Below are 115,343 nucleotides of genomic sequence, written 5' to 3'. Positions count from 1 at the left end.
GTATCTTGTCATCACTTAAAAAAAGCTAAAAATGATGCAATGGGAAAAGCTGCTCTCACTTAAAAAACAGGGAGTAACGAATAAACGATTACGAATAGAAGAAGATGAAACTCGATTGGGTTTTGAAGTTGATTATGATCGTATTATATTTTCTGCTGCTTTTAGGAGTTTGCAAGATAAAACTCAGGTAATTCCATTTTCTAAAACATCATTTGTTCATACAAGGTTAACTCACAGTTTAGAAGTTTCGGTTGTAGGACGATCATTAGGTAGGGCTGCAGGCAAAGCAATTCTAGAAAAACATCCACATTTAAAGTCAACTCACGGATACCATTTTAACGATTTTGGAGCAATTGTCGCAGCAGCAGCATTAGCACATGATATTGGTAATCCACCATTTGGGCATAGTGGTGAAAAAGCAATAGGGGACTATTTTTCTAATGGAAATGGGAAACGATTTAAAAAGGACCTTTCAGATAAAGAATATCAAGACCTCATTGATTTTGAAGGAAATGCCAATGGATTCAAAATTTTAACTGAATCTAAAAATGGAGTAGACGGTGGTTTGCGATTAACCTTTGCAACCCTTGGGGCTTTTATGAAATATCCTAAGGAATCACTTCCTAAACAACCAACACCTTATATAGGTGATAAAAAATACGGGCTGTTTCAAGCAGACAAATCTTTTTTTAAAGAAGTAGCAGAGGAACTTGGTTTAAAGTCTAGATCAGATACTAATGATATGAGTTATGTTCGTCATCCATTAACATTTCTTGTAGAAGCAGCAGATGATATTTGCTACACAATAATAGATTTTGAAGATGGAATTAATTTAGGACTTATCGATGAAGAGTTTGCGCTAGAGTATTTAATAAAGCTAGTTAAAAACACAATTAATACTGAAAAGTACAACTCTCTAATACAATCTACAGATAGGCTAGCTTATTTAAGATCACTGGCAATAAGTACACTTATTAAAGAAGCGACAAAACAATTTATTGAAAATGAAGAAGAAATTCTCAATGGAACATTCTCTCGTTCTCTTTTAGATAAGTGTGAGTACAAAGCTCAAATTGACGATATTATTAAGATTAGTGTTGAAAAAATATATAAGAGTAAAGAAGTGATAGAAAAGGAAATATCAGGCTACCATATCTTAGCCACATTACTCGATACATTTACGACAGCTTTTGAAAATCATTACAGCGAACGTAAGGTTCGTCATTATGACCGACTGATACTTAGTGAATTTGATGACTCGTTGAGTGAAAGCGCTTCTGTTTACCAATATTTAATGGAATGCTGTAGTTATGTTTCCAGATTAACTGACGGAAATGCCTTACAAAGTTTTCAGAAAATCAATGGAATTCAATAAATGTTCAATATTTGTACGTTAAAATTAAACATTTAACTATGTTGAGCTAACATTCTTAGTATTTTGCAAAAAAAATATACACTTTAATAATATGAAAAAGATTACTTTCCTTTTGATACTGCTAATCAGTAGTATTGGATTCTCGCAAGACTACACGTCTTTAATTCAAAATTACTTAAACGCTAACCGTTCAGAAAACGGATTACAACCTGCAGATATTTCTGATATTGTAATAAATTCTCAGAGCTATTCTAAGAGTATGAAGGTTGAAAATCTTTACGTAGATCAACGTTTACAGGGAATACCAGTTTTAGGAACTACATCTCCAGTAGCTATCAAAAACGGAACTGTAGTTTATGCTGCTTTCGATTTCAAATCAAATCTTACTCAGTTAATTAATACAACAACACCTTCAATAACTCCTCAAGCAGCCATTGTAAATGCAGCAAGTAGATTAAATATAGGAAATCCTCAAGGCTTAGAGCGTGTTAAAGTTGAAGGGAATGCTTTTGTTTTTAACAAAGCAGGAATTTCTATTAATAATATCCCAGTAGCTTTAGTCTTTGAATCCACAGAAAACGGATTGCGTCTTGCTTGGGATTTAAGTATTTACCAAACAGACGGAAGCCATTATTACAGCGTAAGAGTAGATGCTGTTACAGGTGCGCTATTATCACAAAATGATTGGGTTGTTAACTGTAATTTTGGCTCAGGAGATCACGATCACTCTTCACACGCATCAAATACCTCTAGTGTATTAGAAAAAAGGACTTTAAGTAAAAATTTAGAAGTTTTAGCTTTAGGGGGTGATGCTTACAGAGTGTTTCCACTTCCTATTGAGAGTCCTAATCATGGTAATGATGAGTTAGTAATAAATCCGGCTAATACAGTTGCTTCTCCTTTTGGGTGGCACGATACTGATGGAGTAGCAGGAGCAGAGTTTACTATTACAAGAGGTAACAATGTACTTGCGCGCGATGATATTAATGCAGATAATGCTGGAGGTGAATCACCTGACGGAGGGTCAACATTAACCTTTGATTTCCCTTATCAGTTTGATACAAATCCTGTAAATATGTTAGATGCAGCTACAACTAACTTGTTTTATTGGAATAATATTATGCACGATGTATGGTATCAATATGGGTTTGATGAAGAAAGCGGAAACTTTCAAGCTAACAACTATGGAAATGGTGGAACTGAAAACGACTTTGTAGACGCCCAAGCACAAGATGGTGGAGGAACAAACAACGCAAACTTTTCTACTCCACCAGATGGTAACAACCCAAGAATGCAAATGTTTTTATGGAATGCATCAGGACCTGCTGGTGAGCCTTTAACAATTAATACTTCTGGTCCACTAATGGGAGGATATAATGGAGTTCCTGCTGGATTTGGGTCCCCACTTCCTGAGGATATGGCTTTAGTAGGAGATTTAGCTTTAGCAATAGACAATAATGCTGGCGCATCAGATGATGAAAATGATGCTTGTGATGTTATTACAAACGGAGCAGCATTAACAGGAAATATTGCAGTAATTAGAAGAGGTGAGTGTCAATTTGGTTTTAAAGTATTAGCTGCTGAAACTGAAGGAGCAATTGCTGTTATTGTTGTAAATAATGTTGCAGAAGCATCATTTGCTATGGCACCTGGAGATGTAGGAGATCAAGTAACGATTCCTTCCATTATGGTAAATAATATTGATGGTGAAGCAATAATCGCTGCATTACAGAATGGAGATCCATTAAACGGTTCATTGATTAACGATGGTCCTTATATGCTAGATGGTGACCTTGATAATGGAATTATAGCTCACGAATATGGACACGGAATTTCAAACAGATTAACAGGTGGTCGTTTTAATTCAAACTGTTTATCTAGTGATGAGCAAATGGGTGAAGGGTGGAGTGATTATTTTGGTCTAATGCTAACAATGCAGGATACGGATACTCGTAATGACATAAATGGAATTGGAACATATGCTACAGGACAGCCTACTGATGGTGGAGGGATTAGAGAAGCTCCATACAGCACAGACTTTGCAATTAATGATTTTACTTTTGATGATATTGATGGAAATGTATCTGTACCACACGGTGTAGGTTTTGTTTGGGCTACTATGTTATGGGAAATGACTTGGGATTTAGTTGATTTATATGGATTTGATTCAGATATTTATAATGGTACAGGGGGTAATAATATCGCTATGCAATTAGTGATTGATGGTTTAAAATTACAAGGTTGTAACCCAGGATTTATTGCAGGACGTGATGCTATTTTAGAGGCAGATATGCTTGCAAATAATGGAGAGAATCAATGTTTAATATGGGCTGCTTTTGCTCGTAGAGGATTAGGGTTGAGTGCAGATGGTGGATCAGCTTTTAATTTAGGAGATCAAACTGAAGGCTATGATGTTCCTACTTCTGCAAACTGTTTATTAGCTTCAGGAGAAAATTCAACAATCGATAGTAATTTTGTGATTTTCCCTAATCCATCTAATGGAATAGTAAATATTAGAGCAATCCAACAATCTGGTGATGCTCAAATAACTATTTACGATGTAAATGGTAGAGTGGTAATTTCTCAAGAAGCAACACTGCAAAATACAGTAAGTATTAATGCGCAAAGTTTAATTACTGGAATATATATTATTACCATAGAAGGTGATAATTACACACATACTGCTAAGCTTATTATTGAATAAAGTGTAGTTTTAAGAAGTAAAAAGGAGATCTAATGATCTCCTTTTTTTTATACCAATTTTTCAAGTATAACTTCGGAAATTTTAATGGGGGATAATCCTGCTATTTCATAAAGCTCATCAATACTTCCTTGTTGAGGGAAAATATCTGAAAAACCAAGAATAGTTATCTCATTTTTTAAGTGATATTCTGATGCAAACTCTAGAAGATAACTGCCAAAACCTCCTGCTTTAATTCCGTCTTCAATTGTGATAATAGTATTGAATTTTTGGAATATAGCTAAAAGTGCTTTGTTGTCTAACGGCTTAATAACTCTTATATCGTAATGAGCAATTAAGTTTTGAGATTCTGTATCGAGTAATTTGATAGCATCTCCAACTTGATAAGCCATCGTTCCAACTGATAAAATAGCAATTTTAGAACCTTGTTTTAATAATTCACCTTCATAAAATGGTATCTTTTTAAATGGTTTTTCCCAATTTAATTCCCTACCTCTTCCGCGTGGATAACGTATAGCAAGTGGAGTGTCCAATGCTAATTGTGCGGTGAATAACATATTGCGAAGTTCCTCCTCGTTTCTAGGTGCTAGAATAATAATATTGGGGATACATCGTAAAAATGCAATATCAAAAATACCGTGATGTGTTGCGCCATCTTCACCAACAACACCAGCTCTGTCTATACAGAAAATTACAGGTAATTTTTGTAAGCAAACATCGTGAATAACTTGGTCATATGCTCGTTGTAAAAATGTAGAATAGATGTTACAGAAAACTGCTAAACCTTGTGTCGCCATACCAGCAGCTAAAGTTACTGCGTGTTGTTCTGCAATTCCTACGTCAAAAGCTCGTTCGGGAAAGGCTTCCATCATGTATTTTAATGAACTTCCAGTAGGCATAGCTGGAGTAATACCAATAATATCATTGTTTTTATTAGCTAATTCAACAAGTGTAAGCCCAAAAACATCTTGAAATTTAGGAGGTAGTTTTGTTTCAGATTTTGGATGAAGCTCTCCTGTAATTGCATTGAATTTTCCAGGAGCATGATACTTTACTTGATTTTCTTCGGCTTGTTTGAGCCCTTTGCCTTTTTTTGTTATTAAATGTAAAAGTTTAGGTCCTTCTATGGACTTCAAACTTTTTAAAGTGGAGATAATTTCGGCTAAATTATGACCATCGACTGGTCCCGTATATTTAAAATTTAAAGCTTCAAAGATATTATCTGAATCTGGTGCACCATCAAGACTTACTTTAGTAAAATAGTTTTTTAAGGCCCCAACACTAGGGTCAATACCTATAGCATTGTCGTTTAAAATTACGAGTAGATTAGTGTTTGAAACCCCTGCGTGGTTAAGGGCTTCAAAAGCCATTCCGCTTGCAATACTAGCATCGCCCACCACAGCAATATGTTGTTTGTTGAGGTTGCCTTTAAGTCGAGAAGCCATCGCCATACCTAATACTGCAGAAATTGCTGTACTACTATGGCCCGTGCCAAAAGCGTCGTAAATACTTTCTTCCATTTTAGGAAAACCACTTATGCCCCCTAGTATTCGGTTTGTATCAAAAACATCGCGTCTACCAGTTAAAATTTTATGCCCGTAAGCTTGATGACCCACATCCCAAACAAGCAAATCATTTGGGGTGTCAAAAACGTGATGTAAAGCAATTGTAAGTTCAGCAACTCCTAAACTAGCTCCTAAATGTCCTTCTTTAGTTGCTACGGCATTTATAATGAAATTGCGTAGTTCTTGTGTGAGTTGTAATAATTTGTCCAGTGATAGCTCCTTGAGGTCTGCTGGAGAATTGATAGTATGTAAAAGCGTTTTGTCCACAAAACAAAGATACTAGTATTGTTGATGTGTTAATTCGTTCGCAGCATATTTTGTAATTTTACAAATCATAACTCACACTCATGATAGAACCATACGACGATACTTATTTTATGAAACGTGCTTTACAAGAAGCTGAGGAAGCTTACGAGCAGGGGGAAATACCAATAGGTGCTGTGATTGTTGCGAATAATCAAATAATAGCAAGAGCACATAATTTAACCGAAACGTTAAACGATGTTACAGCTCACGCCGAAATGCAAGCAATAACATCTGCTGCTAGCTTTCTAGGAGGTAAATATTTGCAAAAATGTACCTTGTATGTGACTATTGAGCCGTGCCAAATGTGTGCGGGTGCTTTGTATTGGAGTCAGATATCAAATATAGTTTATGGCGCTAGAGATGAACAGCGAGGTTGTATTGAAATGGGAACAAAATTGCATCCAAAAACAGGTATGAAAGGTGGAGTTTTAGCAGAGGAATGTTCTCAATTATTGAAAAAGTTTTTTGTAGAAAAAAGAAATCTCAATTAGAATACAGACTTTTGAAAAGTGATGTGAACGCTTTTGTCAAAGTGAGCTAATAAAAAAAAATCCCGCTCGATTGAGCAGGATTTTTAATCAAATGTAAAGATATATCTTGTTCTTAGATAACACGTACTTGACCTGCTACCATTCCTTTTCTTCCTTCTTCTTCAACATATTCTACTTTATCACCTTCGTTAAGTTGCTCTCCATTGAGACCTGTGATGTGTACAAAAATGTCTTTTCCAGTCTCATCATTAGTGATAAAACCGAAACCTTTTGATTCGTTGAAAAACTTTACTGTTCCTTCCATTGTAATATAATATGAATTAATAATAACACAAATGTAGCTAAAAAATGATGCGTTATGTTACCTAAATGTGAAATTTGTAGTTTTCTAGGTTATTATAACTTCTTGTTATTCGTATAGTTGCGCATTTTATATATGTTTTCCTTGTTCAACATATAGTCTTCTACTTTTTTGTTTTTCCATCTATGATATACAAATGTGGGCATCCATAAAAAGAATAAAGTAGCTACGCCTAAGCCAATAAAAAGGTGTCCTTGAGCTTCATTTGTACTTTGAGTATAGAACCCAAAAACTGCTAAGCCAACTGCTGCAATAAATAATATGATTAGTATAATTCTCATAATTGTGTTTGATTAAAAATAATATTTAACGTCCAGAAAAAGCAATTAATTTTCTTCGATACGCAGTAAGTAATTTTGATTTTGAGACAAACCCAATATACTTGTTTTCTGAAATAACAGGTAAATTCCAGGCGCTTGTTTCTTGAAATTTTTTCATTACTACTGTCATTTTATCATCTTCTAAATTAATAATCGCTGGTGGGTTTTTCATTAATTCCTGTGCGGTTACATTATTATATAATGATTGGTCAAACATAATTGGGCGTAAATCATCTAGCAAAATTATTCCTTGTAACTGCATTGTTTTCCTGTCTAAAACTGGGAAAATATTTCGGTTACTCTTAATAATAGCATTGTGGACTATTTCACCTAGCGTCATTTCTGTATAGATTGTAACAAAATTCTTTTCAATAACAGATTTAACGTTCATCAATGTAAGTACAGCGTGATCTTTATTATGTGTTATTAAATCCCCTTTTCTTCCCAATTCCATTGCATATACTGAATGTGGAACAAAATAATTAGCGAGTGAAAATGAAATTGCAGCCGTAATCATTAGCGGCAAAAATAATTGATATCCTCCAGTTACTTCTGCAATTAAAAATATAGCCGTTAAAGGGGCATGTAGTACACCTGCCATTAAACCAGTCATTCCTACAAGTGTAAAGTTACTTTCGGAAACTGGATTTGATAAAAATGAAAGTGTATTAATAATTTTCGCAAAGCAGAAACCTAAAATACTTCCCATAAAAAGAGTAGGTGCAAATATCCCACCCACACCTCCAGCGCCAAAAGTAATGGCACTTGCGATGACTTTGAAAATCACTAACCCTAAGAGTAAAGCGATTAATGCCCAAACGTTTGTTGGGTCAATATTGAAAAAAGAATTTTGTAATGCTTTTTCAGGATTACCTTGTACGAGGTTGTTTATTAAATCGAATCCTTCTCCATATAATGGTGGTATTAAATAAATTAATAACCCTATTCCAAATGCTCCTATTAAAAGTCGTTTAAGTGGGGAGGTAAACCCATCAAAAAATTGCTGAATTTTATCATATACTACCGTGAAATATATAGATACAAAACCTGCAACAACTCCTAGTAAAATATAGAGTGGTAAATCGCCAATTGTAAATGTTTCTGAAATTTTAAATGGTAACAAAACATCGCTTCCAAAAAATAAGTAAGAAGTTAAATTAGCCGCAACCGAGGCTAATAATAGTGGAATTAATGAAACTAATGTTAAATCGAGACTGAAAACTTCAATAGCAAAAATGATTGCGGCAATTGGAGCTTTAAAAATGGATGACATTGCCCCTGCGGCAGCACAACCTATTAATAAAGTTCTTGTTGCTTGATTCATATGCAGCAATCGTGAGAGGTTTGAGCTCAATGCAGCTGCTGTTGAAACAGTTGGTCCTTCTAATCCTACAGAGCCACCAAAACCTACTGTAATAGGCGCAAGGATTAAACTTGCATACATTTGGATTTGTTTCATTAATCCTTTGCGCTTACTTATTGAAAAAAGTGTGGCAGGAATACCTTGTGTGGGCTGAAATTTTAATACATATTTTACTATAGCAAAAACTAAAAACAACCCAATTATTGGAAAGATAAAATAGAAAGCCGTGTGATATTCATTGACTAATTTCCCTTCTAGTAATAACTGAATAAAGTGCGTTGCATTTTTAATAACAACAGCAGCTAGACCAGATAGAATACCCACAATAATACTTGCCAAATAGATAAATTGCTTCTGGGGAATGTGTTTTATTCTCCAGATTAAAAATCTAGTTAATATAGTATTTTTTTGTTTAGACATTGTTGGGTTTAAAAAAATCCCACTAGAAAAGCGGGATTTTAAAAGTACTTAATATTTCAGATTAAAAATTATTTTTCCTGAAGGTCAATTTTTAAATTTAATTCGGTCAATTGTTCTTGGTCTAGTATTGCAGGTGCATCAATCATAACATCGCGACCGCTATTGTTTTTAGGGAATGCAATAAAATCACGTATTGTTTCCTGTCCTCCAAGTATTGCAACAAGTCTGTCAAGACCAAAAGCTAATCCACCGTGAGGTGGTGCTCCATATTCAAATGCATCCATTAGGAATCCAAATTGTGCCCGTGCTTCTTTTTCAGTAAAGCCTAAATGCTTTAACATTATTGCTTGTGTTTCTTTATCGTGAATTCGAATAGATCCTCCACCTATTTCGTTTCCGTTAAGTACTAAATCGTATGCGTTTGCTTTAACTTCACCTGGTTTAGCGTCTAACATTTCTAATTGACCTGGTTTAGGTGATGTAAAAGGGTGGTGCATTGCGTGGTAATGACCTGTCTCTTCATCTAGCTCTAATAATGGGAAATCGATTACCCATAATGGAGCAAACTCATCTGCTTTTCTGAGTCCAAGTTCTTCAGCAAGGTGCATACGCAAAGCACTCATTTGGGCTCTAACTTTATTTGTTTCGCCAGAAAGGATGCAAATTAAATCTCCTGCTTTTGCGCCAGTAACTTCAGCCCATTTTGCAAGATCATCTTGATCGTAGAATTTATCTACAGATGATTTAAACGAACCATCATCATTACAACGGCTATAAACCATTCCAAGTGCTCCCACTTGTGGTCTTTTTACCCATTTGATTAAATGGTCTATTTCTTTACGTGTGTACTTGTTTCCGCCAGGAACAGCAATACCTACAACTAGTTCAGCACTGTTAAAAACACCAAAGTCTTTATGTTGTGCAACATCGTTAAGCTCACCAAATTTCATGTCAAAACGAATATCCGGTTTATCATTTCCATACAACTTCATAGCGTCATCGTACTGCATTCTTGGAAATTCGCCTATTTCAACTCCATTAATTTCTTTTAATAAGTGACGTGTTAAACCTTCAAACATATTTAGAATATCTTCTTGGTCGATGAAGGCCATTTCGCAGTCAATTTGAGTAAATTCTGGTTGACGGTCTGCTCTTAAATCTTCATCTCTGAAACATTTAACAATTTGAAAATATTTATCTAGTCCACCTACCATAAGCAATTGCTTAAAGGTTTGAGGCGACTGTGGAAGTGCATAAAATTGCCCTTCATTCATACGAGAAGGAACCACAAAATCGCGTGCTCCTTCAGGAGTAGATTTTATTAAGTAAGGAGTTTCTACATCTACAAATCCTTTTTCGGATAAGTAATTACGAACTGCCATTGATACTTTGTGACGGAAAATCAAATTCTCTCTTACAGGATTACGACGAATATCAAGGTAGCGATATTTCATACGTAAATCTTCACCACCATCAGTGTTGTCTTCAATAGTAAATGGAGGTGTTAGTGATTCATTTAAAACAGTCACTTTCTTTACTAAAATTTCAATATCACCCGTTTCCATTTTTGGATTTTTAGAAACACGTTCAATTACTTCACCAGTAACTTGAATTACAAACTCGCGTCCTAATTTAGATGCTTTATCCATCATTTCTTTAGGTGTGCGTTCCTCATCAAAAACAAGTTGAGTTATTCCGTAGCGATCACGAAGATCTACCCAAACGATAAATCCTTTATCTCTCGATTTTTGTACCCATCCTGCTAAAGTTACTTCTTGCCCTATATGTTCGGCACGAAGTTGGCCGTTTGTATGCGTTCTATACATGTGTAAAGTGTGTTAATTCCTGTTTTTTCAAAGGACTGCAAATTTAATAAGTTATTGTGTATTGACCTTGATTTATAAACATTAAAGTAATGCACTTATATTGTAAATTGATAAATTATAGGTTTGGTTGCCTAATAAGCAATTAATACTTAAGTTTTTTTATAAATATTTATTAAATCTTCGTTATTTTCGAGTATAATTTAAACAAACACCATTATGAAACAAAAAAACTTTATGCCAAAATTGGCATTATTATTAATGCTGCTACCTTGCATGTTGTTCGCACAGAATACCATTGAAGGTACTGCAAAGACGGCAGACGGAACCCCTGTGTCATTTGCGAATGTTATAGAGCAAGGGACTACAAATGGTACTGTTGCAGATATCGATGGTAATTTTTCGCTTGATGTTGAGTCTTTACCTACTACACTTGTTGTAAGTTATGTTGGTTTTTCAACGAAAGAAATGGAAGTCTCTGGAAGTGGAGTTTCTTTTATTCTAGCAGAAGGTGATGAGCTTGATGCTGTTGTAATTGTTGGTAATAGGTCAAAACCAAGATCAGTTTTGACTTCTGTGGTGCCAATTGATAATATTAAAACAAGTGAACTTACTCTTACAGGGCAACCTACTTTAGATAAAATGCTAACGTATAAGGTTCCTTCTTTCAATTCAACTACTCAAACGATTTCAGATGCAACTGGACATTTTGATCCTGCAGATTTAAGAGGATTAGGTCCAAGTAGAACATTGGTTTTAGTAAATGGAAAAAGAAAGAATCAAAGTGCATTAGTATATATTAATGATACACCTGGTAAAGGAGAAGTTGGTGTAGATTTAAAAAGTATTCCTGCAGCTGCTATTGAGCGTGTAGAGGTTTTACGTGATGGAGCATCTGCTCAATACGGATCTGATGCTATAGCAGGTGTGATTAATATGGTTCTAAAAGAAGGATATGAGTACACTACTTTAAATATTGATAGTGGTATTACTACTGAAGGTGATGGTTTTAATTTAGGGGCTAACATTAATACAGGTATTAAAGTTGGTGAAAGCGGAGGTTTTTTAAATTTCACAGCAGGTTATTACAAGCAAGAAATTACAAACAGAGCAGGTGAGCCAGGTGATGATAAGCTATTTGGAGTTGAGGCAAACGATCCAGATTTTGGAGATTACCTTGCTGCTAATCCAGATTTGGGGATGACTGTTGGTCAACCTGCTATAGATAAATACGATTTGTTCTACAATTTTGGTCTGCCGTTTAAAAATGGGAATGGTAAATTTTACACTTTTGGGGGTATGACTTATAGAGAAGGAAAAAGTTTTGCATTAAACAGAACACCTTACTGGGTACAGGATCCTTTTAATTTATTACATGAGGAAGGAACTGAATACACAGGTTTTCAACCTACATTCGAAACTGAAATTATTGATAATAACCACACAGTAGGAGTTGAGTTTGGTCTTTTAGGTTTTGATCTTGATGTAAGTGGAACTTACGGTAGAAATGCTGTAGATTATATGGTAAACAATAGTTTAAATCCTGCTTTAGGAGCAGCGAGTCCAACAAATTTTAATGTTGGTGGATATGCATTTAGCAATAGTATTTTAAACTTAGACGTTTCTAGAAATTTAGGAATGTTAAGTGTTTCATTTGGTGCTGAATATAAAGATGAAAATTTCATCTCTAAAGCTGGACAGCCAGAATCGTATATTTCTGGAGGGGTTCAATCTTTCCCAGGTTTACAACCATCAAATGCTGTAAATGAATCTAGAAATAATTTTGGGGCTTATGCTAGTGTAGATGTAGATGCGACTGAAAAATTGTTATTCACAGCTGCTGCTCGTTATGAAGACTTTAGTGATTTTGGAGACAACACATCTTGGAAAGTTGGTGGTCGTTATATTTTAGGAGATAATAGAGGAGCTATTCGTGCATCATACGGGACGGGTTTTAGAGCACCATCTTTACACCAAATATATTTAAGTAATGTACAAACACTCGTTTCTGGTGGGACAATTTCAAACCAAGGGACTTTTAATAATGTGGACCCAATTATTAGAGAAGGTTTAGGAGTTCCTCAATTAACTGCTGAAACTTCTACAAACATCTCTGCTGGTATTACCTATAAAATTACACCACAATTTTCTGTAGCTGTTGATGGATATCAAATTGAAGTTGAAGATCGTGTTTTATTTTCAGGAGAAATTGGATTTGATGGAGATGATGACACTACAAACCCTGTTGAGCAAATTTTATTAGATAATTCTATTACTAGTTTAAAGCTGTTTACTAATGCAGTAGATACTAGAACTCAAGGTGTAGATATTGTTGCTAACTACCGAAATGTTGAGCTTGCAGGTGGTTCATTAGACATCACTCTTGCTGCTAACTTTAATAATACTGAAATCACTAATGATGATGTAGACCCTAACACTGAAGGGTTGCAATTAGAGGCACCAGGACTTATAGGGGCTAATGGATATGATATTTTTAATCGTAAAGAACAATCTCGTATTGAGTCTTCAAGACCACAAAGTAAAATTCTTCTTGGTCTAGATTATAACATTGGAGATCTTAACATTGGGTTGAATAACACTTATTTTGGTGAAGTTACTTGGAAGCATTCAAATAACGGACTTAATGGTGCGCCACTTGGACCAGACGGAGCTAATCTTCCAATAGAAGATTCAGCATACGATCAAACGTTTGGTGGTAAAATCATTACTGACATAGTATTCAAGTATGGTTTCTCTGAAGCAATTAGTGCTACAGTATCTGTAAACAATTTATTAAATGTTTATCCAGATGAAATTGAAACGCAAGGAGATTTTGTAACTGACTTAGGTGGTAGGTTTAAGTATCCTTGGGAAGTAAACCAATTTGGTTTTAATGGTACAATGATAAGTGCAGGATTACAATTCAGATTCTAATATTTCATTAATTCAGATGTATTAATTCTTTACGAAAAAATACTTCTTAAATTATTAATGCCCCTAGCAATATAATTATCGCTAGGGGCATTTATTTTCATTTTAAAATTTCCGAAGAAAACAAAGCAACTATTCCGCTGCTTCTATGCTTAAATCTTCGTTTGTTTCAATACCGTTTGAGTTTCTCCAGTTGTGAATGCGCATTTTTAGACGCATAGCAAAGAAGAATAAAATAGGCACAACGATTAGTGTAAGGAACGTAGCAATAAATAATCCGTAAATTACTGTCCAAGCCAATGGTCCCCAAAATATCACATTATCTCCACCCATATAAATTTTAGGGTCAAACTCGCTAAATAGAGAGAAGAAATCAATATTTAATCCAATCGCTAAGGGTATTAAACCTAATATCGTTGTAATAGCTGTAAGTAATACTGGACGTAAACGAGCTTTACCTGCTGTAATAATACTAGCTAATAATGCATCTTTTGGAAGATAATTGTTTTCGTCAATATCAAGTTCGTTTTTCTTTCGGTCAATTAATAACTGAGCATAATCGAGTAGTACAACACCATTATTCACAACAATTCCGGCTAGTGAAATAATACCCATCATTGTCATTAATAATACAAAGGGAGCACCAGTAATTAAAATTCCTCCAAATACACCAATGAAGCTCAAGAAAATGGCAATCATTATTATAAGTGGTTTTGAGAAAGAATTAAACTGAAATATCAATATCAAGAAAATTAGCCCCAGTCCACTAAAGAATGCTCCTACTAAAAAGGCTTGTTCTTTGGCTTGCTCTTCAAGTTGACCTGTGTAGTTAGGTTTTATCTTTTCAGGCATATCCTTAAAACTCTTCATTTCATTCTGTATCTGTTTTACAGCTGCGTTTGCATCAGTATATCCAGGTTTTAATGCCGAGTAAATTGTAACAACTCTACTAGCTTCTTTATGCTTAATTGCACTAAATCCAGAGGTGTTATTTTGTGTTGCAACAGCAGATACTGGTATTTCTCTAAGTTGACCTGTATTTGTTCTAAAGGTCATTGTTTGGTTAAACAATGCACTTTTATTATAACGACTATTCTCATTGAAGCGAACATATATATCATAGTCTTCCCCATCTTCTTTGAAGACTCCTGCTTTTGTTCCAAAGATTGCATTACGTAATTGTTGTCCTACTTGTCCTGCACTCACACCAAGTTCTCCAGCTTTTTCGCGATCAACTTTGACCTGCATACCTGGTTTATCTTTATTTACATCAATTTTAAGCTCTTCAATACCAGGAATATTTTTATCATTTAAAAACTTTCGCATATTTTCAGCTGTCGAAATAAGCTCATTATAATCATCTCCACGAAGTTCAATATTTACAGGAGGTCCTACTGGAGGTCCGTTTGCATCTTTTTCTACAGAAATTAATATTCCAGGATACACATTAGCTAAAGCTTCCACTATTTTTTGGCGTAGCTCTTCACTATCTGCACCGCGTCTATACTTATACTCACGCATGGAAACTGTAATTTTTCCTTTGTGTGGCATTTCAGCAGAAGATCCTCCATCTGTTTGAGGGTTTCCAGCACCTTCACCCACTTGAGAAACTGCACTTTCTACTAGAAAGTTATAGTCCCCATCCATGTATTTTGGGTCGTTTAAAGTATTATATACTCTTTCTTCAATTTCCTTAGTAATGGCATTTGTTTTTTCAATATCAGTACCTTCAGGGTATTCTGCATAAACAATAATCTGGTTTGGTTTGTTGTCTGGGAAAAACTCAAACTTGGTATTTCCTGAAGCCATCGAAGCACCGAATAATCCAAACACAACAAATAATAATAGGAATGTTCCTACTACTAAAATATATGGACGAGCCCCTTTAAAAGCTGTTGTCAAATTTCGTTGGTACCAGTTTTCAAGACTAACAAGTGCTTTGTTTTGAAAACTATTTGCTGCTTTTCTAAGTATCAATCGATACACCCATAACATGATTGCAACAAATATCATCAGCACTCCAAGACCGCTGAAGTCACCACCTATTATTGCAATAACAAGACCTATTCCTCCTACGATTGCTGAAATTTTAATAAGGTTTTTAATAGGCATGTCTTTATCTTCTGTAGTCATAAACTGAGATACTAATACAGAATTAAAGAAAATTGCTACAAATAATGAAGAACCTAATACCACTGAAAGAGTTATAGGGAAGTAGATCATAAACTGCCCCATTACTCCAGGCCATAAACCTAAAGGTACAAAAGCTGCAACCGTAGTTGCTGTTGAAATAATAATTGGGAATGCAATTTCACCAATACCTTTCTTCGCAGCTTCAACACGACTTAGTCCTTCTTCTTCCATTAATCGGTAAACATTTTCTACCACCACAATACCGTTGTCAACTAACATCCCTAATCCCATAATTAATCCGAAAAGAATCATAGTATTTAATGTGTATCCTAGCCAACCTAAAATCATAAGTGACATAAACATAGACATAGGAATGGCAAACCCAACAAAAAGGGCGTTTTTAAATCCTAAAAAGAACATTAATACTGTTACTACTAGGATAATACCAAAGATGATATTGTTTACCAAATCATCAACTTGACCAATAGTTTTAGAAGATTGATCATTGGTAATGGTTACAGATAAGTCTGGTGGAAAGTAGTTTTCTATTGCATCAGCTACTATAACTTCTACTTGTTCTGCGGCAGCAACCATATTTTTACCACCTCGTTTTTTAACGTCAAGCATTACCACACGATTTCCAAAATCACGAGCATATGTAGTTCTGTCTTTTTCTTTAAAGGTAACAGTAGCTATATCCTTAAGGTATACAATATCACCATCTTGAGATTTAACTACGAAATTTTCAAGTTCTGATGGGGTATCAATTTCGCCGATAATACGAATAGTTCTACGCTGACCGCTAGATATTAAATTCCCTGCAGACATCGTCATATTGCCACTATTGATAGCGTTTGTGACATCACTAAAGCTAATAGCCGAAGCCATCATTTTATAGATATCAACAGCAACTTCCACTTCTAGTTCTTGCGCACCACGAATATCAACCTTTTTAATTTCTTCAAGATTTTCAATCTCATCTTGAAGATATTCACCGTATTCTTTCAGTTTAGTAACTGGATAATCTCCAGAAATATTTATATTTAGAATAGGTATTTCTTCACTCATACTAAGCTCAAACACATTGGGTTCTACTTTTGCTCCATTAAAAGTTGGCCAGTCTTCACCAGATGTTTCGGTGTCTATTTCGTCTTTTACTCTTTGTTTAGCTAACTCAACAGTAATATCTTCGTCAAATTCAATCACAATCATTGAATAGTCCTCTTGAGAAGTTGAGGTTAATTCTACTTTATTACTAATTGATTTTAATTTATCCTCTAGCGGATCTGTAATTAGCTTTTCAATATCTTCTGCAGTGTTTCCTGGATAGATTGAACTAACATATATTTTAGTTTCTTTAATCTCTGGAAAGTTTTCACGAGCCATTGTCATATAAGCTGTAAAGCCTAGATACAATACAAGAGCCATCATCATGTAAATGGTTGTCTTGTTGTTTATAGCCCAAGTTGAGAGTTGAAACTCTTTTTCTGTATTTTTTTTCTGTTTTGCCATAGTAATGCCCACAAAGGGGGGTGCCTTATTTTTAATAGCGTTTTGAAACTTTTAAAGTAAGTTACTTGTCTTTTTAGTAGGTGATAATTTTCACCTCTTGTCCATCTTTTACGCTTCTTGCACCTTCTTCAATTAATTGATCTCCGTCAGTTAATCCTTCTAGTACTTCAATAACATCACCTTGTGTTTTTCCGGTTTTAATGATAACTCTGTGTGCAGTTGCTTTTTCGTCAGTTGTTGATGAAAGTTTGTAAACAAATTGTTCTCCATCTGAATTTTCAGAAATAATACTCTGTGGTATCATAATTGCTTTTTCATTTGTATAATCATTAATTTTAAGTCGTGCAGTTAAGTTAGGCTTTATTGTCTTATCCTTATTTGGAATTGTGATTTCAATATTATAAGTTCTGTTATTTGGGTTGATGTAATTTCCTGTTTGTCCTACTTTAGCATTAATAGTTTTACCTAAAACAGGAAAGAATAATTCAACATCTTTACCTTTAACTACATCAGTAATGTACGTTTCTGGAACATCAGTTTTAACATACATGTTATTAAGACTTACTATACGCATTAGTTGCGATTGTCCTGGTGCCACTACACTTCCTTGTTCTGTAATTATATCGTCGATTGTACCTGAAAATGGAGCGCGAACAGTTGCTTTTCCTATTTGTTGCTTCATTGAATTGATAGCTTTAAGTTGGCCTTCGTATCCAGATTTAGCTTGTAAGTATTGGATTTCACTACCTATTTTTTGATTCCACAGGCGTTCTTGTCTTTCAAAAGTAGTTTTTGCTAAGTCAGCTTGTACTTGCATTTGTGCTAGTTGTTGACTCATACCACCATCATCAATTGCTGCAAGTATTTGACCTTTAGAAACCTTTTGACCTTCTTTTACATAAACACGCTGAAGTACACCTCCCATTTCAGGAGTTATTACAATATTTTGATCTGTTTCAACACTACCTTGTAATTCGATAAAATGATTAAAAGATTCTTCTTTGGCTGTTATAGCAGTAATTAAAGGAAGTTTCCCTTCAGGGCTCAACTCTTTTAATTTATTATTTAGTTCTTTAATTTCGTTATTAATTACCAGCTGTTCTGTAGCGAGTGCATCACGCCTTTTTTGCATTGCAGCAACATCTCCATTTTCTATTAATGTAGCTACGGAGATTTTATCTTCTTGCTTTCCGCAAGCGATAAGTAGCGATGATAGTACTATTAATGTGATTATTTTTTTCATTGTGTTCGGTTTTAGTATGTCGGTTAGGTGGTTTAGTTTTTTAAAGTTTCAGAAGAAACTCTTAGTTGAGGTGTATTTAGTACTGTTTCAATTTCTGCTTTGGCATTAATTAAATCTAGCATACTTTGAAAATACTGTTGTTGTGCTGTGTATAATTGTGTTTGTGCTTGGCGCAAATCGAAACTTGTACTTAAACCTTCGGTAAATTTCACTTGGTTTTTCATTTCAATGCGTTCAGAGAGTGTAATGTTCTTTTTTGCGTTTTCAAATTTTTCAATGGCAAATTGGTAATTGCTTCTAGCTGTATTAAGCTCAAGTGTAACTTGTTGCTTTTTTTCGGCAAGTTCCGTTTCGGCTTGATCTAAAGCTATTTTAGCGCGTTGTGTTTTAGCATTACGCATTCCACTACTAAAAATGGGTACGTTTAAACTTAAACCTAATAAAGATGATTGGTACCATATTTGGTCGCTGTCGAAAAATGAAAACGATTGGCTATTAGCTGCAGTTCCATAATTTACAAATGCTGAAAGACTTGGTAGTGCTTTACTCTTTTCAAGTTGAACTTCAAGGCTTCTTTGCTCGGTTAAATTTTGAGCAATTTTATAGTCTACATTTTCTTCAACTGATAGGTCTTGTTTTAAAAGCTCAAGGCTTAAGTTTTCGTTAGTTAATGCATCAATTGTTTCCGTAAGTGTTACTGGAGCTTCAACATCAATACCAAGTGCTATGTTGAACATTTGGCGAGCAATTGTGTTTGTGCGCTTCGCATAATTTAATTGAGTGTCTACATCTAAAAGTGTTACTTCTAACTGTTCTACGCTTTCTTCTTCTGCTAGACCATTTTCAAAAATCTGGCGCGTTTCATATAAATTATCTTCAAGTGCTTTTTTGTTTTTTTCAAAAATGGCAATTAATTCTTCTGAAAGTAAAACGCTTCCGTAAGCATTAATAACGCCTTTACGAACTTCGAGACGTGTTTTTTCGTTTGTATTTTCTGAAAAATTTAAAAATGTTTTTGCAGCTTTTAAACCTACTAAGTAACTACCGTCAAATATTAATTGATTTAATGTAGCGGTGGCATTAGCATTTTGTTTTGTTCCAAAAGTTACAGGTACAAAAGTTCCAGGAAGTCCACCTGCAATTTCTCCCGGTAATAGTGTTACGGGTTGTTTTAAATTGTTGTTGTAGTTTATGCTTCCACTTATTTGAGGTAATCCAACAGCTGTTGCTTCCCATTTTTGCTTTAATGCTTTAGCGATATCTCGACGAGCATTTATAGCTGTGTAGTTGCTGTCTAATGCAAATGTGATAGCTTCTTCAAGTGAAAACTGATATTGCTGATTTTCCTGCGCCCAAGTAGGGATTGAAGCAAGAAAGGTGAGTATAAATAGGAGTTTCTTCATTATTTGGTTTTTTAATTCCTTAAACTGAATTGTTAATAAGTTGGTTATTAGTCGTGTGTTGATTGTATTAAATTGTTTAATATGGTCCTTCCTTTTGGAGTTACAATACCACGTAAATGATATTCTAAATACATATCGTATAAGGTTCGTCCATCGAACATTGATGATGGGAACAATGTTTCTTCTTTAATTCCGGTAATGCCATTAAAGTATATTCTAGAAACAAATTGAACATCCATATTTTCACGATACAATTCCTGTTCTAATCCACGATTTAGATTTTTTAGAACACATTCCTGCATGAAATTGAATTGTCTTGCTTTAATGTTTTGATAAATGCTTGGATAGTATTTTTGTAGTTGATGCCAGGGTGATGCTTTTTCATCACGCATGTGTTCCATTACACATTTTTTTATTTCGTAGATTTCTTCAATTGGATTTTTTTCAATAGAACAAATATGATCAATAGTGCTAGAAACTTCTTCAAAAATTTTGTCTGTCACTACAGCGATAATAGTTTCTTTATTACTAAAATGTGTATAAATGGTTTTTTTACTAATTCCCATTTCATTAGCTATATCATCCATTGTAACACTCTTAAATCCAAGAGACATAAACATTGAGGAAGCTTGCAGTATTATTTTATCTTTCATTAGTCTTAAAAAATTGGCACCATTTTATTTGAAGGTGCAAATATAGACTAGGAAACTTGAAACACAATTATAGTTTCCTAAGTTTTATAAAAATTAACAATAAATTAACTTCTAGTAATTCGTAATAAATAGGACTTATAATTGGTGTGCATAGCGTTTATATAAGCCTTATTTTTGTTTAAAATTTTGGAATGGAGGATTTTGAAAAGTACCGCAAAGCATTATACACACATTTGGAAAACACCATTAGTGTAAGTGAGCCAAAAGGATTGTATGATCCTATTAAATATATTTTAGCTTTAGGCGGAAAGAGATTACGTCCAATACTTACATTAATGACGGCAGATTTTTTCTCCGGAAATGTTAATGAAGCAAAAAATGCAGCCTTAGCTGTTGAGCTTTTCCACAACTTTTCATTGATCCATGATGATATAATGGACAATGCTCCATTAAGAAGAGGTAAAGAGACCGTTCATGAAAAATGGGATTTAAATACAGGGATACTTTCTGGAGATGCTATGCTAATATTAGCATATCAACTTTTTGAAGCATATGAGCCAGCAATGTTTCAGCAATTAGCAAAATTGTTTAGTACTACTGCATTGCAGGTGTGTGAAGGACAACAATACGATGTTGATTTTGAAACTAGAAACGATGTTACTATTGCTGAGTACATTAAAATGATTGATTATAAAACGGCAGTTTTAATAGGTGCCGCTATGAAAATGGGAGCTATTGTAGCCAATGCCTCAGAGGAATGCTGCAATAATATTTATGATTTTGGTCGTAATCTTGGGATTGCATTTCAACTGCAAGATGACTATTTAGATGCCTTTGGAAATCCTGAAACTTTTGGAAAGCAAGTAGGAGGTGATATAATATCTAATAAGAAAACCTTTTTATATTTAAAAGCGCTTGAAGGTAGTAATACTTCGGAATCTGAAATATTAAATTCATTATTTACCACTCTGCCAGAAGACCCATCGCAAAAAATTGAAACAGTAAAGAAATTATTTAAAAGTACAGGTTCAGCTAAAGCTACCATTTCTGAAATCGAAAATTATACTAAAAAAGCTTTTGAGCTTCTAGATAAAATTGAATTGAAAGAGGATAAAAAAGCTTCGCTAAAAAGTTTTGGCGAATGGCTTATGCAGCGTACAGTATAAATACATTTAGTTAATTGCTAAAAGTAGACCCTTACAAAAGGAGCAAATGCAGTAGCGTAAATATCATCGTCTTCTTGAAATAGCACATTGTATCGAACTCCAATTGAGGCCGGGCCTACACGGTATCCAGCTCCTATAAATAAAGCAGTGTTCCATCCGTCACTTGTTGCTTCAACAGTGCTAATAGATCCATCTGTGTTTTGTATTTGCACATCGCGATTAATATTGTATTTAAGTTGTTCAATCTCTGCACTTAATTGAAGTTGAGGTAATGGGTTTGCTAAACCAATTAAACTTGCTCCATATAGACTAGTGTTGAAATTACGACCACTTTGATAACTGTAATGTAATCCAGGTCCAGCACTAAAATATTCATTAAAATTATAAACTGCACTTGGTGAAACCGAAGCGCTAAATATACCATTACCAACATTTAAACCAAGTCCTCCACCAATACTAACTTTATTCCAAAATTCAGATTTGTCTTTTTCCTCCTCTTGGGCAAATAAGGTTACAAGAGGCATTAATAATATAATTGAGAGCATTAACTTTTTCACAACTATTTTGATGTTAGAGAACATTAGCATATTTTTAAGAGTTTTACACCATAAATATACGAATACCAAAGATGTATTTTTATCATTTTGTTGTATTTTTGCTTAGTTTTTTAAACACACCAGCGTTCCACATATGGATAAATATTCTTTTCTCAACGCCATTCACCCTGAGCAAATCTCAGAATTATACAATACGTACTTAAAGTTCCCTGATAGTGTAGAGCCAAGTTGGCGTGCATTTTTCCAAGGGTTTGACTTTGGTTTAGAGAGTGATTCACTTGAAGATTTAGGAGTTGAAATGGGGGCTAATATCCCACAAAACGTTCTAGACGAATTTAAAATAATTAAGTTAATTGATGGCTACAGAACTCGAGGGCATTTGTTTACTAAAACAAATCCAGTTCGAGAGCGTCGTAAATATTCACCTACTTTAGGTTTAGAGAATTTCGGATTAAGTGATTCGGATTTACAATCAGAATTTGAAGCAGGATCAATTTTAGGACTAGGTAAAACTACCTTAGCTAATATAGTTAAGCATCTTGAAAGTATTTATTGTGAGTCAATAGGTATTGAATATATGTATATCCGTAATCCAGATGAGATTAAATGGATTCAGAATTGGCTTAATAAAAATGACAATCATCCGCAATATGACGGAGATCAAAAAAAGCAAATTCTTAAAAAATTAAACCAAGCACTTTCGTTTGAAACCTTCTTACATTCTAAATATGTAGGGCAAAAACGTTTTTCAATAGAAGGAGTAGATGCATTAATTCCTGGACTTGATACTTTAATGGAACAAGGTGCAGAGCAAGGCGTTGAACAGTTTGTGGTGGGTATGGCTCACCGTGGACGTTTAAATGTTTTGACAAATATATTTGGTAAAGCGCCAGAGAAAATCTTTAGTGAATTTGACAGCAAGGAATACGATGAAGCTGAATTATTCGATGGAGATGTAAAATATCACATGGGATGGACTAGTTTTAGAGAAACTAATGGTGGTAAAAAGGTGCGTATGGACCTTGCGCCTAATCCCTCTCACCTAGAAACAGTAAACGCTGTTGTAGGAGGTATTTCTAGAGCAAAATTAGATAATGAACTAGGTGGTGACGAGAAAAAGTTAATACCTATATTAATACACGGTGATGCAGCAATTGCAGGACAAGGTGTTGTGTATGAGTTTGTGCAAATGGCACAACTTGAAGGTTATAGAACTGGAGGTACAATACACGTTGTTGCAAATAACCAAGTTGGTTTTACTACTAACTATTTAGATGCTAGGTCATCAACATACTGTACTGACATTGCTAAAGTTACATTGTCACCAGTATTACATGTTAATGCAGATGATGTAGAAGCAGTATGTCACGCTTTTACTTTTGCATTAGATTTTAGAATGGAATTTGGTCGCGATGTTTTCATTGATATTTTAGGATATAGAAAATATGGTCATAATGAAGGAGACGAACCTCGTTTTACGCAACCTAAATTATATAAAGCTATATCTAAACATGAAAACCCAAGAGATATTTATGCTAAGAAATTAGCAGCTCAAGGTGTTATTGAAAAAGGATACGTAAAATCGTTAGAAGTTGCTTATAAAGAAGACTTAGAAAATGATCTAGAAGCATCTCGTAAAAAAGATAAAACAGTTATTACTCCTATTGGGGCAGATGACTGGGACGGTTACAAATTAGGTGCTGTTGATGATATTTTAGAGAAAGCTGATACAACTTTTCCTATTAAAAAGTTAGATGTAATTGCTGAAGGAATTACTAAGTTGCCAACAGACAAAAAATTTATACGTAAAATTCAGCGTATAATTGATGATAGAAACAAGCGTTACACAGAAACAAATGAACTTGATTGGGCAATGGGTGAATTATTAGCCTATGCAACATTGATGGAAGAAGGTTTTGATGTTCGTATGTCCGGGCAAGATGTTGAAAGAGGAACATTTTCTCATAGACATGCCGTGATTAAAACCGAAGATGACGCTGAGGAAATCAATCTACATAATAGATTAGGTGTAGATGGTAAATTTCATATTTACAACTCGCTTTTATCAGAATATGCTGTGGTAGGTTTTGATTATGGATATGCAATGGCAGCTCCTAAAACACTTACAATTTGGGAAGCGCAATTTGGAGATTTCTCAAATGGTGCTCAAATAATGCTAGATCAATATATAAGTGCAGCAGAAGCAAAGTGGAAAACACAAAACGGACTTGTAATGTTGCTTCCTCATGGGTATGAAGGTCAAGGAAGTGAGCACTCTAGCGCACGTATGGAGCGCTACTTACAGTTATGTGCACGTAATAATATGATTATGGCAGATGTTACAACACCTGCAAATTTTTATCATTTACTACGACGCCAGATGAAGTGGAATTTCAGAAAGCCTTTAGTCGTTTTTACTCCTAAAAGTTTATTGCGTCACCCTAAAGTAGTCTCAACAAAAGAAGAATTGGCCACTGGAAGTTTCCAAGAAACATTTGATGATACTTACGTAACTAAAAAGAACGTAACTTCACTTGTATTTTGTACAGGTAAGTTTTATTACGACTTAATAGAAAGAAGAGAGGAAAACGGAAGAGATGATGTAGCAATAGTTCGTATTGAGCAATTGTTCCCACTTCCTACGGAGCAATTAAAACAAATTATTGAAACATATCCAGAGGGTATCGATTATGTTTGGGCCCAGGAAGAGCCTAAAAATATGGGAGCTTGGGGTTATATGCTAATGAATTTTGATTTTATTAAATTGCGTCTAGCTTCGCGAAGAGTTTATAGTGCTCCAGCAGCTGGAAGTAGTACGCGTTCAAAAGCAAGACATAAAAATGTAATTGATGCAGTTTTTGATGCATCTAAAGAATAGTAATTGATTAAAATTTCAGAAGAACTTTATAACTTCGGAAATTTTAAAGGTATTACACATAGTCAATAAAATAGGTAATAGTTATTTGCGAAAGCAAGAACATAATAACAATAGTATGTTAGAAATGAAAGTTCCCTCACCGGGAGAATCGATCACAGAAGTTGAAATAGCACAATGGCTTGTTGAAGACGGCGATTATGTTGAAAAAGACCAAGCAATTGCTGAAGTTGATAGTGATAAAGCAACCTTAGAGCTACCTGCTGAAGCTAGTGGAATAATAACACTTAAAGCTGAAGAAGGCGATGCTGTTGCTGTAGGTGCTGTTGTTTGTTTAATTGATACAGATGCTGAAAAACCAGGAGGTAAGGATGCAGATGATATTAATACCTATGAAAATGCTGGAGATGAGCAAGGCGAAACAAATGCTGCTCCAGATTTAGATAAAGCAAAAGCTGAGGCAAAACAAACAAATGTAAAGGCTGCTCCTATTACAGAGAAAACGTACGCGAGTGGAACACCTTCACCTGCTGCTAAGAAAATTCTTGATGAAAAAGGGGTCGATAGTAAAACTGTATCAGGATCTGGTAGAGATGGTCGCATAACTAAAAATGATGCTGTTAATGCTGTACCTTCTATGGGGACTGCAGGAACTGGTGGTCGTGGATCTTACAGAACTAAATTATCGATGTTGCGTCGTAAAGTTGCTGAACGTTTAGTAGAAGCTAAAAACACAACTGCTATGTTAACAACCTTTAACGAGGTTGATATGTCGCCTATTTTTGAGCTAAGAAAACAATACAAAGAAACTTTTAAAGAAAAGCACGGTGTAGGTTTAGGCTTTATGTCTTTCTTTACTTTAGCGGTTGTAAGAGCTTTAGAGCTTTATCCAGCAGTTAATAGTATGATTGATGGAAAAGAAATGCTAACTTTTGATTATAAAGATATTTCAATTGCGGTTTCTGGACCTAAAGGATTAATGGTTCCAGTAATGCGTAATGTGGAAAATTTATCTTTTAGAGGAGTAGAAAGCGAAGTAAAACGTCTTGCAATTCGTGCACGTGATGGTCAAATTACTGTAGATGAAATGACAGGTGGTACTTTTACAATCTCTAACGGAGGTGTATTTGGATCAATGTTATCTACACCTATTATAAACCCACCACAATCTGGAATTTTAGGAATGCATAACATTGTTGAAAGACCAATTGTAAGAAATGGTGAAATTGTAATAGCGCCAATTATGTTTGTAGCTTTAAGTTATGATCATCGTATTATTGACGGTAAGGAGTCTGTAGGTTTCTTAGTAGCAGTTAAAGAAGCGTTAGAAAACCCAGTTGAAATTTTAATGGGTGGTGATATCAAGAGAGCTTTAGAGCTTTAGTGATTAATAAATAGAATTAAAAAAGCCCTTGTTATAAAGTTAACAAGGGCTTTTTATGTTTTAAAAGATGTCTAAATTATTATCGACAGCACATTTAGCGCGATAATACATATTGTAGATATAACTAGTATATAAAAATAAATATTAGCCCGTCCTCCAGTTCCAAATGTATTGTTGTTATGATTTATGTCCTTTAACATATTGTAAAGTAAATAAATTTGAATCTCATAGATATACGTGGTTCTACGCATTTTTATAATCGAAACGCTATTTAGGGGTATTTACCTGTTTAGTAATTGTTTGTAGGATTGTTATTAAAAATTAAAATGGCTATTTTAAATACATACAGTTTCGTCCGTAATCTATTACTGCTCGTTTATTTTTCAAAAAATCGGCTCCTAAAATCCCATGAGTAGTTAAAGTGTCCACTTGCAATAATGCTTCATTTACATGGGAAAGGTCAAAAATAACAAAGGACATATCTGTTATTGTTCTTGACCCTATTTTAAGAAGATTGTTTTCAGTGCTTTTGGTTTTCATTCCTGTCGCTCCTGCACCAGCTGCTAAAACATCGCTTTCTTCTGATGTTAAAGAAAAATGCGATATAAATTTTTCTCCAATACAGCTTGTTGAAGCACCTGTATCGATTATAAAAATTGCTTTTACACCGTTTAGTTTAACCTTACTGTAGTAATGACCCGTGGCCATTTTTCTTAAAGGTACTCGGTCAAATCCTTTTTCTTCTAATAATGCTCTCAATTGCACTCGCTTTTTTGACAAAGATAGCAAACAAAATTCCTAGCTTTGCAGCAATGTTGACAGATACACATACACACCTATATAGCGAATCTTTTGATGAAGATCGTGAAATCATGATGCAAAGGGCTCTCGATGCCGGAGTAAAGCGTTTTTTTATTCCTGCGATAGACTCAAATTATGCAGAGGCAATGTTTGATTTAGAAAAAGCATATCCTGATAATGTGCATTTAATGATGGGCTTGCATCCAACTTCGGTAAAAGAAAATTACAAAGAAGAGCTTCAATTTGTAACATCTCAATTTAAATGCCGAAATTTTATTGGTGTTGGAGAAATTGGGATTGATTTATATTGGGATAAATCTACATTAGGAATACAACAAGAAGCTTTTAGATATCAAATACAATTAGCTAAAAAATACAAACTGCCTATTGTAATTCATTGCAGAGATGCTTTTGATGAAGTTTTTGAAGTTTTAGAAAGTGAAAAGTCTCCAAAATTATTCGGAATTTTTCATTGTTTTACAGGAACTTTAGAGCAGGCTCACAAGGCTATAAGCTATAATATGAAATTGGGAATAGGAGGGGTTGTAACTTTTAAGAATGGTAAAATAGATACATTTTTAAATCAAATTCCACTTTCAGAAATTGTTTTAGAAACAGATTCGCCTTATCTAAGTCCAGTGCCTTATAGAGGAAAAAGAAATGAAAGTAGTTACCTAGCTTTAATTTGTAAGAAGGTTGCAGAAATTTATAGTATTTCAGAAGAAAAAGTTGCCGAAATTACAACGCAAAACTCAAAAGATATATTCTCTATTTAATCCCCAATAACTATGGCGCAATCATTTCCTAAAATATTATTGATTTACACTGGTGGTACCATTGGGATGATAAAAGATTTTGAAACAGGATCGTTACGTAATTTCAATTTCGATGAACTATTACAGCACATCCCAGAATTAAATCTTTTAGACTGTGAGATTGCAACACATAGTTTTGATGAGCCTATAGATAGTTCTAATATGAATCCTAAGTACTGGATTCAACTTGCAACTGTTATTGATCAACGGTATGATGAATTTGATGGATTTGTAGTTTTACACGGAAGTGATACTATGTCATATACCGCAAGTGCTTTAAGTTTTATGTTAGAGAATTTAAGTAAACCTGTTATTTTTACAGGCTCTCAATTGCCAATAGGTGATTTGCGAACAGATGCTAAAGAAAATTTAATTACATCAATTCAATTAGCTGCATTGTGTGAAAAAGGTAAGCCTGTAGTCACTGAAGTGGGGTTGTACTTTGAGTATAAGTTATACAGAGCAAACCGAACAACTAAAATTAATGCCGAGCATTTTGAAGCATTTGCATCATTAAATTATCCAGCACTTGCTGAAAGTGGTGTGCATCTTTCAGTTAATTATGCTGCTTTGTTGCCTGCTAATGAAAATTTACCGTTAATAGTTCATACAGAATTAGCAGAGGATATATTACTAATAAAGATGTTTCCTGGTATAAACGAGAAAACTATAAAGCATATGTTTTCTTACCCTAATATAAAGGGGTTAATTCTGGAAACCTACGGAAGTGGAAATCTAACCACTGAAAAATGGTTTATTAAGTTGCTAAAAGAAGTGCTAGATAAAGGAGTGCCTGTAATTAACGTAACTCAATGTTCTGGAGGTAGTGTTGCGATGGGACACTATGAAACTAGTGTAGCGTTGAAAAATATGGGTGTAATTAGTGGTAAGGACATTACTACAGAAGCTGCACTAGCAAAGTTGATGTATTTGTTAGAAAGAAGAAATGAGATATTAGATTTTAAATCGGCTTTTGAAACTCCTCTAAGAGGAGAAATGAATTTATAATTCAACGTTATCTTTTTTCTGAAAATACTATTTTCCCGTTATTTGCACAAATAATTAGAAAGGTGGCCGAGTGGCTTAAGGCGCACGCCTGGAAAGCGTGTATACGGCAACGTATCGAGGGTTCGAATCCCTTCCTTTCTGCATAGAAAACCTACATTACTATAATGTAGGTTTTCTTTATTTTAGACACTTATTGGTAGTTTTAGGTATTATTTAAAGCAATTATCTAAAAAAAAACTATAAATATATGGACGCTTGTAATTTGATTGTGTTTGTAAAATAGAGGTGTTGTGTGGGAGCAATTGTCATTTATTAGGTTTTTCTCATCACCTATTCATATAATGTGAGTGCTTATTATGCTTGAATTAGGAGATATTTAGCAAAAATCTTGTTTTGTTAAATGTGACGATAAATAGCTATAAATGAATAGTTACCAATGTTACCTAAATATTAAATTAAAATAAATGTAAGTGGATTCACTATATTCTTGCTGAATACATAATTATTTTTATATCTTTAAAACCTTAAACTAAAATCAAACTTTAAGTCGATAGCAATGAAAAAATTATTTTCTATTATGGCAATTGCCGCACTTGTATTTGCGGGATCTTTAACTGCAAACGCTGCAGCATTAAACGCGCCAACAAACACTAACTCATTAGTTGAAGCTTCAACTGTGACATTTGTTCAAGATGAAGATGCATCAGCAGACACAGAAGAACTAGGATGGCACCAAGCTGCAAAACAACGTTTTATCCAAGGGGGACCTGGATTTATGGGTATTGTATTATTATGTTTAATCTTAGGATTAGCAATGGCAATTGAGAGAATTATTTTCTTAAACCTATCTACAACAAATACTACTAAATTAGCTCAGAACGTTGAAGACGCACTTAACAGTGGTGGAATCGAAGCTGCTAAAGAAGTTTGTCGTAACACTAAAGGACCAGTAGCATCAATATACTATCAAGGTCTTGACCGTGCAGATGAAAGCATCGAAGCTGCTGAAAAAGCAGTAGTTGCTTACGGTGGAGTTCAAATGGGACAATTAGAGAAGAATGTTTCTTGGATCTCATTATTTATCGCTCTTGCTCCTATGCTTGGTTTCATGGGTACAGTAATCGGGATGATTGTTGCCTTTGATAAAATTGAAGCAGCTGGAGATATGAACCCGTCATTAGTAGCCGGTGGTATTAAAGTAGCACTTTTAACAACAGTATTTGGATTGATCGTAGCGATTATCCTTCAAATCTTTTATAATTACATTATTGCTAAAATTGATAGCATTGTAAACAGTATGGAAGATGCATCAATCACTTTGATTGATATGCTAGTAGACTACAAAAACAAAAAATAATATTAAAACCACCTAATAATGGCTTTACATAAAATAACTAAAATTATAGCACTTATTCTTGGTGTAGCCGGTGTCATCTTTTGGGGGATGCTAGTTGCTAAGGGTGATGAAGCTATTCGCGACAGTGGCGGAGAAGGTCTAGATATGATACTATATGTAGCATATTTAATCTTTGCTATTGTATGCTTTGCAGTACTAGTCTTTGTAGTTAAAGGAGTATTTCAGGGAGATATTAAGAAAACGCTTATTTCAATTGGTGCTGTAGCACTAATCGTTGTAATATCGTACGTTCTTGCAGAAGGAACAGAATCATTAACAAAAGATGGTGAGATAGTAACTGCTCAAACATCTAAATGGATTGGTACTGGACTTTATGCTTTCTACATAATGGCAATATTAGCTATTGCTTCAATGGTTTTTAGCGGAGTGAAAAAATTAACAACAAGATAATAATATGGCTAGAAGAGCAACACCAGAGGTGAATGCTGGGTCGATGGCTGACATCGCTTTCCTTTTGCTTATCTTTTTCTTAGTAACAACTACTATTGAAAAGGATAAAGGGATTGCGCGTCAATTGCCACCGGATCAGCCAGATAATGTTGACCCTCCTTTATTTAAAGAAAAAAATATCTTTATTGTAAATGTTAATAAAGACAATCAATTACTTGTTGAAAGTGAATTGATGGATCTTAAAGATTTACGACAAGAAGCTATTGCTTTTTTAGATAATGGTGGAGATGGAACTTGTACCTACTGCAAAGGTAGGAGAGACCCTGCTTCTTCAGATAATCCAAACAAAGCGGTGATTTCTGTACAGAATGACAGAAACACTGATTACAAAACATATATAGCTGTACAGAATGAATTAGTAGCAGCATATAATTTTTTAAGAGATCGTGAATCACAACGACTTTTTGGCTGGAAATATACCGAAGTAAAGAAAGCTCTTGATGAAGGAGATTACAAAGGTAATGAGGATGCAGCTATGGATAAGATTAAGCAGATTCAAGATATGGTTCCTTTGAAACTTTCTGAAGCAGAGCCAAAGAAATCAGGTAAATAAAAATAGAGCACATGTCAAAGTTTAAAAAGAAAAAAGGCGGTGAGTTACCAGCGGTGAATACAGCATCTCTTCCAGATATTGTATTTATGTTATTATTTTTCTTTATGGTTGTAACCGTTTTGAGAAAAGATAATTTGCTTGTAAAACAAGAGCTTCCTAAAGCTGATCAAGTTGAGAAACTTAAAAAGGACCGTTCTGTTTATATCTATGCCGGAAAGCCAAGTTCACGCTATGCTGAAAAGTATGGTACGGAAGGTAAAATTCAAATAGGTGATAAATTTGCTGATGTAAAGTCATTGCAATTTGCATTAACAGAAGAACGCCAGAAATTACTTCCTGAACTACAGAATAGTGTTGTTGTTGCCCTTAAAATTGATGGTGAAACTAACACTGGTCTTGTAACAGATATTAAAGAAGAACTTAGAAAATTAAATATGGTTAAAATTATCTATATCACTTCTCCAGGGAATGAATTAGAAAACTAATCTATTTCTAAGTAACTATTAAAACGTCTTTTCTTTTTAGGAAAGACGTTTTTGTTTTATAGCTTTTTAAAATAAAGTATCTTTATACAATGCTTCACAAAAAACACATATTAATAATTCTGGCTGTTTTTTACTTTTTTTATGGATTTTCTCAAAGTCCTAATGAAAATGATTTTGCAATCTCAAAGGATAGTGTATCTATACTAGATTCTAAATACCGCGAAGATCAGTTTTATCTTGGAGTTACTTATAATCTATTATTAAATAAACCTGGCGATGCTCGCTCTAACGGCTTAACAGGTGGATTGAGTTTTGGTTATTTGCGCGATATGCCCTTAAATAAAAGGCGTAATATAGCTGTTGCTGTTGGTTTAGGGATATCGTTTGATGAATATGGTAACACTTTGTTTATTGGTGAAGATTCAAATGAGCAGTCTATATTTACAGTTATTGATGAAGAAAGTATTGATTATGATAGAAATAGATTTAGTACCTCAAGTCTTGAAGTTCCATTCGAATTTAGGTGGAGATCTTCTACTGCAGATACCTACCGTTTTTGGCGCGTTTATGCTGGAGTACGATTAGGCTATGTTTATTGGTATAAATCTAGTTTTAAGCAAACAGACAATAATATTAATCAAACAGATATCCCTGAGTTCGATAAACTGCGTTTAGGGGCGACTTTTTCGTTTGGGTATAATACGGTAAACTTCTACGCATATTATGGCTTAAATCCTTTCTTTACTGATGCAGTGACTACTCAAGGAGATGCTGTTGATGTAACAACGTTGAAGTTAGGATTACTCTTCTATTTTTTATAACCAATATGGGAACAATACAAGTTGTGGTATTAATCCTATAAAAAAGCCAATAACTAATTCAGGATTTGTATGTGAGTTTGTATGCAGTCTTGAAGTTGCTACAAGCCCATTTAAAATAGCGAAGATTGAAATTCCTATTAATAGATTGATGTTAAAGTGTATGCTCAATCCCATCAAAAACATTGAAACTCCCGATATTGCCATTTGATGTAAGCTAGCCTTAACCTTAAATAGTGCCAGGAAAAGTGCTGTCAGCGAGGTAAATAATATTCCTACAAAAAAGTAATACAATTCAATATCATCATAGGTTCTAAAAACCATTTTCAAAATTAATAGTATTAGAAGCACTTGTATCATTAATGGGTATTTCCGCTCTGCGACATTTTCTAAATGTATAGAGTTGATAACCTTTAAATTCTTTAAAAGGAAGAAAGAAATAATTGGTATAAAGATAGTAATGATGATAACCGCCATAAGCTTAGCTATCATAAACTGTGGTTCTATAAATCTAGGTGATGTGAAAAAATAGCACAATACACCTGTAATTGGCATAAAGAGAGGGTGAATAATGTAAGCGACACTTTTTAAAAAGGTATTCATCAAATCTCTTTTCTAAGTCTTGCAACTGGTAAGTCTAATTGCTCCCTGTATTTAGCTACTGTTCTACGAGCTATAGGGTATCCTTTCTCTTTTAGGATCCCAGCAAGTTTATCATCAGTTAGAGGTTTGCGTTTGTTTTCTTCTCCAATAGTGATTTCAAGAATTTTTTTAATTTCTCTAGTAGAAACATCTTCTCCTTGATCATTTTTCATGGATTCACTAAAAAACTCTTTGATGAGTTTAGTTCCATAAGGTGTGTCTACGTATTTGCTATTTGCTACACGAGATACGGTAGAGATGTCCATGTTAATTGTGTCTGCAATATCTTTTAAAATCATTGGTTTCAAGTTACGCTCATCACCAGTTAAGAAATAAGCTTCTTGACGGTGCATAATAGCGTTCATTGTAACAAATAAGGTTTGTTGTCTCTGTTTTATAGCTTCGATAAACCACTTTGCAGCATCTAATTTCTGCTTAATAAACATTACAGCATCTTTCTGTGATTTAGACTTTTCCTTAGTCTCCTTGTATCCTTTTAGCATATTAGTATACTCACGAGATACATGTAATTCCGGAGCATTTCGGCCATTAAGGGTTAAGTCTAACTTTCCGTCAATAATTTTAATTGCAAAATCTGGAACTACGTGTTCAACCATTCGAGTACCGCTTGAAATAGTTCCCCCTGGTTTAGGGTTCAGACTTTCAATTTCGTGAATAGCATCACGAAGTTGATCTTCAGTAATATCAAATTTAGCAAGTAGTTTTTTATAGTGTTTTTTAGAAAAATGTTCAAAAGCATCATCTAATAATGCAATCGCTAAAGTAACTGATGGAGTATGTTCTTTACGTTCAAGTTGTAACAATAAACATTCTTGTAGATCTCGAGCGCCTACACCTGCTGGATCTAAATCTTGTACTTTTTTAAGAACGTTAAGTACTTTCTCGTTGGTTGTGTATATGTTTTGTGTAAACGCAAGGTCGTCAACGATATCAGCTATTTCACGGCGGATATATCCGCTTTCATCAACACTGCCAACTAAAAATAAAGCAATCTCTTTTTCATCTTCTTTAAGGCGATATGTGTTAAGCTGTGCCATTAAATGTTGTGTAAATGAAATACCTGATGCGTACGGCATATTCGTTTCTTCGTCATCTGCACTGTAGTTGTTAGCCGAAAGCTTATAACTTGGTGTTTCGTCATCACTTAAATAATCGTCTACATTTATGTCAGTTTCAATAACTTCGGTTCCGTCGTCATAATCATCTTGATAATCATCATTAATATCTTCATCAAACTTTTCAGCTTCCTCTTTACCACCTTCTAATGCAGGGTTTTCGTTCATTTCTTGCGAAATGCGCTGCTCAAATGCCTGCGTAGGTAGTTGAATTAACTTCATCAACTGTATTTGTTGTGGAGATAACTTTTGAGATAATTTAAAAGAAAGATTCTGTTTTAACATTTTGATTATTTACTTTTTATAAAGTTAAAAAAAATCCAGCTACCAATGTGATTATGGTGCTGGATTTAGTAAAAGATTATCAATTTAAAATATTTAGTTAATAAGTTGAAAATCAGAATAATAAACTATATATTGTTTTTTGTCTAATTTGCCTTTATAAATATTGCGGTTACTGAATACTAAAACTCAGCATTCCCCGGTGTACGAGGATAAGGAATTACATCTCTAATATTACCCATTCCTGTCGCGAAAAGTACGAGGCGTTCAAAACCTAATCCAAACCCACTGTGAGTACAGGTTCCAAATTTACGCAAGTCTAGATACCAAGAAAGCTCTTCTTCACTAATATCCATTGCTTGCATTTTCTGTTTAAGAACATCGTAACGTTCTTCACGTTGAGATCCACCTACAATTTCACCAATACCAGGGAATAATACATCCATTGCTCTAACGGTTTTTTCATCTTCGTTTAAGCGCATATAGAATGCTTTAATTGTTGCTGGGTAATCAAATAATATAACGGGGCATTTAAAATGTTTTTCAACTAGAAAACGCTCGTGTTCACTTTGTAAGTCAGCACCCCATTCTTCAATGATATATTTAAATTTCTTTTTCTTGTTTGGCTTGCTGTTTTTAAGGATATCGATAGCCTCAGTATAACTTACTCGCTTAAAGTTATTGTCAACAACAAAGCTTAATTTGTCGCGAAGTGTCATTTCTTGACGCTCTGCTTGTGGCTTAGCTTTGTCCTCTTGAAGTACTCTATTTTCAAGAAACTCTAAATCATCCTGGCAATTATCAAGTACATACTTAAGTACGTATTTGATAAAATCTTCAGCAAGATCCATATTGTCATTTAAGTCATTAAAAGCAACCTCTGGTTCAATCATCCAAAATTCAGCTAGGTGTCTAGATGTGTTGCTGTTTTCAGCTCTAAACGTTGGTCCAAAAGTATATACTTTACCAAGGCCCATTGCATACGTTTCAGCTTCAAGCTGACCACTTACAGTTAGGTTCGTTTCTTTTGCGAAAAAATCTTCTTTATAATTAACATTTCCGTCGTCATCAAGAGGTGGATTTTTAGGGTCTAAAGCCGAAACTTTAAACATTTCTCCAGCACCTTCTGCATCACTTCCTGTAATAATTGGCGTGTGCATATAGTAAAAGCCATTTTCTTGAAAATATTTATGTACTGCGAACGATAGTTTAGAACGCATACGCATTACGGCACCAAAAGTATTTGTACGTACTCTTAAATGTGCTTGCTCACGTAACTTTTCTAAACTGTGTCTTTTAGGGGATAAAATTGTAAGCTTAACTTCTTCAGGGTCTGCTTCGCCTAAAATAGTAATTTTAGAAGTTTGTACTTCTACGCTTTGCCCTTGCCCTTGACTTTCAACTAAAGTTCCAGTAACTTCAATTGCAGCACCCGTTGTAACTTTCTTTAACGTTTCTTCATCAAAATTTTCAAAATCTACTACACATTGAAGGTTTTTTATGGTAGATCCATCATTAACGGCAATAAAGCGGTTACTCCTAAAAGAGCGAACCCATCCTTTAATGGTAATTTCGTGTAATGAGGCCTCCTTGGCTAATGCGTGTACTATTTCGGTGTGTTTCATGATTGTTCTTTTGAAACACCAAAGATACTTTTTAATTCAGAAATTTGAAATTGGATTTGACCTATTTCCGAAGAACTAAAAAGAGTTGCTTTTTTTGTATTAAGCAATAAATTGGTCGTCATTAAAATAATAATAATTAAGTCTAATTTTTTTTTAGATTTAATATTATATCTTTAAGTATCTTATGTAATGCGCTGTTTTATTGTAAGATTATAACTCCCCTCGTAGTATACTGCTTAACTAAAAATATATTAATTTATGAGGGTGACATTCGTGCACCATTCTTAAACAATAAAATTCATAAATTATGAAAAATATTATGATATTAGTTTTTGTGTGCTTTTTTTCATTTATCAGTTCTGCTCAAGAACCAGACTTAGTAAATACAATTTGGTATTTAAGAGAAATAAATATTGGGGGTACAGTTATAGTATCACCAAGTAATAACGAAATAGAAACACCAAAATTAGAGTATTTATCTACTGGGAACGGATATTTTTTAGAGACTTGTGTTTGTATATGCTGGGGAGGTGATGTTTTGTTTGATACAGGGTTTTTTTTATTACCAAATGGTCTTGTTTCTATAACGCAAGAAACTTGCTCTATCCAAGAGAATATTGATTTTGATAATATTTATTTTGATCAAATTTTTCAACACGAAACAAATGCGGTTAGCGATCCAATTGAATACGAAATCCTAACAGATAGCGATGGTAATAAACAATTAACCTTAACCAATAGTAACGGTGATGTTGCTGTGTATGGTGATCAATTATTAGGTGTTGAAGATAATAGATTACCTACTTTTACAATTGCTTCAAATCCAGTTCAAAATACATTGAGTTTAGTGCTGCCAGAGTCTTTGAAAAATAGTAGCATAGAATTGTATGATATTAGAGGAAAACTACAAATTTCTAAAACAAGTACTAACACAACGGTTGCAACAGATGTTTCTAACTTAACTAATGGTGTTTATTTGGTTGTTGTTACAAATAGTGTTACAAAAAGTATTAAAAAGTTTATTAAGGAATAAAGTAAATTTCCTTCTGTTACTTAAAAGTCTGTTCAATGTTAAATTGTTCAGGCTTTTTTATTTGTGTAATCCTTATTTTTCTTCTGAAATATTATCTTCATCTTCCATGCTTTCAGGTAGGATCCTAAGTGCTGGTTTTTTAAAGGTTTTCTTGTTTGCAATACTTTTTTCAAGTGAAAGCAATAACGAAGGAAGTAGTAATAAATTAGCAAGCATTGCAAATACTAAAGTAACCGAAACCAAGGCTCCTAGTGCAACGGTGCCTCCAAAACTAGAAATAGTAAATACAGAGAACCCAAAGAAAAGTACAATGGAAGTATAGAACATACTTACACCGGTTTCTCGAAGTGCAGCGTAAACTGATTTCTTAATTTTCCAATCATTCGCTATAAGTTCTTGTCGGTATTTTGCAAGAAAATGAATAGTATCATCAACCGATATACCAAATGCAATACTGAAAACTAGAATTGTAGATGGTTTAATAGGTACCCCTAAAAAGCCCATGAGTCCTGCTGTAATAATTAACGGCAACAAGTTAGGGAGTAATGAAACAATAATCATTTTAAAACTTCTAAACATCCACGCCATAAATAATGCTATTAATAGAATGGCGAGTGAGAGGCTTATAATAAGATTGTTTACTAGGTATTTAGTTCCTTTTTGAAATACTAAGGCTTTTCCAGTGAGTGTTACGTTATATCTATCCTCAGGGAATAACTTGAGTGCTTTGGCTTTTAAATCTTCTTCAATACGGTCAAAACGATCCGTTTCTGTATCTGCCATAAACGCAGTAATACGTGCGTATTGTCCAGTAGAATCAACATAGCTAGTGAGCAGGTTAGTGTCGCTTGCACTGCTTTTAGCATAGCTTAAAATAAAGGTGCGTTCTTGACTGTTTGGTAATTGATAATATTCTGGATTTCCATTGTAATAGGCTTGCTTACTAAATTTTACAAGGTCAACAATAGAAAGAGGTTTAGAAAATTCTGGAATTTCCTCAATGTATGTTTGTAACTCATCCATGCGTTTAAGAGTAGCGAGTTTCATCACTCCTTTTTTGCGCTTTGTGTCAATTAAAATTTCTAAAGGCATAATCCCTTTATATTCTTTTTCAAAAAATCGGATTGATTTAAAAAACTCCGCCTTTTTTGGCATATCTTCAATAAGACTTCCCGAAATTTTAATAGTATAAATTCCAATAATACTTAGACAAAGAAGTCCAATAGAGACAATGTAAATAGCAATACGGTTATTTCTAACCATTTTTTCCATCCAGTCTACAAAACTGTTAATCCATCTTTTGTTTAGATGCTTTAAGTGCTTGTTTTTAGGCACTGGCATAAAACTGTAAATAATAGGAATTATAAGCAAGCAGAGAAGAAATATGGCAATAATACAAATAGAAGCAACTACACCAAATTCTTTTAATAGCTGACTATTTGTAAGTATAAATGTAGCAAAACCTGAAGCTGTTGTAACGTTAGTCATTAACGTGGCATTACCAACTTTTGCAATAACGCGTTGAAGTGATTTTGCTTGATTACCGTGTAATTGTATTTCTTGTTGATATTTATTTATTAAAAAAATACAGTTGGGAATCCCAATTACAATAATCAAAGGTGGTATTAGTGCTGTTAATACCGTGATTTCATATTTTAATAACCCTAATATACCAAATGCCCAAAGTACACCAACAATCACTGTAATCATTGAAATAAATGTAGCTCTGTATGATCTAAAAAAGAAGAAGAAAATGAGTGAGGTAACAAGAAGTGCTGCGCCAATAAACATCCCAATTTCATCGATAATGTTTTGTGAATTTAATGTCCTGATATAAGGCATACCAGAGGTATATACCTTAATTCCAGTTTCTTTTTCAAACGCAGCTATTTTAGGAATTAAAACTTCCTCGATAAATATTTTTCTTGCAGGTGTGTTTACAATATCCTTTTTTAGATAGACTGCCGTTCTAACCGATTTTTTATCTGGACTATACACTAAGCCACTATAGAAAGGTAGTTTTTCAAATAATTCGTATTGTAATTTATCAAGTTGTTTCTTGTTTAAAATGGAATCTTGTACAAGAGGTACCATTACAAATCCAACCGAATCTTTTCTTTTTTCTAGCTTTTGTAAATCACCTACGGATAGGGTTAAATCAACCTCTGGAGCAGTTCCTAACTCCATAGATAATTTATTCCAAGCGTTGAAGTGGCTTGGGGTAAAGAGTAGGCTATCCTTTACACCGTAAACAATTAAATTTCCTTCTTCACCAAACTTGTCTAAAAACTCATTGTATTCTTGGTTTATTTCGTGGTCATCAGGAAGCATATTAGCTTCGGTATAGGTAAAACGCATATGTTTCCATTGCATTCCTAAAAAAACGGTAAAGGCGGCTATAGCAATTAAAATGAAGACACGATTACGTAAAATAAAACGTGCTGTTGCACTCCAAAAACCAATGCTAAAAAGTTTGTTCAATGATATAGATGTTACGGTAGTTTTGTAAAGGTAAGGAATCCAACAAAGTTGTTGAAAAATTTAAGCAACTTATGATAATTCTATTTCAAAACATGAACCTAAGTTCATATTTTGAATTCTAAAAAGACATCAACATACCAAGACCATATTGTTCCCCATTATAATAAGGCGCGATAGATCCTGATAATGATTTTTCTTTTTTTATAAATAGTTGTTTTAAAAATGGATGAGTCCAATATGCAATTTTAGTACTTAAAATTCCTATTCCAGCGCCAGCAACAACATCGGTAAGCCAGTGTTTTCTATTGTACATCCTTAAATAACCTGTACCTGCAGCTACTGCATATCCTGATATGCCATACCAAATGGAAACATCTTTGTATTCTTGATATAAAAATTCGGCACCCATAAAAGCAGTTGCAGTATGTCCTGACGGAAATGATGAAAGTCCAGATCCATTTGGTCTTTGCCTATCTATAGACCGTTTTAATGCTAAAGAAGTAGCACCAACTAATATACCTGCAGTTGCTATAATAATAGTTCGATCCTTAAAATTATTTTTTCCTTTTATGCCTATTAAATTTAGACCATACACTGAAGCAATTGCAAGTGACTGCGTTGCCTCGTCAATAGGAAATTTTCGTAAATGATTATTATTTACTCCGTGGTTAAAAGAGGTGTCAAAGTCTAGTAAATCTTCGTGATCCTTACCAATTATTCCATAGCTTATTAAAAGTGTAGGGATAATTAAAGCTTTATAATCAAACTTCAATTCTTTTTTATCCTGAATGGTATCACCCTTTTTTGTTTGAGCTGCGACACTTAATGTTGCTAATATTAAGAATAATAATACTCTGAAAGAATTCATATTTGCTTGGTTCTGCGTTGCAATTAGTTTCAGATTGAAAAAAAAGCACTGCATAAATAAGTAAAATAAATGAATTACAGATTTTAAAATTAAAGATTGACTGTTGAATGTAAGTGTAAAATGAGGTTTTAGAATCGTGCTGTTTTAGGTATAAAAGCAGTAATAGAAATGGACTTATAATTTCAGATAAAAAGTGAATTTAGCCGAAATATTATCTTCGAAATCAGGTAAGTTATAATACCCATAGCGATATGCGAAACTTAAACCAAAACCAAAAATTAGCTTGTTGATTTCAAAACCAGTTTCATTAAAAACCTGTTCTAACGTTCCAAAAGCAGGGCCTATTTCGTCTGGAGCGGTTAGTCCTAAATGGCTTTCAATATTGTCTAAACCTCCTATAGCATGGCGTGTTACAAAAACTAATTCAGGCTTGAAGCGTCTACCTAAGTCAAAACGACGTAAACTATGTCTCACTTGTAATGTGGCTAATTTATCTGAGAAAAATTCGCCAAAATACATAGTCTCAAAACTACGACGCCCAGCTACTGAAAATCGTTGTAGAATTTCATCTTTAGTTGGGTTATTTGGATATGCATGAAATAAGTGGGTGAGAGGTACATCGCCAGTTGCGAGTAATCCCTCAAGTAAAAAGTTAGTGGAAGATAAATTAGTGCGCTTAATGTAGTAGTCTAATTTTAAACCAAATTTTGTGTAATCAAAATCACTAGAAGTTAGTCCGCTAATTCCTTTTGTTATTTGTGCGCTAATTTTTGGAAATCCATCAAAATATTCGACGCGGCCATCTTCAGAAGTGAAAAAGTTAGTTTTAGGACTTATTCTAACGCTAACGGTTGCTTCGGCTACTTCGTAATCTCGATATGTTTTTCCTTTATTTACAAACTGGTAATCTTCAATTTGTTTTATACCGCTTCTTGATATTCTAGCTTCTGCTAAAAACTTTTTTGAAAATTCGGTTTGGATGTTTGCTTGCCACGTTTTGTGTTTATAAAACTGAGTAACGTTTACAAGTCGTGGTTCAAAAACGGAGTAAACTCTATCATCAGTAAGGTATTTAAAGCTTCCTATTTCGGCTATATCATCTGCATAGAATAGATTTATCCATGTGTTATTTTCTTTATTAATTCGTAATGAATTACCTATACTATATTTTATGTTTTTGTCTTTGAATCCATAAGCTACATAACCACCTATTTTGTAGCGATCAGACAATTTTTCATTAGTGACTCCACCTACTCCAAGGCGTAAACCTTCATAGCTATTAAATTTAACGATATATTTTAGGTCAATATCAAAAAAGCCAATAGGATAAAAACCAGTTACAAATGGACTCTCTTTAATTTCAGCTTTAGTGGCTGTAGTATCTTGCTTTGTTTGTATGGTAGGTTGTTGCGCGAAAGTAGTTAACCCAACGAGAAGCAATAAGAGGAGAAGTGGATTACGCATAAGGATTATTAAAAACGATGTTTTAAGATTCAAAACTATAAATAAAGCGGCTAATGAGCCGCTTTATTGTATAATGTTTAACGTTGTTTTGAATTAAACCGTCATTATTTCTTTTTCCTTAACAACAAATAGCTCGTCAATCAATTTAATATGCTTGTTTGTCATTTCTTGAACGTCCTCTTCAAGTGATTTTTGTAAATCTTCACTAATATCAAGGTCTTTAATGCTGTTCATAGCATTTTTACGATCGTTACGTACTCCTACTTTAGAATCTTCAGCTTCGGCTTTTGCAGTTTTAGCAAGTTCACGACGACGTTCTTCAGTTAATGGTGGAACATTTATTATTACACTTTCGCCATTGTTCATTGGGTTAAAACCAATGTTAGCTAAATGAATTCCTTTTTCTATTTCTTGAATTAATCCTTTCTCCCAAGGTGCGATGGTAATAGTCATACCGTCTGGGGTGTTGATATTTGCAACTTGGCTTAAAGGTGTTTGACTACCATAATAATCAACCATTACGCTACCAACCATCGCTGGTGAAGCTTTTCCAGCACGAATGTTAGAAAATTTCTTTTTAAGGTGAACAAGAGCATTGTCCATTGCTTCCTTAGTACTGTCTATAATAAATTCAATTTCGTCTTCCATAATACGACTACGTTCACTAAGTTTAGTTTACGATTTATTTTTATTTAATGCTTATTCTAAAAACCCGAATGATAGAGATTAACTATTCTCAATCTTTTTGTCTTAAGGTGTTAACCATTAAGTTGTCAGGCATTTCACTTCTGAAATTTTAATAATCTAAAAAATGTTATTCAATAATTAGACCATTTCAAAAATAACAATTTTAATTTATCTGAAATTTTAATGAATTCAGAAAATTTCGGAATATATTATAAGTTAACTTTAGTTCCTATTTTTTCTCCCATCACAACTTTCATTAAGTTGCCTCTTGTATTCATATCAAAAACGATTATTGGTAATTCATTTTCTTGGCTTAATGTAAATGCAGTGGTATCCATTACTTTTAGACCTTTTCGTAATACATCGTCGAAACTGATATCATCAAATTTTGTTGCGTCACTATTTTTTTCTGGATCACTTGAGTAAATACCATCAACTCTTGTTCCTTTTAGTATTACGTCGGCTTTAATTTCAATGGCTCTTAAAACAGCTGCACTATCTGTTGTAAAATAAGGATTACCAGTACCGCCACCAAAAATTACTACGCGACCTTTTTCTAGGTGACGCATTGCTTTACGGCGAATAAAAGGTTCAGCAACTTCATTAATTTTTATAGCGCTTTGTAGACGAACTGGAATATCTTCATCCTCTAAGGCACTCTGTAATGCAAGACCATTAATTACGGTTGCAAGCATTCCCATATGGTCACCTTGCACACGGTCCATACCGCGACTAGCACCCGCAACACCTCTAAAGATATTACCTCCACCTATAACGATAGCTACTTCAACACCTTTAGCAATAATTGCTTTAATGTCCTGAGCGTATTCTTGCAATCTAACTGGATCGATACCATATTGAAGGTCTCCCATTAAGGCTTCACCAGATAGTTTAAGTAAAATTCTTTTATAGTGCATGTGTGTGGATTTATTGGGTGCAAAAATAGGAAAATATGTTTTTAGTTGTAGTTGAATTATTGAGTATAATTATGTCAGTTTATTTTATTGAGTTTTTATTTGTGTTTGAGGGACACTTAAGCACTTTTGCGTTTATTAATAATGAACAAAAGAATTTGTGATATAGGGGTATTTGTCCCCTACTTATGGGCTTAAAACCTACTATGTAGTTTTTAAGCGAATGGTGTTTTCGCTTTAGAGAATCACTTCCTTTAATGAAAGTGCTTGTTAATCAATCCATACAAGGCATAAAATGACAATCAGGTTGAATCGCTCTCAAAAAAGACAACGTGCTCTTAAATCACTTAACAACCACTTCTAGCAAGGCAGACAAGTTGATGATTCCTACTAGTAATGGTTTTTTGTTTGTTAATTATAACGATATCCTACATGTTGAGGGTTATGATGGATATACTAAAATTCATCTTGAGAACTCTTCTGAAATTGTAAGTTCATATAACATTGGTAAGTTTGAAAAAAATGGTACCCAATCCTTTTTACAAATGTCATAAGTCGCACATTGTTAATTTGTAGAAAGTTTCCGAATTTAAAAACGAAGGTTATGTTGTTTTATAAAACAGAAAGGCTATTCCAGTTTCTAAAACTAAACAGAAAGAGTTTTTACAGCTTTATTTTAAATAAAAAAATGATTAGTAATTACTTATTTTTTAAGTAAACTACTTAGAAATGCCTCAAGATCTTCATGGCTATATGATATTTCACCGTTTACAAGTATAACTGGTGTAGTGAAGTTGCTTTCATTTCCATCCTCTATTAAAAGTTTATTCATAAGGGCTAAACCTTTTTTATTTTTTCTTATATCAATAGTTTTAAATGGTATTTTGTTTTCAGATAAGAAGGATACAGTTCTGTTACATCTTGGACAGTCAGTTTTATCAAACACCACAATGCCATTATTAATTTCTTCTAAATTTTCTAATGGATATTTGCTTTGAGTGATTAAAGATTTTTGCGGTATAGCTTTCTCAACAACTTTATAATTAGAATTATATTGGTAACTGTATGCTCCTTTAATAGCTGCGGTTGTAATAGTTTTTGATTCTTTTGCTTCTATAATAACTGTTTGTGGTCTAGTAGATGCTCTTAAGCCAGCTATGTTTTTAAGTTGCAAGGTTGCTTCAATAGCTTTATCGCTACTGTTTTGCCCTTTGAATATTAAGATGTTGTCTTTTTCATTCACGCTTATTTCTAATACGTCAGTTTGCGAGACACTTAGTAGTGGTAGGCTTATAATAAATAAAAATATGATTTTGTTCATGGATAACGTTCAGTATAATTTGAAATCAAAATACTTAATTTTCATGAATAAAAAAATCCGCCGTTAGCAAAAGCTAGAAGCGGATTTAATATATAATAAGTAACAACCACAAATTGTAGTTGCGTATTGTTTATGCTAGAGTTACTCTTTTAAAACCAACAACAGAAACATCTCCGTGAGCTGCAACGTAGTCACCTACATTTTTCTTGTCGTCCATAATAAAGTTTTGATCAAGTAATGCTTTCTCGTGGTCTAATGTTGTATTATCAGCGATAAAACGTTCCATTTTTCCTGGAAGAATGCGGTCCCAAATTTGTTCAGGCTTTCCTTCAGCTTTTAATTCAGCTTTAGCAGCTTCTTCAGCTTTAGCTAAAACATCATCAGTTAATTGAGATCTAGAGATAAAAGAAGGAACATTTTTTAATGTTTTTCCTAAACGTCCAAGCTCAATATTGTCTTTTTCAATTGCAGCAATACGTGCTTCAGTTTCACTTGCAACATAAGCAGCGTCAAAATCTTTGTAAGATAATGTAGTTGCTCCCATAGAAGCTACTTGCATTGATACTTCTTTAGCTAATTTTTCAGCACCTTCAATAGCAGAACTTAAACCAGTTAAAGCACCAATTTTCTTACCGTGAATATATGTGCCTACAAAAGGAGCTTCAAGAATTTCAAAACCTCCAATTTCCAATTTCTCACCAATAACACCTGTTTGCTCGATTAATTTTTCAGCAACAGTCATTGAATCATCAAACTTTGCAGCAAGAAATTCTTCTTTCGTGTTATAGTTTATAGCGATAGCTGCCATTTCTTTAGCCATTGCAGTATATGAATCGTTATTTGCAACGAAATCAGTTTCACAGTTTAATGATAACACAACACCTCTTGTGTTGTCATCATTAATTTGAGAAACAACAGCACCTTCACTAGAGTCGCGGTCTGCTCTTTTCTCAGCAATTTTCTGTCCTTTTTTACGTAGTACAGCAATTGCATCTTCTAAGTTACCTTCAGCTTCAACAAGGGCCTTTTTACAGTCCATCATTCCAGCTCCGGTTTTTTTTCTTAATTCGTTTACTTGTGCGGCAGTGATTTTTACCATCTTAAATATATTTTTGTAATATCCGCTATTGCGAATAGCATTAATAAATTACTTAACTTAAAAAGTCGTTTAAAATTATTTCAGAAGAAAAAAAATCAAACGACTCTATACTTAATATTGAATCGAGATTTACTCTTCTTCTTTAGTAGCTTCTAGAGTTTCTTTTTTAGACTCAAGTTTTACAGGCTGCTTTGCATCCTCCATAGCTTTTTTGTCAGAAACACTTGTATTAGGAGCTTCAGAAACTGTAGTTTCTTCTTTCACCTTTTTAGAATCGGCTTTAGCAGCTTTTTTCATATCCTTAGCGTCATCTGCATCTTTACCTGACTTACGTTCAGCTAAACCTTCGATTAATGCTTCAGAAACAGATCCCATAATTTTTTCGATTGACTTAGATGCATCATCGTTAGATGGAATTACGTAATCAATAACTCTAGGGTCACTGTTCGTATCTACCATTGCGAAAATTGGAATGTTCAATTTAATTGCTTCAGCAACTGCAATGTGCTCACGAGTTGTATCAACAATAAATAATGCAGCTGGTAAACGTGTCATATCACTAATTGAACCTAAGTTCTTTTCTAGTTTAGCACGTAAACGATCAACTTGTAAACGTTCTTTTTTAGAAAGTGTAAGGAACGTTCCATCAGCTTTCATTCTGTCGATAGAAGTCATTTTCTTAACAGCTTTACGGATTGTAACAAAGTTTGTTAACATTCCACCAGGCCATCTTTCAGTAATATAAGGCATGTTAGCAGCTTTAGCTTTATCTGCAACGATGTCTTTAGCTTGTTTTTTTGTAGCTACGAAAAGTACTTTACGTCCTGAAGCAGCAATTTTTTTCAAAGCTTCATTTGCTTCGTCAATTTTTGCAGCAGTTTTGTAAAGGTTGATTATATGAATTCCATTACGCTCCATGTAGATGTAAGGAGCCATATTTGGATTCCACTTTCTTGTAAGGTGTCCAAAGTGTACACCTGCTTTTAGAAGTTCTTTAACTTCTGTGTTTGTTTGTGTTGCCATGTTTTTTTTAGTTTACGTTCTGTATGTTTAGACGTCAATCTTCCTGTGTAATTTTAGCGATGCTAAAAAGTAAAGGCTTGATTTAGATACTAAACTAATTGTCCCGCCCGGCAGAGCGGGACTAACAGCTTATTTAATACTCAATTTATTTAAGAACTTGTATATTAACCTGTCGAAAAGCAATAAATGCAAAGCGACAACTAATGTAAATAATATTAACGTTTCGAGAATTGGAATTTTTTACGGGCTTTCTTTTGACCGAATTTCTTACGTTCAACCATTCTTGGGTCTCTTGTAAGTAATCCTTCTGGCTTAAGAATACCACGATTCTCATCGTTTAATGTACACATTGCACGAGACAATGCAAGACGAATAGCTTCAGCTTGTCCTGTAATACCACCACCGTAAACATTAACGTTAATGTCAAAAGTAGTTTCGTTTTCAGTCATTACTAATGGCTGCTTTACTTTGTACTGTAATGTAGCAGTAGTAAAGTAACTTGCTAAGTCACGCTTATTAACTGTAATATCTCCTTTACCTTCAGTAAGGTACACACGAGCAACAGCCGTTTTTCTTCTTCCTATTTTGTGAATTTTTTCCATTATTTCGTCGCGGTGTTAATAGTGATTACTCTTGGTTTTTGAGCTTCTTGACCGTGGTTTGCATCAGCATACACTTTCAAGTTTCTAAAGATTGCACTTCCTAATTTGTTTTTAGGTAACATTCCTTTTACAGCTTTCTCCACCACGCGTGCTGGATTTTTGTCCATCAATTCTGTAGCAGTAAGACTTCTTTGTCCACCTGGGTAACCCGTATGGCGAATATAAGATTTGTCTCTCCACTTGTTTCCTGTTAATTGGACGTTGCTTGCGTTAATGATAATCACATTGTCTCCACAATCTACGTGAGGTGTAAAGCTTGGCTTGTGTTTACCACGAAGAAGTTTTGCAACTTCACTCGCAAGACGACCTAGTGTGTGCCCGTCCGCATCTACTACTAACCACTCTTTTGTTACAGTGGCTTTGTTAGCAGATACTGTTTTGTAACTTAATGTATCCATTATGTTCTTTGTCTAATTATTAATAAATTATTTCTGTCCCTTATTTAAAGGACGGCAAAAATAAGCTTATTTATTTGATTGACAAATAGGAGAGTGCAAATATTTTAAAGTGTTTTTGTAATACTATTTTATTCTGAAATTTTAAAGAATGGAAATTTGCTTAAATAAATTTGATATTTGGTAAGTATCACACTTTTAATTAATTAGAGTTTTAGTTAAATAAATTAAAGCTTTCAGAATTAATAATCCTGAAAGCTTTAATCTGTATTATTCAATGTTTAAAACTAAATCACCTGTCATAACCATTTCACCTTCTTTCAACGTTACTGAAGAGACTGTTCCGTCTTTTAAAGCAGTAACAGTTGTTTCCATTTTCATTGCTTCAATGATGAATAGATGGTCGTTTTCTTTTACTTTTTGTCCTGGTTTTACTAAAACTTTATAAAGCATTCCTTGCAATGGTGCACCATATTGATTTTCATCTGCACTATCAGCTTTGTCATTTTGCTTTATTGAAATGTTAAGCGATTTGTCAATAATTTCGACTAATCTATTTTCACCATTAACTTTAAAGAAAACCATTCGTTTTCCCTCATCATTAGGAGGAGTTACTGAGAGTAGTTTAACAATAATTGTTTTACCTGGTTCTAGTTCAATCATTATTTCTTCTCGCTGTTCCATACCAAAGAAGAAATTTTTAGTAGGTAGTATTGCTACATTCCCGTATTTTTTATAATTGTTATGTGCATCTTCAAACACACGAGGATATAAACTATAGCTTAAAAAGTCTTCAAATTCAATAGGTCTACTAAAGTCCTGCTGAAATTTCTTTTCAAATTCTTTAAATTCTTTTGTAAAATCAATAGGTGCTAAATGTGCATTTGGTCTATCTGTATAAGGAACTTCATTTTTAAGAATGATTGCCTGTAATTCTTTAGGAAACCCTCCTTGAGGTTGACCTAAGTCACCTCTAAAGAAGCTTACAACAGATTCTGGAAATGATAGCGAAGCTCCACGTTCAAAAATATCCTTTGGAGTTAGATTGTTTGTCACCATATAGATAGCCATATCTCCAACAACTTTAGAGCTAGGTGTCACTTTTACTAAATTTCCGAAGAGCATATTTACCTCAGCGTACATTTTTTTAACTTCTTCGAAACGATCCCCTAATCCAAGCGCTGTTGCTTGAGGCCGCAAATTAGAATATTGTCCTCCTGGTATTTCGTGTGTATATACTTCAGCCGTTCCTGCTTTTAAACCTGACTCAAAAGGATAGTAATATTCGCGTACATCTTCCCAGTAATTTGAGTATGAATTTAATGATGGAAGATCAATTGGGTTTGCTCTTTCGTGATGTTTCATCATCTCCACCACACTATTAAAGTTAGGTTGTGATGTTAAACCGCTCAATCCTGCTAACGCTACGTCAACTACATCAACTCCTGCTTCAATCGCTTTTAAATACGTAGCAGATTGTATAGAGGAGGTGTCGTGAGTATGTAGATGTAATGGTACATTAACAGTGTCTTTTAATGCTAAAACAAGTTCGCTAGCTGCATATGGAGTAAGCAATCCAGCCATATCTTTTATGGCAATAATATGTGCTCCTGCATTTTCGAGATCTTTTGCTAGTTGTGTGTAATATGCTAACGTATATTTTGTATTGCTTTTATCTAAAATATCGCCTGTGTAGCTTATGGCTGCTTCAGCAAGTCCACCAGTTTTGTTACGAACATATTCTATACTTGGTGCCATTGCATTTACCCAATTTAAAGAATCAAATATTCTGAAAACGTCTACACCATTTTCCCAAGACTTTTCAACAAATTTTTCAATCAAGTTATCTGGGTATGCTTTGTAGCCAACACCATTAGATCCTCTTAAAAGCATCTGGAAAAGCACATTTGGCATTAGTTTTCTAAGCTCACGTAAACGTGTCCAAGGGCTTTCATTTAAAAAACGCATACATACATCGAAGGTAGCTCCTCCCCACATTTCAATACTGAAAATGTTCGGGTGGTTTTTGGCATAACTTTCAGCAACTGCAACCATATCTTTAGTACGCATTCTTGTTGCTAGTAATGATTGATGAGCATCACGAATTGTAGTGTCTGTATAATGGATTTTCTTTTCGGCTTTAAGCCACTTGCTAAATCCTTCTGGACCTAGTTCCGTTAATAAATCTTTAGTTCCTTTTGGGAAAGCTGCTTTAGGGTCAAAAGCTGGAACTTTTGGGATTCTAAATACAGCGTTTGGATTCACAAATTTTACATCTGGACTTCCGTTAACTATAATTTCACCTAAATAATTTGTAATCTTAGTTGTTCTATCCTGCGGTATTTTAATTTTGAAAAGAGATGGGTTGTTTTTAATAAAATTAACCGAAGCTTTCCCACTCTTAAAATCTTCATGTAAAATTACATTTTGAAGAAAGTGAACATTCGTTTTCACCCCTCTAATTCTGAACTCCTTTAAAGCTCTAGTCATTTTTCTAACGGCACCATCGAGCGTTCGGCCGTGAGCTGAAACTTTTACTAGCATAGAGTCAAAAAACGGACTCACTTTGTATGATTGATAAATACTACCAGCGTCTAGGCGAATTCCCATTCCAGAGGCACTACGATATGTGGTAATTGTTCCGTAATCTGGGGTAAAATCGTTTGTAGGATCTTCAGTTGTCAATCTACATTGAAGTGCAAAACCATAGGTTGCTAATGTATCTTGCGCATATATCTTAATTTGCTGACTGTCTAATTTATATCCTCCAGCAACAAAAATTTGTGTTTTAATTAAGTCGATTCCAGTCACCATTTCGGTTACGGTATGTTCAACTTGTATTCTTGGGTTTACTTCAATAAAGTAAATGGTATCGTCTTCGTCTACTAAAAATTCAACAGTACCTACATTATTGTAATTAACCTCTTCGGCAATTGCTATTGCATATTTATAAAGTGCATCTTTTACTGATTGTGATACATTATGTGAAGGTGCAACTTCTACTACTTTTTGATGACGACGTTGTACTGAACAGTCACGTTCAAAAAGGTGGCGAATATTTCCGTGGTTATCAGCTACAATTTGTACTTCAATATGTTTTGGGTTTACCACATACTTTTCTAAAAACATCGTGTCGTCTCCAAAGGAGTTTAAAGCTTCGTTTTTAGCAGAATCAAAATTCTTTTCAAGGTCATCAGGTTTTGTGATAACTCTCATACCACGACCACCTCCACCTGAGGCTGCTTTAAGCATTACTGGATAACCAATTACATCAGCTTCTTCAAGCGCAATTTTTACTGAAGTTAAATCGCGAATGTTACTTTTAATAGTTGGAACCTTGCATTTTTCGGCAATCTTTTTTGCCATTATTTTATCACCCAAAGCATCCATTACTTCAGGATCTGGACCAATAAATATGATGCCGTTTTCTTTACAAGCTCTAGCGAAGTTTGAGTTTTCTGAAAGAAATCCATAACCAGGGTGAATTGCGTCTACGCCTTTTTCTTTAGCTAAACTTACAATAGCATCAATATCTAAATAAGGTTTAAGTGGGTCATTGTCCTCACCTATTTGGTATGATTCATCTGCTTTTAGCCTATGTTGAGAGTAACGATCTTCATAGGTATATACGGCAACTGTTTTTAAATTTATTTCCGTACAAGCTCGTAATACTCTAATGGCTATTTCGCTTCGGTTGGCAACTAATACTTTTTTGATTTCCATGGTAATGAATTATTAAATATGACAATGGTTACGAAGATACAATTTACTATGCATGCATAATAAATTTCGCACAACTATTTATAAGAAATTATTTATCTCAAATATGGGTTTTCATTTTGATAATTTCTGATAATAAAATCAAGTGCTGCGTCAAGGATTTCTCCCATGTTCTTCGCTTTTTTAAATTCTATATCTCCTGTCAAATTAAGGAGTGCTTTTTTGAGTTCTTTTATTTTTTCGGGTTGAGAAATTTTGTCTCGTTTCATACAAGTCATTAATTCTTGTAATCTGTCATTAGCACTAGTAGCTCTTTTAGCAAGTAGTGAGCGTTCTTCTCTTTTATATTGTTCAATAGAAGGTTGTTCTAGAACAGATGAAACTAACTCAACTAATTTAATGTTTTCTTTTAGAAACTGAGGTCTATAAACTTTTACATTTCCTTCATAGCTTTGTTGGTCAAAATCTATAGCGCGAATTCTATATTGAATTCTGTCAAAATCATTGGTTAAAACCATTACATAGTTATACGATCGCATATCTCCTAACAGACGAACGAAACAGCGTTCATTAAATTTTACAAACTCTTTAGCTATTTCACGTTTGTCCTGTTCTGAACATTTATCGAGATGATGTGTGATAAAATCATCACCAGGTATTCCAGAAATATGTTCTTCAATTAAGGTGTTTCCGTGGACTAAAAAGTTGATATGATTTGGCGAAAGTAAGTGCTCTAATTCTAAACCATAAATACGGCTAGCATCGGCTTTTTTAATATAAAGAAATATGTAATTATCGTTTAGAATATTTCTTACTTTAATACGAAAAGGTTTACTGTTACCAAACGTGCAATAATCGATACTATCAATATTTAAATAGGGTAGCAATGCATCAGACCCATCACTGTGTAGAATGGAATACATTTGTTTTAAGCTAATCTCAATTTCTTTTCGCTCATACTCAGAGTAGTACACTTGTATCCATAAAGAATCATTCCCGTGCTTATCGTACACTGTTACTGAGCCTTGATATCTAAGTAAGTCGTCATAATAAATGGGTATTTTTATATTACGAGCATATTTAGTCAAGTATTCCGATAACGCTTCAGTTATTGGATAGGTAGGTTTCTTCTTTGAAATTAGTTTTTGCATCAATTAGAGTTACATAGTATTAAGCCTTGTTTGTTTATAAAGATAGCAGTTTCTTGGAAAGGTTATATCTAAATATAATTGTTAAATTTTTAATACTGAAGTAACAATATCTATTAACGTTCGTTTCTATTCTAGTTAAACATTCACTAAATAAAAAAAAATGAAAAAATTTATGAGTATGCTGGCAATTGCTTTGGTATTTGCCTCTTGTGGTAGCGATGATGATAATGTAGAAGAAACAGAAGCGTCAATAGTAGGGACATTTGTATTAACAAGTTCTAACTCACCATTTAATGATGATTATAATGGAGATGGGGAAACGTCAACTAATTTGTTAGACGAAGTTCCTTGTTTGATGACAACAGTAACCTTCAATGCAGATGGTACATATTCAGATAATGGAACAGATTTAGTCATTGAAATTGACGGTGATGGGAATACTTCTGCAGGTTGTGAAGGTCCATTTACTAGTACTGGAACATATACTTTGAATGGAACAGCTCTTACAATTGAAGAACTTACTACTACAGATCCAGCGGGAATAAGTGCTGATGTGGAATTCAATAATGCTACTACTGTTGTAACAAATGAAGGATTAACATTATCAGTTGCTACAGGTTTTGGAAATGCTATTTTTGTATTTGACAGACAGTAATATTTAATCTAAATACTAAAAAGCCCTTGTTTTATTTAGAGATAAGGGCTTTTTAATTTTTATAAGATTTAAGTAATAACAGTTTCTTCTGAAATACTAATGCTTTAACAATTATTCTTTAATTACTCTAACTACACTATTGTTTAAGCGAACTAAATAGATTCCTTTTGTCAATTCTGATAAATCAATCTGCTTTTTATTATCAGTTAATTCTCCATCTACTAAAAGTTGTCCTCGCGTTGAATAGACTTCAAAATGAACATCATTTTGTAAATCAACATTTAGTAGTCCTTGAGTAGGGTTTGGGAAAATAGTATAGTTAATTTCATTTTCTGAAATAGTTAATAACTCACATTCAAAACTTGAAAGTACACTTGAAGCAGCAGGCGGATTTACTAAAAGTTCGTCATTTAAAAGTGGACAATAACAATCATTTTCTTCTACATATAACTTAATCCAAGAAAGAGCAAGATTTCCTGCTGCACCATTTCCGCCATTGGGAGTGTTTGCAACAGAGTGATTTCCATTCTCTATTTCAAAAAGTAGTTTGTTTGTAGACTCTGGAGTAGCAGCATAATGTAAATTCGCGTGTTGTGATGGTGGCGCAACAGGATCATTTTGACCACTTAAAATTAAAACCGGAATATCGTGGTTTAATGATGCATTAGGTAACCAAGGACATAAAGCTACAACACCTTTAATTGAGTTGTCAAGTACAGCAGCGCGTTGTGCACCACCGCCGCCCATGGACCATCCACTTACAGCAAACTTTGTCTCATCTAGATTCCCTTCAAGTGGAGAAGTGGCTCTTGTGTTTTCTTGACGTAATGTTTCTAAGGCATCTAGTAATGCTTCAGCTCTTGCTTCAGGTAAGTCGAATATTGAGTTGGTTCCTATTATTATAGTAACAATACCATGCGATGCATAAAATGGCCCCCACTCTTCAACACTGTCTGGAAACGAATTAAATCCTGGAACAATAGCAATACTTGCATAAGGTGGTGTCGCATTTGCAGGGTAATATACAGTGGCGTCTAAATAATCAGGGCCATTTCTTAAACCATCGGCTTCAGTTAATGTTGCAACATCAAATGGACCTGGGTTTGTTAAACTCGCAACTGTGATATCTTCGCATTGCGCAAACATATTTCCTGATGTATATGAAGTTGCAAAAAGCAGAAATATTACTAAGTATATTTTTTTCATAATTTTAATATAATGGAACTATAATTATTAGCTGTACACAATTTAAACTTGGTAGAACTATATGCGAAAACTTTAAAAAAAAGCACCTTAGTTTTAATGAGCTTCTAGCCAATTTTGACCAACGCCAACTTCAACATCTAATGGTACATCCATTAAATACGCATTTTCCATTTCGTACTTTATAAGTGTTTTCATCTCCTCTAATTCAGGTTTGTAAACATCAAAAACAAGTTCATCATGAACTTGAAGGAGCATTTTTGTTTTATAATGTCCATCTTCAAGTTTACGATGAATGTTGATCATTGCAATTTTAATAATATCAGCAGCGCTTCCTTGAATAGGTGCGTTCACCGCGTTACGTTCTGCAGCACCTCTAACAATAGCATTGCTTCCATTAATTGCGTTTAAGTAACGACGACGCCCCATAATAGTTTCTACATACCCATGTTCGCGAGCAAAATTTACTTGCTCACTCATATAATGTTTAAGTTTTGGATATGTCTCGTAATAAGCGTCAATTAGTTCTTTAGCTTCACCTCTAGATAAATCGGTTTGATTGCTTAATCCAAATGCCGATACACCGTAGATAATTCCGAAATTCACTGTTTTTGCATTACTACGTTGTTCGCGAGTAACTTCGGCTAATGGCACATCAAAAACTTTGCTTGCAGTAGATGCGTGAATATCTTCTCCATTTTTAAAAGCTTCCATCATTGTTTCTTCCTGGCTTAATGCTGCAATAATTCGTAATTCTATTTGCGAATAATCTGCCGCTAAGAGCACGTAGTTTTCATCACGAGGAATAAACGCTTTACGCACCTGGCGACCTCGTTCTGTTCTAATTGGGATGTTCTGTAAGTTTGGATTATTACTGCTTAAACGTCCTGTGGCGGCAACTGTTTGCATATAATCAGTATGAACGCGTTGCGTTGCTTCTTCTACTTGTAATGGCAATGCATCGACATAAGTAGATTTCAATTTAGCAAGACCGCGATATTCTAACACGTCGGCAATTATTTTGTGATCTTTTGCTAAGTAGCTCAATACATCTTCAGCTGTAGAATACTGCCCTGTTTTTGTCTTTTTAGGTTTCTCTACAAGTTTCATTTTTCCGAAGAGAATTTCACCTAATTGTTTTGGAGAAGCGATGTTAAATTCTTCGCCCGCTTCTTCGTAAATATTTTTTTCTAATGTTAGAATGTCACTATCAAGATCGCCAGATAATGAGTTTAAAAAGTCCTTGTCAAGGTTGATTCCTTCTGCTTCCATGTCAGCTAGTACTCGAACAAGAGGTACTTCAATGTCAGTAAAAAGCTTTTGGTTGTCAGCTTCTATTAATTCTTTGCTGAAATGTTCTTTTAATTGTAGTGTGATATCGGCATCTTCCACAGCATATTCCGTTTGTTCTTCAACAGGAACATCGCGCATTGATTTTTGATTTTTCCCTTTTTTCCCAATTAATTCGGTAATTGAAACGGGTGTATAATTCAAGTACGTTTCGGCTAAAACATCCATATTATGACGCATATCTGGATTGATGAGGTAATGCGCTAACATAGTGTCAAATAACTGCCCTTTTACGGAAATGTCATATTTCCGAAGTACTTTAATATCGTATTTTAAATTCTGCCCTATTTTTTCAATTTCTGTTGACTCAAAGAAAGGTCTTAGTTGCTCAATTAATTCTTGTGCAGCTTCCTTTTCCTCCGGAAATGCCACATAAAAACCTTTTCCGGCTTCCCAAGAAAAAGCTATCCCAACGAGTTCTGCTGTTAACGGGTTTAAGCCTGTGGTTTCCGTGTCAAAACACACACTAGGCTGTTTCATTAGGTTACCAATAAACAATTTAGTCCCCATCCCTGATTGTACTAACTGATAAAAATGCTCAGTATCTTTTATAGTTTTTCTGCTGCTAAAAACTTCGGTTGCAGTACTAGGTTGGCTATCTCCACCAAAGAGGCTAAATTGCCCTTCACCGGCATTAGTGGTTGGTGCAGCTTTTTGAATTGTTTTTTTAGGAGTCGTTTCTTCGTGGTTTGTTCCTTTTGAAGCCATCGCTTCTACAGAAAATGCATTCGTAAAATTAGTTGTAAGACGTCTAAACTCAAGCTCTTCAAATATTTCAGTTACGGCAGTTACGTCTGGTTCGCTCATTTCGAAATCCTTCTCGTGGAATTCCACAGGAACGTCTAGCATGATAGTTGCAAGTTTTTTACTAAGCAAACCTAGTTCAGCATTTGCTTCAACTTTCTCCTTCATTTTTCCCTTAAGCTGCTCTGTGTTTTCAAGAAGTCCTTCCATTGAACCAAACTGCTTAATGAATTTTTTTGCGGTTTTATCACCAACGCCAGGAAGTCCAGGAATGTTATCACTAGCATCTCCCATCATCCCTAAATAATCAATAACTTGAAGTGGGTTTTCTACTTCAAACTTTTTTAGTACTTCAGGAATCCCCCAAGTTTCATAACCACCACCAAAAACTGGGCGGTACATAAATATATTTTCTGAAACTAATTGCGCGAAATCCTTATCTGGGGTTACCATAAAAGTAGTGTAGCCAGCTTTTTCAGCTTGTTTAGAAAGTGTTCCAATTACATCATCAGCTTCAAAACCTTCCTTTACCATAATAGGAATGTGCATGGCTTCTAGTATTTTATAGATATACGGAATTGCAATTTTAATTCCGTCTGGAGTTTCGTCACGGTTTGCTTTGTATTCTTCAAACATTTCAACTCTATTTGCGCTTCCACCTTTGTCAAAACACACTGCTAAATGATCTGGACGTTCTTTTTTAATTACATCTAAAAAAGAATTCATAAAACCCATAATGGCACTTGTATCCATCCCTTTAGAGTTTATTCTTGGATTTTTTATTAGGGCATAATATCCTCTAAAAATAAGGGCGTATGCGTCAACGAGAAAGAGGCGTTTTTTTTGGTCAGACATTTTTTGAGGTGTCGTCTCGAGTACAGCCGAGAGGTTTGTGAAATTTCCTAAACGTATTGTTTTCGACTGCACTCGAACGGAGATTTCTAATTAATTCAAAAATAGAAAAAACCAAAAGCACCTACCAACAATCATCAAAGGAGATACTAACAAAATGATTTACTATTAATAGTGGGGCATTATATTTAAAAATAAGCGTGTTTTAAAAAAGGTATTCTTTTCATATTGTGTTTACAATCCGTAATTTTCACTTCTGAAATTTTAATTATGAAAAACTATTCTATTGCCATTCACGGAGGTGCAGGAACACTTGTAAAAGGGTTGATGACAGAAGCTCTTGAAATTAAATATAAAAACGCTTTACAAGCTGCCTTAGACGCAGGTTCTAAGGTGCTTGAAGAAAGCGGAACTGCGCTTGATGCTGTAGAGGCAGCTGTTGTGGTACTAGAAGATTCTCCTTTGTTTAATGCTGGCAAGGGGGCTGTTTTTACACATACGGGAACTCACGAAATGGATGCCGCTATAATGGACGGAAAAAATTTGGAAGCTGGAGCAGTATCTTTGATTACAGGTATTAAAAACCCAATTTCATTATCGCGCGATATTATGGAAAAAAGTGATCATGTGTTTCTTGCAGGTGATGGAGCAATGGAGTTTGCGGCAAAAAATGGATATGAGGTTAAAGACGCAGATTATTTTTATGATGAAGTTCGCTATCAACAGTGGCAAAACATAAAAGGAAGTGATAAATTTCAGTTAGATCATTCTGTAAAAAAAGACAGTAAGTTTGGAACCGTTGGAGCAGTTGCCTTAGATATGCAAGGTAATATTGCTGCTGCGACATCTACAGGTGGAATGACAAATAAAAAATGGGGTAGAGTGGGTGATAGCCCAATGATTGGTGCAGGAACATACGCAAATAACGAAACCTGTGCAGTAAGTTGTACCGGTAGTGGTGAGTTTTTTATTCGTGGAGTAGTTGCTTATGATGTAAGTTGTTTAATGGAATACAAAGGACTCTCATTAGAAGAAGCGGCTAAGGAAGTTATTCAAAATAGAGTGCTTAAAATAGGTGGTGACGGAGGTTTGATAGCTGTTGATACAAAAGGAAATATTACGATGCCTTTTAATACTGAAGGAATGTACCGAGCGTTCAAAAAATCTAATGGTGATACCTCAGTTTCTATTTATAAAGAAGCATAGTTTCTAATTGATATTACATTAAAAGAGCGCATATAGCGCTCTTTTAATGTAATATGTTTTATAGCATAATTTATTAATCATGGTCAACAACTACTTTTAGTGGGCTAACCTTTACTTTTTTCTTTTTAATATTAAAACGATCACCACTAGCTAAGATGTGAGTTTTTAAGTTCACTAATGACATAGCAGTACCTTCTTTTAAAAGTGCGTGATTATTATGTCTAGCTTTTCGTGCATTAAAAAGTATAACCATCCCTGAGCCTATTACTTCAAATTTTCCATTTTTAATAATAAGTCCAGTGTCTTCAGCAAGACCAACACCTATTAGCATTGGGAATCTAGCTACTGCCTCAGCCATTCTACCAAAACGCCCACGACGTATAAAATGACTGTCAATTATAAGTTGAGGAATAAAGCTCATTCCTTTATCCATGCCAACAGCACCTTTAATAAAACTTTCTTGGCTACTTCCGCCAGTAATCATTTCACGACTCATACACATAGCACCTGCACTTGTTCCTGCAATTACAAAAGGTTCATTTTTGTAACGTTTCAGCATAATATCGTGCAACTTTGTATCACCTATTTTTTTTGTAATTTTTGATTGATCTCCGCCAGAAAACATAACACATTTAGCAGATTTCATTCTTTTTATATATTCCTCCTTATCAGAATCTTCACGATTTCTAATATCCATTACAAATAGATTAGTACAACCTAGCTTGCCAAAAGCTTCTAAATAGTTTTCACCTACTTCTTCTGGAATACTTGATGCAGTTGGGATAATAAGTATCTCAGCGTCAATGCCACCAGCTTCTTTCACTACTCTAGATAATATTCCTTCTTCAATAAATTCCTGCGTATACATTTCGCTAGTTTCTACTCCTTTGTCTTCGTTACCTCCTATAGGTATTAAGATTCCTTTTGGGCTCATTTTTTAATTCTGAAATGTTATTAGTCTGCAAAAATACACCATTTAATATAGGAAAGTGATATATTTAAGGATTGTTCAAAAGCGACTAACGATTTATTTTACAATGCTTAATGTGAAGGATATTGCCTGCTAATGCTCAATAAATAAACGTATAAATTAACATAACAAATCCAATATGAAAATACGCGAAATAAACGCCATGCGAGGCCCTAATTATTGGTCCGTTCGAAGACATAAGTTAATTGTAATGGTACTTGACTTAGAGAAGATGGAAGAATTTCCTTCAGATAAAATTCCTGGTTTTTCAGATCGATTACAGAAAATGTTCCCAACAATGTATAGTCATCGTTGTAGTGTAGGAACTCCCGGAGGTTTTTTTGAACGTGTAGTTGAAGGTACTTGGATGGGTCACATTATTGAACATATTGCCTTGGAAATTCAAACTCTTGCAGGAATGGATACAGGGTTTGGTAGAACAAGAGATTATGGAGAACATGGGGTATATAATGTTGTGTTTTCTTATATGGAAGAAAGCGTAGGGCGATATGCTGCTGAAGCTGCAGTTGCCATTTGTGAAGCATTAATTGCTAATGAAGAATATGACCTTGAACCAGACATACAACGTATGCGCGAACTTCGTGAATCTTCAAGATTAGGACCTAGTACAGGTAGTATTGTTGAAGAAGCAGCTAGCAGAGGAATCCCATGGATTAGGTTAAATCAATATTCATTATGCCAACTAGGGTATGGTGCAAACCAAAAAAGAATACAAGCTACTGTAACTTCTGAAACTTCTAGTATTGGGGTTGAGTTAGCTTGTGATAAAGAAGATACAAAGTATTTACTTGAGCAAGCTGAAATTGATGTGCCAAGAGGCGATATTATTAGTCGCGAAAGCAGCCTTGAAGAAGCTTGTCGTTATGTAGGTTACCCACTAGTAATTAAACCTATAGATGGAAATCACGGGAGGGGTATTACAGTAGATATTCAAAATTATGAAGATGCTGTTGTAGCTTTTAACGCCGCAAAAGAAGTAAGCAGAAGAGTAATTGTAGAGAAATTTATTACAGGAGAAGATTATAGACTTTTAGTTATTAATAACGTTTTAGTTGCAGGAGCTAAAAGAACTCCCGCTCACGTAATTGGTGATGGAAAACAAACTGTTGAAGAACTAATAAAAGAAGTTAATAGCGACCCGCGAAGAGGTTATGGACATGAAAAAGTACTCACCCAAATAACTATTAACGACCTTACAAAAACTATTATTAAAGACGCTGGAAAAACGTTAGAAACTGTTTTAGAAAAAGGAGAACAATTAATTTTAAAAGACACAGCAAACTTAAGTACTGGTGGTACAGCTGAAGATATTACGGATATTATTCATCCTGCAAATGTGAGTATGGCAGAGCGAATTAGTAAAATTATCGACCTCGATATTTGTGGTATTGATATTATGACCAGCGATATTAGCCAGCCCCTTTCTGAAACTGGCGGTGCCGTTTTAGAGGTAAATGCGGGGCCAGGATTTAGAATGCACTTAGCGCCAACAACGGGGTTACCTCGTAATGTAGCAGCACCAGTTATTGATAAATTGTTTCCTAAGCAAGGAGATACGGGACGTATTCCTATTACTGCAATTACAGGAACAAATGGTAAAACAACTACAAGTAGGTTGATTGCCCATATGGCAAAAATGAAGGGTTATAGAGTAGGGTATACAACTAGTGATGGTGTTTATATCCAAAATAGATTATTAATGACAGGCGATTGTACAGGACCTGCAAGTGCTGAGTTTGTACTTAAAGATCCTACAGTAAATTTTGCAGTATTAGAATGTGCTCGTGGAGGATTGTTACGTGCAGGATTAGGTTTCAAAAATTGCGATGTTGCTGTTGTGACAAATGTTGCTGCAGATCACTTAGGTTTAAAGGGAATTCATACCATTGAACAATTAGCTAGAGTTAAAGCTGTAATTCCAGAAACTGTTCTACCAGACGGAACAGCAGTTTTAAATGCAGATGATGATTTGGTTTACGAAATGCGCAGAAACTTAAATTGTAATGTTGCATTGTTTTCAATGGATGAAAATAATACACATATAAAAGCTTTACAACGCAAAGGTGGAATCACAGCAGTGTATGAAAATGGGTATGTTACTATTTGTAAAGGCGAATGGAAAATGCGAATTATGAAAGCGGAACACATTCCGTTAACGTATGGTGGAAAAGCAGATTTTATGATACAGAATGTGCTTGCTGCAGTTTTAGTAGCGCAAGTTCATGGTATTCGTATTGAGGATATGAAAATGGCGCTTGAAACTTTTATACCAAGTGCAGCCCAAACTCCAGGGAGGCTAAATCTCTTCAAGTTTGAAAATTTCAGTATTTTACTAGATTATGCGCATAATCCTGCGGGAATGAAAGCGCTAAAACAATTCTCAGATAAGTTAGATGCGACTCATAAAGTTTGCATTATTGCAGGAATAGGTGATCGAAGAGAGGAGGATAATAATATGATAGGTAGTATAGCTGCTGAGATGGCAGACGAAATTATTATTAGACAAGACAAACGTTTACGAGGTAAAACCGAAGAGGAACTCATTAAAATGCTAGATGATGGTATTAAAATGGCCAACCCGAAAATGAAAACTACAATTATTCCTAGTGAAAAAGAGGCTATAACTCATGCAGTAAATACAGCTAAAAATGGTTCGTTAATTATTCTATGTAGTGATGTTGTGCCAGATGCATTAGAACTTGTTCAAAAATTTAAAGAACAAGAGGCTAATGGAGAAAAAATATTTGCGGAGTAACCTTTTAAAAAGTTTATATAAAAAAAGACCGTAATCCCCACGATACGGTCTTTAAATTCTCAAGTTTTTAAAAGCATGAGAACTTTAAGTTTTATCTATCAATATTATTCTAGTCGCTTACTTAATGCTTTCTTGTTTCCGTAACTCAATGGAATTTCGTGATTTTCAATTACGATACATTCCGATTTAATTCCTGATACTTTTCGCAAGTTTACCCAATAACTTCTGTGGCATTGGAAAAAATGATTTTGGTTTAATAGTTCAGATGTGCTTTTTAATGTGTGCGGCACAATGTATTCTCCGGAAGCTGTAATGATGTAACAGTAGTTGTCAAACGCTTTGAGATATTGAATGGAAGCTTGATTAATAGCTATTTTTTTACCAGCACTTTTAATATGGATTATTTCGTCTTCATCTTTTGCAATACTATGCCAAGCAAGTTCAATATTACTTAATAACCCTGCCTCGGTAAATGGTTTTACAATATAACCCAGCGGGTTTGTTTCTTTAACTCTAGCAAGCGTATTAGGGTCTGTTTGCGACGTTATGTATAAATAAGGAACACTAAGTTTGTCTAAGTATTCAGCGACGTCTACACCGTCTTTATTTCCTTCTAGTTGAATGTCAAGTAATACTAAAGTGGGTTGTAGTTTTGTGATTTCTACTACAGCTTCGTTAAATTCATCACTAGTGCCAAGCACTTCAATCCCTTTCTTTTTTAATGCCATTTTAATGTTCATTAAAATAAGAGGTTCATCTTCTACGATATAGATTCTAGGCTTATTCACAGGTTAGTTTATCTACTAAAGATACAAATATCATTTTACGAAAAACAATTTCTTTAGTGAATAAAGGTTTTTTTTAGTGAGTGAAAACCGAAATAATTCATTGTTTTCTACTATGTTAGTGTCATAAAACCTCAAAGCGTTTCATAATTACTTTTGCAACAGTTCCTTTTGGAATATTTTTTTCGTGAGTAAGTCTTGCTTTTAGTTTTTTAGATAGTGCATCAATTAATTCAATGCCAAATGATGTATCTTTTATTGATTCAGGCATTCCTAAGCCATTATCTATAACCTCAAGGATTAGTTTGTTTTGTTCTGTATAAAGGTTTATTTGCATAAAACTTTCTGCAGTAACCGGTTTAAATGCGTGTTTTAGAACATTTGTTATTAGCTCGTTTAAAATCAATCCTATAGGTGTAATGGTTTCAATAGAAAGCACAAGTTGTTCTGCATTTATTTGATACTTTATTTTAGTGTTTTCAAATTGATGACTTTCAATTATATCTTTCGTGAAATCTTCAATATATTCCTTAGAGTCAATCCCAACAAGTTGATCTTTGCTGTACAATTTTTGATGTATTAAAACCATAGATCGCACACGATTTTGAGCTTCTTTAATTGCAAGTTTTGCTTCCTTGTTTTGTGCGGTTTCACTTTGTATAAAGAGCAGAGAAGATACCATTTGAAAACTATTTTTTACTCTATGGTGTGTTTCTCTAAGTAATATGTTTTTTTCATCTATGGTTGCTTCTAGCATTTTTTTCTGTTTTGCTAAAAGACCATTTTTCTTTTTGTTTTTAAAGTAAGAAAATAATACTGCTGCTAGTAAAATTGTTACTAATCCAGCAATCCATAATAATAGTGTTTTAGTGGCTTGTTGTTTTTCAATTTCTCTTTGTTTTTTTTCATTTTGGTATTGTGCCTCCATTTCAAAAACAGTATCATCTCGTTGGCCACTTTTAACTTCTTCATATAATAAAATGTACTCGTCACGATATTCTAGCGCTGCTTTAAAATCTTCCTTTAGTTTATAGCTATCGGAAATGGCTCGAGCCATTAAACTTTTATCTCTAAAACTTTTAATAGAAGGGTATTCAATAAGCAAACGCTGAAGTGCATTTTCAATTCCTGTGCTATCTCCAAGGGCTTTTTTTATCTCTACTAAAAAAATCAGGTTCCGTTCAGAGTCATAATTATCGGGATGCTTTATAATGGCTTTTTCAACCATTTCAAGTGCTTTAGAATATTCTTTTTTTCTTTTAAAAAGGTTTGCTAGATTAGCGTATGTACTATAATTTATGTCTTCTCTTACAGGAATTTTAATACTTTCTAGAAGCATTTTTTCTGCTAAGTCATAATTTCCTTGAGAGGAATTTATTGTTCCTAAATTTGTAACACATTTTTTCTGAAGTACAAGGTCACTTTCATTCAATGCTCTTTCGTAAGCAATAGTGTAATATTCTTTTGCCTTATCGTAATTATCGCTAGTATGAAACATAACGCCAAGCGAATGATAAATTGAAGTAGCATAATTTAAATTGTTTTCTTCAGCTAATGCGATACCTTGAAAATAATAGTTACTAGCTTTTTCGTAGTCGCCCGATATAATTTCGTGATAGAGTCCTTTAGATTCTAAAGCAATAGCCTTACCAAGAGTGTATTTGTTTTTTTCTGAAATTTTAAAAGAAAGATCATTGTAAATAACAGCACTATCATTTTCCGCCATCATATATTCCCACGCAAGATCAATATATAGCTGAGCCTTGTCTTGATAGGTAACTGCTGTGTCTAAGGACTTTAGAAGACGCTCTTTTTCAGATTGTTCTTGGGTATAGCAAAGTAGGGGGAGGAATAGGAAAAGTAATAGTTGTTTCATTTAAGGGGCTAGTTTTCTAAAAACAAGATACTAAGAAATATGTAAGTGCCTCTTTGTAAATACTATAAAATGGAAAAGTCATCACAGTGTGATGACTTTTCGCCCCAAATTTGATTAATACCTTTAGGTACTAACCTACTTATGTTTAACAAAACTAAACATTTTTTCCGAGCAGAAATGTAGGAATATACGTTAGGGTAAACACCTGTTTTCTGTTCGTATTTTATGTAATTGATGTTTTTTTTAAAATTATATAACGGAAGTATAAACAGGACTATGCTAAGCTGTCACTATTGTAAACGCTATTTTGTTTCTATTATTGTTAGCAAGAAAGCTTGAAATATTCAGTATTACTACCTATAATATTGATAAGAAAAAAGAAGCAGCGTGGAATGGCGTTTTAATAGCTGAAGTTACGATGTTTCAAGACGAAAAAATTGATAATGTGACTCTCTAGTTTGATATGAGTGTTTAACATAGCGCTAACTTTATTATATTATTGATTAGTTATCTTTGACTTATACAAAACCTATTTTTATGCTCCGCTGGATTATCCCAATTGTTCTATATATTCTTATTGATGTTTACGCATTCCAAGCGGTAAAGACTATAACTAAAAACCCGCTATTGCACGGGTTGTATGTGTTAAGTTCTGTAGTTGTTTTAGGATTGTTTATTTACGCCATTTCAACTGGAGAGGCAAGGACTAACCCGAAACTAATGTATGTTTTTGGTCTTTTCTTAGCGCTTCTTGTTCCTAAATTACTGCTTGTACTAATTATGTTTGGCGAAGATATTGTGCGTTTTGTTTTGGGGCTTATTTCTAAAGTAGGGGGAAGTGAAACAGGATTTCATATGCCTTCTAGAAGGAAGTTTTTAAGCACCGTTGCATTGGGTATTGCAGCATTACCATTTGCAAGTTTATTGTATGGAATGGTTAAAGGTAAATACAATTATAAGGTACTAAAATATGCGCTTGAATTTGATGATTTGCCAGATGCATTTGATGGCTATACATTAACTCAAATTAGTGATGTTCATAGCGGAAGTTTTGATAATGCCGAAAAGGTTAATTACGCAGTTGATTTAGTAAATAAGCAGAAAAGTGATATTATATTATTTACAGGTGACTTGGTTAATAATGTAGCTTCTGAAATGAATGAATGGAAAAATGTTTTTGGTAGCTTAAAAGCTAAAGATGGTGTATATTCTGTTTTGGGAAACCACGATTATGGTGATTATGTTGAGTGGAACACCCCTGCTGATAAAATTAATAATCTTCAAGAGTTAAAAGATATTCAAAAAGAAATGGGCTGGGATTTATTGCTTAATGAAAGCCGAACTTTTGAACGTGATGGGCAGGCTATAAAATTAGTTGGAGTTGAGAATTGGGGAAAAGGAGGTTTTAAAAAATCTGGAGATTTAGAAAAAGCTTGTGAACATGTAGCTCCTGAAGATTTTACAATATTAATGAGTCACGATCCTTCTCACTGGCAAGCTCAAGTAAAGGAACACCCTAAAAATATTCATCTTACTTTAAGTGGACATACTCATGGAATGCAGTTTGGTATCGAAATACCAGGTTGGTTTAAATGGAGTTTAATAAAATATCGTTATGAAAATTGGGCTGGAGTCTATGAAGAGTTTGGTCGCTATATTAATGTTAATCGTGGTTTTGGATATTTAGGATACCCTGGTCGAGTTGGAATCTGGCCAGAAGTAACAGTAATTACCTTGAAAAAGAAGCTGAAGACCGCTTAGCGCTTATATTTAAACGATAAATGTTATATTTGTTTGTATATTCCTCAGTTAAAAAATAAAACAAATGTCAAAATTTGGAGAATTAATAGAAACACACGTACCTGTCTTGTTAGACTTCTATGCAGAATGGGATGAAGCTTGTAAATCAATGCATCCTGTTTTGCGCGATGTAGCAGTAGCACTTGGGGATAAGGCAAGAGTGATAAAGATCGATGTAGAAAAAAACTCTGAGCTTGCTGAAGCTTTACGAGTAAAGGGATTACCTACGCTTATGATATATAAAGAAGGTGAAATGAAATGGCGTCAAAGTGGACAGCAGGATGCGAACACTTTAATAGGCTTAGTTAAAGAATACATTTAGTATTATATTTTATACCGAAATGCCCTCACAATTATACCCTTGTCTTTTTATATAATCTAGTACTTGAGGGAGTGCATATCTCAGATTTTTTTCAGCTTTAAGACTGTCGTGGAAAATGATGATACTTCCCGGTTTAATATTTCGGATTACATTATCAAGGCATTTTTTTTCACTAATGGATTTGTCATAATCCATACTAAGTATATCCCACATAATAATTTTAACTCCTTTCTTTAACAAGTGATTAGCCTGTTTTGACGTCATTTTTCCATAAGGAGGACGAAATAGCTTGTTGTTTGTTGTTAGCTCAGATTTTGACTGGATGGCCTTATTGCATTTTTCAATATCACTTAAATATACCTCGAAAGGTGTTTTCCAGCCATTAAGGTGGTGCTGTGTGTGATTTCCTATTGTGTGTCCATCACTAATAATTTTTTCTAAAACTTCAGGATGTTTAAGCACATTGTCGCCTATACAAAAAAATGTAGCTTTTGCTTGATGCTTTTTTAGTTGTTCTAAAACCCAAGGAGTTACTTCGGGTATAGGACCATCATCGAACGTTAAATAAACAGTGTTTTTAGAATTCAAAAACGCCCAAATTCGTTTGCGGAATAACCGCTGCACAAATTTAGGCGTTTTAGCAAATGCAAATTTCATGACTATTTATTGTTGTTCTTCTGTCTGCATTTCTGTGGAAAGATTTTCTTCTAATAGCTCTAATAAAGTGGAGTCTAATGGAATATCCATGTCTGTTTCTATTCTAGATTTATTGTCTAAATTAATACCTTCTTTTGGTGAGTATAAATATGGAAATAAACCAATATAACCATTAAAGGTACTTACTTCTTTTTCATAAATAGCGTTATTTTCTTTAGCGATTAATATATTAACGATGGCTCTGTATCGCTCCATATCAGTATAGATTTCTCTGTTCAAATCTATTTTCTCTTTTGTTGTAAAACCGCTAAAATAAAGTAGTTTTTCTTGGTAGATTTTAGCTAATTGACGATAAATTTCAAGGCCTTTTTCATTTTTACCAATCTCATAATACCCTAAGACGAATGGTTCTAAAAGAGAATAGAAATCAAACTTGTCAACTGGCATTTTCTCCATAGCTAAGTCTAATATGTCTTCGGCTTTTTTGAACTTTTTTTCGTTAATTAACGTTTCAGCTAATCGAGCAAGATTACTTCTATATGTAAGTCCATTTCTTCGTGTCTCTACATCGTGATAAATATCTGGAGATCCGCTATTACCCCAATCCCAAGCCATAACAATATCGTACATTTTATCGCTATCAATACGTCCCATATCATATAGAACATCTGGGTCAATTTTAGTTTCAATAGGAACCAATTTATAAACAACGCCATCAAGTTGAAGGTAATCTTTCATCCATAAATAGTCGTTATCACCAAAACTACCACCGCTAAAATAGATAGGGCGTTTCCAGTCATTATTAGCAATAATGTCTAGCATCATTAGTGTGTTCTTGTAAATGATATCTTCATTAATTGTCATATCAATATAGTCCACAATTTTGTCAGCATCTTTTTCCTGAACAACACCATTAGCAAGTACAGCATCTTTATTAACAGGTATTCTAACTGTTTTAGAAGGGAATGTGTTAATCACTTGCCCGCTACTTGGTATTGTGAATTTGGTTACTTCACTTTCATTTGCAATCCAACTCATCCAGGTTTTAATGTCTATGGTATCTTTTTTAGTTGGTTGAAAAACAACAAAATCTCTAGAGCCCCATTTATATTCTTCGTGAGTTAATTGTGATGGAATAGGATCGCTGTCGAAGGCTTTCTTTTTCATATCATCAATATACCAGTCAGTGGCAAATAGAGCGGTGTTAATTACTCTTACGTCGCGACGGTATCCTTCTACGTTTTGTAAATACCAAAGTGCAAACGTATCATTATCACCAATGGTGAATATAATTCCGTTTTCTTCAATACTGTCTAAATACATACGAGCCATTGATTGTGCAGTATATCTATTAGATCTATCGTGATCATCCCAGTTTTGCGAAGCTAATAACACGGGAGATGCTAACAATGTAGCTCCTAAGGCTATTGGAATGGCAATTTTTGGAGATATTTTTTCCCGTAACATTTCATAGATAGCATATGCTCCATAGCCTATCCATATTGCGAACACATAAAAACTACCTACTAAAGCATAGTCACGTTCTCGTGGTTCAAAAGGTCTCTCGTTTAGGTAAACTTTTAATGCGAGTCCTGTAAATAGAAAGAAAACTAACAGCACCCAAAAACTCTTTTTATCAAATTTAGCATGGAAGAGAAATCCAATCAATCCTATTATTAAAGGTAGGAAGAAATAGGTATTGCGTCCCTTGTTTTCTAATGCATCTGTAGGTATATTTTTTTGAGAGCCAACTAAAAACTTGTCTACAAAAGGAATTCCGCTTATCCAGTTTCCGTGGAGGTTGTCATAACGTCCTTGAACATCATCTTGTCTTCCGGCATAATTCCACATAAAATAGCGCCAGTACATATAGCCAAATTGAAACTCAAACATAAACCCAATATTCTGTATAAATGAGGGTTTTTCAACGTCTAAGTAGTCGCCAAATTGCTTAAGGAATTTATTGTAATCTTCACTATCAACAAGGCCTTCATTATAGGCTTGTTTAAATTTATCGACCTCGTCTACAAGTCGTTGTTCATTGCTGTATTCCCTTTTAATTGAAAATTCAACTGGGCCTGCAATTTCCATATAATTAGCGCTATGTTCAGCACTCCACATTCGAGGTAAAATTGATTTATGATTATCGTCGTAATTTTGTTTTGCGTTTCGAATGTCGTTTACTATTACATACTTATTGGTCTTTAAATCCTTTTCATATTTAGGTTTGTCGTCTAAATATGGGTTGTCGACATCTAGACCGCTATAGTCTTCTGTAAATTGACCGCCATAAAATAAATGCGTTTCAGGATATTGCTCTCTGTTGTAATATGCTAGTAGTTCTCTTGCGTTATTAGGGTTGTTTTCATTAATAACAGTTCCTGCATTTGCACGGATAGGTAACATCAACCAACTAGAAAATCCAATAAAAATGAACAGTACGCATAATAATAGTGTATTTAGTTTTACATAGCTTTTAGCACGCGTATATTTTAAACCGAAATAAAACAAAGCGATAAACATTAGCCCTGCAATCAACGTACCTGAGTTAAATGGTAGCCCAATACTGTTTACAAAGAAAATTTCCGAAGCACTAAAAAAGCGCATTGTCATTGGGAGCAGTAATTTGAAAATAAATAACAAAATAGCTACCGTAACAAAATTTGCTATGATGAAATTTTTGACAGTTACTTTCTTTGTGTTTTTAAAGAAGTAAAGAAACCCAATTGCAGGTATTGTAAGAAGCCCCATAAAGTGAACTCCAAATGATAATCCAACTAAAAATGAAATAAGAACTACCCATTTATCTCCACGTGGGTTGTTCATATCGCGCTCCCATCGTAGTCCTGCGTAAAATAGCACAGACATAATAAAAATTGCCATAGCATATACTTCTGCCTCAACAGCGCTATACCAAAAACTATCTGTAAAAGTGAATGAAAGCGCACCTACTGCTGCGCTACCAAGTATTGCAATTTGATTATGGGTTGTGAGTTTGTCGTTTTTAGCAACAATATTTGTTAATAGAATGGTGACAGACCAAAACATAAATAAAATGGTAAAGGCACTTGCAAATACTGACATTAAATTTATTGTCAATGCAATATTTGTTGGCTCCATTGCGAAAATGGAGAAGAATGCACCCATTAATTGATAAAGTGGTGCTCCAGGTGGGTGACCTACTTCAAGATTTGAAGCAGTAGTGATGTACTCGCCCGCATCCCAAAAACTGGCTGTTGGTTCAACGGTTAACCAGTATGTTATCAGTGCGATAGCAAAGACAGACCAGCCTAAAATTGTATTCCATTTTTTAAAGGAAAATGAACTCATTTTGCATTTTTTTTGTTAGTGGCGAATTTACTAATAAATAGCTTATCACGTCTCATTAAAGACGTTAACGTGAATTGAAGGTTACATATTTTACTTCTGAAATATTAAGTTGTAATTTTTTGTAATTTTTTATTGCACACTTTTTAAATTGTATTAAATTTGCATCCTCTAAAGAAAACAATACTACTTTGTGACTTTGGAAAGACGAAAGTCTCTAAATAGGGTAATGTCCCATGGTGTAATGGTAACACAGCGGTTTTTGGTACCGTCGTTCTAGGTTCGAGTCCTAGTGGGACAACAACAAATCTCAATCTTTAACTAGATTGGGATTTTTTTATTTACACTAGTTTGTGTCTCTTCTAAGTGTTGATATTACTCACTTTGTTAGTAGTTTCTAAGAGTTTAAAATACTGTTTTTTATGATATAATTACTATTGATTATTTCTTATTAAATTATTCATTTTTATCCGTTACAAATACCTAATACTTTGTTTAAATATTATTAATTATTTCATTTTTAAGTTTTCAAAATGTGATAATTGTACTCTTTTTAAATAAATTCCACCTAATTTTATATTAGACTACATTTGTAACTTAAAATTTAATAAAATGAAAAAACAACTAACATTAGTATTCGCGGTATTAATAGCTGCAACAACGTTTGCTCAAAAAGCAAAAGTTTTAAAAGGAGATTTTAAAGATTTAAAAGGAATTACAGAGTACAATCTAGTTTTTGATTATTCAGATCTTGAAATTCCAAAGTATGATAATGAAGAAGCATTTTTGGAGGATAAAATGGCTAAACGTGAGAAAAAAGAAGCAGGGAGTGGTGAAAAATTTAAAGCTTCTTGGTTTAGTGATAGAGAAGAACGTTATGAGCCTAAGTTTATTGAATCATTCAACAAACGATATGAAGAGTTTCAAGTTGGAAAAGATTTACCAAACGCAGAGTACACAATGAAAGTTCATACAACTTTGTTGTATGCGGGGTATAATGTAGGTGTTATGCGCCAACCATCTAAGGTTGATGCTATAATTACCATCTACAAAACTGATAATCCAGATGACGTATTGTTTTCTGTAAAGTATAAAAAAGCAGAAGGAAATGGAGCTATGGGGTATGATTTTGATTCAGGTTATAGAATTTCAGAATCGTATGCTAAACTAGCTAAAACATTAGCTAAAACAATTAACAAAAAAGCTTGGTAATTAGTTTTTGACTAGAAAAAAGCCCAAACCGTTAAGGTTTGGGCTTTTTTATTGACGGTCTTTAAAAGCTATTTAAGCTTTTTCTCGATAGCTTCTGCTTCCATATCTGCAATATGAGCAACGGTTTTCACAAGTCTATTGTGGTTTTTAACAAATGGATTTGTTTTATCCCAAACGTATCCTGCTAAAACTGCACAGATTTGACTTTTAATAGTTGGGTTCTCTTGGTAATGAAAGAAAATTTTCTGTAAGTTTCCAGAATACCACTCCTTTACATAAGTGGAGAAAACATTAACCCCTTCTTTGATATGATCGGAATACTCAGTTTCCCAATCTACAGTTTCTCCTTCTAGCTGTCTTGCAATGAGCTTTGCAGAAAGTAATCCAGATTCTGTTGCAAATGTTACACCGCTTGAGAATACTGGGTCAAGAAACTCAGCACTGTTTCCTGTTAATGAAAAGCCTTTACCATAAAGTTTAGTTACAGACTTAGCTACATTTTTTATCATTATAGGTTCAAAGTCAAAAGGGATACCCTCAAAGCGAGAATTATAATACTCGCTTGTTTTCATCATTTCTATCAGTTTCTCTGAGTTGGTACCTTTAAAAGATTCCATATATTCCGTTGGTCCAACAAATCCTATACTACATTTTCCATTTGAGAAAGGTATTACCCACAACCAAACGTGTTGACTAACTATATCAAAAGTAATTCTTGTTCCATCGTATCCTTCGGGTCTTTTTATATCATCAACATGAGTAAAAATAGAAGAGTGCTTAGGTATTTGTGAAGGTTTGTCAAGGTTTAATAATCTAGGAAGAACACGTCCATGTCCGCTGCTATCGATTATAAATTGTGCTTTAATTTTTGTGGCTTTATTTTTATTGTCGACAATGGTTGTTATGGAGCTACCATCGTCATTAAATGAAACATCTGTTACTGCATGTTCAAAAGTAATATCAACTCCACGACTTATAAGTTCCTGAGCAATAGTATTATCAAATTCTGCTCTAGGTACTTGCCAAGTCCAGTTCCAGCCATCCGTATGTTTTTTAGAAAAGTCAAATTCACACACTTGCTCTCCTCTAATAAATCGAGCGCCATTTTTCTTTTCGAAATTTTGAGCTATTAAGCAATCAATTAAATCAACTTCTTTAAAATGGTCCATACATCGGGGAAGTAAACTTTCCCCTACAACAAATCTTGGGAATTTACTTTTTTCTATTACTTTTACTTTTATCCCCTTATTGTGAAGGTAAGCAGAGGCAACTGAACCTGAAGGTCCAGCCCCTATTATTAGCACGTCTACAGTTTCATCGCTCCCCATTGTCTCTGTTTTATAATTGTTTAATTATACTAAATTTGCAAATCAAAATTAGTTATATTTATTTTAGCTAAATTACAAACTAACCAAAAAAACGCAGGCCACATTTCATGTTACAATTTAAAGGAGAATTAGGAGTAGGAGAGTTTTATGATGTGATATTCAAAAATAAAAAAATAAAAATCCACGATGAAGTTTTAAAAACAGTTCAGGAAAGTTTTGATTTTTTAAAGGAGTTTTCAGCTAACAAAGTAATCTATGGAGTCAACACTGGTTTTGGTCCCATGGCGCAGTATAAGATAAAAGATGAAGATCTTATTTCGCTCCAATACAACCTTATTCGTAGCCATGCTTCGGGTACTGGAAATCCAATTTCACCTCAATACGTAAAGGCTGCAATGCTAGCTAGATTAAATACATTGAGTCTTGGGAATTCAGGTATTCACGTTTCAGTTATTCACTTAATGACTGAATTAATTAACCGAAATATCACTCCATTAATTTATGAACATGGGGGAGTTGGTGCTAGTGGAGATCTTGTTCAGTTAGCACATTTAGCATTAGTTTTAATAGGAGAAGGTGAAGTTTTCTATAATGGTGAACGAATGGCAACTGCTGATGTTTTTAAGGCTGAAAACTTAAACCCTATTAAAGTTGAATTACGCGAGGGATTAGGGTTGATGAATGGTACTTCAGTAATGACTGGAATAGGTATTGTTAATACAATATATACACGTCGTTTATTAAACTGGATGATTAAAGCAAGCTCAGCTATTAATGAAATAGTAGAGGCTTACGACGATCATCTTTCAGAAGAAATTAATCAGACAAAAAAACATAAAGGTCAGCGCGCTGTTGCACAAGCAATGCGAGATCATTTAAATGATAGTTCATTAACTAGAAAACGTGAGCATCATTTATATAAAGAAAATAGCGATGTAGAGGTTTTTGAAGAAAAGGTTCAAGAATATTATTCTTTACGTTGTGTTCCACAAATTTTAGGGCCAGTTTTGGATACCTTAGAAGCTGTTGAAAATGTAATGATTGAAGAGGTGAATTCGGCAAACGATAACCCTATTGTAAATGTTGAAAAGAAGCAAGTGTATCACGGCGGAAATTTTCATGGGGATTATGTTTCCTTAGAAATGGATAAGCTTAAAATTGTTGTTACAAAAATGACGATGCTTGCCGAAAGACAACTAAACTACCTTTTAAATTCTAAGTTGAATGATATATTGCCTCCATTTGTGAACCTTGGACAGCTAGGATTAAACTTTGGGATGCAAGGAGTGCAGTTTACTGCAACGTCAACAACTGCAGAAAACCAAATGCTTTCTAACCCAATGTATGTACATTCTATTCCTAATAATAATGATAATCAGGATGTAGTAAGTATGGGGACAAATGCGGCTTTAATTACTAGAAAAGTAATTGAAAATGGTTTTGAAGTAATGGGAATTCACTTAATTACAATAGTACAGGCAATTGAATACTTAGGAGTACAAGATAAAGTGTCTTCTAAAACAAAGGAAATGTATAGCCAAATAAGAGCTATTGTCCCAGCATTTGAAGATGATGTAGTGATGTATCCTTATGTTAACGCTGTAAAAGACTTAATTATTAATCAAGAAAAATAAAACACCATGAAACGTTTTCTCATTTTAATTCTCACAGTATTATTAACGTCAACTTCTTTGTTAGCACAAGAATTAGCAAGGGTTAGGGATAATGATCAATTTGGATATATAGATAAAATGGGTACGTTTAAAATTAATCCGCAATTTGCGAAAGCAGGAGATTTTTCTGATGGACTAGCAGCTGCAATGAAAAATGATCAATGGGGTTTCATTAATACAAGTGGTGACTGGGTAATTGAACCAGAATATGATAAAGTAAAACCGTTCAATTCTGGTTATGCCTTAGTTTTAATCGATAAGCATTGGAATTATATAGATAAAAATAACAAAGTGCTACAGACACCTGTTAAGGAGAAGTATTATGACTTTAATAAATTTGGCGTTGCATTTTACTCTATAGATAAAAAAGTTGGGCTTATAAACACAAAAGGAGAGGTTGTTTTAGAACCTAAATACAATGTAATTAAACCTTTTGTAGATGGTTATGCTAAAGTTAGAGTTGATGATAAATGGGGTATGATCGATACTTCTGGTAAAGAGTTTGTTCCTGCTATTTATGATGAGATAGGAGATTATAGGGGCCAAGGAATAGCTGTTCGAAAAGGAGATTCATTTGGAATTCTTGTTGAAGGATCTATGAATATTATTTCTGGTGCAGATAAGGTTTGGGATTTTCCGGAAGGAGAAAAACTCACTTATGCTAGAAAAGATAAAAAGGTAGGTTTCGTAAATGCAAAAGGAGCATGGATAATTTCACCACAGTATTATAAAGCACGTGCATTCAGCAATGGGTTAGCACCAGTTTTTAACGATGATGCTTGGGGTTATATTGATGAAACAGGTAAAGAAATAATAGCGTTTCAATTTAGAGATGCTGAAACATTCGCAGATAATGGATTGGCTCCTGTAAAAGAAAAGAAATTATGGGGTTTTATTGATAAAACCGGTAAAATGGTTATTCCTGCACAATATGCAATTTCTGCAGGGGGGTTAAATATTTTTTCTAAAAATAATCCAAAAGGATTTTTAGGAAATTTAGCAAGAGTTAAATATGAGAAAAGTTGGGGTTTTATTGATGAACAAGGAAATCCTTTAGGTGGAAAATGGTATCAAAATGTTGAGCTATTTGCTAAATAAAAATTAAAAAAATACATGAAATACGCATTAGTAACAGGAGGTTCAAGAGGAATAGGTCGAGCGGTTTGTATACAATTAGCTCAGGATAGTGAGTACCATATTCTTATTAATTACAATAGTAATAAAGTTGCAGCAGAAGAAGTAAAAGCAGCCGTTGAAGCTCATGGAAAAACAGCTACACTTTTACCTTTTAATGTAACTGATGCAACTGCAGTTCAAACCGCTTTGGATACTTGGCAAGATGAAAATAAGGACGCGATAATTGAGGTTATTGTCAATAATGCGGGAATTACTAAAGATGGGATGTTTATGTGGATGCCACAAGAAGATTGGCATACTGTAATCAACACAAGTCTAAACGGGTTTTTCAATGTAACAAACCATCTAGTTCAAAAATTATTACGCAATCGTTACGGTCGAATTATTAATATGGTTTCGGTTTCTGGTTTAAAAGGAAATCCTGGCCAAACAAATTATGCTGCAGCAAAGGGAGCTGTTATAGCTGCAACTAAATCACTTTCGCAAGAAATTGCTAAAAGAAACATTACTGTAAACGCAGTTGCACCTGGGTTTATTAAAAGTGATATGACAGCAGATCTTGATGAAAAAGAACTTAAAAAAATGATTCCTGCTAATCGTTTTGGAGCTGTTGAAGAAGTAGCACATCTTGTATCTTTCTTAGCGTCTAAAAAAGCTTCGTATATTACCGGAGAAGTTATTAGTATAAACGGCGGAATATATTCTTAATTATGAAAAGAGTAGTAATTACAGGAATGGGAATTTACTCCTGCATTGGTAAAAATTTGCAAGAAGTAAAGGAGTCTTTATACAACGGGACTTCGGGAATTGTGTACGACGAAAAGCGAAAAGATTTTGGTTTTCGTTCTTGCTTTACAGGGCAAGTTGCGCCACCTGAACTCAAAAAATTATTATCTAGAAGAGAGCGCGTAAGTATGGGAGAAGAAGCGCAGTATGCGTATGTTTCTACACTAGAAGCTCTCGAGCAAGCTAAAGTAAGTCAAGATTATTTAAATAAAAACGAAGTAGGGATTCTCTTCGGAAATGATTCTACAGCAAAATCTGTTATAGAATCAATAGATGTTATTCGTGAAAAAAAGGATACAACCCTTGTGGGCTCGGGTGCTATTTTTAAAGCGATGAACTCAACAGTTACAATGAACTTGTCAACCATTTTCAAACTAACAGGTGTTAACTTTACAATAAGTGCAGCTTGTGCAAGTGGTTCTCACGCCATTGGAATGGGATATCAGCTCATTAAAGCTGGGATGCAAGAGATGGTTATATGTGGCGGAGCACAGGAATTAAATATGCTGGCAGTTGCTAGTTTTGATGGTTTAGGTGTTTTTGCAACAGACCAAACAGATGCAGCAAAAGCGTCAAGACCATTTGATAAAGATAGAAATGGTTTAATTCCAAGTGGTGGAGCAGCAACATTGATACTAGAAAGTTACGAATCTGCTATCGAGCGAGGAGCGACTATTTTAGGAGAAATAGTAGGATATGGGTTTTCTTCTAATGGAGAGCATATCTCAACACCTAATGTGGAAGGACCTTCAAGAGCAATGAGGAAAGCACTAGATCAGGCTTCTATAAAACCTGAACAGATTGATTATGTTAATGCTCACGCTACATCAACGCCTGTAGGTGATGCTAATGAAGCTAAAGCAATCTTTGAAGTATTTGGGCCAAAGGGGCCGCACGTTAGTTCAACTAAATCAATGACAGGTCATGAATGCTGGATGGCAGGAGCGAGCGAAGTAGTATATTCTATGTTGATGATGCAACATTCATTCGTTGCACCTAACATAAACTTGGAAAATCCGGATGAAGATTCGGAGAAATTAAACTTAGTGAAGAAAACGTTGGATAAAAAAATAGATGTATTTTTGTCGAATTCTTTCGGATTTGGAGGAACAAATTCAGCATTAGTTATAAAAAAATTGCAATAACACCGATGGACAAAACAGAAATCATTGAAAAAATACATTACTTTCTAGTAGATGAATTTGAGGTTGAAGAAGATGATCTTACACCTGAAGCACATCTTAAAGAAACGCTAGAGCTTGATAGTCTAGATTTCGTAGATTTAGTTGTAGCTGTAGAATCTAGTTTTTCAGTAAAATTAGTAGGTGATGATTTTAAAGGTGTTGTTCTTCTTCAAGATTTTTATGATTTAATTGAACGCAAAATAAGTTAATATAAGGACTTTATACTATGAGTTCAGAATGGGAAGGTAAGTCCAAGGGGTCCGTTTTTGGGTACAGGGTATTTGTTTTTCTAATTAAGAATTTAGGAGTAAAGGCCGCATATCTACTACTTTTCTTTGTTGCGTTGTATTATTGTTTTTTTGCACCTTCAAATGTAAAAGCAATTTTCTATTATTTCAATTCAAGATTAAAATATAGCAAGTTTAAAAGCATTGTACATGTGTATAAGAGTTTTGTAACTTTCGGTAAAACAATTATCGATAAGGTTGCCATTTCATCTGGAATGAGGGATAGTTTTACTTATGATTTTGACGGTAGGGAGAATATTAAAAATTTATTAGATAATAAACAAGGAGGGATACTTATAAGTGCTCACGTAGGAAACTTTGAAATATCAGAATTCTTTTTTGCTGAATTAGATCAAACCGCTACAATAAGTCTCGTCGTTACTGATGCAGAGCGTCAAGCTATCAAAGAATATTTAAGTAAATATACTAGAAAGTCACACACCAAGTTTATCGTGATTAAAGAAGATATCTCTCATATTTTTGAAATAAATGCAGCATTAGCTAGAAATGAAATTGTGTGCATGACGGGTGATAGATATATAAAAGGAACCAAGTTTATGGAAGAGCAACTTCTTGGCGAAACAGCTAGATTTCCTGCTGGACCATTTATGATTGCATCACGTTTAAAAGTCCCTGTTATTTTTGTTTATGTAATGAAAGATCCTAAGCAACACTATCATTTGTATGCTCGTACAGCACAAAATATTCATAGAGACGCACCTCATTTACTTCGTGAGTATACTAAAAGTGTTGAGTGGATGCTTAAAAAGTATCCTAAACAGTGGTTTAATTATTTTGATTTTTGGAATTTAAACAAAGCATCATGAAAAAGGTATTAGTTCTTTACTATTCGCAAACAGGTCAGCTTACTAGTATTTTAAAAAATATTACAGCCGATCTTAACGATGCTCAAATAAATATCACTTATCAAGAAATTAAACCAAAAGAGGCATATCCATTTCCTTGGGGCAAAACCGAATTTTTCGATGTATTCCCAGAATCTTTTTTGCAAATACCCTGCGAGTTAGAACCAATTCCTGAGCATGTAGTTAACACAAAATACGATTTAATTTTGTTGGGATATCAAGTTTGGTATCTTACTCCATCGGTTCCTGTAAATTCGTTTCTTAAGTCAGCTCAAGCAAAAAAAATACTATCTAATACACCTGTGATAACCGTAATTGGTGCTAGGAATATGTGGATTATGGCACAAGAGAAAATGAAAAAACTTTTGCTAGATTGTGAAGCAAATTTAGTTGGGAATATAGCAAAAGTAGATAGACATATTAATCACGTAAGCGTTATTACAATTCAGTATTGGATGTTGAAAGGTAAGACAGATAATATGTGGGGTATTTTTCCGAAACCAGGTGTTTCAGAAAAAGATATAAAGGCGTCGTCTGTTTTTACTAAGCCAATTGCTACTGCATTAAAGACAAATAATTTTAGTAATCTTCAAGAGCAATTGATTACTCTGGACGCAGTAAAAGTAAAACCATATTTAATTGCAACTGATATTAGAGGGAATGTTGTTTTTAGTAAATGGGCAGCTATGTTAATTAAAAAAGGAGGACCAAAAACACCTGCAAGACAGAAACTTTTACCCTACTTTAATTATTACATGATATTTGCAATATGGGTTATTGCTCCAATTGTTTTTATTGTATTTTTGCTCACTTATATCCCCTTATTCAGTAAAATTAAAAGAGATAAGAAGTATTATTCTTCTGTCACATTAAAGAAGGCTTAATGAAAGACGTTTACATTACAAAAGTTAGTAAATATTTACCTAATTCCCCTGTTGATAATGATTCTATGGAATCTCGATTGGGTGTTGTGGGTGGAAAAGCTTCAAAAGCTCGTCGCATTGTACTTCGTAACAATAAAATTGTAAACCGTTATTATGCGATTGATGACCACGGAAATGTGACTGATTCAAATGCTGGGCTAGCAAAAAAAGCAATTGAAGGGTTATTCGATGAGAATTTTTCAGCTGATGATATAGCGTTATTATCTGCAGGTACTTCAAGTGCAGATCAAAGCTTACCTTCTCATGCAGCTATGGTTCATGGTGAACTAGGTGGTAGTAATATGGAAATCAATTCGCCTACGGGTGCTTGTTGTAGCGGAATGAACGCTATGAAATATGCCTATATGGCAATAAAAGCTAATGAAGTTCCTAACGCAGTTGCAGTAGCTTCAGAGCGTGTTAGTGGATGGTTGCGTGGAGATCTTTATGAAGATGATGTTGCACACCTTTCAACGTTAGAGGAAAACCCTATGCTGGCTTTTAATAAAGATTTTTTAAGATGGATGTTGAGTGATGGTGCAGGAGCTTTACTTCTTGAGTCTGAACCTAAAGGCGACCTTAATTTTAAAATTGAGTGGATGGATGGATATTCATTCGCAAATGAACTTGAAGCTTGTATGTATTCGGGTTCAGAGAAAAATGAGGATGGATCTTTAACTTCTTGGAATGAAATACCAACTAGCGATTGGACTAAAAAATCGGTTTTTGCATTAAAACAAGATACGCGTATTTTAGGTTCAAATATTCTTGTAAAAGGTGTAGAATCGATGGTTCGTAGTTTGGAAAAACACAATATGACTGTAGAGGATATTGATTTTTTTCTACCACATATTTCATCGTATTACTTTAAAGATAAATTATATGCTGAGCTTAAAGAGCGAGGTGTTGAGGTGTCTTGGGATAAGTGGTTTATGAATTTAGATCAAGTTGGTAATGTAGGTTCTGTATCTGTGTATTTAATGATAGAAGGATTAATGGCAACAGGCAAACTTAAAAAAGGTCAAAAAATTTGGTTAATTGTACCGGAAAGCTCTCGCTTTTCATATTTCAATGCTTTATTAACTGTTTGTTAGTATGGATTTATTGCCAGAAATTATTACAAATGCTGCGATTGTTGAGGATTTAATTCCTCAGAAAAAACCATTTGTAATGGTCGATTCACTATTAGCTTTTACTAAAAAATCCATAACAGCAGGATTAACTGTAAAGAGCGAAAATATTTTTTCGCAAAGCGGAAATTTTACAGCGCCAGGTATTATAGAGCACATGGCTCAAACTGTTGCACTGCATACTGGTTATGACTTTTTTCTTAAACAACAACCCGCCCCAACAGGATACATAGGTGCAATAAAGAAAATTCAAATAGTAACATTGCCTAAAGTTGACGATACATTGACAACTACTGTCAATATTATCCAAGAATTTATGGGCATAACCTTAGTGACTGTTTCAACAAGCTGTAATGGAATGGTAATCGCTACTGGCGAAATGAAAACAGCATTAGCTTAGTACATACTTATGAAGCGAGATATTAAAAACTTTGATGTACATAATTTTCTACCACATCGAGCACCTATGCTTATGGTTGACAAATTGCTAAGCTTAACAGATGATTCGGTTTCTTCAAGTTTCAGAATTACTACAAGTTGTCCTTTTGTAAATACAAATCACTTTTTGTCTGAAAGTGGTCTTATTGAAAATAATGCCCAGACGTGTTCAGCTATAGTTGGACAAAAGTTTTTTGACGATAGCGATCTAGAGGGGAAGGGAAATAAAGTTGTGGGCTTTATAAGTGCTATTAAAAAAACAAAAATCTATACACTTCCTAAAGTGCTAGATACAATAATTACAAAAGCGTCACTTATCTCTAAATTTGACATGGGAGATTATGTAATGTGTACTATGGAAACTTCAACTTTCAATAATGAAGATTTAATTGTAGATTGTACAATGAATCTAATCATTCGCGAAGTTTGAAAAAAAAAGAAGTACCACAAGACGAAAGCAGTTTAAACAAAGTAAATTCTAAGGAATTATGCTATGCTGTGGATGAAGATGGAAACTATACTACAGAATTAAGTAGTGGATGGGATCCCAAAAAAATTGCCTTAGACAATGCCCTTGAAGATATTGAAAAGCGTGTTGAAGAAGCTCGTTTAAGAGTACTTGCAGGCACAACAAGCCCAATTGAATATTACATGGAGTTGTGTAAAATGGATTTAACTATTTTAGCTAGCTATGTAGGTTTTTTTAAGTGGACTGTTAAGCGCCATTTTAAACCTAGCGTATTTCAGAAATTATCGAATAAAAAATTAGCTAAATATGCTGATGTATTTGACATCACGATTGAAGAACTTCAAAACGGTCCCTCTTAAATTATGAAAATCGATTTCACACATCATCAATCTGCACATTGCGAAAATGGCGTAGTGTCTAACTTAATGAAGCATAACGGTTTTCAAGTAAGTGAGCCTATGGTTTTTGGTATAGGTTCAGGATTGCTTTTTTGTTACATCCCGTTTTTAAAAGTGAATTATGCACCAGTCTTTACTTATAGAGCAATGCCAGGTCATATTTTCAATCGTTTTGCAAAGAGAGTTGGAATAAAAGTAAAACGAGAAAAGTTTAGTAACCCTACTGCAGCAAAAAAGAGACTAGACGAAAATTTAGCGGCAAATAATCCAGTAGGTTTACAAGTTGGAGTTTATAATTTAACTTATTTTCCAGATGAGTATCGCTTTCATTTTAATGCGCACAATTTAGTCGTATACGGCAAAGAGAATGATACTTATTTAATAAGTGATCCAGTGATGGAGAATGTGACAACCCTTACATCTAAGGAATTAGAAAAAGTACGTTTTGCCAAAGGGGCAATGGCGCCCAAAGGACATATTTATTATCCAACAGTATTTCCAGATAAATTAGAGCTTGAAAGTGCAATTGTAAAAGGCATTAAACATACCTGTAGGGATATGGCTGCCCCAGTTCCATTTGTAGGGGTAAAGGGAATTAAAACTGTCGCTAAACTTATAAGAAAGTGGCCTAAAAAATTAGGGGTAAAGAAAGCAAACCATTACTTAGGGCAGATTGTACGAATGCAAGAAGAAATAGGAACTGGTGGTGGCGGATTTAGATACATTTACGGTGCTTTTTTACAGGAATCTGGTGAGTTGTTAAAAAACGAAGAGCTTAAAAAACTTTCTATAGAAATGACTGAAATAGGTGATATGTGGCGAGATTTCGCTTTAGAATCTTCAAGAATTTATAAAAACCGAAGTAACTCTATTGCAATAGATAAATACGATGAAGTTGCAACTTTGTTAGAATCAATAGCCAATCGTGAAAAAGCATTTTTTAAGAAATTAAAAAAAGCTGTCTAATTTAACTTGCATGATTTCAATTAATCAGCTTTCAAAGAAATATGAAGATGCAGAAGACTATTCTGTAAAAAACTTGAGTCTTGAAATCAATGAAAATGAGATTTTCGGACTTCTTGGGCCTAACGGTGCAGGGAAAACTACTCTAATTTCAATGCTAAGCTCATTAATCAAACCTACTTCGGGTTCTTTTTCAATTGATGAATTAACTTTTAAAGAACATAAAAATAAGCTTAAGAAAACGATAGGGATTGTGCCTCAAGAATATGCATTATATCCTACAATGACCGCATATGAAAACCTTTGGTATTTTGGAAATATGTACGGATTGAAAGGGGTTAATCTAAAGAAAGATATTTTGGATCAATTAGCAGTTCTTGGCTTAGAATCTTTTGCTCATAAAAAAATTCAGACATTTTCTGGCGGGATGAAACGTCGTGTAAACCTACTTGCTAGTATACTTCATAAACCCAAAGTGTTATTTTTAGACGAACCTACTGTGGGTGTTGATGTACAGTCTAAAAATGTAATTATTCAGCATTTACAAAAACTTAATAAAAATGGTACTACCATAATTTATACTTCTCATCACTTAAATGAAGCAGAAAGTTTCTGTGACCGAGTTGCAATAATTGATAAAGGCGAAATAGTTATAAAAGGAACTCCTGCTCAATTAATCAGCAATCTAGAAAACGCAACAAACCTTGAGGATGTATTTTTACAATTAACGGGTAAAGAACTTAGAGACCATGCATAAAATTTGGGTTTCAGCTATAAAGGAATATAAGTTGCTCTCAAGAGATTTGGGTGGAATAGCAATTTTATTTTTAATGCCACTTGCTTTGTTATTAGTGATTACACTTATACAAGATAGCAGTTTTAAAGCAGTCAATAGTGTTAAGATACCTATTCTTCTTGTAGATAATGATCAAGGAGAAGTGGCTGCAAGTATTAGAGAAGGTTTGTCAAGTTCAGACGCATTCGCAATAGTTCAAGAGCAAAATGCTGAAACTGCAAAAGCTAAAGTTTTTAACGGTGATTATCAACTAGCGATTGTTATTCCTGCAACCTTATCACAAAGGTTAGCGACTAAAGTAAACGATAATGTTGAGCGTATGTTAGCTGCATTTGGTTTAGAAGAAGCGCCTTCTATGGCATTGGAAATTGAAAAAGTGCAACCTATCCAAGTTACTTTGTATTTTGATCCGGCAACACAGGGTTCATTTAAAAATCAAGTAAAAAGCGGTATTGACAAAATGATTTCTAAAATAGAAACTCAAACTATTTATAAAGCCTTTCAAGAACAATTAGGAGAAGAAGATCAGCTTTTTGAAACCGAACCTTTTATCACCTTTAAAGAAGTTACACCAACAAATGGTGAAGCAGAATTAATACCCAACAGTGCACAACACAACGTTCCTGCTTGGGCTTTATTCGCTATATTTTTTATTATAGTTCCATTATCGATAAATATGGTGAAGGAAAAAAATCAAGGAACTTTTGTTAGGTTGAGGACTCAGCCTATATCCTATGCAACGGTTTTAGGTGGAAAAACAATAGTTTATTTGGCCGTTTGCCTAATTCAATTTGCCTTAATGTTACTAGTTGGATTATTTGTTTTTCCATTATTAGGGCTTCCAGTTTTAGATGTAAGTGGCAAGTTGCCTATGTTGTTTTTAGTTGCTTTTTTTGCCGGCTTAGCAGCAATTGGTCTAGGGCTTTTATTAGGTACTATAGCAAAAACTCAAGAACAAGCTGCTCCATTTGGGGCTACATTTGTAGTAATACTTGCGGCTTTAGGAGGAGTATGGGTTCCGGTTTTTATCATGCCTAAATTCATGCAACAGCTCTCTAACATTTCTCCAATGAATTGGGGATTAGAAGGGTTTTATGATGTCTTTCTAAGAAATGCTTCTGTTTTACAAGTACTGCCTGAAATCTCTTTATTATTTTTGTTTTTCCTCGTAACACTATTAATTTCAATACTATATAATGAAAAGAAGCACGCTGTCTAAAGCAAAAACACTTACGCATATAAGCGAAATTAGAGTGCGATTTGTGGAAACAGATCCCCTTGGTATTGTTTGGCATGGAAATTATATACAATATTTCGAAGATGGTCGTGAAGCCTTTGGTCGTGAACACGGTATAGGCTATCTTGATCAAAAAGACCATAACTTTTCAACACCAATCGTTACATCTTCCACGTCACATAAATTACCACTGCGCTATGGTGATGTGGCCAAAGTTGAAACAACTTACATAGATTGTGAAGCAGCTAAAATTATTTTTCGCTACAAAATTTATAATCCAGAAGGAAAGCTCGCATGTACTGGAGAAACAGTTCAAGTATTTGTTGAATTAGGAGGAGAATTATCACTTACAATACCAGATTTTATTGTTGAATGGAAGAAAAAAGTTGGACTAATTAATGCATAAAATATTTGTTTCATATAATAATATCATTTCTAGCTTAGGCTTTAACAGCAAGACAGTAGTTAATGCAATAAGCAAAGAAAAAAGCGGACTCTCATTGATAGACAATCCTGATGTATTGCCACACCTTGTTTTTGCTTCGGTTATTAACGATGTTTTACTAGACAAGGCATACGCCGAAATTTCAACTAATCAAGAACATACTAGGTTAGAAAAAATGATGCTTTTATCAATGGATAATGTTCTTAAAATTTCAGAAATTAACATTACTAAAAAAACAGGATTAATTATTTCAACAACCAAAGGTAATATTGATGCGATTGATGATGATAACTCTTTTCAACCAAAACGAAGTTACCTTTCATCTCTGGCAAATAGTTTAAAGGCTCATTTCGGTTTTACAACTGAACCTATTGTTGTTTCTAACGCGTGTGTGTCTGGAATTCTTGCAATAGCAGTAGCTAAAAGATACATTGCAATAGGGCGATTTGACGAAGTAATTGTAGTTTCTGGTGATATGGTTTCACCATTTATTTTAAGTGGTTTCGATTCGTTTCAAGCTTTGAGCAGTGAACGCTGTAAGCCTTATGATAAAAATAGAACAGGTATTAATATTGGTGAAGTTGCAGCTACAGCTTTAGTAACTTCTAAAAGTGAAAACCTAGCACCTGAAGCCGTTGAGGTTTTAGGAGATAGTGCATGCAATGATGCAAACCACATTTCCGGACCGTCAAGAACAGGTGAGGGACTTTATAGGAGTATAAAAAATGCATTAAAAGAAGCTGGTATTACTAGTGAAGATATTGACTATATTTCAGCTCATGGAACAGCAACAAATTTTAATGATGAAATGGAATCAATCGCTTTTGGTAGGGCTGGAATGAGCACAGTGCCTATTAATAGTTTTAAAGGATATTTTGGGCATACCCTTGGAGCATCGGGATTGTTAGAAACTATTTTAGGAATGCATTCACTAGCTAATAACACACTTTTTGCATCTTTAGGTTTTGAAGAATTAGGGGTTTCTCAGCCTTTAAATGTTGTGAAGACAACTACAAAAAAACCACTCTCAATATTTATTAAAACTGCCTCTGGATTTGGAGGATGTAATACTGCTGTAATTTTTAAGGAAGTGAATAGTATCAAATAGGTTATATTTAACATTTAATACACAACGACACAATGAATACGAAAGCTGAAACCGCCTTTGATGCAGTGCAAGAAGCACATAAAATTGCATTTGCACCTTTTGTATTTCAAGCAACGGTATCATTGAAAAAACTAGGGATTTTTAGTTATATTTTTGAAAATAGAAAAAGAGGTGGTGTCTCTATTACTCAAATAGGTGATGCATTAGAACTTGATACTTATGGTGTGGGCGTTTTACTTGAAATTGCAGAAAGTTCATATATAGTTGCCCAAGAAGAAGGGAAGTATAGGTTAACTAAAACAGGATATTTCTTAAATTATCATGAGACTACTAGAGTTAATTTAAACTTCACAAATGATGTTTGCTATAAAGGTTTATATCATCTACCTGAAGCCATAAAAAATGGAACTCCAGAAGGATTGCAAGAGCTTGGAAAGTGGAGCACTATTTATGAAGGGTTGTCACAACTTCCAAAGGATATTCAAACATCTTGGTTTGAATTTGATCATCATTATAGCGATCCGATTTTTGATGAAGCATTAGAAAAATTATTTACCTATAATCCTAGTATTATCTATGATATAGGAGGAAACACTGGGAAGTTTGCAATGAATTGTCTTGCAAAAGATCCTGAAGTTAAAATGCGAATTTTAGATTTACCAGGACAATTAAAAAAGGCAATCGCTAATATTACAGCGAAAGGATTTTCTGATCGCGTTATTGGACAAGAAATAGATTGGCTCTCAAAAAAGCCCAAAAAATTACCTAAAGGCGTAGATGTAATATGGATGTGTCAATTTTTAGATTGTTTTTCTGAAGCAGAAATAAGCACCATAATAAACACGGCTGTTAATGCAATGGATCAAGAAACAAGGTTAGTAATAATTGAAACATATACTGACCGTCAAAAATTTGAAAATGCCCGTTTTGCTTTAGAAGCAACCTCATTATATTTTACAGTGATGGCGAATGGTAATAGTAAAATGTATCCTTCAACGGTCTTGAAAAGAATAATTAATGAAGCAGGTCTTTTTATAGATGAAGATGTAGCTTTAGGGGAGTATCACACAATGTTTGTTTGTAAGAAAAAATAATTTCTATTGGAAAACACATATTACATTTCAAATTACTGTAGCATAAAAAATGGAAAAGCTTCACTAAATGGCAATAGCCAAATAACTTCTAGTGAAACAGAAATACCTTTAGTTTTAAAAAACATCTATAAAGAATTAGATCTTAATTATAGAAAATTTTTTAAAATGGATACCTTAAGTAAGCTGTCTTTTTTGGCTGCCGAAATGTTATTGAAAACACCCACTGAGGCTATTGAAGAAAGAGATATTGCTGTTGTTTTAAGTAATAATGCCTCAAGTTTAGATACAGATAGAAAACATCAAAAATCAATTGCCGATAGCACTAATTATTATCCTAGTCCAGCTGTGTTTGTTTACACCTTACCTAATATTTGTATAGGTGAAATTTGCATTAGGCATAGGTTATATAGTGAGAATAGTTTTTTTATCTTTGATGACTTTAGCGGTGAGCATCTATTTGACTATGCAAGCAGCTTAATCTCCTCAAAAAAGTCAAATGAAGTTCTCTGTGGATGGGTAAATGTAGATGAAGAAAATTATGAAGCTTTTATGTATTTAGTAAGTACAGAAAAGAGTAAAATTGAACATACAACCAAAGAAATAAATAGATTATACCAAGAATTATGAGTGAACTAAAAGAAGAATTAAAGACTAAAATCATCGAGCAATTAAATCTTGAAGATGTTACAGTAGCAGAAATTGCAGATGATGAGGTGTTATTTGGTGATGGCTTGGGTCTTGATTCAATTGATGCACTTGAGTTAATTGTAATGCTTGATAAAGATTACGGGATTAAATTAACTGACCCTAAGGATGGTAAAAAAATCTTTGAATCTGTAAATACTATGGCTGCTTTTATTGAAGCTAATAGAGCATAGTAGATGAGTAAAAGTGTAGCCATAACTGGGATGGGAATAATTTCTGCTATTGGAAACAATGTGGAGGAAAATTACCTATCACTAATAAATGGTAAAAAAGGGATTTCTAAAATCTCAAAAATAGATACTATTCATAAAGACTGTATTATGGTTGGTGAAATAGCCTATACTAATGCAGATTTAGAAAAGTCTTTAGATTTACCAGCAGACCATAATTATTCTCGTTCAAGTTTACTCGGTGCATTTGCCGCTAAACAAGCCGTTGAAAATGCTGGAATAACTAATATGGCTAAGTATCGATCCGGATTAATATCTGCTAGTACTGTAGGTGGGATGGATATGACTGAAAAGTATTTCTACGATTATATTGAAAACCCTACAAACAGAAAGTATATTGATGGACATCATTTAGGTGATGGAACTCAGAAAATTGCTAAGCTATTAGGAATAGAAGAGAGCTTCGTTTCTACAATAAGTACTGCTTGTTCATCTGCTGCTAATGCAATAATTATAGGTTCTAGATTGATTAAATCTGGAAAATTAGATCGTGTAGTAGTAGGAGGAACCGACTGTTTGTCTAAGTTTACTATTAATGGTTTTAAAACATTAATGATACTTAGTGACACTTATAATACACCTTTTGATGATGCCAGAAAGGGCTTGAATCTAGGTGAAGCTGCAGCGTACCTTGTTTTAGAAAGTGATGAGATTGTAAAAGCAGAAAATAGAAAAGTATTGGCTTATGTTAAAGGCTACGGTAATACAAATGATGCATTTCATCAAACGGCTTCTTCAGAAAATGGAGATGGTGCGACAGCTGCAATGGAGAAAACGTTAAGGGTTGCTAACCTTGCTCCTAAGGATGTTGATTATATTAATGCCCACGGAACCGCAACACCTAATAACGATTTATCTGAAGGTCGTGCAATTATTAGAGTTTTTGGCGAAGAAGTTCCTCCATTTAGTTCAACTAAAGCATACACAGGCCACACGCTTGCTGCTGCAGGAGGGGTCGAAGCAATATATGCAGTATTGGCACTACAAAACAATGTGATATTTCCAAATCTGAATTTCAAAAACAAGATGAAAGAGTTTAGTATTACTCCAGAAACATCACTCATCAAAAAAGAATTAAACACTGTGCTTTCTAATTCGTTAGGTTTTGGTGGTAACTGTACTTCGGTATTATTTTCTAAAAAGCCCTAATGAAAAAAGTATTTATAAATAGCATAGGAGCAATTACCTCTCAAAAAACATTCGATAACTCGGAGTTTTTAAATGAAATTGTCAATTATTCAACCACTAATATTTCAGTTGTAAATCCTAATTACAAAGCATATTTAGATGCTGGTTCAGCTCGCCGAATGGCAAAAGGAATTAAAATGGGAGTGGTAGCTTCAAAGGTTGCATTAGAAGAAGCTGGACTGGAATCTGTCGATGCTGTTATAACTGGTTCAGGAATGGGTTGTGTTATTGAAAGCGAACGTTTTGTTGCTAAAATAATCGACAATAATGAAGAATTTTTAACCCCAACATCTTTTATACAATCCACACATAATACAGTGGGAGGGCAAATAGCTTTAGGGATACAGTGCAAAGGGTATAACTTTACATATGTTCATTCAAGTAGTTCGTTTGAAACTGCTTTGTTAGACGCCCAATTACAATTAGAACTCGATGAAGCTACTAATATTTTAGTAGGAGGTGTTGATGAGCTTGGCCCGCATATGATTAAAGTACACGGTTTAATAGATCATATTAAGCAGGAACAAACAATAGATAATTTGAATATTCTTTCGTCAAAAACTGTTGGCGCTGTTTTTAGTGAAGGAGCTTCATTTATTGTTTTATCAAATGCCAAGCAAGAAAGTACGTATGCTGAGTTAATAGATGTTGCAATATATAATACCCTTGGATTAACAAGAGTTGAGACTAAATTGTACGAATTTCTAAAACAAAATAATTATACAGTAAATGATATTGATGCAGTTGTTTTAGGGAATAATGGCGATGTTAATTTTGATGAGTATTTTAATAAACTTTCCGAAGGAGTATTTGCTAACACACAGCAGGTGGTTTATAAACACTTAATTGGAGAGTATAAAACGGCATCAGCATTTGGGGTTTGGCTTGGCGCCAAAATGCTAAAGACTCAACAAATGCCAGATTGCATTAAACTTAATGATAAAGCACCATCTGCTTTAAATACCATTCTCATTTACAATCAGTATCGCGGAGATAATCACACCTTCGTGATGTTACGCAAATGCTAAATTTTAAAACAGTTAATGTTTTCTTTACTCTTTTAGTAGCAATATTAATAGTTGCTAGTTTTTTTGTGGATTTAAGTTATGTTGTTTTTATAACTATTGGAAGTATATGGTTGCTTGTAACTATGTGTGGTTCAGGATTCATACGCTGGAATTATTTTTTTAAATCACTTTATAGCAATCCAAATACTCAAGAGCCAATTATCTCAATAACATTTGACGATGGACCACATCCAGAGTTCACACCAAGAGTTTTAGATTTACTAAAAAAGCATAATGCAAAAGCAACTTTTTTTTGCATAGGAAATAATATAAAAGCAAACCCCAAGCTATTGAATCAAATAATAAATGAGGGACATACAGTTGGGAACCATACATACCATCACGCTAATAACTTTGGTTTTTTAGCAACCAATAAAGTAGTGGGTGAGCTTAATAAAACAACCACCCTAATAAAAGAGGTTTCAGGGAAGACAGTTAAAATGTATCGACCAGCATTTGGTGTTACAAATCCTAGGATTAAACGGGCTATAGCTACTACTAAACTTGTATCAATAGGATGGAATAAAAGATCTCTTGATACACTTCCGTTTTCGAAGGAATATACTTTGAAACGAATTACACGAAATTTAAAGCCTGGCGATGTCATTTTATTACACGATACAAGTGAAAAGAGTATCGCTGTTTTGGAACACTTATTGCTATTTTTACAAAAGCATAAATTAAAGTCGGTTACAGTAGATCAACTTTTGAATATTCAACCCTATGAGTAAGGTATTATTAATGGTGTTTATATTTGTTTCTTCAGTCACTTTTAGCCAAGAGACTGCAATGAATGCTTCTGAAATTGAGTCATTTAAAGCTATGGTAGTTAAAGCTTCACAAGAAGCGAATACTATTAAAAGTGATTTTATTCAGTATAAACATTTAGACTTTTTAGATAACGATATAGAAACTTTTGGAGCACTTCAGTTCAAGGCTCCAGGATTAGTAAAATGGGAGTATACAAAACCATACGAGTATAGTGTTATTTTTAAAGATGAACAATTACTTATTAATGATGGAGGTACAAAAAATGCCATAGACATTGGGAGTAGCAAGATGTTTAAAAAACTTAATCAGCTTATAGTTAACAGCGTGAAGGGCGATATGTTTAGCGACGACGATTTTAATGTCACTTATTTTAAAACAAGAAATTCAAGTAAGGCAGTGTTTGTCCCTAAAGACAGTAAAATGTTAGAGTATATTGCCTCATTTGAATTGCTTTTTGATACAACAGACGGTGCAGTAACGCAAGTGAAAATGATTGAACCATCACAGGATTATACAAAAATTGTATTCTCTAATCGAAAGATAAACACTCCTATCGATGATTCGGTTTTTACTCAGTAGCCTTTTAATACTAACGCTTTTTTCGTGTGGACCTAAGATAATAAAAGGGCTTGAAGTTCCTGTTTCAAAACAGAACATAGGTAGCCCATATTTTTCTGATCTATCCAAAGATTATGTTTATAAAGCAAAGCTTGATATCTACGGAAATTATTTTGGCGGAATTTTAATTGTCAAGAAAATTTCCGAAGTAAAACACCGAGTTGTTTTTACAACTGAATTTGGAAGTAAAATATTTGATTTTCTATACGATGGTGATACCTTTACCAAGAATTTTATTCTGCCAGATTTAGATAGAAAAATTGTAGTTAATACATTAGAAAAGGATTTTAGAATTCTGATTACTGAAAAAACAGATGTAGTATCACAATACCAAAATTCAGAATATGATGTGTTTGAAACAGCAAATTCTGATGGTGGGAATCTATTTTCTGAAAACGTGGAGTCAAAACAATTGTATTCAATTGCAAATGCCCCAAATGGAAGAATAAAAATATTGATTACATTTAATGATGTTGAAGAAAATATCGCAAAAAAAATTAATATCAATCACAATAATATTAAGCTGTCAATAGCACTTGAATATCTTAAAAAATAAAAATGTTAATTAAAGATTTATATACTCTTGAAAATTTCGAATACACTGATGGTGTGGTTGAAGCTGAAATATATCTAAATAAGGATAATGATATTTTTAAAGGCCATTTCCCTGGGAATCCTGTAATGCCTGGAGTATGCATGATTCAAATTATTAAAGAACTTACTGAAAAGGCAGTTGACTCAACATTATTTTTAAGTGAGACTACAAACATTAAATTTATGGCTATTATTAATCCTAATAAAACGCCATATTTAAAACTTTCAATCACTATTACAGAAGTAGAAAACGGTTTTAAAACAAAAAACATCTCTAGTTTTGGAGAAACCCTAGCACTAAAAATGAGTGCATTATTTACAATTATAGACTAATGAAACTTCTATACTTTTTTTTATTACTTGCTACTGCATCTATTAGCGCGCAATCATTAGATGCCGTAAGAACTTCCTATGTAAAAGTAAATGAGGGAGATCAAGCTATCGCTATTTTTGAAAAAAACCTAGCTTCGGTTAAAGAAGATTCTAGCGTTAAAGACGCTTATAATGGTGCTTTAATGACACTTCAATCTAGATTAGTAAAAGGCGTGAAAAACAAAAAAATACTATTTAAAGATGGAGTTTTATTATTAGAGAAAGCTGTTCTTGCTAATTCTAACAATATTGAAATTAGAGTTATCCGATTAAGTATTCAAGAAAATGCTCCAAAGTTTTTAAAGTACCGAAACGACTTAGATGAAGATAAAAACTTTATTCTTTCAAATATCTCCCAAACAACATCAGCTGACGTTCGTAAATTTGTGAAAGGGTATGTGCAGCAATCCTCACTCTTTACTGATGCTGAGAAATCTAGTTTTTAATTTCTAGCATTTTGAAAATGCTTTCAACTTGCTACTTAAAAGGAGATTTTAACGTCGCTATTGTCTTTCAATTTCTTATTTTTGATTGCTAGGTAACTAATAGTAATCAATGAGCATCACTGCTACTAACCAACTTTTACAAGACCATAAATGCTGCATTATTATACCCACGTATAATAATGCCAAAACCTTGAATCGTGTTTTGAACGGTGTCTTAAAATACACTAACAATATTATAATTGTTAATGATGGTGCAACTGACGAAACCTCAAAAATTTTAGAAGCATATTCTCAATTAGAAATTATCACTATTTCTCCTAACCAAGGAAAAGGAAATGCACTACGAGTTGGTTTTAAAAAAGCAATAGTCTTAGGCTTTAAAAATGCTATTACAATTGACAGTGATGGGCAACATTTCCCAGAAGATATAGCACAATTTATTGAATGCTTAGATCAGTCAAGTACTAAAAATTTATTACTAATAGGTTCAAGGAATATGTCTCAAGAGGGAGTTCCTAAAAAAAGTAGTTTTGGGAATAAGTTTTCTAATTTTTGGTTTTGGTTTGAAACTGGAATTAAATTGCAGGATACACAATCTGGTTTTAGATTATATCCATTGCAGCCTATTTCAGAAATGAAATTTATTACCAAGAAATTTGAGTTTGAAATTGAAGTGATAGTAAAAGCTGCTTGGCGAGGTGTTACAGTAGAAAATATCCCTGTTCAGGTACTCTATGATGAAAGTGAGCGTGTTTCACATTTTAGACCTTTTAAGGATTTTACTCGCATCTCAATATTAAATACTGTCTTTGTTATAATCACGCTTTTTTATATTAAACCGCGAGATTTCATTCGTAATTTTAAAAAAAAAGGGGTTAAGAAATTTCTAGCGGAAGATCTTTTAGGGATAGATGATAGTCCTGTAAAAAAAGCTTTGTCTGTGGCTTTAGGAGTGTTTGTTGGAATATCACCATTGTGGGGTTTACATACAATACTCGTTGTTTTTCTGGCAGTGGCTTTAAAACTAAATAAAGTGATTGCTTTCACATTTTCAAATGTTAGTTTGCCTCCTTTTATTCCTTTTATTCTTTATGCTAGTTTGAAATTGGGGAGTTGGCTTTTGGGTTCAGAATTTAATTTTTCAGTTGATACAATTAATGAAAACTTCGAGTTTATTAAACATCTAAAAACATATGTTGTAGGTAGTTTTACATTAGCAATAACTGCAGCAACACTTCTTGGGTTTTTGAGTTTTATAATTTTTTCCTTCTTCGGAAATAAGAAAGCCATTGCTAATGGATAGTTTTTTTTATCATACTTTCACTAAGATAAAACAGCACAGGTTAGTCGCTTTATTGCTTGCTTTTTTAGCGATTACAATTATAGGTTTTACTGCTTCAAGAATAACTTTTGAAGAGGATATAATGAAGCTTCTTCCTGCAACCGAAGAAACAAGAGCCCTTCAGAAAATATTAAAATCAGTTAACTTTTCAGATAAAATAATTGTCACCATTTCAAAACAAAAAGATGGGACTATTGACAATGCTACTGACTACGCTACGGTGTATTTAGACAGTCTACAACGTTCAGCATCAATGTATGTTCAACAAGTTGATGGTGCTGTGGGAGATAATGGTATTGATCTTACGCTAGATTTTATTTATAAAAATCTTCCGCAATTTTTAGACGAAGCAGATTATATAAGTTTGGCTAATAGGTTAAACAGCGATAGTATTGCTTCGCTAACGGAGTCAAATTATAAAACTCTAATATCTCCTTCTGGGATTATAGCGAAAAAGTCAATTATTAGAGATCCATTAAGTTTATCATTTATGGGTTTAAAAAAGCTACAAGAACTTAATGTTGGAGACGATTTTACTATAAAAAATGGCTATTTAGTTTCTAAAGATGAGGAGCATGTGCTTTTATTTATAACGCCACAATATGCAGCAGATGATGCGGCAAATAATGAGGTTTTTACAAATATTTTATATAGTATCCGTTCTTCTTTAAACACACAGTTTGAAAATAAAGCGAATCTCAAATACTACGGAGCAGCTTTATTAGCTGTGGAAAATGCTCGACAAATTAAAGGCGACATCCAATTAACATTAGGAATTGCTTTAACAGTATTGATGTTAATTTTCATCCTATTTTATCGTAAAATATATATCCCGTTAATTCTATTTGCACCAACTATAGTAGGTGCTTTAGTATCCATTGCTGTGCTTTATTTAATTCGCCATCAAATTTCGGCTATATCCCTTGGAATTGGTTCCATTTTATTGGGTGTTACTCTCGATTATTCATTACATATATTAACTCATATTAGAAACGAGTCTAATATTAAACAACTCTACAAAGAAATAGCAAAACCCATCTTGATGAGTTCGCTCACAACTGCTTTGGCATTTTTATGTCTTTTGTTTTTAGACTCTCAAGCATTGCAGGATTTAGGGATTTTCGCTGCAGTAAGTGTTATTACAGCTTCAATTGTAGCATTGTTATTCATTCCTCAGATGTATAAAAACAGCGCAAAAGATTCCGCTCGTAGTGTTTCAGTTAAAAGAAATATTCTTGATCGTATTTCAAATTATTCATTTGAAAAAAATAAAATTATTCTAGTAAGCGTTGCTGGTTTATGTGTGATGAGTTTGTTTACTTATAATACAGTAAAGTTTAATAATGATTTAGAAACTCTTAATTACGAACCGCAGGACTTTAAAGAGGCTAAGAAAACCCTTGATGCACTTACCAATATTGAGTCTAAATCATTATATGCTATTGGTTATAGCTCGGCTGAAGATAGTGTGTTGCAAGTTAATGATGCGATATTTTTAAAGTTAAAAGCACTTAAAAACCAAGGCGTTATTAAAGATTATAGTAGTGTCTCAGCTATTGTAAATTCTGAAAGTAAGCAACAAGAAAACATCAATCGCTGGAATCGTTTTTGGACAATTGAAAAGAAAGAAACTTTTAAAAGTGATTTAATAGAAAGTAGTGCTGCTTTAGGTTTTAAGCCAACCACATTTAATACATTTTACAAAACACTAGATAATAATTTTAAACCCTTATCTCCTGAAGCTTTCGATGAGCTTCCAGCAATTAATTTAGACGATTTTGTAAACGAACGTGATGGTTTATATACTGCAAATTCAATTATTAAGTTAGATGAAGCACAAATTCCAGAAGTGGAAGATGCTTTTGAAGGGTTTGAAAATATGGTGTTAATTGACCGAAAAGCCATGAATGAATCTCTACTTGGTTCATTACGTGATGATTTTAATAAACTTATTGGATACTCGTTAATTGTCGTTATCGTGTTGCTTTTACTTTTCTACCGAAGTCTTTCGTTGACACTTGTAACAGTTTTACCTGTGTTTTTAACTTGGCTTGTTACCATTGGAATAATGGGAGTTTTGGATATTCAGTTTAATATTTTTAATATTATTATTTCAACATTCATTTTTGGTCTTGGGATTGACTATTCCATATTTGTTACCAATGGCCTGTTACACGAATTGAAGACTGGCGAGCCTGCATTAGCGACACATAAAACTTCGATATTACTTTCAGTTTTAACTACAATTCTAGGAATAGGAGTACTCATTTTTGCTAAACATCCTGCATTATATACAATTTCGATAGTTTCAATCATTGGTATTTTAATGGCCATGATACTTGCATTTACACTGCAGCCTTTATTGTTTAAACTGTTTATAGGTAGCCGAAATAAGAGGCCTATTCATGTGCGATATTTAATTCACTCGATACTGTCGTTTACTTATTTTGGACTTGGAGCATTTTTATTATCAATATTAGGAGTATTACTCATCCCAATACTTCCTTTTTCTAAAAAGAAATCGATGCCAGTTTTTCATAAACTTATTTCTAAGTTGATGAAATCGGTACTTTATACAAATCCATTTGTGGATAAAACAGTTTTGAATCCACACAATGAAACTTTTATAAAACCTGCATTTTTAATTGCTAATCATACGTCGTTTTTAGATATTCTTGCAATAGGAATGCTAACACCAAAGCTTATTTTTCTAGTGAATGATTGGGTGTACAATTCGCCTATTTTTGGGCGTGCTGTAAAACTTGCGGGCTTTTATCCAGTTTCTAAAGGTATTGAAGAAGCTGTAGCACATTTACAGCCTAAAGTAGATCAAGGATATTCGTTAATCGCATTTCCGGAAGGTACCCGTTCTAAAACCAATAGAGTGAAACGCTTTCATAAAGGAGCTTTTTTCTTAGCCGAAACTTTAAAACTCGATATAATTCCTGTTTTAATTCACGGTAATTCAGAAGTTTTACCAAAAGGAAGTTTTATTATAAAAGACGGGAAAATTTCCGTAGAGATTTTAAAAAGAATTCCTCACGAAGCAACCCAATTTGGGGATAATTATAGTGCTAAAACTAAAAATATCACAGCCTATTTTAGAAAAGAGTTTTTCAGATTTAGAAATACTATAGAGTCGCCTACGTATTTTTATAAAACTATTTTAGAAGATTATAGGTTTAAAGGTCAAGATATTTGTCGTAAAGTTAAGCAAGAATTAAAAGTCAATAAACAAGCATATTATTCAATAATAAATACAATTCCTGCTACTGCATCTATACTTCAGTTGTCAAATGATACAGGGGCACTTAGTTTCTTGCTAGCACTAGATGGAGCACAACGTAAAATAACGCAAGTTGTAAGTAATGAGGAGTTGTTACAAACACTTAAAAATAGTTTTATTACTAATACCGAACGAAAACTATTTTTTGTCAATAGTTTTTCGGCAATAGAACATGGGGTTTTTGATGTACTCATTGTTAATGGTATTAATATTTCCGAAGTGAAACTAAAGCCAATTTCATTTCAATCACTAAATTTTATATTTTTACTACATTCCCCTCAGCTTGACACTAAATCGCAAACCATTTTTGATGGGTTTGAATTAATGGAAACTTCAACTACATTAAGTGTTTTTAAAAATACAAGTAAATGAAAGATAGGTACGACGTTGTAATTGTGGGTAGCGGTATGGGTGGATTGGTTTCTGCTATTGTACTTGCTAAGGAGGGAAAGAGCGTTTGTGTGTTAGAAAAGAATAACCAGTTTGGCGGGAATCTTCAAACTTTTTCAAGGGATAAAACAATTTTTGACACTGGAGTACATTATGTAGGTGGGCTTGAAGAAGGACAAAATCTATACAAATATTTTAAGTATTTAGGGATTTATGATGACATAGCGTGGAAACGAATGGACGAAGATGGTTTCGATATTATATCATTTGATAATGACCCAAAAGAGTATCCACACGCGCAAGGTTATGAAAATTTTATTCAAAATTTATTAGTTGATTTTCCTGAGGAAGAGGAATCTATTAGGTTTTATTGTGAAAAATTAAAAACAACCTGCTCTAGTTTTCCATTATATAATGTAGCGAATGGTGCGCCTAATTATAGTGATAACGATCTTTTTAGCACGAGTGCGAAAGAGTTTATTTCAGCTATTACAACTAATAAAAAGCTCCAGGCGGTACTTGCAGGTTCTAATTTATTATACGCAGGAGATGGTAATTTGACGCCGTTTTTTGTACATGCACTTTCGGTTAACAGTTATATTGAAAGTAGTTATCGTTGTGTAAATGGTGGGTCTCAAATAACTAAAGCATTATTAAAACGACTTAAAGAACACGGTGGTGAAGCCTATAAACGACATGAGGTAGTCAATTTTATAATGGAAGATAAAATGGTGAAAGCTGTTGAAGTTTCTGGAGGAAAGACACTATACGGCGATCTGTTTATTTCTAATATTGAGCCTAAGCTCACTATTAAAATGATTGGTTCTGAGCATTTAAGAAAATCATATGTTAAACGAATCGAAGATATAAAAAGCACTGTTGCAGCTTTTAGTTTGTACATTGTGTTAAAGCCAGGCACATTCCCTTACATGAATAAAAACCATTACCATTATAAGGATGCTAATAGGGTTTGGGATGTGTTGCATTACGAAGAGGAAAATTGGCCAGAAAGTTATATGGTTTCTATGGGAACTAGAAAAAATAGCGATGGTTATGGAGATACCATAACGGTAATGACCTATATGCATTTTGATGAAGTCGCTCAATGGGGTGATACTTTTAATACTGCAGCAAATAAAAATGAAAGAGGGCAAACCTACGAGCAGTTTAAAAAAGAAAAAGAGGAGGTTCTGTTGAAAGAGTTAGAGAAGAAGTTTCCAAACATTCGCTCTTGTATTAAATCGGTTTATTCTTCTACACCACTTTCGTATCGCGATTATATTGCGTGTAATGAAGGTGCAATGTATGGGTATGTTAAGGATGTAAGCAATAGCATGCAGTCTATGATATCACCCAAAACTAAAATTAAAAATCTCTATTTTACAGGGGCAAGTTTAAATATGCACGGAATTTTAGGGGTTACAATTAGTGGAATGCTAACGTGTTCAGCAATTTTAGGACAAGAATATTTAGTAGATAAAGTACAGAAAGCTAGTGAAACAATAACAACTTAATCAAGTATATGGGAACCATTAAAACAAAACTAATAGTGACAGTAAATGAACTCTCTAAAGAAGATTTTGTTACCCACTACCTTAATAAACAGCCTGTGCTTATTAAAAAAAGTTGGACTAAAAATTGGCCTGCTTATGAAAAATGGAATTTAGATTATATACAATCTTTAGCTGGAGAAACGGTGGTGCCATTATACAATAATGAACCTACTAAAGGAAAACAAAAAAGTGCAGTTCCAGTTACTGAAATGCGCCTTTATGATTACTTAGAAATATTAAAGACTCAACCCACTGATCTTCGTATCTTCTTTTATGATACCTTAAAAAAGCTTCCTATACTTATAGAAGATATTAAATATCCGGAAATTGGTTTGAAGTTTTTTAAGCGGCTACCAGTAATGTTTTTTGGAGGAGAAGGAAGTAATGTTGTGCCTCATTACGATATGGATGTTGCAAATCTAGTGCATTTTCATTTTCATGGACATAAGCGTGTATGGTTATTTCCACCTTCGCAATCTAAAAATATGTACCAAGTGCCTTGGAGTATTCACGGTTTAGAATCTATAGATTTAGACAATCCAGATTTTGAAAAATATCCAGCTTTGCAAGATCTTGAGGCTATCGAGGTTTTTATGGAACACGGCGATGCATTATATATGCCTCCAGCATATTGGCATTACATAAAATATTTAGATGGAGGTTTTTCAATTACGTTAAGAGCATTTCAGCGTAACTTAAAAGGTCTTGGAACAATGCTTTATAATGTTACTATTCTTAGAAATGTAGAAAATTTACTACGTTATACATTTGGAACTAAATGGACGGATTATAAAGAGAAGAAAATGGTGAGAAAAGTCAATAAAAATTATCACAAACGCCATAAAAATGGATAAACTCAAAGGTTTTGTTCTTTTTTTAAATGTGTTAATACTACTGCTTTTCTCGTCTTGTGGAATTAATAAATCACTTAACGACTTGCCAGATGTTAGCACTTACAATGCAGCTATTCCTTCTAGAGTAAGGGTAAATGATAGTACTTATTATGCAGGTAATAGTTTTTTAACTAAAAATGAACACGGCCTATGGGAACTTTATGTTGAAGGTGATCCTTTAGAGCGCGGACTATTAATGGGAAGCCTTACTAGAGAACTCATTGAAATTCAAGAGAGAGTTTTTATAACTAAAGTAAATGATCTTGTGCCTTCCACTACTTGGCAGTCATTTTTACGAAGCTTTTTAAAGTGGTACAATCGTAAAATGTATAAACACGTTCAGCCGGAGTTTAAAGCCGAAATATTCGGTGTTTCAAGATTTGCGCTTGATGAATTTAACACCATTGCACCACCGTACTTACGTTCCCTTTATTTACACAGTGCACACGATATAGGGCACGCTTTGCAAGACTTAGCTTTAGTAGGCTGTTCTTCTTTTGCGGCTTGGGGTGACAAAACCGATGATGGCGAATTGTTGATTGCACGTAATTTCGATTTTTATGCAGGAGATGAGTTTGCAGAACAAAAAATTATAGCATTTATAAACCCGGATCAAGGAAATCCATATATGAGTATAACTTGGGGTGGATTTACAGGAGTGACTTCAGGGATGAATCTTGCAGGATTGACAGTAACTATAAACGCATCTAAGTCTAAAGTGCCGCTAATTGCTAAAACCCCTATTTCAATTGTAAGTAGAGAGATTTTGCAATACGCAACCACCATTGAAGAGGCTATTGCGATTGCTAAAAAACGGGAGGTTTTTGTAAGCGAAAGTATTATGGTAGGTAGTGCAGCAGATGGTAAGGCTATTTTAATTGAAGTAGCGCCAAGTAATTTTGGAGTTTATGATGTAGTGAATAACAATCAATTAGTTTGTAGTAATCATTTTCAAAGTGAAGCCTTTAAAGAGGATAAACGAAATGCTAAAAGTATTTTAGAGAGTCATAGTAAATACCGTTTTGATAGAATGGAAGAGATTTTGCAAAAAGACGAAGGTAAAATGACGGTTGTCGATGCAGTTTCATTATTGCGCAATCGCGAAGGATTGAATGATGAGAAAATTGGCTTCGGAAATGAGAAAGCGTTAAACCAATTGCTAGCTCATCATGGAATCGTCTTTAAACCTGAAAAACGCCAAGTTTGGATTTCGTCAAATCCGTATCAATTAGGTGAGTTTGTTTCATACGACCTCAATAAAGTGTTTGCAAACCGAGATAAAAATCCAGCAATGACTACTTTAGCCGATATTGAAAAAGTAATTGCCGAAGATCCGTTTGTGCATTCTGAAGCGTACAAAAATTATGAAGAATACCGAGTACTTGAACGAACAATGGAGAGTGCTATTAGTGAGGAAACTAATGTATCAGAAACTATGCTAATAGAACTTCAAACCAAAAACCCAGATTATTGGAAAGCTCATTATTTAAAGGGAAGATATTTGTATCAACAAAAACGGTACGAGGAAGCTTTAAATGCTTTTACTATTTCGGCAACAAAAGAGATAACAACGGTTCCAGATAAAGAACGCTTAGAAAAATATATTGAGAAGACGCAAAATAAAATGAAATAGGTGTCTGGTTGAACATCGTCGAGACCTTCCCTAAAAATAGTTGTTATCACAAAAAAGCAGCGTTTGTATGAAAATATACATCTCTAAAATTTCAGAATAAAAAGTATGATCCCAAAAATTGAACAAGCATCCAAGACGGAAATAAAGCAATTCCAAGAAACAGAACTGCAAAAGATGCTAGCTTATATAAATACCAATTCAGGTTATTATAAAAATCTGTTTGAGGAAAAAAGTATTGATGTTTCGGCTATAAAAACGTTAGAAGATTTAAGGAGTCTTCCGCTTACCACAAAAGATCAACTTCAGAAAAATAACACTGATTTTATCTGTGTTCCCAAAAGTAAAATAATTGATTATGTCACTACTAGTGGAACGCTTGGTGAGCCTGTTACATTTGCTTTAAGTGACAAGGATCTAGATAGATTAGCATATAATGAAGCAATTAGCTTTGAGTGTTCTGGAGTTAAAATTGACGATGTTATGCAGTTGATGACTACAATGGACAGGAGGTTTATGGCTGGGCTTGCTTATTTTTTAGGTGCTCGAAAATTGGGAGCTGGAATAATTAGAGTTGGATCTGGTATTCCAGAATTGCAATGGGATAGTATTTTGAAATTCGAGCCTACTTATTTAATTTGTGTTCCATCATTTTTATTAAAGCTTATTGAATTTGCTCAGGCCAATAACATTGATATAACAAAAAGTAGCGTAAAAGGAGCTTTGTGTATAGGTGAACCTATTCGAAATCAGAATTTTACGCATAATACCCTTGCAAGAAAAATTAAGGAAAGCTGGGAGATTGAGTTGTTTTCGACCTATGCAAGTACAGAAATGAGTACAGCTTTTAATGAATGTGAAGCGCATAAAGGAGGGCATCATCATCCAGAACTTTTGATTGCTGAAATTTTAGATGAAGATAAATTGCCAGTAAAAGAGGGTGAAGTTGGTGAATTGGTTATTACTACTTTGGGAGTAGAAGCAATGCCATTACTACGCTTTAAAACGGGTGATATGGTTCAAGCGCATACTGATGCTTGCTCTTGTGGAAGAAACACGATGCGATTAGGGCCAGTTGTGGGACGTAAAAAGCAAATGATTAAGTACAAAGGGACAACGTTATATCCACCTGCTATGTATAATGTACTTAATGATTTTTCTGAAATTGATTGTTTTGTTATTGAAATTTCACATAACGATATAGGTACAGACGAAATTTTAATCAAGATTGCCACTACCGCTGAAAGTGAAATATTTTTGCAGAAAGTGAAAGATCATTTTAGAGCAAAATTACGCGTAACACCATCTGTAGAATTTCACGACAAAAAAGTGCTGAATGTAATTAGATTCCCTAAAATGAGTAGGAAGCCTGTTGAATTGATTGATTTGAGGTAGTTGTTATTTGAACATAAAAAGTTCGATAATTTCTACTTTTAGGGCTTTTGAAATTTTCAGTAAGGTTGTGACAGTTGTATTAATCTCACCTCTTTCAATGCGACCAACTTGATTAATTGGTATGTCTGAATCAATAGCCAAGTGTTCTTGTGTCAATTGGCTTTTCCTCCTAAGTTGCCTCAAGTTTTGACCGAATTTTAAAAGATATTTTTTTTCGTCTAACACAAGTTCAATTACTGAATTGTGATAAAATATCATAAACACATAAATGTGTTATTTTAACAAAATTTTCTGTTGTTAATGTAATAATAGTTTTAAGTTTGAGGTAACTAGCAAAAAGCCAACAACATGATAAATAGATTTACTGTTCTATTATTTTCTTTATTACTAAGTTTTAATTTAATGAACGCTCAAGAATGCTTCACTAAAACTAATATTGCTAATCAAAATTTTGTACCCACAACAAGAAAAGCTTTTGCTGCGGTTAATCAAGAAGTTTGTATTAATATGTATTTTCATATTGTTAGAGAAACTGATGGAACAGGTGGTTTAAATCCAACTGAGATACCTTCTGTAATTGATAGTTTTAACGAAGTATTTAATCCTGTTAATATTAAAGTAAGAAGTATAGGGCATTCTTATATTGACAATTCTGATAGTTACAACTTAGTATATGATACAACTGCAGATGAGGTTATAGGATTCGATGACTTGATTCAAACCTACAGTGTTCCTAACGCAATAAATTATTTTTTGGTTGAAAATATAGAATATGAATTTGAGGAGAATTGGATTGTGTCTATAGCGGGAGTTGCAGAAGGAGTTTTAAGTAAAAATTTTATAACTGGTTTTGGCTTTGCTCAAAGTACTATTTCAGCTCACGAGTTAGGTCATTGCCTTAATTTATATCATACTCATCACGGTACTTATAATGAATTAGGTGGTGATCCTAATCAATGCCCTGAAAATATTGATGGTTCTAACTGTACTACATGTGGAGATTATGTTTGTGATACACCTGCAGACCCAGGTTTACACAGTAATTATATAATAAATGGAACCGAAATTATACCACCAAATTATGATTTTCTATGTAATTATGTGGGTGATGATGGATATAATCCTGATGTGAGAAATTTGATGGCAAGTGGTTGTCGTGAATATTTTTCAGCAGGACAAGGTGAACGTATGCGTAATGCTATTAATAACTCTTCCTTATTGCAACCAATAATAAACAATAGTAGTTCTTGTGAAAATTTAGAACCTTATATAAGTGGAGAAAAGGTAGTATGTTATAATGATGACACAATTATTACAATAGAAAATGCAGACCCTCCATACACTTGGAGCGTATCGTCTAACATGACAATAACATCAGCAACAAATCAAAACTCAATTACTGTTGTAGCGAATAGTTCAGGATTTAGTGGATATGGTATAGTTACAATAACACACGCATCTGGCACTTCTCAATTTAATGTGTGGATTGGTAAACCCAGAGCTCCGACTTATTTGAATGGACCTTCAGAGGTTAACTCCGGATCTTGGTATTCTTATACAGGTGGAGGTGCAGTCGGTTCTGAATCTTACGAATGGCGATTACCTTATCCTTTTGAAGTTACTAATGTAGTAGATCAAACCAGTGATTATTGGCAGATGTTACCAGAAGATACGGGTTATAATTATCACGTTTGGACAGGAAATGGAGAAATAAATGGTAAGGTGCAGCTCATTGCAGTTAATAAATGTGGTAATGGAGGATCTATAAATATCGATGTTATTCACGATAATGGAACATTGTGCACAACTTGTGATCTTTGGGATCCAAATCCATACCCAAATCAAGCCAGTAATCAATTTATATTGGACTTTAGTAAGCATCCAGAAAACCAAACATTTAGTGTGAAAGTTTTAGATATTCACTCTAATATGATAATATCAGAAGAGTTTGAAAATGAATTAAAAGTATTTAATGTGCAAAATATTCCAAACGGTATTTATTTTCTACATATTAATGACGGCAATAAAATACGTACTAAACAGTTAATAATTAAACATTAATAATTATGAAATATTTATTTATAATATTGATTACAACTTTGATAAGTTGTACAAAAGATTCAAATGAAATCGATACAATCGATATCCCTTTAGTTGGGGTTTGGGAATTAAACGAAACACTAATAAGTGATGGAGGTTTAGGTGGTGACTGGTTTGAAGTTCCACTGGAAGATCGAGCTGCGTTAATTTTTAACTCAGATAGTACATTTACTTTTGGTGATGGAACTTTAGAATGTAATAATGGTGCATTTAATTTAGAAGAAGGGATATTAGTATTTATGCCTACAAGTAATAGTTGTGGTACGGTTACATATGGTTTTGTTCAAGAAACTAATGATGAGTTTACTATGTTTGATCAGACTTGTACAGAAATTTGTGCGTTTCGCTATATAAGAAGATTGCAATAAGAAAAATTGTAAATGTAAACCGAAGAAAGTTGAAATTACCAATTTTGTTTAACAATACTTTCCTCTAATAAACGCCAGACATATCCTTCTTCGTTTGTTTCGTCAATATCAAAAACAGAGTAGTACCGAATGAGTTCATTCTTGTTTTCTGGATTCACTCTAATGACTTGTAGTGTTTCAGGACGATTACTTTTATGAATAGCAAAACCATTCATCACGGGTTTCCAACTGTTATTTCTAAGCACATAGAGAAAGTATTTGTTGAAGTTTGGGTCTTCTAATTTTGCAGTTACTAATAATAAATCCCTATCAAAACCTTCTAAAATTAATGGAGCAACTGTACCACCGTAGGTTTTAGGGATTAACACATCAGGATACTTTTTACTTTCAAAGCTTACAGTTGTCACACCTTTTTTAGTGTCTATTTTACTAACATGAGCGTAGAAAGGTTTCAAATCTCCATTGTAATTTCCTATTACAGCGCCTTTTGGTAGTATTGGTTTTACAACTGTTGGCTCTGTTGAAGTGGGATTGTTTTTTGAGGTTATTACGTCACTTTCAGTTTTACTGTCTATAATGGGACCTGTGTTTTTAGAAGGAGCTCCGCATCCAACTGCAAAAATGAAGAGAACTATAGTGATGAGTTTCATTTGAGTAATTTTATTAGACCGCAATATATACAGATTATAGATTGAATAAAAAAAGCACCAAGTTAGACACTCGGCACTTTTAAAATTTTTGTGTTTAAGATTAGCTAATTTTAAATGTAATGACCGGCATTTGAGCGTGATTTACTAAGTCTTCACTAATACTTCCATTAAAGAAATGATTAAGACCTTTACGTCCATGTGTGCTCATTCCTATTAATTGCGCATCTTTTAATTTAGTGAATTGAAGAATTCCTTTTTCTACGGAGAATGCATTATGAATATTGATAGTGTAGTTCTCTGCACCCATTCCACGAACAAAATTTTCCATAAGTTCAGTCGCCTCTTCAGTTGTTTTAAAACCTGCTGGTGTATTTACATAAAGTAAATGCATTTTTGCTCCTACAGTTTTTGCAAATTTTTGTGCTTCGTTAAAACTCCAGCGGCACTCCTCTGTAAAGTCTGTTGCGAAAACAAAATCCTTAATATCAAGTTTAGCATGGTCATTTTTAATAACAAGTACAGGTACTTTAGAAGTTCGAACAACCTTTTCGGTATTACTACCTATAAACATTTCTTTGAAACCGCTTGCCCCGTGTGAACCCATTACAATTAGGTCAATATCTTTTTCTTCGACTGTTTGACTTACATCAGTATATATCTCGGCGTGGCCTATTGCTTGATGTACTTCTATAGGCCCTAAGTAGTCTTTTTTTAATAAATTTTCAAATCCTTTTTCAGCCAGTTTTATAAAATATAATGCTTCGGGCATGGCACTTGCATTTTCGACACCTCTTATTTGTGATGGCATATCTAATGAGTGAAGTAGGTATAACTCACAATCATGTTTAGTTGCAATTTCCGCAGCAACTTTAAGAGCGTATTCAGCTTGTTCAGAAAAGTCAGTAGGTACGAGGATGCGTTTCATATATTGTAGTTTTAAAAGAGTTAGTTGAAAAATGATTAAAATTTCAGAAGAAAAATAACCTAAATTTCCTGTTGAATTTAATTTATTTTAAGCCTAAGATTAAAGTTACAAAATAACCCTTCTAAAACGAAAGACTGTCTATTTTTTTAATCTCAAATAAATTGCTATATTTGCACCGAATTTATGATGATTAGGAGAGGGGACATAGCGTCCCCTCTTTTTATACTAGTATTTGATGAGAGAACAAGTAACACAATTATTAAACGAAGCATTGGCGGAACACCCGTCATTATTCCTGATAGACCTTGAGATTACTCAAGAAAATAATATACGTGTAACACTAGATGGTGATGACGGCGTTAGGGTTGAAGATTGTATGGCTATAAGTCGTGGAATTGAACATAATCTTGATAGAGAAGAGTTAGATTTTTCTTTAGAAGTAATGAGTGCTGGCGTTTCTGAGCCTCTTACAATGCCTAGGCAGTATAAAAAAAATATAGGTAGAACTTTAAAAGTGAGAACGGATAAAGGGGAAACTATTGAAGGGAAAATAACCGATACTACAGATGAGGATGTTACGCTTGAGTGGAAAGCGCGTGAGCCAAAACCTGTAGGAAAAGGAAAAGTGACTGTTGAGAAAAAGACAGTGCTTCCTTATAAAGAGATTGTACAAGCAAAAGTTATGGTAACATTTAATTAAAATGATATGGAAAATTTAGCGTTAATTGATTCGTTTTCAGAATTTAAAGACGATAAACAAATAGATAGAGTGACGCTTATGGCGATACTTGAAGAGGTTTTTAGAAATGCACTTAAAAAGAAATACGGGAGTGACGATAACTTTGATATCATTGTAAACCCAGATAAAGGGGATTTAGAAATTTGGAGAAATCGTATTGTTGTTGATGATAGAGATGTGATGGATCCTAATGAAGAAATAGGAATTACTGAAGCTCGTAAAATTGAAGATGATTTTGAGGTTGGTGAAGATGTTTCTGAAGAGGTAAAGTTAATTGACCTTGGACGTCGTTCTATTTTGGCTTTACGTCAAAATTTGATTTCAAAAATACACGAGCACGACAATACAATTATCTATAAGCAATTTAAAGACCTTGAAGGAGATATTTATACTGCTGAAGTTCATCATATTCGTCATAGAGCTGTAATTTTGTTAGATGATGAAGGGAATGAAATAATTTTGCCAAAGGATAAGCAAATTCCTTCTGACTTTTTTAGAAAAGGAGATAACGTTCGTGGAATTATTGAAAGTGTAGAATTAAAAGGAAATAAGCCAACGATTATTATGTCTCGTGCGAATCCTTTATTTTTAGAGAAATTATTTGAACAAGAAATACCTGAAGTTTTTGATGGATTAATTACTGTTAAAAAAGTAGTTAGAATACCAGGTGAGAAAGCTAAGGTGGCTGTAGATAGTTATGATGATCGTATTGATCCTGTAGGTGCCTGTGTAGGTATGAAAGGATCTCGTATTCACGGTATCGTTCGTGAATTAGGAAATGAAAATATAGATGTCATTAACTATACAGAAAATCTTACATTGTTTATTACGCGTGCATTAAGCCCAGCGAAAGTAACATCGGTTAAGATTAATGAAGAAACAAAGCGTGCTGAGGTAATATTACGTCCTGAGGAAGTAAGTAAAGCTATTGGTCGTGGAGGACATAACATTCGATTAGCAGGTCAATTAACAGGATACGAAATAGATGTATTGCGTGAAGGGGCTGAAGAGGATGTTGAATTAAGAGAATTTAAAGATGAAATCGAAGGATGGATCATCGAAGAATTCCACAAGATAGGTCTAGACACTGCAAAAAGTGTGTTAGATTACGACTTGAATGATCTAGTAAAACGTACAGATCTTGAAGAAGAAACTATCAAAGAAGTAATTAGTATACTTAAGGAAGAGTTTGAGGATTAACGCTTTGATTAATAAAGTATTTTTCCATTATTATAGTAAATAGAACACATACCCATTTTTATGGCTGAAGTAAAATCGATACGACTTAACAAAGTACTCAAGGAGTTTAACATCTCTCTTGACCGTGCCGTGGATTTCTTAAAATCCAAGAGCGTGGAAATAGAGGCACGTCCTACGACTAAGATCTCAAATACAGAGTACGAGCTGCTTTCTGCAGAGTTCGCAAAAGACAAAGAGAAAAAAGTTGAGTCAAAAGAAGTCGGCGAAGAAAAGCGCAAAGAAAAAGAAGAGCTCTTTAAAGATCGTGAACGCGAGCGTGAAGAGCTAGAGCAGCGTAAAGCTGAAGCAGCTGAAGCCAAAAAAGTAATTGAGGCAAAAGCTAAACTCGCTGGAACAAAGCAAGTAGGTAAAATAGAACTTGATGCTAAAGGCAATGTAAAGCCTAAAGCAGCACCAGTTCCTGAACCTGCTCCTGAACCAGTTGTTGAAGCTCCAAAAGTAGAAAACGTTGTAGAGGAAGTAAAAGAGGCTCCTGTGAAAACGGAGAAGCCAACTCCGGCTAAAAAAGAAACTCCTAAGGTTGAAGAGAAAGCTCCTGAAGTAAAAGTGAAAGTTGCTGAAACTCCTAAAGTAGAAAAGCCTGTAATTAAAAAGGAGGAAGCTCCTGTTAAAGCAAAAGAAGTTGTAACTCCTCCAGTAAAAAAGGAAGAAGTGAAAACTGAACCTGTTGCTGAAGTTGCTCCTGAACTATCTAAAGATGAAGCTGCTGCGCCAGGTGCAATTGCTAAATCTGATGTAGTGGAAACTCAGTATAAAAAGCTTGATGGTCCTAACTTTACAGGAAAGAAAATTGATTTATCTCAATTTAAAAAACCTGAAAAGAAAAAGACTGAAAAGCCAGGAGAGAAAAAAGGTCGTCGTAGACGTATAAGTAAAGATAATGGTGCTCCAGGAAACAGAAATTCTGGTGGTGGAAATAATAGAGGAGGTAATTCAGGACCAGGACGTGGGCGTGCTCGCATAAATACTCCTAAAGAAGAGCCTAGTGAAGCAGAAGTGCAAAAACAAGTACGTGAAACTTTAGAGAAGCTTCAAGGGAAGTCGTCTAAAGGGAAAGGTGCAAAATATAGAAGAGATAAGCGTGATACTCACCGTCAAAAAACGGAAGAGGAATTAGCACAACAAGAGCTTGATAGTAAGTTGTTAAAAGTAACTGAATTTGTTACTGTTAGTGAAGTTGCTACAATGATGGATGTTCCGGTAACTAAAATTATCTCAGCATGTATGTCTCTTGGAATGATGGTAACAATGAATCAGCGTCTAGATGCTGAAACATTATCAATCGTTGCAGAAGAGTTTGGTTTCGAAGTAGAGTTTATTACTGCTGATATTGAAGAATCAATACAAGAAGTTGTAGATGATCCTAAAGATCTAGTTGAAAGAGCTCCTATCGTTACAGTTATGGGACACGTTGATCACGGTAAAACATCTTTACTAGATTATATTCGTGAAGAGAATGTAATTGCTGGTGAAAGTGGTGGTATTACTCAGCACATTGGTGCTTATGGGGTACAATTAGAAAATGGTCAAAAAATAGCATTCTTAGATACACCAGGTCACGAAGCCTTTACGGCGATGCGTGCTCGTGGTGCTCAAGTAACCGATTTAGCAATTATTGTAGTTGCGGCAGATGATGATATTATGCCACAAACAAAAGAAGCGATATCTCATGCACAAGCTGCAGGAGTGCCAATCGTTTTTGCAATTAACAAGATTGATAAGCCGGCTGCAAATCCAGAAAAGATTAAAGAAAAATTAGCTGCAATGAACCTTCTTGTAGAAGACTGGGGTGGAAAAATCCAATCTCATGATATCTCTGCAAAGATGGGAACTGGAGTTAAAGAATTATTAGAAAAAGTATTGCTTGAAGCTGAATTATTAGAGCTTAAAGCAAATCCTAATAAATTAGCTAACGGTACTGTTGTTGAAGCGTTCTTAGATAAAGGTCGTGGATATGTTTCTACAATCTTAGTTCAAGGTGGTACATTAAAGGTTGGTGATTATGTTCTTGCAGGACAACATAGTGGTAAAGTAAAAGCAATGCAAGATGAGCGAGGTAAGAAAGTTAAGTCTGCCGGACCATCTACTCCAGTGTCTATTTTAGGATTGACTGGTGCGCCTCAGGCGGGTGATAAGTTTAACGTATTTGAAGATGAGCGTGAAGCTAAGGATATTGCAAGTCGTCGTACACAATTACAACGTGAGCAATCTGTTAGAACACAACGTCATATTACTTTAGATGAAATTGGACGTCGTATAGCATTAGGAGACTTTAAAGAACTTAATATTATCCTGAAAGGTGATGTTGATGGGTCTGTTGAAGCATTGACTGATAGTTTCCAAAAATTATCAACTGAAGAAATTCAAGTTAATATTATTCATAAAGCTGTAGGACCTATTACCGAAAGTGATGTGTTGTTAGCTTCTGCTTCTGACGCGATTATTATTGGATTTAATGTACGCCCTATGGGTAATGCACGTCAAATAGCTGACAAGGAAGAAATCGACATCCGTATGTATTCAATTATATACGCTGCGATTAATGACTTGAAAGATGCGATGGAAGGAATGTTATCTCCAGTAATGAAAGAGGAGATTACAGGTACAGCAGAAATTAGAGAAACATTCAAGATATCTAAGGTTGGAACTATTGCAGGTTGTATGGTTCAAACAGGTAAAATCATACGTAACGCTGGTATCCGATTAATCCGTGAAGGAGTGGTTGTTTATACAGGTGAGTTAACAAGCTTGAAACGTTTCAAAGACGATGTTAAAGAAGTTGCTAAGGGGTATGATTGTGGTATGCAGATTAAGAACTACAATGATATTTACGAAGGAGATATTATAGAAAGTTTCCACGAAGTAGCTGTGAAGAAAAAGTTGAAATAAATAAATTGCAACACGATGTTGTATTAGTTAATAAAAGCCTCCTTTCTTAATTGAAATGAGGCTTTTTACTTTCTTCGGAAATGTTATGTATTTGAAGTATCATCGTCTTAATATGATATTGTTGATTTATTATAATACACGTGCCTAATTGAATTCAGCTTTCTAACGATGTGTTAATAGTTGATTTTAATTATAGATTTATTGTTGTTATAAGGTTAGTTTTAATTTTATGAGTAGCTCTTTCTTAATTTGCAAACGTTGTTGTGTTATTGAAGTTTTGGGATATATTTTTTAAAACCTTTTTTTTTTTTTTTGGTATTTATTGAGCATAAAAAAACCTCAACTTTAATAAGCTGAGGCTTTTTGGTGTTTTATTAAGTTTTCTTATTTCTTTTTCTCCAGTATAAACGCACTTGGGAAGTTTTTTTGTATTTCAATTAAGGCTCTATCTGCTTCCAATCTAGTAGCAAAGTTTCCAGCCCAAACTTTAAAGTTAGGAGTCT

At 34.0% G+C, this 115,343-nt stretch carries 98 protein-coding genes and 2 tRNA genes (1 of these 100 running past the window's edge); 62 read left to right on the top strand and 38 right to left on the bottom strand.

The window, feature by feature from the left end:
- Positions 1-34 precede the first annotated feature (34 nt).
- Both GBH57_RS02540 and GBH57_RS02535 read left to right on the top strand, forming a co-directional pair.
- Positions 35-1,375 carry a deoxyguanosinetriphosphate triphosphohydrolase gene (locus tag GBH57_RS02540; protein ID WP_151672962.1) on the top strand — a complete coding sequence of 447 codons (1,341 nt, stop codon included), beginning with the start codon at positions 35-37 and terminating at the stop codon, positions 1,373-1,375.
- A 91-nt stretch (positions 1,376-1,466) separates the two neighbouring features.
- A complete protein-coding gene (locus GBH57_RS02535; protein WP_151672478.1) occupies positions 1,467-4,079 on the top strand; it encodes a T9SS-dependent M36 family metallopeptidase in 2,613 nt (870 codons plus the stop codon).
- 47 nt (positions 4,080-4,126) lie between these two features.
- Here GBH57_RS02535 and GBH57_RS02530 read toward each other — a convergent pair whose 3' ends face one another.
- Positions 4,127-5,908: a 1-deoxy-D-xylulose-5-phosphate synthase gene (locus GBH57_RS02530; protein WP_151672477.1), complete on the bottom strand. Its 1,782-nt coding sequence runs from the start codon at positions 5,906-5,908 to the stop codon at positions 4,127-4,129.
- Between the two features lie 80 nt (positions 5,909-5,988).
- On the opposite strand from GBH57_RS02530, the gene GBH57_RS02525 reads away from it, so the two are divergent.
- Positions 5,989-6,438, top strand: coding sequence for a nucleoside deaminase (locus GBH57_RS02525; RefSeq protein WP_151672476.1), 450 nt, complete (start codon positions 5,989-5,991; stop codon positions 6,436-6,438).
- 112 nt (positions 6,439-6,550) lie between these two features.
- On the opposite strand, the gene GBH57_RS02520 is transcribed toward GBH57_RS02525, so the two are convergent.
- The 4 genes from GBH57_RS02520 to aspS form a co-directional block, all read right to left on the bottom strand.
- Entirely contained in the window at positions 6,551-6,742 is a 192-nt protein-coding gene (locus tag GBH57_RS02520) for a cold-shock protein (protein ID WP_151672475.1), read from the bottom strand.
- 92 nt (positions 6,743-6,834) lie between these two features.
- Positions 6,835-7,080 (bottom strand): hypothetical protein, encoded by a 246-nt coding sequence (locus GBH57_RS02515; protein ID WP_151672474.1) that lies wholly within the window; start codon positions 7,078-7,080, stop codon positions 6,835-6,837.
- A gap of 25 nt (positions 7,081-7,105) precedes the next feature.
- Entirely contained in the window at positions 7,106-8,902 is a 1,797-nt protein-coding gene (locus tag GBH57_RS02510; protein ID WP_151672473.1) for a chloride channel protein, read from the bottom strand.
- A gap of 68 nt (positions 8,903-8,970) precedes the next feature.
- Complete coding sequence (aspS, locus tag GBH57_RS02505) at positions 8,971-10,728, bottom strand: aspartate--tRNA ligase (RefSeq protein ID WP_151672472.1); 1,758 nt, start codon at positions 10,726-10,728, stop codon at positions 8,971-8,973.
- A 216-nt stretch (positions 10,729-10,944) separates the two neighbouring features.
- Between aspS and GBH57_RS02500 the strand changes: the two genes are divergently transcribed.
- Positions 10,945-13,659, top strand: coding sequence for a TonB-dependent receptor (locus GBH57_RS02500; protein WP_151672471.1), 2,715 nt, complete (start codon positions 10,945-10,947; stop codon positions 13,657-13,659).
- 129 nt (positions 13,660-13,788) lie between these two features.
- On the opposite strand, the gene GBH57_RS02495 is transcribed toward GBH57_RS02500, so the two are convergent.
- The 4 genes from GBH57_RS02495 to GBH57_RS02480 form a co-directional block, all read right to left on the bottom strand.
- Positions 13,789-17,301, bottom strand: coding sequence for an efflux RND transporter permease subunit (locus GBH57_RS02495; RefSeq protein WP_151672470.1), 3,513 nt, complete (start codon positions 17,299-17,301; stop codon positions 13,789-13,791).
- A 73-nt stretch (positions 17,302-17,374) separates the two neighbouring features.
- On the bottom strand, positions 17,375-18,544 hold the full coding sequence (locus GBH57_RS02490) for an efflux RND transporter periplasmic adaptor subunit (protein ID WP_151672469.1): 1,170 nt from the start codon (positions 18,542-18,544) through the stop codon (positions 17,375-17,377).
- A gap of 32 nt (positions 18,545-18,576) precedes the next feature.
- Positions 18,577-19,947, bottom strand: a complete 1,371-nt coding sequence (locus tag GBH57_RS02485) for a TolC family protein (RefSeq protein WP_151672468.1) — start codon at positions 19,945-19,947, stop codon at positions 18,577-18,579.
- A gap of 47 nt (positions 19,948-19,994) precedes the next feature.
- Complete coding sequence (locus GBH57_RS02480) at positions 19,995-20,600, bottom strand: TetR/AcrR family transcriptional regulator (RefSeq protein ID WP_151672467.1); 606 nt, start codon at positions 20,598-20,600, stop codon at positions 19,995-19,997.
- A 191-nt stretch (positions 20,601-20,791) separates the two neighbouring features.
- Here GBH57_RS02480 and GBH57_RS02475 point away from each other — a divergent pair, with 191 nt between their 5' ends.
- Complete coding sequence (locus GBH57_RS02475; RefSeq protein ID WP_151672466.1) at positions 20,792-21,766, top strand: polyprenyl synthetase family protein; 975 nt, start codon at positions 20,792-20,794, stop codon at positions 21,764-21,766.
- 17 nt (positions 21,767-21,783) lie between these two features.
- Here GBH57_RS02475 and GBH57_RS02470 read toward each other — a convergent pair whose 3' ends face one another.
- Positions 21,784-22,347 (bottom strand): hypothetical protein, encoded by a 564-nt coding sequence (locus GBH57_RS02470; protein WP_151672465.1) that lies wholly within the window; start codon positions 22,345-22,347, stop codon positions 21,784-21,786.
- Positions 22,348-22,456: 109 nt separating this feature from the next.
- Here GBH57_RS02470 and GBH57_RS02465 point away from each other — a divergent pair, with 109 nt between their 5' ends.
- Positions 22,457-25,201, top strand: a complete 2,745-nt coding sequence (locus GBH57_RS02465) for a 2-oxoglutarate dehydrogenase E1 component (RefSeq protein ID WP_151672464.1) — start codon at positions 22,457-22,459, stop codon at positions 25,199-25,201.
- A 124-nt stretch (positions 25,202-25,325) separates the two neighbouring features.
- Positions 25,326-26,582, top strand: a complete 1,257-nt coding sequence (gene odhB / locus GBH57_RS02460; protein WP_174844026.1) for a 2-oxoglutarate dehydrogenase complex dihydrolipoyllysine-residue succinyltransferase — start codon at positions 25,326-25,328, stop codon at positions 26,580-26,582.
- A 330-nt stretch (positions 26,583-26,912) separates the two neighbouring features.
- Here odhB and GBH57_RS02455 read toward each other — a convergent pair whose 3' ends face one another.
- Positions 26,913-27,347, bottom strand: coding sequence for a retropepsin-like aspartic protease family protein (locus GBH57_RS02455; protein ID WP_151672960.1), 435 nt, complete (start codon positions 27,345-27,347; stop codon positions 26,913-26,915).
- A 47-nt stretch (positions 27,348-27,394) separates the two neighbouring features.
- Between GBH57_RS02455 and GBH57_RS02450 the strand changes: the two genes are divergently transcribed.
- The 8 genes from GBH57_RS02450 to GBH57_RS02415 all read left to right on the top strand — a co-directional run bounded on the left by GBH57_RS02450 (position 27,395) and on the right by GBH57_RS02415 (position 32,932).
- The gene (locus tag GBH57_RS02450; protein WP_151672959.1) at positions 27,395-28,159 is read left to right on the top strand and encodes a TatD family hydrolase; all 765 of its coding nucleotides are present in this window, start codon (positions 27,395-27,397) and stop codon (positions 28,157-28,159) included.
- Between the two features lie 12 nt (positions 28,160-28,171).
- The gene (locus GBH57_RS02445; protein ID WP_151672463.1) at positions 28,172-29,206 is read left to right on the top strand and encodes an asparaginase; all 1,035 of its coding nucleotides are present in this window, start codon (positions 28,172-28,174) and stop codon (positions 29,204-29,206) included.
- A gap of 56 nt (positions 29,207-29,262) precedes the next feature.
- Positions 29,263-29,347: transfer RNA gene (locus tag GBH57_RS02440), tRNA-Ser, on the top strand.
- A 415-nt stretch (positions 29,348-29,762) separates the two neighbouring features.
- On the top strand, positions 29,763-30,563 hold the full coding sequence (locus tag GBH57_RS02435; protein WP_151672462.1) for a MotA/TolQ/ExbB proton channel family protein: 801 nt from the start codon (positions 29,763-29,765) through the stop codon (positions 30,561-30,563).
- Positions 30,564-30,581: 18 nt separating this feature from the next.
- Positions 30,582-31,013, top strand: a complete 432-nt coding sequence (locus tag GBH57_RS02430) for a hypothetical protein (protein ID WP_151672461.1) — start codon at positions 30,582-30,584, stop codon at positions 31,011-31,013.
- A 4-nt stretch (positions 31,014-31,017) separates the two neighbouring features.
- Entirely contained in the window at positions 31,018-31,626 is a 609-nt protein-coding gene (locus GBH57_RS02425; protein WP_151672460.1) for an ExbD/TolR family protein, read from the top strand.
- A gap of 11 nt (positions 31,627-31,637) precedes the next feature.
- Positions 31,638-32,111 carry an ExbD/TolR family protein gene (locus GBH57_RS02420; protein WP_151672459.1) on the top strand — a complete coding sequence of 158 codons (474 nt, stop codon included), beginning with the start codon at positions 31,638-31,640 and terminating at the stop codon, positions 32,109-32,111.
- A gap of 89 nt (positions 32,112-32,200) precedes the next feature.
- Complete coding sequence (locus GBH57_RS02415) at positions 32,201-32,932, top strand: porin family protein (protein ID WP_151672458.1); 732 nt, start codon at positions 32,201-32,203, stop codon at positions 32,930-32,932.
- Here GBH57_RS02415 and GBH57_RS02410 read toward each other — a convergent pair.
- The 3 genes from GBH57_RS02410 to asnS all read right to left on the bottom strand — a co-directional run bounded on the left by GBH57_RS02410 (position 32,927) and on the right by asnS (position 36,614).
- The gene (locus GBH57_RS02410) at positions 32,927-33,532 is read right to left on the bottom strand and encodes a hypothetical protein (RefSeq protein ID WP_151672457.1); all 606 of its coding nucleotides are present in this window, start codon (positions 33,530-33,532) and stop codon (positions 32,927-32,929) included. The genes GBH57_RS02415 and GBH57_RS02410 overlap by 6 nt on opposite strands.
- Positions 33,532-34,992: an RNA polymerase factor sigma-54 gene (rpoN, locus tag GBH57_RS02405; RefSeq protein ID WP_151672456.1), complete on the bottom strand. Its 1,461-nt coding sequence runs from the start codon at positions 34,990-34,992 to the stop codon at positions 33,532-33,534. Before rpoN ends, GBH57_RS02410 begins: the two co-directional genes overlap by 1 nt.
- Positions 34,993-35,171: 179 nt before the next feature.
- On the bottom strand, positions 35,172-36,614 hold the full coding sequence (asnS, locus tag GBH57_RS02400) for an asparagine--tRNA ligase (protein WP_151672455.1): 1,443 nt from the start codon (positions 36,612-36,614) through the stop codon (positions 35,172-35,174).
- A gap of 307 nt (positions 36,615-36,921) precedes the next feature.
- Between asnS and GBH57_RS02395 the strand changes: the two genes are divergently transcribed.
- A complete protein-coding gene (locus GBH57_RS02395) occupies positions 36,922-37,647 on the top strand; it encodes a T9SS type A sorting domain-containing protein (protein ID WP_151672454.1) in 726 nt (241 codons plus the stop codon).
- A 72-nt stretch (positions 37,648-37,719) separates the two neighbouring features.
- Here GBH57_RS02395 and GBH57_RS02390 read toward each other — a convergent pair whose 3' ends face one another.
- The 5 genes from GBH57_RS02390 to pyrH form a co-directional block, all read right to left on the bottom strand.
- Complete coding sequence (locus GBH57_RS02390) at positions 37,720-40,128, bottom strand: efflux RND transporter permease subunit (RefSeq protein WP_151672453.1); 2,409 nt, start codon at positions 40,126-40,128, stop codon at positions 37,720-37,722.
- A gap of 118 nt (positions 40,129-40,246) precedes the next feature.
- Entirely contained in the window at positions 40,247-40,996 is a 750-nt protein-coding gene (locus GBH57_RS02385) for a phosphatase PAP2 family protein (protein ID WP_151672452.1), read from the bottom strand.
- Between the two features lie 174 nt (positions 40,997-41,170).
- Positions 41,171-42,460, bottom strand: coding sequence for a DUF5686 family C-terminal domain-containing protein (locus GBH57_RS02380; protein WP_151672451.1), 1,290 nt, complete (start codon positions 42,458-42,460; stop codon positions 41,171-41,173).
- 93 nt (positions 42,461-42,553) lie between these two features.
- Complete coding sequence (gene frr / locus GBH57_RS02375) at positions 42,554-43,108, bottom strand: ribosome recycling factor (RefSeq protein ID WP_151672450.1); 555 nt, start codon at positions 43,106-43,108, stop codon at positions 42,554-42,556.
- Positions 43,109-43,356: 248 nt separating this feature from the next.
- Positions 43,357-44,064: a UMP kinase gene (pyrH, locus tag GBH57_RS02370; protein WP_151672449.1), complete on the bottom strand. Its 708-nt coding sequence runs from the start codon at positions 44,062-44,064 to the stop codon at positions 43,357-43,359.
- Positions 44,065-44,393: 329 nt separating this feature from the next.
- On the opposite strand from pyrH, the gene GBH57_RS02365 reads away from it, so the two are divergent.
- On the top strand, positions 44,394-44,615 hold the full coding sequence (locus tag GBH57_RS02365) for a hypothetical protein (protein WP_151672448.1): 222 nt from the start codon (positions 44,394-44,396) through the stop codon (positions 44,613-44,615).
- 149 nt (positions 44,616-44,764) lie between these two features.
- Here GBH57_RS02365 and GBH57_RS02360 read toward each other — a convergent pair whose 3' ends face one another.
- The 7 genes from GBH57_RS02360 to GBH57_RS02330 all read right to left on the bottom strand — a co-directional run bounded on the left by GBH57_RS02360 (position 44,765) and on the right by GBH57_RS02330 (position 53,432).
- Positions 44,765-45,382, bottom strand: coding sequence for a glutaredoxin family protein (locus GBH57_RS02360; RefSeq protein ID WP_151672447.1), 618 nt, complete (start codon positions 45,380-45,382; stop codon positions 44,765-44,767).
- A gap of 130 nt (positions 45,383-45,512) precedes the next feature.
- Positions 45,513-46,481 carry a translation elongation factor Ts gene (gene tsf, locus GBH57_RS02355; RefSeq protein WP_151672446.1) on the bottom strand — a complete coding sequence of 323 codons (969 nt, stop codon included), beginning with the start codon at positions 46,479-46,481 and terminating at the stop codon, positions 45,513-45,515.
- Positions 46,482-46,610: 129 nt separating this feature from the next.
- On the bottom strand, positions 46,611-47,504 hold the full coding sequence (gene rpsB / locus GBH57_RS02350; protein WP_151672445.1) for a 30S ribosomal protein S2: 894 nt from the start codon (positions 47,502-47,504) through the stop codon (positions 46,611-46,613).
- Positions 47,505-47,719: 215 nt separating this feature from the next.
- Positions 47,720-48,106: a 30S ribosomal protein S9 gene (gene rpsI / locus GBH57_RS02345; protein ID WP_151672444.1), complete on the bottom strand. Its 387-nt coding sequence runs from the start codon at positions 48,104-48,106 to the stop codon at positions 47,720-47,722.
- Positions 48,106-48,564, bottom strand: a complete 459-nt coding sequence (gene rplM / locus GBH57_RS02340) for a 50S ribosomal protein L13 (RefSeq protein ID WP_151672443.1) — start codon at positions 48,562-48,564, stop codon at positions 48,106-48,108. Before rplM ends, rpsI begins: the two co-directional genes overlap by 1 nt.
- A 267-nt stretch (positions 48,565-48,831) precedes the next feature.
- Positions 48,832-52,284, bottom strand: coding sequence for a pyruvate carboxylase (locus GBH57_RS02335; protein ID WP_151672442.1), 3,453 nt, complete (start codon positions 52,282-52,284; stop codon positions 48,832-48,834).
- A 92-nt stretch (positions 52,285-52,376) separates the two neighbouring features.
- Positions 52,377-53,432: a hypothetical protein gene (locus GBH57_RS02330; protein ID WP_151672441.1), complete on the bottom strand. Its 1,056-nt coding sequence runs from the start codon at positions 53,430-53,432 to the stop codon at positions 52,377-52,379.
- A gap of 160 nt (positions 53,433-53,592) precedes the next feature.
- Between GBH57_RS02330 and GBH57_RS02325 the strand changes: the two genes are divergently transcribed.
- On the top strand, positions 53,593-54,087 hold the full coding sequence (locus GBH57_RS02325; RefSeq protein WP_151672440.1) for a hypothetical protein: 495 nt from the start codon (positions 53,593-53,595) through the stop codon (positions 54,085-54,087).
- Positions 54,088-54,198: 111 nt separating this feature from the next.
- On the opposite strand, the gene GBH57_RS02320 is transcribed toward GBH57_RS02325, so the two are convergent.
- A complete protein-coding gene (locus tag GBH57_RS02320; RefSeq protein WP_151672439.1) occupies positions 54,199-55,293 on the bottom strand; it encodes a T9SS type A sorting domain-containing protein in 1,095 nt (364 codons plus the stop codon).
- A 93-nt stretch (positions 55,294-55,386) separates the two neighbouring features.
- Positions 55,387-58,239, bottom strand: a complete 2,853-nt coding sequence (polA, locus tag GBH57_RS02315) for a DNA polymerase I (RefSeq protein ID WP_151672958.1) — start codon at positions 58,237-58,239, stop codon at positions 55,387-55,389.
- 267 nt (positions 58,240-58,506) lie between these two features.
- On the opposite strand from polA, the gene GBH57_RS02310 reads away from it, so the two are divergent.
- A complete protein-coding gene (locus GBH57_RS02310) occupies positions 58,507-59,442 on the top strand; it encodes an isoaspartyl peptidase/L-asparaginase family protein (protein WP_151672438.1) in 936 nt (311 codons plus the stop codon).
- Positions 59,443-59,515: 73 nt separating this feature from the next.
- Here GBH57_RS02310 and GBH57_RS02305 read toward each other — a convergent pair whose 3' ends face one another.
- Complete coding sequence (locus tag GBH57_RS02305) at positions 59,516-60,376, bottom strand: cyanophycinase (protein ID WP_151672437.1); 861 nt, start codon at positions 60,374-60,376, stop codon at positions 59,516-59,518.
- A 175-nt stretch (positions 60,377-60,551) separates the two neighbouring features.
- Here GBH57_RS02305 and cphA point away from each other — a divergent pair, with 175 nt between their 5' ends.
- A complete protein-coding gene (gene cphA, locus GBH57_RS02300) occupies positions 60,552-63,188 on the top strand; it encodes a cyanophycin synthetase (protein ID WP_151672436.1) in 2,637 nt (878 codons plus the stop codon).
- A gap of 104 nt (positions 63,189-63,292) precedes the next feature.
- Here cphA and GBH57_RS02295 read toward each other — a convergent pair whose 3' ends face one another.
- Both GBH57_RS02295 and GBH57_RS02290 read right to left on the bottom strand, forming a co-directional pair.
- Complete coding sequence (locus GBH57_RS02295; RefSeq protein ID WP_151672435.1) at positions 63,293-63,976, bottom strand: LytR/AlgR family response regulator transcription factor; 684 nt, start codon at positions 63,974-63,976, stop codon at positions 63,293-63,295.
- Positions 63,977-64,097: 121 nt separating this feature from the next.
- On the bottom strand, positions 64,098-65,849 hold the full coding sequence (locus GBH57_RS02290; RefSeq protein ID WP_151672434.1) for a histidine kinase dimerization/phosphoacceptor domain -containing protein: 1,752 nt from the start codon (positions 65,847-65,849) through the stop codon (positions 64,098-64,100).
- A gap of 307 nt (positions 65,850-66,156) precedes the next feature.
- Between GBH57_RS02290 and GBH57_RS15955 the strand changes: the two genes are divergently transcribed.
- From GBH57_RS15955 to GBH57_RS02280, 3 genes are all read left to right on the top strand, one after another.
- Positions 66,157-66,306 (top strand): hypothetical protein, encoded by a 150-nt coding sequence (locus GBH57_RS15955; protein WP_161596054.1) that lies wholly within the window; start codon positions 66,157-66,159, stop codon positions 66,304-66,306.
- An 80-nt stretch (positions 66,307-66,386) separates the two neighbouring features.
- Positions 66,387-67,610: a metallophosphoesterase gene (locus GBH57_RS02285; protein ID WP_151672433.1), complete on the top strand. Its 1,224-nt coding sequence runs from the start codon at positions 66,387-66,389 to the stop codon at positions 67,608-67,610.
- Between the two features lie 64 nt (positions 67,611-67,674).
- Positions 67,675-67,971, top strand: coding sequence for a thioredoxin family protein (locus tag GBH57_RS02280; protein WP_151672432.1), 297 nt, complete (start codon positions 67,675-67,677; stop codon positions 67,969-67,971).
- Between the two features lie 9 nt (positions 67,972-67,980).
- On the opposite strand, the gene GBH57_RS02275 is transcribed toward GBH57_RS02280, so the two are convergent.
- Together GBH57_RS02275 and GBH57_RS02270 are read right to left on the bottom strand one after the other, a co-directional pair.
- Positions 67,981-68,628 (bottom strand): polysaccharide deacetylase family protein, encoded by a 648-nt coding sequence (locus GBH57_RS02275; RefSeq protein ID WP_151672431.1) that lies wholly within the window; start codon positions 68,626-68,628, stop codon positions 67,981-67,983.
- 6 nt (positions 68,629-68,634) lie between these two features.
- Positions 68,635-71,958 carry a glycosyltransferase family 117 protein gene (locus tag GBH57_RS02270; RefSeq protein ID WP_151672430.1) on the bottom strand — a complete coding sequence of 1,108 codons (3,324 nt, stop codon included), beginning with the start codon at positions 71,956-71,958 and terminating at the stop codon, positions 68,635-68,637.
- Between the two features lie 227 nt (positions 71,959-72,185).
- On the opposite strand from GBH57_RS02270, the gene GBH57_RS02265 reads away from it, so the two are divergent.
- Both GBH57_RS02265 and GBH57_RS02260 read left to right on the top strand, forming a co-directional pair.
- Positions 72,186-72,256: transfer RNA gene (locus GBH57_RS02265), tRNA-Gln, on the top strand.
- 311 nt (positions 72,257-72,567) lie between these two features.
- Positions 72,568-73,167 (top strand): hypothetical protein, encoded by a 600-nt coding sequence (locus GBH57_RS02260; RefSeq protein WP_151672429.1) that lies wholly within the window; start codon positions 72,568-72,570, stop codon positions 73,165-73,167.
- Between the two features lie 68 nt (positions 73,168-73,235).
- Here GBH57_RS02260 and GBH57_RS02255 read toward each other — a convergent pair whose 3' ends face one another.
- A complete protein-coding gene (locus tag GBH57_RS02255; protein ID WP_151672428.1) occupies positions 73,236-74,495 on the bottom strand; it encodes an NAD(P)/FAD-dependent oxidoreductase in 1,260 nt (419 codons plus the stop codon).
- Positions 74,496-74,602: 107 nt separating this feature from the next.
- On the opposite strand from GBH57_RS02255, the gene flxA reads away from it, so the two are divergent.
- The 32 genes from flxA to flxY all read left to right on the top strand — a co-directional run bounded on the left by flxA (position 74,603) and on the right by flxY (position 105,909).
- Positions 74,603-76,129, top strand: a complete 1,527-nt coding sequence (gene flxA / locus GBH57_RS02250) for a flexirubin biosynthesis tyrosine ammonia-lyase FlxA (protein WP_151672427.1) — start codon at positions 74,603-74,605, stop codon at positions 76,127-76,129.
- A 6-nt stretch (positions 76,130-76,135) separates the two neighbouring features.
- Entirely contained in the window at positions 76,136-77,266 is a 1,131-nt protein-coding gene (locus GBH57_RS02245) for a WG repeat-containing protein (protein ID WP_151672426.1), read from the top strand.
- A gap of 15 nt (positions 77,267-77,281) precedes the next feature.
- Entirely contained in the window at positions 77,282-78,013 is a 732-nt protein-coding gene (flxB, locus tag GBH57_RS02240; protein WP_151672425.1) for a flexirubin biosynthesis SDR family reductase FlxB, read from the top strand.
- Between the two features lie 2 nt (positions 78,014-78,015).
- The gene (locus GBH57_RS02235) at positions 78,016-79,236 is read left to right on the top strand and encodes a beta-ketoacyl-[acyl-carrier-protein] synthase family protein (protein WP_151672424.1); all 1,221 of its coding nucleotides are present in this window, start codon (positions 78,016-78,018) and stop codon (positions 79,234-79,236) included.
- A gap of 5 nt (positions 79,237-79,241) precedes the next feature.
- Positions 79,242-79,484 carry a phosphopantetheine-binding protein gene (locus GBH57_RS02230; RefSeq protein ID WP_151672423.1) on the top strand — a complete coding sequence of 81 codons (243 nt, stop codon included), beginning with the start codon at positions 79,242-79,244 and terminating at the stop codon, positions 79,482-79,484.
- A 230-nt stretch (positions 79,485-79,714) separates the two neighbouring features.
- On the top strand, positions 79,715-80,389 hold the full coding sequence (locus tag GBH57_RS02225) for a lysophospholipid acyltransferase family protein (protein ID WP_308640211.1): 675 nt from the start codon (positions 79,715-79,717) through the stop codon (positions 80,387-80,389).
- Positions 80,386-81,312, top strand: coding sequence for a dialkylrecorsinol condensing enzyme DarA (locus GBH57_RS02220; protein ID WP_151672421.1), 927 nt, complete (start codon positions 80,386-80,388; stop codon positions 81,310-81,312). Before GBH57_RS02225 ends, GBH57_RS02220 begins: the two co-directional genes overlap by 4 nt.
- Positions 81,312-82,445 (top strand): dialkylresorcinol biosynthesis protein DarB, encoded by a 1,134-nt coding sequence (gene darB, locus GBH57_RS02215; RefSeq protein ID WP_151672420.1) that lies wholly within the window; start codon positions 81,312-81,314, stop codon positions 82,443-82,445. The genes GBH57_RS02220 and darB overlap by 1 nt, the downstream gene beginning before the upstream one ends.
- 1 nt (position 82,446) lies before the next feature.
- Entirely contained in the window at positions 82,447-82,881 is a 435-nt protein-coding gene (locus GBH57_RS02210) for a hotdog family protein (RefSeq protein ID WP_151672419.1), read from the top strand.
- A 9-nt stretch (positions 82,882-82,890) separates the two neighbouring features.
- Positions 82,891-83,349 carry a hotdog family protein gene (locus GBH57_RS02205; RefSeq protein ID WP_151672418.1) on the top strand — a complete coding sequence of 153 codons (459 nt, stop codon included), beginning with the start codon at positions 82,891-82,893 and terminating at the stop codon, positions 83,347-83,349.
- Positions 83,346-83,747 (top strand): flexirubin biosynthesis protein DarG, encoded by a 402-nt coding sequence (gene DarG / locus GBH57_RS02200; protein WP_151672417.1) that lies wholly within the window; start codon positions 83,346-83,348, stop codon positions 83,745-83,747. The genes GBH57_RS02205 and DarG overlap by 4 nt, the downstream gene beginning before the upstream one ends.
- A 3-nt stretch (positions 83,748-83,750) precedes the next feature.
- Positions 83,751-84,752, top strand: coding sequence for a BtrH-related acyltransferase DarH (gene darH / locus GBH57_RS02195; protein ID WP_151672416.1), 1,002 nt, complete (start codon positions 83,751-83,753; stop codon positions 84,750-84,752).
- Positions 84,753-84,762: 10 nt separating this feature from the next.
- Entirely contained in the window at positions 84,763-85,506 is a 744-nt protein-coding gene (locus GBH57_RS02190) for an ABC transporter ATP-binding protein (RefSeq protein WP_151672415.1), read from the top strand.
- Positions 85,499-86,764 carry an ABC transporter permease gene (locus GBH57_RS02185; RefSeq protein WP_151672414.1) on the top strand — a complete coding sequence of 422 codons (1,266 nt, stop codon included), beginning with the start codon at positions 85,499-85,501 and terminating at the stop codon, positions 86,762-86,764. The genes GBH57_RS02190 and GBH57_RS02185 overlap by 8 nt, the downstream gene beginning before the upstream one ends.
- Complete coding sequence (locus tag GBH57_RS02180) at positions 86,742-87,188, top strand: acyl-CoA thioesterase (RefSeq protein WP_151672413.1); 447 nt, start codon at positions 86,742-86,744, stop codon at positions 87,186-87,188. Before GBH57_RS02185 ends, GBH57_RS02180 begins: the two co-directional genes overlap by 23 nt.
- Positions 87,181-88,335 carry a beta-ketoacyl-[acyl-carrier-protein] synthase family protein gene (locus GBH57_RS02175; protein WP_151672412.1) on the top strand — a complete coding sequence of 385 codons (1,155 nt, stop codon included), beginning with the start codon at positions 87,181-87,183 and terminating at the stop codon, positions 88,333-88,335. The genes GBH57_RS02180 and GBH57_RS02175 overlap by 8 nt, the downstream gene beginning before the upstream one ends.
- Before the next feature lie 32 nt (positions 88,336-88,367).
- Positions 88,368-89,429 (top strand): methyltransferase, encoded by a 1,062-nt coding sequence (locus tag GBH57_RS02170; protein WP_151672411.1) that lies wholly within the window; start codon positions 88,368-88,370, stop codon positions 89,427-89,429.
- A 6-nt stretch (positions 89,430-89,435) separates the two neighbouring features.
- Entirely contained in the window at positions 89,436-90,056 is a 621-nt protein-coding gene (locus GBH57_RS02165; RefSeq protein WP_151672410.1) for a 3-oxoacyl-ACP synthase, read from the top strand.
- The gene (locus GBH57_RS02160; RefSeq protein ID WP_151672409.1) at positions 90,053-90,307 is read left to right on the top strand and encodes a phosphopantetheine-binding protein; all 255 of its coding nucleotides are present in this window, start codon (positions 90,053-90,055) and stop codon (positions 90,305-90,307) included. Before GBH57_RS02165 ends, GBH57_RS02160 begins: the two co-directional genes overlap by 4 nt.
- Positions 90,308-90,310: 3 nt before the next feature.
- Positions 90,311-91,513: a beta-ketoacyl-[acyl-carrier-protein] synthase family protein gene (locus tag GBH57_RS02155; RefSeq protein ID WP_151672408.1), complete on the top strand. Its 1,203-nt coding sequence runs from the start codon at positions 90,311-90,313 to the stop codon at positions 91,511-91,513.
- Positions 91,513-92,580, top strand: a complete 1,068-nt coding sequence (locus GBH57_RS02150; protein WP_151672407.1) for a beta-ketoacyl synthase N-terminal-like domain-containing protein — start codon at positions 91,513-91,515, stop codon at positions 92,578-92,580. Before GBH57_RS02155 ends, GBH57_RS02150 begins: the two co-directional genes overlap by 1 nt.
- Positions 92,574-93,350, top strand: coding sequence for a polysaccharide deacetylase family protein (locus GBH57_RS02145; RefSeq protein WP_151672406.1), 777 nt, complete (start codon positions 92,574-92,576; stop codon positions 93,348-93,350). Before GBH57_RS02150 ends, GBH57_RS02145 begins: the two co-directional genes overlap by 7 nt.
- On the top strand, positions 93,343-93,969 hold the full coding sequence (gene lolA2 / locus GBH57_RS02140; protein WP_151672405.1) for a flexirubin biosynthesis/transport protein LolA2: 627 nt from the start codon (positions 93,343-93,345) through the stop codon (positions 93,967-93,969). Before GBH57_RS02145 ends, lolA2 begins: the two co-directional genes overlap by 8 nt.
- Positions 93,947-94,564 (top strand): flexirubin biosynthesis protein LolB2, encoded by a 618-nt coding sequence (gene lolB2, locus GBH57_RS02135; protein ID WP_151672404.1) that lies wholly within the window; start codon positions 93,947-93,949, stop codon positions 94,562-94,564. The genes lolA2 and lolB2 overlap by 23 nt, the downstream gene beginning before the upstream one ends.
- A gap of 2 nt (positions 94,565-94,566) precedes the next feature.
- Positions 94,567-94,935: an ApeI family dehydratase gene (locus GBH57_RS02130; RefSeq protein ID WP_151672403.1), complete on the top strand. Its 369-nt coding sequence runs from the start codon at positions 94,567-94,569 to the stop codon at positions 94,933-94,935.
- Positions 94,935-95,420 carry a hypothetical protein gene (locus tag GBH57_RS02125; protein ID WP_151672402.1) on the top strand — a complete coding sequence of 162 codons (486 nt, stop codon included), beginning with the start codon at positions 94,935-94,937 and terminating at the stop codon, positions 95,418-95,420. The genes GBH57_RS02130 and GBH57_RS02125 overlap by 1 nt, the downstream gene beginning before the upstream one ends.
- Before the next feature lie 109 nt (positions 95,421-95,529).
- Positions 95,530-96,723 (top strand): DUF2062 domain-containing protein, encoded by a 1,194-nt coding sequence (locus GBH57_RS02120; protein WP_151672401.1) that lies wholly within the window; start codon positions 95,530-95,532, stop codon positions 96,721-96,723.
- Positions 96,716-100,420, top strand: coding sequence for an MMPL family transporter (locus GBH57_RS02115; protein WP_151672400.1), 3,705 nt, complete (start codon positions 96,716-96,718; stop codon positions 100,418-100,420). Before GBH57_RS02120 ends, GBH57_RS02115 begins: the two co-directional genes overlap by 8 nt.
- Complete coding sequence (locus GBH57_RS02110) at positions 100,417-101,952, top strand: phytoene desaturase family protein (protein ID WP_151672399.1); 1,536 nt, start codon at positions 100,417-100,419, stop codon at positions 101,950-101,952. Before GBH57_RS02115 ends, GBH57_RS02110 begins: the two co-directional genes overlap by 4 nt.
- 8 nt (positions 101,953-101,960) lie before the next feature.
- The gene (locus GBH57_RS02105; protein WP_151672398.1) at positions 101,961-102,845 is read left to right on the top strand and encodes a cupin-like domain-containing protein; all 885 of its coding nucleotides are present in this window, start codon (positions 101,961-101,963) and stop codon (positions 102,843-102,845) included.
- Positions 102,838-104,517 (top strand): C45 family autoproteolytic acyltransferase/hydrolase, encoded by a 1,680-nt coding sequence (locus GBH57_RS02100; RefSeq protein ID WP_151672397.1) that lies wholly within the window; start codon positions 102,838-102,840, stop codon positions 104,515-104,517. The genes GBH57_RS02105 and GBH57_RS02100 overlap by 8 nt, the downstream gene beginning before the upstream one ends.
- 105 nt (positions 104,518-104,622) lie before the next feature.
- The gene (gene flxY / locus GBH57_RS02095) at positions 104,623-105,909 is read left to right on the top strand and encodes a flexirubin biosynthesis putative acyl-CoA ligase FlxY (RefSeq protein ID WP_151672396.1); all 1,287 of its coding nucleotides are present in this window, start codon (positions 104,623-104,625) and stop codon (positions 105,907-105,909) included.
- Positions 105,910-105,912: 3 nt separating this feature from the next.
- Here the strand turns inward: flxY and GBH57_RS02090 are convergent, their stop codons facing one another.
- A complete protein-coding gene (locus tag GBH57_RS02090; RefSeq protein WP_235904631.1) occupies positions 105,913-106,134 on the bottom strand; it encodes a helix-turn-helix domain-containing protein in 222 nt (73 codons plus the stop codon).
- 177 nt (positions 106,135-106,311) lie between these two features.
- Between GBH57_RS02090 and GBH57_RS02085 the strand changes: the two genes are divergently transcribed.
- A complete protein-coding gene (locus GBH57_RS02085; RefSeq protein WP_161596053.1) occupies positions 106,312-107,970 on the top strand; it encodes a T9SS type A sorting domain-containing protein in 1,659 nt (552 codons plus the stop codon).
- A gap of 5 nt (positions 107,971-107,975) precedes the next feature.
- Positions 107,976-108,377, top strand: coding sequence for a hypothetical protein (locus tag GBH57_RS02080; RefSeq protein ID WP_151672393.1), 402 nt, complete (start codon positions 107,976-107,978; stop codon positions 108,375-108,377).
- A gap of 35 nt (positions 108,378-108,412) precedes the next feature.
- Here the strand turns inward: GBH57_RS02080 and GBH57_RS02075 are convergent, their stop codons facing one another.
- The gene (locus tag GBH57_RS02075; RefSeq protein WP_151672392.1) at positions 108,413-109,027 is read right to left on the bottom strand and encodes a PDZ domain-containing protein; all 615 of its coding nucleotides are present in this window, start codon (positions 109,025-109,027) and stop codon (positions 108,413-108,415) included.
- 100 nt (positions 109,028-109,127) lie between these two features.
- A complete protein-coding gene (locus tag GBH57_RS02070; RefSeq protein WP_151672391.1) occupies positions 109,128-109,952 on the bottom strand; it encodes a universal stress protein in 825 nt (274 codons plus the stop codon).
- Positions 109,953-110,184: 232 nt separating this feature from the next.
- On the opposite strand from GBH57_RS02070, the gene rimP reads away from it, so the two are divergent.
- From rimP to infB, 3 genes are read left to right on the top strand one after another with little or no spacing between them, the layout of a single operon-like run.
- Positions 110,185-110,652: a ribosome assembly cofactor RimP gene (gene rimP / locus GBH57_RS02065; RefSeq protein ID WP_151672390.1), complete on the top strand. Its 468-nt coding sequence runs from the start codon at positions 110,185-110,187 to the stop codon at positions 110,650-110,652.
- Positions 110,653-110,658: 6 nt separating this feature from the next.
- Positions 110,659-111,891 (top strand): transcription termination factor NusA, encoded by a 1,233-nt coding sequence (gene nusA, locus GBH57_RS02060; protein WP_151672389.1) that lies wholly within the window; start codon positions 110,659-110,661, stop codon positions 111,889-111,891.
- 60 nt (positions 111,892-111,951) lie between these two features.
- Positions 111,952-114,840 (top strand): translation initiation factor IF-2, encoded by a 2,889-nt coding sequence (infB, locus tag GBH57_RS02055; protein WP_151672388.1) that lies wholly within the window; start codon positions 111,952-111,954, stop codon positions 114,838-114,840.
- A 384-nt stretch (positions 114,841-115,224) separates the two neighbouring features.
- Here the strand turns inward: infB and GBH57_RS02050 are convergent, their stop codons facing one another.
- Positions 115,225-115,343 carry the 3' end of an SPOR domain-containing protein gene (locus GBH57_RS02050; protein ID WP_151672387.1) on the bottom strand. It continues 271 nt past the right edge of the window, so only the last 119 of its 390 coding nucleotides appear in the window; its start codon lies beyond the right edge, outside the window — the gene reads right to left on this strand; the stop codon is at positions 115,225-115,227.

This window comes from Patiriisocius marinus, from assembly GCF_008974325.1.
GTDB classification, from domain to species: domain Bacteria; phylum Bacteroidota; class Bacteroidia; order Flavobacteriales; family Flavobacteriaceae; genus Patiriisocius; species Patiriisocius marinus.
This window is presented reverse-complemented; position numbering and strand designations above follow the sequence as displayed.

Excerpts from the sequence above, each read along its gene's own strand:
- GBH57_RS02540 (WP_151672962.1), top strand. The coding sequence starts at position 35 with ATGCAATGGGAAAAGCTGCTCTCACTTAAAAAACAGGGAGTAACGAAT.
- GBH57_RS02535 (WP_151672478.1), top strand. The coding sequence starts at position 1,467 with ATGAAAAAGATTACTTTCCTTTTGATACTGCTAATCAGTAGTATTGGA.
- GBH57_RS02525 (WP_151672476.1), top strand. The coding sequence starts at position 5,989 with ATGATAGAACCATACGACGATACTTATTTTATGAAACGTGCTTTACAA.
- GBH57_RS02520 (WP_151672475.1), bottom strand. The coding sequence starts at position 6,742 with ATGGAAGGAACAGTAAAGTTTTTCAACGAATCAAAAGGTTTCGGTTTT.
- GBH57_RS02515 (WP_151672474.1), bottom strand. The coding sequence starts at position 7,080 with ATGAGAATTATACTAATCATATTATTTATTGCAGCAGTTGGCTTAGCA.
- GBH57_RS02510 (WP_151672473.1), bottom strand. The coding sequence starts at position 8,902 with ATGTCTAAACAAAAAAATACTATATTAACTAGATTTTTAATCTGGAGA.
- aspS (WP_151672472.1), bottom strand. The coding sequence starts at position 10,728 with ATGTATAGAACGCATACAAACGGCCAACTTCGTGCCGAACATATAGGG.
- GBH57_RS02500 (WP_151672471.1), top strand. The coding sequence starts at position 10,945 with ATGAAACAAAAAAACTTTATGCCAAAATTGGCATTATTATTAATGCTG.
- GBH57_RS02495 (WP_151672470.1), bottom strand. The coding sequence starts at position 17,301 with ATGGCAAAACAGAAAAAAAATACAGAAAAAGAGTTTCAACTCTCAACT.
- GBH57_RS02490 (WP_151672469.1), bottom strand. The coding sequence starts at position 18,544 with ATGAAAAAAATAATCACATTAATAGTACTATCATCGCTACTTATCGCT.
- GBH57_RS02485 (WP_151672468.1), bottom strand. The coding sequence starts at position 19,947 with ATGAAGAAACTCCTATTTATACTCACCTTTCTTGCTTCAATCCCTACT.
- GBH57_RS02480 (WP_151672467.1), bottom strand. The coding sequence starts at position 20,600 with ATGAAAGATAAAATAATACTGCAAGCTTCCTCAATGTTTATGTCTCTT.
- GBH57_RS02475 (WP_151672466.1), top strand. The coding sequence starts at position 20,792 with ATGGAGGATTTTGAAAAGTACCGCAAAGCATTATACACACATTTGGAA.
- GBH57_RS02470 (WP_151672465.1), bottom strand. The coding sequence starts at position 22,347 with ATGTTCTCTAACATCAAAATAGTTGTGAAAAAGTTAATGCTCTCAATT.
- GBH57_RS02465 (WP_151672464.1), top strand. The coding sequence starts at position 22,457 with ATGGATAAATATTCTTTTCTCAACGCCATTCACCCTGAGCAAATCTCA.
- odhB (WP_174844026.1), top strand. The coding sequence starts at position 25,326 with ATGAAAGTTCCCTCACCGGGAGAATCGATCACAGAAGTTGAAATAGCA.
- GBH57_RS02450 (WP_151672959.1), top strand. The coding sequence starts at position 27,395 with ATGTTGACAGATACACATACACACCTATATAGCGAATCTTTTGATGAA.
- GBH57_RS02445 (WP_151672463.1), top strand. The coding sequence starts at position 28,172 with ATGGCGCAATCATTTCCTAAAATATTATTGATTTACACTGGTGGTACC.
- GBH57_RS02435 (WP_151672462.1), top strand. The coding sequence starts at position 29,763 with ATGAAAAAATTATTTTCTATTATGGCAATTGCCGCACTTGTATTTGCG.
- GBH57_RS02430 (WP_151672461.1), top strand. The coding sequence starts at position 30,582 with ATGGCTTTACATAAAATAACTAAAATTATAGCACTTATTCTTGGTGTA.
- GBH57_RS02425 (WP_151672460.1), top strand. The coding sequence starts at position 31,018 with ATGGCTAGAAGAGCAACACCAGAGGTGAATGCTGGGTCGATGGCTGAC.
- GBH57_RS02420 (WP_151672459.1), top strand. The coding sequence starts at position 31,638 with ATGTCAAAGTTTAAAAAGAAAAAAGGCGGTGAGTTACCAGCGGTGAAT.
- GBH57_RS02415 (WP_151672458.1), top strand. The coding sequence starts at position 32,201 with ATGCTTCACAAAAAACACATATTAATAATTCTGGCTGTTTTTTACTTT.
- GBH57_RS02410 (WP_151672457.1), bottom strand. The coding sequence starts at position 33,532 with ATGAATACCTTTTTAAAAAGTGTCGCTTACATTATTCACCCTCTCTTT.
- rpoN (WP_151672456.1), bottom strand. The coding sequence starts at position 34,992 with ATGTTAAAACAGAATCTTTCTTTTAAATTATCTCAAAAGTTATCTCCA.
- asnS (WP_151672455.1), bottom strand. The coding sequence starts at position 36,614 with ATGAAACACACCGAAATAGTACACGCATTAGCCAAGGAGGCCTCATTA.
- GBH57_RS02395 (WP_151672454.1), top strand. The coding sequence starts at position 36,922 with ATGAAAAATATTATGATATTAGTTTTTGTGTGCTTTTTTTCATTTATC.
- GBH57_RS02385 (WP_151672452.1), bottom strand. The coding sequence starts at position 40,996 with ATGAATTCTTTCAGAGTATTATTATTCTTAATATTAGCAACATTAAGT.
- GBH57_RS02380 (WP_151672451.1), bottom strand. The coding sequence starts at position 42,460 with ATGCGTAATCCACTTCTCCTCTTATTGCTTCTCGTTGGGTTAACTACT.
- frr (WP_151672450.1), bottom strand. The coding sequence starts at position 43,108 with ATGGAAGACGAAATTGAATTTATTATAGACAGTACTAAGGAAGCAATG.
- pyrH (WP_151672449.1), bottom strand. The coding sequence starts at position 44,064 with ATGCACTATAAAAGAATTTTACTTAAACTATCTGGTGAAGCCTTAATG.
- GBH57_RS02360 (WP_151672447.1), bottom strand. The coding sequence starts at position 45,382 with ATGAACAAAATCATATTTTTATTTATTATAAGCCTACCACTACTAAGT.
- tsf (WP_151672446.1), bottom strand. The coding sequence starts at position 46,481 with ATGGTAAAAATCACTGCCGCACAAGTAAACGAATTAAGAAAAAAAACC.
- rpsB (WP_151672445.1), bottom strand. The coding sequence starts at position 47,504 with ATGGCAACACAAACAAACACAGAAGTTAAAGAACTTCTAAAAGCAGGT.
- rpsI (WP_151672444.1), bottom strand. The coding sequence starts at position 48,106 with ATGGAAAAAATTCACAAAATAGGAAGAAGAAAAACGGCTGTTGCTCGT.
- rplM (WP_151672443.1), bottom strand. The coding sequence starts at position 48,564 with ATGGATACATTAAGTTACAAAACAGTATCTGCTAACAAAGCCACTGTA.
- GBH57_RS02335 (WP_151672442.1), bottom strand. The coding sequence starts at position 52,284 with ATGGAAATCAAAAAAGTATTAGTTGCCAACCGAAGCGAAATAGCCATT.
- GBH57_RS02330 (WP_151672441.1), bottom strand. The coding sequence starts at position 53,432 with ATGCAAAAACTAATTTCAAAGAAGAAACCTACCTATCCAATAACTGAA.
- GBH57_RS02325 (WP_151672440.1), top strand. The coding sequence starts at position 53,593 with ATGAAAAAATTTATGAGTATGCTGGCAATTGCTTTGGTATTTGCCTCT.
- GBH57_RS02320 (WP_151672439.1), bottom strand. The coding sequence starts at position 55,293 with ATGAAAAAAATATACTTAGTAATATTTCTGCTTTTTGCAACTTCATAT.
- polA (WP_151672958.1), bottom strand. The coding sequence starts at position 58,239 with ATGTCTGACCAAAAAAAACGCCTCTTTCTCGTTGACGCATACGCCCTT.
- GBH57_RS02310 (WP_151672438.1), top strand. The coding sequence starts at position 58,507 with ATGAAAAACTATTCTATTGCCATTCACGGAGGTGCAGGAACACTTGTA.
- GBH57_RS02305 (WP_151672437.1), bottom strand. The coding sequence starts at position 60,376 with ATGAGCCCAAAAGGAATCTTAATACCTATAGGAGGTAACGAAGACAAA.
- cphA (WP_151672436.1), top strand. The coding sequence starts at position 60,552 with ATGAAAATACGCGAAATAAACGCCATGCGAGGCCCTAATTATTGGTCC.
- GBH57_RS02290 (WP_151672434.1), bottom strand. The coding sequence starts at position 65,849 with ATGAAACAACTATTACTTTTCCTATTCCTCCCCCTACTTTGCTATACC.
- GBH57_RS02285 (WP_151672433.1), top strand. The coding sequence starts at position 66,387 with ATGCTCCGCTGGATTATCCCAATTGTTCTATATATTCTTATTGATGTT.
- GBH57_RS02280 (WP_151672432.1), top strand. The coding sequence starts at position 67,675 with ATGTCAAAATTTGGAGAATTAATAGAAACACACGTACCTGTCTTGTTA.
- GBH57_RS02275 (WP_151672431.1), bottom strand. The coding sequence starts at position 68,628 with ATGAAATTTGCATTTGCTAAAACGCCTAAATTTGTGCAGCGGTTATTC.
- GBH57_RS02270 (WP_151672430.1), bottom strand. The coding sequence starts at position 71,958 with ATGAGTTCATTTTCCTTTAAAAAATGGAATACAATTTTAGGCTGGTCT.
- GBH57_RS02260 (WP_151672429.1), top strand. The coding sequence starts at position 72,568 with ATGAAAAAACAACTAACATTAGTATTCGCGGTATTAATAGCTGCAACA.
- GBH57_RS02255 (WP_151672428.1), bottom strand. The coding sequence starts at position 74,495 with ATGGGGAGCGATGAAACTGTAGACGTGCTAATAATAGGGGCTGGACCT.
- flxA (WP_151672427.1), top strand. The coding sequence starts at position 74,603 with ATGTTACAATTTAAAGGAGAATTAGGAGTAGGAGAGTTTTATGATGTG.
- GBH57_RS02245 (WP_151672426.1), top strand. The coding sequence starts at position 76,136 with ATGAAACGTTTTCTCATTTTAATTCTCACAGTATTATTAACGTCAACT.
- flxB (WP_151672425.1), top strand. The coding sequence starts at position 77,282 with ATGAAATACGCATTAGTAACAGGAGGTTCAAGAGGAATAGGTCGAGCG.
- GBH57_RS02235 (WP_151672424.1), top strand. The coding sequence starts at position 78,016 with ATGAAAAGAGTAGTAATTACAGGAATGGGAATTTACTCCTGCATTGGT.
- GBH57_RS02230 (WP_151672423.1), top strand. The coding sequence starts at position 79,242 with ATGGACAAAACAGAAATCATTGAAAAAATACATTACTTTCTAGTAGAT.
- GBH57_RS02220 (WP_151672421.1), top strand. The coding sequence starts at position 80,386 with ATGAAAAAGGTATTAGTTCTTTACTATTCGCAAACAGGTCAGCTTACT.
- darB (WP_151672420.1), top strand. The coding sequence starts at position 81,312 with ATGAAAGACGTTTACATTACAAAAGTTAGTAAATATTTACCTAATTCC.
- GBH57_RS02210 (WP_151672419.1), top strand. The coding sequence starts at position 82,447 with ATGGATTTATTGCCAGAAATTATTACAAATGCTGCGATTGTTGAGGAT.
- GBH57_RS02205 (WP_151672418.1), top strand. The coding sequence starts at position 82,891 with ATGAAGCGAGATATTAAAAACTTTGATGTACATAATTTTCTACCACAT.
- darH (WP_151672416.1), top strand. The coding sequence starts at position 83,751 with ATGAAAATCGATTTCACACATCATCAATCTGCACATTGCGAAAATGGC.
- GBH57_RS02190 (WP_151672415.1), top strand. The coding sequence starts at position 84,763 with ATGATTTCAATTAATCAGCTTTCAAAGAAATATGAAGATGCAGAAGAC.
- GBH57_RS02185 (WP_151672414.1), top strand. The coding sequence starts at position 85,499 with ATGCATAAAATTTGGGTTTCAGCTATAAAGGAATATAAGTTGCTCTCA.
- GBH57_RS02180 (WP_151672413.1), top strand. The coding sequence starts at position 86,742 with ATGAAAAGAAGCACGCTGTCTAAAGCAAAAACACTTACGCATATAAGC.
- GBH57_RS02175 (WP_151672412.1), top strand. The coding sequence starts at position 87,181 with ATGCATAAAATATTTGTTTCATATAATAATATCATTTCTAGCTTAGGC.
- GBH57_RS02170 (WP_151672411.1), top strand. The coding sequence starts at position 88,368 with ATGAATACGAAAGCTGAAACCGCCTTTGATGCAGTGCAAGAAGCACAT.
- GBH57_RS02160 (WP_151672409.1), top strand. The coding sequence starts at position 90,053 with ATGAGTGAACTAAAAGAAGAATTAAAGACTAAAATCATCGAGCAATTA.
- GBH57_RS02155 (WP_151672408.1), top strand. The coding sequence starts at position 90,311 with ATGAGTAAAAGTGTAGCCATAACTGGGATGGGAATAATTTCTGCTATT.
- GBH57_RS02150 (WP_151672407.1), top strand. The coding sequence starts at position 91,513 with ATGAAAAAAGTATTTATAAATAGCATAGGAGCAATTACCTCTCAAAAA.
- GBH57_RS02145 (WP_151672406.1), top strand. The coding sequence starts at position 92,574 with ATGCTAAATTTTAAAACAGTTAATGTTTTCTTTACTCTTTTAGTAGCA.
- lolA2 (WP_151672405.1), top strand. The coding sequence starts at position 93,343 with ATGAGTAAGGTATTATTAATGGTGTTTATATTTGTTTCTTCAGTCACT.
- lolB2 (WP_151672404.1), top strand. The coding sequence starts at position 93,947 with ATGATTCGGTTTTTACTCAGTAGCCTTTTAATACTAACGCTTTTTTCG.
- GBH57_RS02130 (WP_151672403.1), top strand. The coding sequence starts at position 94,567 with ATGTTAATTAAAGATTTATATACTCTTGAAAATTTCGAATACACTGAT.
- GBH57_RS02125 (WP_151672402.1), top strand. The coding sequence starts at position 94,935 with ATGAAACTTCTATACTTTTTTTTATTACTTGCTACTGCATCTATTAGC.
- GBH57_RS02120 (WP_151672401.1), top strand. The coding sequence starts at position 95,530 with ATGAGCATCACTGCTACTAACCAACTTTTACAAGACCATAAATGCTGC.
- GBH57_RS02115 (WP_151672400.1), top strand. The coding sequence starts at position 96,716 with ATGGATAGTTTTTTTTATCATACTTTCACTAAGATAAAACAGCACAGG.
- GBH57_RS02110 (WP_151672399.1), top strand. The coding sequence starts at position 100,417 with ATGAAAGATAGGTACGACGTTGTAATTGTGGGTAGCGGTATGGGTGGA.
- GBH57_RS02105 (WP_151672398.1), top strand. The coding sequence starts at position 101,961 with ATGGGAACCATTAAAACAAAACTAATAGTGACAGTAAATGAACTCTCT.
- GBH57_RS02100 (WP_151672397.1), top strand. The coding sequence starts at position 102,838 with ATGGATAAACTCAAAGGTTTTGTTCTTTTTTTAAATGTGTTAATACTA.
- flxY (WP_151672396.1), top strand. The coding sequence starts at position 104,623 with ATGATCCCAAAAATTGAACAAGCATCCAAGACGGAAATAAAGCAATTC.
- GBH57_RS02085 (WP_161596053.1), top strand. The coding sequence starts at position 106,312 with ATGAACGCTCAAGAATGCTTCACTAAAACTAATATTGCTAATCAAAAT.
- GBH57_RS02080 (WP_151672393.1), top strand. The coding sequence starts at position 107,976 with ATGAAATATTTATTTATAATATTGATTACAACTTTGATAAGTTGTACA.
- GBH57_RS02075 (WP_151672392.1), bottom strand. The coding sequence starts at position 109,027 with ATGAAACTCATCACTATAGTTCTCTTCATTTTTGCAGTTGGATGCGGA.
- GBH57_RS02070 (WP_151672391.1), bottom strand. The coding sequence starts at position 109,952 with ATGAAACGCATCCTCGTACCTACTGACTTTTCTGAACAAGCTGAATAC.
- nusA (WP_151672389.1), top strand. The coding sequence starts at position 110,659 with ATGGAAAATTTAGCGTTAATTGATTCGTTTTCAGAATTTAAAGACGAT.
- infB (WP_151672388.1), top strand. The coding sequence starts at position 111,952 with ATGGCTGAAGTAAAATCGATACGACTTAACAAAGTACTCAAGGAGTTT.